Genomic DNA, 91,449 nt, shown 5'->3' on the forward strand with positions numbered 1-91,449 from the left:
CTGGGCGGCTCAAGTTTTTGGCCAATCTATGCTCTCGAAAAGAAGAATTTTGTTTTCTGCCACAACTGACGACATAGAAACTGCATGAAGAATTTTGAGCATCTCTCCCACAAAATCAACACCCTAGGTAGGGTGTAGGAAAAAAATCAAGAAAAGTAAATATGAGTGCGAACATAATTGAAGAAGAATTCAGCTATTCTGAATTCAGGAGTCAGCAATCTTGACGCTCTCTACGAGACGCTACGCGTAGCTTGCAACTCTTACAGAGTAGGCAGACTCGCTATCCGCCAGTCATACAGAATACCTTTCTGTATTCTGACTCCTGAATTCTGTTTGATAAACTTCTTTGCGGGAGCAACGCTGGCATGAGCATTACTACGCCCCACACCCAAAAACCTTATAAATAAGGGATTTGCCGTTATCAAGCTTGCCATTCGGCTATAAATCAAAATCAAGACTGAAGGTTTCGCTTGAAGAATCTTCTTCTTTCTCTTGTGCAAATGGAGTTGAAGTCATTGAAGGAAGCTTGTTCGGCTCAGTAGTAATCGGCGTGAAAGCTACTTGTTGTGTGGCTAATCCAGCCTTGATGAAAACAAAATAGCAATCAATAATAAAGTAAAGTGTCTCCAGGTAACTCTTGCCTAGTTGCTGTGACTCGGCAAATATCCGCTCTCGGTAGCTATCTTTGATCCGAACTTTTTCTGGTGTTAAGTCAAGTTTGTCTACCATTGCGATCACTTAATAGATGTAGTAGGCGAATTCTTGCTGCTGATGGCTTTTGCCATCTCTAAAAGCCCAAAGACATTAGCTTCTACTGGGTTGTCCAGTATTTTGAACCCGTTTTTCTCTAAAAGCTTCTTAAATCCAGGTAACAGGCAACCTCCACCAATCGCCCAGATTTCATCCCCCTGGTGCTTGGCATCAAATGTCAGATTCACCGCTTTCTTCAAGTATTTTTCATACCAATCTTTTAAACAAGCGCTGTAAACATCTTTGATATCGATGTCCCGGCTGTACCGAGTATGCCCCATTTCCAGACAAAATCGGATCTTGGATGCATCCCCGATTTTCCCGCCATTTAAATGCTTCATCTTTTGGGAAATATCATTGATGAGAACTTCTACGCCAGTGGGGTAGGCGGTGTGAACTTCTCGTTTGCCTTGGTTGTAACGAGAATACAGAGTTGTGCCATTGCCAAAATCTAAAATGGTTAATTTTTTTGGTAGTTGATGCCCAAACAATGCACCCATCCCTTCTAGTACGACTTTCAGGACTTCGATCTTCACATCTGATTGTTTGCCAGCAAGTATTGGCTGATATTCTCCGTTTAGTACTTTTTGCAATTCTTCAGCCAGAGCGACATCATGTAAGCTGACGACTAATTTTAAATGCCAAGCCTTACGGTGTGGAAGATGTGCCAATGCACCGAATAATGTCAATAATGCGTTGTTGACTTTGTTTTCATTGTTATCAGTGTTTCTGTCAAAATAATTTCCTGTACGGAAAGCTGATTCTCCAACTGTGTAAGCATTACCGTTAAAAACTACCCTCCCTGGTACGTCTTCCATCTCGGCATTGGTTATATAGCTGGGCACACGAACAACTTCAAAGCCATCGACAAAAAGTTTTAGGCTTCCATAGCCGTTATCAAAGCCAGCAGGAAAAATTTTTTGCAAGGTGTGAATGTTAGACATAAAGAGAAAGGTAATAGATTTTGATTTGTGAAAGTTATCTGTGATTTGTGAAGTGGGGAGCAGAGGAGCAGAGGAAGCAATTAAAACAGTTCTTAGTGTTTACTATTTACTGTTAAAAATGGAGAACTCTGACCTTCAGTAGAATAATTAGTTTTTCTTACACCGATAACTAATAATTGTTAATGCAAACATTTTCTCTTGCTCCCCTGTTCCTCTGCTCCTCTGCCTTTTTTTCTTCAGCATCAAAAAATTATCATAACCTCTTGGGGGCTAAGTGGGGTAAAACCTCACCCAATTGAATGTACCCCATATAGCCCCCATATAGCCCCCATGTGGGAGTCAAATTTTGCTCAAACCTCTAAACTGCTTTGGGGTACATATAGCCCCCATATAGCCCCCACCAAAATTTTTTGAAATCTTTTCTATCAACGCAGCAGAAATTAATTTAGATCATCGTTGACTGCTTGATTTATGCTTTAGTGCCAATCTTTTGTTAGCAATTTATTTCCCTGCAAGATGTCTAGCTAAAGCTCTGATCCACTTACTTTATATCGCGTTATCGCGATGATTAAGTAACGAGAGGTTAACCCTTTTAAGCGTAATACTGGGAATAGTGAGTGATCCGGCTTTTATCCTATATCGCGTTATCGCGATGATTAAGTAACGAGAGGTTAACCCTTTTAAGCGTAATACTGAGAATAGTGAGTGATCCGGCTTTTATCCTATATCGCGTTATCGCGATGATTAAGTCGCGATCGCTGGTTCTAATTGGTTAGCCTTAATAAAGTTTTTTTAGTTAAACAAAGATAACAGTAGAAATCAGGTTTGACTTTCTGTGTATATCGCGTTATCGCGATGATTAGTTAACGGGGAGTATCAGTATCAATCGAGTGGTGGTGTTTTAGAAAGAGCATCTGAGATGATTTGTGCAAGCTTATACTCAAACTCAGCCAAAGCTACTGGATCACCATTTGGTGGACGCTCTAGCTTTTCTGAGTGGCTAGCTTGTGCAATAATCTCTTTCTGCGCGTGTCGAAGAATTGTCATGCAAGACCTTAATACATGACTAAGTTTGAGAGGAGTTTCTAGTTCCTCGGCAAGGCGAGAGACGAATCGTTCAATTTCCCTTTCCTCAGATTTAGTCAAAAGTACTCGCTTCTCTCGACTTAATTTTTCGATTACTGGTGCAGGTTGTATTGGTGGAGATTGTTGAGGGTCAAGAATTATTTGCTCCGATAAAGTTGAATCTCTCACAGATGGAGCAGCAGTATTATCTGAAACTGAAGTTGTTTCCTCTGAATCTGAACCCCTGAGAACAGACCGTACCAATGCTTCGTCTACTGGGCGATAGGGTTTTTCATTTCCTGAAACACGTTTAGCCATTGGTAACTACTTTTTGCCTCGCTTTGTTGAAACAGCAGATTTTATAGTAGATGTTGTAACTGGTTCTTCAAACTCAGCAATACGAGCTTCTATTTCCTTAGACAGCTTACGATATTGGTTTGTGACTTTGTGGTTTGGTGCAGTTTGGAAAATTGTCTTCCCTAACTTTTGGGACTGAGGTACAACCGTAGAACGGCTGATGAGTGTATCAAATTTTAAAGACTTACTACCATCAGAAAAAAGTTTCTCGACATATTCAGTTAGAGAACTAGCTAATATAGTTCTGCTATCTACACAACAAAGAATTACTCCTAACAAACGTAAATTCGGGTTGCCGTAACGTTGAGCGCCTTGAATATCAGTTAAAGCATCATTAAGTCCTGCGATCGCAAATGGGTCAGGAGTGGCTGAAAGAATAAACCAGTCAGCCGACTTATAGGCTGCAATTGTTGGTGTAGTTGCATTAGGCGCTGTATCAAGAAAGATGTAATCATACATTCCAGCAAGCTTGCGTAAAGGATTAATTAAAACATCTTGAGTAACCAAAAACTTATCTCTAGCTGCGAGTGCTTGATCTATCTTTTCTAGATTTCGACGAGCTGCAATCAAATGAATATTTTTAGGTAACTCTACTCCATCATCAGGGGTAATGATTACATCTGTTGGTTCTTCTTCCCCAGTCAAAACTTCAAAAGTACCAAGGAAGCTTTCGCTAGGAATTCCTAAATGCCGGGTAGCTCCCTGGTTCATATCTAAATCGAATATTAGGCATCGCCTTCCCATCTCACCTAAAGCAGTTGCAATATGAATCAGGTTACTAGTTTTTGCAACTCCTCCCTTTTGATTGCCCACTGCAATCACTTTAGTTTTTCGTGCTGTTACTTCATGGCTCATGTAAGTGTCCTCAATAACCAGCAAATTTTAATAGCGACTTTGCATTATAGTAATGTCGCGTTATCCGAAACTAGCGTTATAGGATACTCGCGTTATCGCGATTTAGTAATTAAGCTAATATTGGTGTTTAGTAAGTAAGATACTTACCAGACAAGAATTTTTTAGTTTTGATAATGAGTCTGTATTATAACAATGTCGCGTTATCCGAAACTAGCGTTATAGGATACTCGCGTTATCGCGATTAAATAAAAAAAGAGTTAATGCTAGCTTCTCATTTTGAATACAGTACCGTAGATAGTATAAATAAATTCAAAAGGTTGAATTATATATGCAGAAAAATTCTTTAGAGGATAGGAGACTAGTAGTTTGCCAAGAAAACTTGGCGGGGTGAAGGGCAAAGGGGAAAGAGAAAAGGTGCTTACTCGAATGGCACTAAGAAAAGCTGAAATACTTGCCTGGTAAGGGGTATAGAAAACTAATAGTTTTAACGTCGGGAATCAGAATAATTTGCAACTCTCAGTTTATGATCGCTGCTTTATTAGCCTCCGTTTTTCCAAAGTGATGAAACCCTTGTAAATAATACATTTGCGCTTTTCTTAGTGCCATTCGATGATTACCGCAGATGCCAGTATGAAATATACAAACCAGCCAATGAAAAACCCCAACCTCAGCAAAAGGTTTGGGGAATTTATATCAATTTAATCACACCTCCATCATGGCACAACTCGATATTCGTTCAAGTACTGTTCAGCTAGAGATGGAATAAATGGCTAAACCACCTTCTAAGCGCAAAAAAGCCATCTCTGCTTCATCTAGTGATGACACGCCACCAAATAACCTTACCCAAGAAGAAAACCCAGCTACAGCAACAATTACAGTTACGGCTGTTGAAGTTCCCGAATTAACCGAGCAGGAAATTAGCGATCGCTTGCATTTAGAACGCAAGGTGGAACGTGCATTTTTTGAGGCAGGCAAGGCATTGGCTCAGTTGCGCGATCGCAGGTTATACAGATCCACTCATCGCACATTTGAGGAGTATTGTCGTGATAGATTTGGATACACCCATCGCCGAGTCAATTATCTAATAGCTGGTTCTGTAGTATTTGACAACATAGTGACGGGAACAAATTGTTCCCAAAATGAGGAAGTGGATGAAACGGGAACAAATTGTTCCCAAAATGGGGAAGTGGATGAAATGGGAACAAATTGTTCCCAAAACGAGGAAGTGGATGAAATGAGAACAAATTGTTCCCAAAACGAGGAAGTAGACAAAACTCGACCTAACCTCTCACGAATCCTGCCGACTAACGAAGGACAAGTGCGCCCTCTGGCAAAGCTAGAACCACAGCAGCAGGTTAAAGTTTGGCAACGGGCAGTACAGGAGGCTGGTGGTAAAGTTCCCAGTGCCAGGATCGTCACTGATGTGGTGCAGAAAATTATGGAACGTACCAGAATACCCAACACCTACCAGTTAGGTGAAGTCTGCCAAATTCTTGCTAAGGATAATCCAGAACTGAGAGGTAAAGGAGGCTGTTGGGCAATTGTCAGCGTAGTGAATAACTTTAGTTGCAGCGTGAGAGTCTGGGATGGCGAGTACGCCGTTGGGTTACAACACCTGAAGTCTTACGATTACTTGCCTTCCGAGTGTGAGCAGATGCAGGTAATTTGCGATCGCATCAGTCGGGTGTATTCGAGGGGGCTGGAGGAGTCGGTGCAGAAGTTTTTGGAGTCGTTGGGGAAGCTGAATCGGGCTTATTTGACGGCTTTAGAAGAGAAATTATTGAAGGTTCTGGAGTCAGAAATTAGAGATTAATGCAACAAAGAAGCAATGCCACAATGCTGTAAGTGATTCTACAAAATAAAATTTTTCAGTGATGGCATTAACAGACTACGTAATCATGAGAACTTAGAAGATGCCCCAAGTCCTTCAGTACAGCACTTGGGAGATGGTAACAAGTTAAGGTTGTGAGGCAGTTGTCAAATGTTAAACCTTTCCCCCAAAATGATATATCTGGAAATATCCCAAAGATTCTTGCCATTGTGCCTTCAATTTGATGCATGATATTGACGCATCAAATGTGTATTCTCCTGTATCTTGATTCATCTTCACTTCTATTGTTGGATATCTATTATTTGTGTCAAATTCATATTGAAACAATTGAGTAATGTCTGTTTTCGCCTCCTTTTCTAATGCATTTTTTATTTCTTCCTTTGCTTCCTCATCAGTAATTGCGATGATTGTGATAATAGGGTATCCTCGATTACCTGCAATTTCTACGGCCGACTCCTTTGAAAAATTATCTGGAACATGATCCAATACAAATTTTTCTTTCATTGCAATACCACCCGTGGCAGGTGGTGCATATTGTCCGTCTCCCAGTTTTCTTTGTAGTACGCAAGAATTACTAGATTGCGATACTATTTCTTTCTCTTTTTTCGTTGTACTCGCTGTGATTTCATCCCCGCGACTCTGTTGCACCACATGAGTCAACTCATGCGCCAACAACTCCTGCCCTCCTCGACTCTCTGGCTCATACGCCCCCTGCCGAAAGAACACATCCTGCCCCGTGGTAAACGCCTTCGCCTGAATCGACTGATTCAACTGATTAGCCTGAGTATCAATGTGAACTTTCACCCTACTGAAATCTGCTCCAAAAGCCTGTTCCATTGGTTCCCTAATACTTTTAGCTAGTGGCTGTCCGCTCACCTGTGCCTGCTGTATACCTGTTTCTAAATCAGGTAATGCACTTACGCCACCGACATACGCACGACGCTGCACCATCGGTTTCATTTGCAATTCCGCTTCCTCTTCAGGTAGAGGCTCGCGTTGAACACTGCCCTCCGGCTTCATTTGCACTTCCTCTTCTTCTTCGGGCAATGCTTCACGCTGTATGTCATGCTCTGGTTTCATTTGCAGTTCGTCTTCTTCCTCTGGCAACGACTCACGCTGAAGTTTTTTGCTCTGTGGTTCATGAATCCTTTGGACTACCTGACGCGCAGTTTCGTCTGCCTCTTGCTCATACTTATCTCCAGGCTCTCCAATGGTAAGTTTTGCTTGTATTGGTGTATCTGGTCTTCTCAGTGGAATTTTGGCAATATTATGACCAAATCGGGTTGCGTGTTCGAGTCGAGAATTCAATAATCCGTTCATCTTGGCTTGTAATACAGTTAGGCGCTCCTGTCCTTCGGACGTAATCGAGCCAGATTTAGCTTGTATGGAAAGTCCAGTTGCTTCCATCTGCTGTTCTGTAAAGCCTTCATTCTCTATATCAGTTGGTGTTTTAGCTGCAACTGATGCTTTTTGGATTTCGCTACCATAAGGTCTATGCGCTAATTGTGGGGATGAATTTAGCGCTGAGGAATTGGAATAGGTAGATGAGTCAGTCTTTGAAGATTTTGTTTTGTGCATTGTTTTTACAAGTTCAATGATTTACGTCAACTTGACATCAATCAGAGATGTCAGGAAAATCTTAAATATTGTGTTGTGAAAATCTAGGTACTTATGATTACAAAATTCCAAAAACCAACCATTCATTGGATCAAAACAGTCACGAAATTCTGTCATAACAGGATTTTATAACTGTCTTTACATTCTTTAAAAACAGATAATTGAGCTATTTGATTTTTGTCCAACAACCAGATTTCAAGATTTCCTCCAGCTTTTATGCAATATTTCTATTTTGGTTACAGTCCTTAACGACTTTGATTGGAATATGCATAAGACAAGAACTTTCAAGAACTTTATAAAAAAGAATATATCTATAAATATTTTAAAAGATATTTGCTTGATATTAAAAGATTTTTATCTATCTGGTGGTAGAGATTACTATTCAGTAACGTAAAGTTCTATTAAAACATAAAATTATATTAATAATAAAATTATTACACTATACAAATGAACATTTTTATGTATTAAGTCAAATAGCTCGTTTCAACTTTTTACAAATCATACTTTGTTTGCGATGCCTGCGGCGAGCTACACCTACGCATTAGTCGAGTGTATTCGGGTGTGTTAGAGGAGTCGGTGCAGAAGTTTTTAGAGTCGCTGGGGAAGCCAAACCGCACTTATTTAACTAATTTAGAAGAAAAAGTGTTGAGTTTTCTGGAGTCGGAAATCCTAGTAGAATGGAACAAAGAAACAATGCTGTGAGTGAATTGTGGTATTAAATTAATATAATCTTGCTGTGGTTTAATATTTCTGCTCCCGGTTGTTTGTAGAAAGTAGTAATTTATGACAGGAACGCAACAACAAGAAATAATGGATTTACGGGCATTGAATTTAACACCCAAACAAATAGCCCGAAAATTGGGTATTAAAGTGTCAGATGTCAATGCAGCGATTCAAAATCAAGCACAGCAAACTACATTAGATAGATTGACAAAAGGAGAGCTAGACCCTGTATATCAGTGTTTAGCAAGCGAGAGTCTTATCCAATTGTTACCGAAAATCCCACCAGAAAACAGCATCAAAAATCTGCTGACAAAATTCCTACCTGTAAAAAACAATGACGATATCGATCGCGGTTTAGGATTGGTAGTTATTGCAAGAGTTGCTCGATACAATCAAATCACGGTCTGTAGCTACCTTTTAGATATATGGTGCTTAGGTGTTAAAGATACCATCTCACCACGTACAGTAGACAGGATAAAATTTAAAGAATTTACAGAATCACTATTCGAGCCATTTCCCGGAAAACCACAAGAGGTTTCCCTTGAAGTAGCCCAAGGGATGATATTTAGTGCTTGCGAATATGCAGAAAACTTAGGGTTTCAAGCACACAAAGACTTTTCTAAATCGCGTTCGCATATCGGAGAATGGGATGGAAGAATACGTATTGAATGTGGTCGTGACGGGAAACCATTTTATGTCAATGGCCCCCATGATAACCCTAAAAAAATCATGGAAATATTGAAGAGAAGCAGGGGTGAAGGGAATTTTGATTTTCTGATTGGTTCAGATCCTATTGAAAAGAATTTTTGGTAAATGCAATTAACTTGATTGTCTGGTGCGTCATTACGATGTCATCCAGGTTTGAAATACTCAGCGCAGTGAATGATTTCAGTTTCACTGTGAGACTTTGGCATGGCGAACACACGGTTGGGTTGCAGCATCTGAAGTCCTTCAACTACTTACCCCAGGAGTGTCAGCAGGTTCAAGAGATTAGCGATGGCTGCGGTGGGCTGCTCCTACGCATCAGTAGGTTGCGGGAAAACGACAACTTGGAAGATGCCCCAAGTGCTGTGCTAAAGCATCTGGGGGAACTGAAGCGACCGTATTTGACTGTGGTTGAAGAGAAACTACTGAGTTTTATCGAGCAAAAATGTAAGGCTGGGGATTAGTCCAGCTAATTCTAGTGGCTCATACCTCCACTAAAGAGGAATTTAACTTACTATCGAACTTGAAAGGAGGTCAGCGTGAACACCAAAGAAAGAATCTGGTGTTGCGCCGAGCCAAATCTTTCCAGTCCTCAGTTCAATGCATAAGCACAAAGTTTTGTAACAATTGTGGCTGGTTTGTGTAAAAGTTGCAATCAATCCATGAGATATATATGAATTCGCAACTTGGTGCGTTCTGATTCGAGGTCTTTTATGACTAATGATTGGAGAAAACAACTAGATGTACAACTTAAAGAATTAGCGATCGCAGCCCAACAATACACACACCTAACCAAGGAAAAGCGGATAGCTCTAACACGTCTGATAAATGCTATTTGGCAGTCAGGTAAGCTTGTTCGTCCTTATAAAGGCCAATTTCAACTACTTTACGAAGATATCTATGATGAGGCAGTACAAAATTTATTTTTCTATCTTTGTCAAGATAACAATATTAATAAATATGCCCCAGAACGTGGCGAAGTAATGACTTGGGTAAATATGTTATTAACTAAACGTTTTTTCCCAGAAGCTATCCCCAAAGTTATCGGCAAAGAAAATGAAATAAATCTCGAAAACTCTCACTGGGAAAATATACCCTCATCTCAACCCATATCTTTATTTGAACAAGTAAGAGAATGTATAGAATCAGATCCAGAGTTAATTTTTTGCAAAGAACACATCAAAGGTCATCCAGAGGCAAATTTTCAAGCCATAGCTCAAAGAAGATGTTCTGGTATTTCTTGGAAAGATATTTCAGCAGAATGGGGTATTGGAATCACATCTTTACACAATTTTTACCAACGTTGCTTGAAAAAATTTGCTAATAAATTTCAAGAATATTTGTATATTTAATCTTATCTAATTATCTAGGAAAAATATGAGCAAAATCATAGAAGTTTTAACATTTTCAGCCCCTATACCTGTGGATGGAAGGCATCGAGCAGAAGAGTTACGCAGACAACAAGCTACGCAAGCAAAAGGCGAACAAGTTTATCTCGATACTTTGGCTGTATCTTTTGTAAACTATTATCTATGTTGCATGGGATTTGAGACAGACTTGAATAAAAGTGACAGTTGGAATGTCATACAACAGACACTGATGGATGTCGCCGATTTGTCGCTTAAAAACTTGGGCTTGTTAGAATGTCGCCCAGTATTGTCAGATGCACAATTTGTTTATGTGCCGCCGGAAGTACAGTCAAATCGAATTGGCTATGTAGCTGTGCAGATTAGTAAATCATTTAGAGAAGCAAAGTTGCTGGGATTTGTCAAGCAGGTAGAAACTGATTTGTTACCCATTAACCAATTGCAACCTTTAGATGAACTATTAGAGTATTTAGAAGAACTTTCTCAAATCCAACTTGCTAATAATTCGCTGACCTCTCATCAGAATTTAGTTAATTTGAAGCAATGGTTAGAGAATATTTTTGAATCTGGTTGGCAACAAGTTGAAACTCTTTTAGGGACTCCAAGTATCAATCCAGCTTGGAGTTTGAGAAGTGCTAATAGCGCTTTTATTAGTAGGGGTAAGCTGATTGATTTAGGAAAAATTTTGAGCGATGCCTACGGCGGGATACGCCAACACGCAGTGGTTTTGGTTGTCACCCTACCACCAGACAACGAGCAAGAAATGGACGTTATCGTAGAAGTACATCCGACAAACGGAGAAGATTATCTGCCACCAAATCTCCATCTAATGATACTAGATTTTGAGGGCGCATCTGTGATGGAAGCTCAAACTAGAAGCAGCAATAAAAATATTCAATTGGAATTTAGTTGTGAGATGGGAGAACGTTTCAGCGTTAAACTAGCTCTGGAAGATATCAGCATTACAGAAAATTTTGTCATTTGTTAATAGCAACAGCAGGGGTACTGCCAATGAGAAAATTAGTTGTGCTGAAGCTAGATGGCGATTTGCACTTAGGCGTGCAGGTAACGCTGGAGATTGGAGAAGAAGGCAAACGCCCCACTACAGAAATTACTGGCAAGCTGCCCTCTAATCTAGATATGGCAACAGCAATTGACCAGTGGCAGTTGAACTATCGCACTTTGTGGAAATTTACCCGCATCAAAGCAAAAAAAATTATTTACGATGGTTCTATCTCCCAGCGACGTAAGGAGTACGACACAAAAGCTAGTGAGGTGCAGGAGCATCTGAATAAATGGTTGCTGTCAGAATCTTTTCGTCCTGTGCGGGAAAAATGGCTCAAACATCTGATGCCAGATGAAGAAATACGGCTGTTGATTCGTACTCATTGTTTACAACTCAAGAGACTTCCCTGGCATTTGTGGGATCTGATAGATCGAGATTACCTCAAAGCTGAAGTTGTTCTTAGTATTCCAGAATCAGAACGAGTAACAGCCGCATTGCGGACATCTACCTGGAGAAATAAAATCAGAATTTTGGCAATTTTAGGCCATAGTGACGGTATTGATGTGGAGCAAGACCGCCAGTTACTAGAGAATTTACCTAATGCCGCTACAACTTTTTTAGTAGAACCTCAATATTCAGACATCAACGAGAAATTGTGGAAACAACCTTGGAATATTTTATTTTTTGCAGGTCATACCAAAAGCGAAGGTGATACTGGTTGTATCTATATTAATAAGACAGATAAATTAACAATTGATGAACTCAGACATGACCTGAGAAATGCTGTTGCCAACGGATTACAATTAGCGATTTTTAATTCTTGTGATGGATTAGGATTAGCGCGAGAACTACAAGATTTACAGATTCCGCAAATTATTGTGATGCGAGAACCAGTGCCAGACTTCGTAGCTCAAAAATTTTTAAAGCATTTTCTGGAGGTTTTTTCATCAGGACAATCTATATATGCTGCGGTTCGCACTGCCAGACAAAGGCTTAAAGGAATAGAAAAGGAATATCCAGGTGCAAGTTGGTTGCCAGTAATTAGTGAACATCCTGCGGTAGTGCCGATGACTTGGCAGTTGCACCGAAAAATGCTCGTTGCTAAGAGTGGAATGGCGATATTGCTGACAAGCTTGTTGGTAACAAGTTTAGTTTTGGGAGTGCGGTATTGGGGTTATCTGCAAACGTCGGAATTACAGGCTTTTGACCATTTTATGCAATTGCGATCGCAACTTCTCACCGAACAACCTGACGAGCGTCTTTTAATTATCACTATTGATGAAGCAGATATCCAGTACCAAATTAATAAAGGAATGCAAATGCGATGGTCGTTATCTGACCAAGCCCTCGCTCAACTATTAGAGAAATTAAATAAGTATCAACCAAGAACTATTGGTTTAGATATTTATCGTGATGGTATTCTAGACTCGAAATATCCAAATTTAGCTACTCGTTTTCAGGAAGATAATCGTCTATTTTTTGTGTGCAAAGTTGCTACTCTTGATGATGATGGTGATACTGATGGAGTTCCCCCACCTCCTGGAGTTTCCAGAGAACGCTTGAGTTTTAGTGATTTTGTTGCAGATGAAGAAGATATTGCTCGTCGCCAACTTTTGCATTTAACTCCTCCCTCAAAATCTTTGTGTACCACAGAATACGCTTTTAGTCTACAACTAGCACTTCATTATTTAGATCAAGAAGGCAAAACATCAAGTGTTACAAAAGAAGGTTATTTACAGATTGGTAACATTGTGTTTGAGCAATTAAACGAACACACTAGCGGTTATCAACAAGTGGATGCATCTGGTTATCAAATATTGTTGAATTATCGTTCTCTCTCTTCTGTAGAAAAAATTTCCGAACAAATTAGTTTGAGAGATGTGTTAGATGAAAAAATCCCATTAGAGTCAGTTCAATTACTCAAAGATCGCATTGTTCTTATTGGTCTTTCTGCCCCCACTAATACAAATGATTTTTGGAAAACACCTTTTAGTTCTAATGCAAAACCGAAGCAAAAGCAAATACCGGGGGTATTAGTACAAGCACAGATGCTAAGTCAAATCCTGAGCGCCGTTTTAGACCGCAGACCTTTGTTGTGGTGGTGGTCTGGATGGATGGAGGCACTTTGGATATGGGGATGGTCATTAATAGGAGGTATTACAGCATGGTATTATTTAAAACCTCTGCACCTGGGATTGGCGGTGATAGTAACACTTTTAATATTATTTGGGTTATGTTTTGGCATTTTTACACTGGCTGGATGGGTGCCACTTATCCCTCCAATATTAGCATTACTAGCTACGCAAATAATAGTAATTTTATGGTTTAAACATTTCCATACTGGTAAGAGAAAACAATTAAATTTTGGTCATGATTAGAAAAAAAATAACTCAATATGCCTGTGTAATTCCGTTGCTAATTGTTAGTACAACAATTTACTCACAATTAGTGCAAGCACAGCTGACTGATTCGATTCAAAACACTGTTAAAAATTCGCACTTCCAATCTTTTCGCCAACCGAAATTGCCCAAAAATGGCGCACCGACAGGTCGGCGCAGAGCCGGTGCTGGGCGTAATCCTGAGTGTCCTAACTCTCTGACACGTCTGACTGCTTTAGTACCTGGCGATGCAGAGGAATCATTTTTAGCATCAACAGTTGCAGAGAATCCAACATTTTGGTTTTATGTTCCTCAATTGCCACAAACCACGCGTTATGGAGAATTCGTGTTACAAGTGCTAGATGGTAAAGATGTACAAAATGTCTATCGAACACCTCTTACTCTTTCTGGAAAATCTGGTATTGTTAGCATTACTTTGCCATCGCGATCGCAATATTCATTAAAAGCAGATAAAAAATATCACTGGTATTTTCATATTTATTGTGGCGATCCGCAAAAAACATCTGACAATTTTTATGTAGATGGGTTTGTGCAAAAACAAGTGTTGACAGAGGCTCTTGATAGTCAATTGAAGACGGCAAAATCAAGGGAGTATATTGTTTATAGTGCCAATGATATTTGGTATGATGCCCTAACTAATTTAGGTCAACTGCGCCGTGCCAATCCGCAGAATGCAACTATTAATAAAGATTGGGTTGACTTATTAAATGTAGTTGGCTTGCAAGATATCAATAAAGAGCCAATTGTAGAGCATTACAACTTAGAAAAATAAGACTAATCACACGGTGAAGTTACTAATTTCTTGGAGGTGCTATGTCGGGAATAACTCAATATTGGCGATGCTGGTGTAGTAGTTTTGTGGCGTGTGGGATGTTAATTGCTTCTTCGCAAGAGTCTGTTTTTGCTCAAATTATCCCGGATAACACCTTGCCTAATAATTCCAGTGTCACAAGGGAGGGTAATATCTTCAATATTACTGGAGGAACGCAAGCAGGAAGTAATTTATTTCATAGTTTCAGCGAGTTTTCTGTGCCTCTTGGCAGCACTGCTTTCTTTAATAATGCTGTATATATTCAAAATATCATTAGTCGGGTTACAGGTGGGTCAGCTTCTAATATTGATGGGTTAATTCGCGCTCATGGTACAGCTAATTTGTTTCTGATAAATCCTAACGGAATTATTTTTGGGCAAGGTGCGAGGCTAGATATTGGTGGTTCATTTGTAGGGACTACAGCTAATGCTATTGGATTTGGCGATCGCGGTTTTTTCAGTGCTTCAAATCCAGAAGGTTCTCCATCTTTGCTAACAGTCAATCCTTCCGCCTTACTATTTAATCAAATACAAACCGCATCTATTCAAAATAACTCAGTTGGTTTGCGCGTACCAGATGGCAATAGTTTACTGTTGGTAGGCGGTGATATCAATATGAATGGAGGAGGATTGTTTGCTTTTGGTGGACGAGTCGAGTTAGGCGGGTTAGCAGGTGCGGGAACGGTTGGGTTGAATGGGGATGGTAATAATCTAAGTTTGAGATTTCCCGATAGTGTAGAAAAAAGTGATGTTTTCCTTAGCAATGGCGCTAGGGTAGCCGTAATTGCTGGTGATGGTGGAAGTATCACAATTAATGCCCGAAATTTCGAGATGACAGGAAGTTTACTGATTGCAGGAATAGGGAGAGGACTAGGTTCTGATAATAGTAGGGCAGGAAATATTGATATTAATGCAACGGGAGCAACAAATTTTAACACTGGGAGTTTGATTGTTAATCAGGTGCAACCAGGAGCTAACGGACAAGCAGGCGATGTCAGTATCAGTGCTAGCACTTTGAAAGTTAGTGAGGCAGAGGTGAATACTAATACATTAGGTGCAGGCAAGGGGGGAAATTTGACCATTGATGCCCAAGATGTGCAACTTATTGGTAGGGGTCGCTTGTTCGCTTCCGCAAACTTAAACTCAACAGGAGACGCAGGAAAATTAACTGTTAAAACTAATACCTTGCTAGTTCAAGATGGGGCAAAAATCGCTACTGATACATCTGGTGTGGGTAAAGGGGGAAATTTAACTATTAAAACTAATACCTTGCTAGTTAAAAATGGGGCACAAGTCGGTGCTGGTACATTTGGCGCAGGCAAAGGGGGAAATTTGACCGTTGATGCCCAAAACGTGCAACTGATTGGTACAAGCGTCGATGGTGTTCTCAGTGGCTTGTTCGCTTCCGCACAGCGAAACTCTACGGGGGACTCAGGAAATTTAACTATTAAAACTAATACCTTGCTAGTTAAAAATGGGGCACAAGTGGATGCTAGTACATTAGGTGCAGGCAAGGGGGGAAATTTGACCATTGATTCCCAAGATGTGCAACTAATTGATAGGGGCAGTGGCTTGTTCACTTCTGCAAACTTAAACTTAACAGGGGATGCGGGAGATTTGACTATTAAAACTAATACTTTACTAGTCAAAGATGGGGCGCAGGTGGGTACTGTTACATTTGGTGCAGGCAAAGGGGGAAATTTGACTATTGATGCCCAAGATGTGCAACTGATTGGTGGTACAAGTGACGATGGTCGGTTTACCAGTGGCTTAAGTGCTTCCGCACAGCGAAATTCAACGGGGGATGCGGGAGATTTGACTATTAAAACTAATACTTTACTAGTCAAAGATGGGGCACAAGTGGGCGCTGGTACATTTGGTGCAGGCAAAGGGGGAAATTTGACCGTTGATGCCCAAAACGTGCAACTGATTGGTACAAGTGCTAATGGTCCGTTTGCCAGTGGCTTGGCTGCTTCTGCACAGCCAGATTCAACAGGGGATGCAGGAGATTTAACTATTAAAACTAATACTTTGCTAGTGCAAGGTGGGGCACAGGTGAATACTGCTACATTTGGTGAGGGCAATGGGGGGAGTTTGACCGTTGATGCCCAAGACGTGCAACTGATTAATAGGAACAGTGGCTTGGCTGCTTCTGCACAGCCAGATTCAACAGGGGATGCGGGAGATTTGACTATTAAAACTAATACGTTGCTAGTGCAAGATGGAGCTAGAGTAACCGTGGAGAGTTTGGGAACAGGAACCGCAGGCAATTTAACAGTAGATACTCGCTCTATTCGTTTAAACAACAATGCCTTACTCAGCGCTAACATACAAAGTTCTAAAGTTAACCCTAACAGCGAGCAAGCGACAATTAACATTAACTCAGAAAATTTAATCATGAGTCGCAATAGCAACATCAGAACTAACGCCATTGGAGAAAACGTCACCGGCGGCAACATCAACATTGACACCGATTTTCTCATTGGTTTTGAAAATAGTGATATCAGCGCTAATTCTGCTAATTTTCGTGGTGGGAATGTGCGAATCAATGCCCAAGGTATCTTTGGTATACAGTTCCGAGATGTGGCATCTGATAGCACAAGCGATATTACCGCTACAGGAGCAAGTTCCGATTTCAGTGGTTCTGTAGAATTAAATACACCTGAAATTGACCCTAACAGTGGCTTAGTTGAATTGCCAACAATATCAGTTGATACTGAAGTAGCCCAAGGCTGCTATAGTCCAAGTTATGCTCAAAGCAAGTTTGCGATCGCTGGACGCGGTGGTTTACCAGCTAACCCTAAAGATATTCTCACTCCTGATGCAGTCAAAATAGATTGGGTGTCTCTTAAACCCAGCAATAACAACCGTTCTCTACCACCTGTTGCTATTAAACCAACTATCTCCACTCCCAAACGTATTGTTGAAGCCACAGGTGCAGTGCTAAACGCCAAAGGGCAAATAGTCCTGACTGCTAATTCATCCACCGCTAGTCCTCACACTTCCAGACAGAACCCTATTCAATGTCATGGTAGCTAAAGTGACATTTTAGAGTTACATGAAACTTTTAAAGCATTTTTTAATAGCATTATTGACTATATTTCTGTGTATATCTTGTCCGTATGTTTTTGATTCATCGAATTATTTAACAGTGGCGTTTACAGAATCACACCTTTCTCCTGCGATCGCCGTTACGCGTAGTTCAAAATCTACAACCCTACCGTTTCCTGCTTTAGCAACAACGTCTACTGTCAACCTGCTAGTGCAACAAAGTCAAGCACTTTATGAAGCGGGGCAGTTTATGGAGGCGGTACAACTTTTAAAAAAAGCAGCTAATGAATTTAAAGCTAATAATGATGTCTTGAACGAAGCTATAAGCTTGAGCAATCTTTCTTTAGCCTACCAAAAACTAGGAAAATGGCAAGAAGCAACTGAAGCGATCGCACAAAGTATTAAACTATTACAAACGATAAAAGATTCCGATTCTTCTCAAGCTCAATCGCAAATCTTTGCCCAAGCTTTAGATGTGCAAGGAAATCTGGAATTAGCACGGGGGCAAACTGAAGCCGCTTTGGGCACTTGGCAAGAAGCAGCTAAAATTTATCAACAATTAAATGATACATCGGCACTGATTCGCAATCGGATTAATCAAGCCCAAGCAATGCAAGTTTTGGGAAATTATCTGCAAGCACATAAAACATTAATTTTGGTACAAGAAAATCTCCAAAAGCAAGCAGATTCTTCTCTCAAAGCCACAGGATTGCAGAGCTTAGGGAATGTGCTGCGAGGTTTGGGTTATTTAAACGATTCGCACAAAATTTTAGAAGAAAGTTCTTCTGTGGCTAGGAAAGTGGGAGATGCGATCGTTCAAAGTAATGCTTTACTAAGTTTAGGTAACACAGCCCGCGCTCAAATAAGTTTGGGTAACTCGACTAGCACCGATGATTACACTAAAACAGCAATCCAATACTATCAACAGGCGGCGCAAATTGCACCTGCAACATCTACTGTGCGTCTCCAGGCTCAACTGAATCTATTAAGATTATTGGTAGAACAAAAGAAATTTAGCACAGCGAAAGCATTATTATCCCAAATTCAGTCTCAGATAGACAATTTGCCTCCAAGTCGGACGGCTGTTAACTACCGAATTAACTTTGCCCAAAGTCTGAGCAAAATGATCCAGAACGAAGTTCAACCAAAAGATGTTGCTAAAATGCTAGCGCAAGCTGTAGAAGTGGCTAAGAGCTTAAAAGATGAACGAACCGAATCTTATGCACTTGGTACTCTTGGCGAACTGTACGAACAAAGCGGACAGTTATCTGATGCCAAAGGAGTTACGCAGCAAGCTTTGATGAAAGCTGAATTTATTGATGCTCAAGACATTGCTTATCAATGGCATTGGCAGATGGGACGAATACTTCAAAAGCAATCTAATATCCCAGCAGCAACAGAGGCTTATCATCGAGCTTATAATGCTCTTAAATCCCTTCGTAACGATTTAGTTGCAATTAATCCTGACGTACAATTTTCTTTCCGCGAGAGCATAGAACCCGTATATCGACAGTACGTTGATTTGCTATTGCAATTGGAGGAAAATACAAATCAAAAGTCAGACAATCTTCTGCAAGCCCGCCAGGTAATTGAATCTCTTCAGTTAGCAGAATTAGATAACTTTTTTCGTTCGCCTTGTTTGCTAGCAAAAGTTGACCTTGATCAATTAGTTGAAAAGGAAAAATCCACAGCTGTTATCTATCCAATTATTTTAGATAATCGGCTAGAAATCATTACTAGATTGCCAGGAAAAGATCCAATTTACCGCAATACTACTAAAATATCTAAAAATGTATTAGAAAACACTATAGAACAACTACAAAAAGATTTACCCATTGCTAGCCGACAGCCTGATGTTAAACAGTATTCGCAACAGTTATATGATTGGTTAATTAAACCCATTGAAGCAAATTTAGCAGATCACAAGATAAAAACTTTAGTGTTTGTACTGGATGGTTCTTTGCGAAATATCCCAATGGCGATTCTCTATGACAAACAACAGCAGAAGTATCTAGTAGAAAAGTATGCTATCTCTTTGACACCTGGTTTGCAACTTGTTGATCCTCAACCATTACAAAATGTGCAGCTAAATGTTTTAGTTGCCGGAGTTGAGCAAGAACGATTAATTGAAGGTAAATCCTTTTCTGAACTTTCAAATGTGACACAGGAATTAAAACAAGTTCAGTCTTCAGTTCAAAAAAGTAAACAACTATTAAATCAGGATTTTACTCAAACGAATCTGGAAAAGCAAATTCAATCTACTCCCTTTTCGGTAATACACTTAGCAACTCATGGGCAATTTAGTTCAGATGTTGAACAAACCTATATTATTACTTGGGATAAATTACTAAAGGTTAGAGAATTAGATAATTTACTACAAACTAGGGGTGAAAGCCGGCCAGAAACAATTGAATTACTCGTCCTTAGTGCTTGTAAAACTGCCACGGGAGACAAACGAGCTGCTTTGGGATTAGCTGGTGTGGCGGTGCGGGCGGGCGCACGCAGTACGCTAGCAACTTTGTGGACAATAGATGATGAATCTACTAGCGAGTTTATGGGTGAATTATACCGGCAGTTGGATGCTGGGGTAACTAAAGCCCAAGCTTTGCAACGCGCCCAACTGGCAATTTTAGCTAAAGAAAATCGTCCATATTTTTGGGCACCTTATGTTCTGGTGGGCAATTGGTTGTAATTATCTGAATATGTAGATTACTTTACCTTGCTGAAGGACTGCGATCGCCACATCAATTTCTTCGCGTCGAGTCCAACCTCCAAAGCCAACCCTTTTTTGCTATGCCAACGCTATAAAGTTGTCCACCCCAATGGTGCTAGCTTGTATTCCAATAAGTTCTGCTAGTCTCTCTTGTGTATTTGTAACCTGAATTGAAGTGCTAAAACTGCCTTGCGTAACTGTGAGTTGCTCAAATGTTAGATCCTCTAAGATGAAAAAGTCCTCTCCATGACGATAGTCAAGTATTTTATCTTGTCCATAAAGCGATCGCAGTACAAAACGATCGGCTCCTTTTTCACCGATAAGTATATCGTTGCCTTTACCGCCATCGAGGACATCATTGCCGTTACCTCCTAATAAAATGTCTTTCCCTTCTCCTCCTACTAAATAGTCTTGCCCTCCTCGCCCAATTAGAATATCAGCACCTTTGTTTCCATAAAGATTGTCAGCAGAATCTGTCCCGTAGAGAAAATCGGTAAAGTCAGACCCGATCTTTTCTGAAACGAATGCTTCTGTAACAGCCCGATCTGCCTGTACAAGCCCTGAACCTTTTCCTATAGAAAGCGCAGTATTTTGGACTTTAGTACGAATCTCTTCAGGAGTCAGATTTCCATCGGCTCGATCTAGCATCAGCGCGACTATACCTGCTACGTGAGGTGCGGATGCTGAAGTACCAAAAAATTCAGCAAACGAAGAATCAATTGGGAAATTGGTTGCAACGCCGTCTGGGGCATAGATTTCTGGTTTATTTCTGAGGATGGGATTGGCCAACCTATTGCCATCAGAATCCAGCCAAATGGGAGATCCTCCCTGGCTTGAATAATCCCTGATTTCTGTAGGTTTTTTGATATTCGTGGCACCAACGGTAATGGATCTGGGTGCATTACTGTGTCCGTAAACCGATCTATTATTGGCATCTTCGTCTACATATTCATAGTCAATTGTGCGGTCTGCTCCATTAGCGTCACTAACCCATTTGATAAAAGTTGGTTTCTCGGATACATCATCACCAACCTTGGCAATTACAAAGAAAAGTTGTTCATCCTTTTGGGGAACATACCCAAGTGCTTGAAGGGGAACATCTATAGCAGACTCGCTAATCACCTGTGAAACTGCGACAATATTGCCTAAGTTCGGCAATTCAGGCGTATTCACTAAAAACTGGACATACTCGGTTTTGATTTCCCCAATCGGATCGTCCCATCCCAAAAGAGGGTTGATCAGTGTATTCCCCTTTGGGAGATTGATGTTCTGAAAGAAATCTACACCATCGGTGGGATCAAAATCGTGGGCTTGAAATTGAAAATCTTCAAGCTCAAACTCAGCGCCTGGGCGAAATACGCTTTCGTATGAAATTCCCCCATTATTACCAGCCGCAGAGACAACTACTACGCCGCGATCGATAGCTGCTTCGATAGCCTTAGCTGCTTTACCGTCTTGTAGAAGAGAAGCAAGAACTATAGCGTCTTCAACGATTATATCGACCCCGGCAGCAACAAGGGTAGAAACTGCTTTGGCAAAAGTTTCTTCATCTGCAAAGAGGCCGTCTTGGTTCTCTTCAGCAAAGGTATGAAAAAATAGCTCTGCTCCTGGTGCTATATCGTGAACTATCTGACCTAATGCCCTACCTTCATCTAGTAGTGGCTCATTAGTGTCTGCAAGGATGTTGACAGGTTGCTGATATCCAAATGGATTCGCTTTTCCAGGCAAATCTCCACTTTTAACATTTTCACTTAATCCAGAAAGCGAATTAAAACTATCTGAGATGATGCCAACTTTAATTCCTTTACCGTCAAGACCAAAAAACTGACGTGCAATGTTTGCCTTAACGATCCGATCGCCTTGAGTTGTTACTGTGCCTACCATAAATTTGGATATTGAATGAAAACAATCGATATGCTTTATTTCGTATGAATTGATTAAATCCTCTGAAACTAAAGCAAGTTTATTTCAGAGGATTTTGTATCATTTAATGCTTATACAAAAGGCATCAAATAACACATTTGTATGGCTAAAAATAAGCTTTAACTTTCATCTAATCTAGAGTAGATAAAGCTTTAGTTTTAGTGCTTGTAAATATCCACCATCCACTGGATTCCGTTACTTGCCTGTAGTACCATCTGCCATTACGGTATTCCCGTATTGTTCCTCCAATGATTTGTTTTGTGTCTTCAGAACTCAATTCAGATAATGAGTAAACATTGTTTAAATCTAGTACCTTTATCTGTGCCATGTTTTCGCTCTCCTTAATACAATTGTTTGGTTGAGATTAAGTTTGACTTATTAACCTCATCTCAAAGATATGAGTTTTTATAAATAATTTCAAGAGGTAAAAGCTTATTTTTGATGCATAAGTAAGAGTGTTTTGTTTCTAAAGTCAAACATTGTTTTCTGCATTTACAGCTACAAACAAAAAACTCTACCTGCATCATTAGCAAATGCAGGTAAAATCTTTATTTCTTGATGAATTAACAAAATATATTTACACAGATTGATTAATCCGCCGAAACTAAATCAAGTTCAATTCAGGAATTTTCTATCATCTAATACCTATCTCAAAGGCACTAAACAACACAGTTATGATACTAACGCTCAGACTTCATTTGGTATCTAATCTCAAGTAGATAAAGAAGCCGCCCTAGCTCGCCGTCTATTTTCTGTTCTACGCAGAACAACCAAATATGTACGGGCAGCATCTAAGGGATTTCTAGTACGTAACAATGTAGCTGCTTGTCCTCCTTTAACAATATTTATGTCCTCGCAGCTTAATTCAGATAGTGAACAAGCATTATCTAAATCTAGTATTTTGATCTGTGCCATTTTTTCTTTTTCCTTAATAAATCGTTTGACTGAGATTAACTTGACCTATTAATCTCAACTCAAAGATATGAGTTTTTATAAATGATTTCAAGACTTAAACCTTTCTTATTTATGCATAATTCCATGAGTTGTGTTTTAATTATTCAAATATTTAATATTTAAAAATAAAAGTACTTTTATCTGAAAAATTACAGTACAGTAGCGCGTTACTACTGCTAATCATCTAATTTCAAACTGAAGCTATGTTTTTTGTTATAGATGGTGCTGTTTTTAGTTTGTCACACCACTAAAGCCTGAAAAGCAATACTTGTGACCGTTCATCCGAATATTGTAAAGCTTTGTAACGAGATGTGGAATACCCGGAGTTTTGATTCAGAGAAGTAACAGAGGTTCTCAGGAATTATCCAGATTAATTTCTATCTGGGCATTCCAAGTTATACCAGGAGGAATTGCTGTGGACAAGCAAGGTCTATACTTAACAACTTTCCAGCATAAGCTCTTGCTCAAGAGTTTGGAAACAGATTTACGTCCAGAATATCGTCGTCGGATTGAAATTATGTTGTTGGCAGATTCAGGTCAATCTCAGACTCAAATTTGTGAAACTTTAGGATGCTCTCAGGAGACGGCACGGCACTGGATGACTGTGGCCCAAACAGGCCAAGCTCACCATTGGAGCGATCGCCCGATGGGTCGTCCCAAGGCTGTAAATGAGCAATATCTGACCCGTTTGCAAGAACTGGCAAGCCATAGTCCGCGTGAGTATGGCTATGCATTTGAACGCTGGACAGGACAATGGTTAAGCAAGCATCTAACAAAAGAGATGGGGATGAAAGTTAGCGCTTGCCACATTAACCGCTTGCTCAAAGAAATGGGACTTTCAACTCGCCAGATATGCAAAACTTCTGAGAAAGAAACTGATAAAGCAAAAAATTCTCAGATTACTATTGGCAATCTTCTACCAAACCCAGAACCGGATTTTCGCTGGTCATTGAATTTCGCTAAGACAAGTAACTAATTCTGCCGTTAAATTCCCAGGAAATTATGGTTCAGAACAAAACAGAATTTTCCACTCAACAGCTTGCCCAAACTTTGGGTCAGACTCTTACACAACAGGAATTTTCAGACTGCATCAAACAAATTGAAATTCTCCAACCAAGTGCAGGCAAACTTTTCTGGCAGACAGCAGACGCAAGCGTTGGCATTTATATAATTCTGGCAGGTAAAGTTAGATTGCTCGATCGCACCGATAATTTAATCGCCTCTCTGGGTACGGGAACATCATTCAGCGAACTAACGCTATTTCCAGAAGAACAATTTCAACCTTATGCTGCCAGGGCTTCGGTAAATCTCAAAGTTGGTTATATTCCAGGAAATTGTTTGCGATCGCTCATTCGCAAATATCCTTCCATTGGGCAGCATCTTCACCATCAAGCTCTACTTTGGGATTTACTGCTGCTATTTCGCCAAAATGCCGCGCTGAATAATGCTGCTTACGAAGGTGTCATGCAAATCCAACCATTACTAGAGCAGCACAATCTCCAAATTAACAAACTTCCATCTTCTTTACTCAAAGACCAGCAATTTTGGATACTGCGTCGCGGCGAACTACTGCACACATCAGGACTTAAACTCACTGCTGGCAATATTTACGCTTTGTCTCAGTTACCTCAAGAACGTGGTTGGCAGGTAACTCAACCAACGCAACTATACAGCCTCAGCCGTTCGCATTGGGAAACAGCACTGCAATATTTACCACAACTGGCTGAACTCGATGCTAACAACCAGCCAGTTACAGTGTCTGAGCCTGTTATCTTCTCCCAACCTACTATTGAGCCAAAAAACCAGTTCCAGAAAAAAATTAATAAAGCCTACTTCCCTACCCCAACCGTAAAAATCGGTCATCTATGGCAATGCCTCACTCGACGCTATCCTTTCTTTGAACAGCAAAGTGCATCTGATTGCGGTGCGGCTTGCTTAGTGATGGTTGGTCTTTACTGGGGTAAGCATTTTAGCGTCAATTGCCTGCGGGACGTTGCCAACGTTGATCGTAATGGGTCTTCGCTGCGAGGTTTAGCAGCCGCAGCAGAAAGCATCGGGTTTTCGACTCGACCTGTAAAAGCCAGCCTGGATAAACTGGCCCAGCAAAGCCTCCCGGCTATTGTGCATTGGGAAGGGCAACATTATATTGTCGTCTATGAAGTTAAAGGCGATCGCGTTATCGTGGGAGATCCTGCTATTGGTCAGCGTACCCTCTCTCATACAGAATTTAAAGCAGGTTGGACTGGCTATACTTTATTACTTCAACCCACAGCCTTACTCAGGGAAACAAAAGAAGCTAGCACTCCTTTCTGGCAGTTTTTTGAGTTAACTAAACCTCACTGGCTCGTGTTGTTGGAAGTATTCATAGCTTCCATCCTGATTCAAATTTTTGGTCTAATCACACCTTTATTTACACAACTATTGTTAGACCGAGTAGTTGTCCAGCGTAGTGAACTGACATTAACGGCTGTAGGTGTAGGCTTGGTCATATTTAGCCTTTTTAGAGTTGCCATAACTGGACTACGACAATACCTTTTAGACCACACAGCTAATCGAGTGGATCTAGCCTTGATTGTGGGCTTTATTAGCCATACTTTCCGTTTACCTCTAAAATATTTTGAGTCCCGTTACGTTGGCGATATTATTTCTCGCGTCCAGGAAAACCGCAAAATTCAACGTTTCTTAACTGGTGAAGCACTATCTATCTTTCTCGATTTCCTAACAGTATTCGTCTATTTAGGATTGATGTTTTGGTATAGTTGGAAAATGGCATTGTTGACACTGGTAATTGTGCCACCATTTGTATTGTTAGCGCTGATTACTACACCTTTTTTACAACGTGTTTCCCGCGAGATTTTTGGCGCACATAATGAAGAAACTGGGTATTTGATTCAGTCTCTTACTGGCATCCGCACGATTAAGTCTATGGCTGTTGAGCAAACAGTACGCTGGCATTGGGAAGAACTTTTTGCTAAGTCAGTGAAAAAGACTTTTTCTGGGCAGGTAATTGGCAACACACTGCAAATATTTAGCTCTGGAATTGAAGCTGTAGTCACGGCAGTGTTATTGTGGTTTGGGGCGTGGCAAGTGATTCAAAACGAGCTCACCATTGGGCAACTGATTGCTTTTAATATGTTACTGGGTAACGTGATTAATCCCTTTCAACGGCTGATTCTGCTGTGGAATGAGTTGCAAGAAGTACTAATTGCTGTTGAGCGAATTAATGATGTGATTGATGCTGAACCAGAAGAAGATTTACAACACCAATCTCATCAATCTTTACCACAAATCAACGGTTACATTCACTTTGATAAAGTTACTTTCCGCTATCATTCAGAAAGTGATATAAACACCTTAGAAAATATCAGTTTTGAAGTCCAACCAGGAGAGACGATCGCGCTTGTCGGACGCAGTGGTTCGGGAAAGACAACGATATCTAAGCTGATATTGGGGCTGTATCCGCCCACAGAAGGGAAGATTTTGATTGATGGCTATGATATCACCAGCTTGTCGCTGCGATCGCTCCGGCAGCAAATTGGTGTAGTTGATCAAGATACTTTTCTGTTTGGCAGTACAATTCGGGAAAATATTAGCTTAGGTCATCCTGAAGCCTCTTTAGAAGAAGTCATAGAAGCCGCTGAACAAGCAGGCGCACATCAATTTATTAAGGAACTACCGATGGGCTACGAAACCCTTATTGGTGAAGGAGGAGGAACGCTTTCAGGTGGACAAAGACAACGATTAGCGATCGCCCGCGCCCTGGTGGGAAATCCCCAACTACTAATTTTGGATGAAGCTACCAGTAGTCTTGACGCTGAATCTGAACGCATCATTCAAACTAATCTCAACACAATTCTCCAATATAGAACAACAGTAGTGATTGCACATCGCCTTTCAACAGTACGCAATGCTGACAAAATTTTGGTATTAGACAAAGGCTTGTTAGTTGAAAGTGGTACCCACGACCAATTAATGGTTAAACGAGGTCACTATTTCTACCTCAATCAACAACAACTGACCAATTAATTACTAATTCGTAATTGGAGGATATAAGTCCCTTGATTAGTCAATGGAGACATAAACACTCATTAATAAGATAACTAACAATGACAAACGAATTTCCGACACAAGAGCAATTGAGTCAGAATGGCCACTATCCTAGTAGTCAACTGGACTTAAAACCTCAGTCAAAATCTTCTATATCTCTCAGTGAAGATTGGTCTTCTTTAACCAAAGAATTAATTGATACATTGCCACGAATTTGGACACGTGGATTGCTATATTGGCTAGTAATATTTACTGCGATCGTTTTACCTTGGGCGATGCTATCTAAAGTAGACGAAACAGGTAGTGCTAGAGGACGACTTGAACCTCAAGGCAGAACTGTAAGATTGGATGCACCTGTTACCGGAAAAGTTGTAGCCATCAAGGTTAAAGAAGGAGAAACTGTCAAAGCCGGACAAATTTTACTGGAGTTAGAGTCTGATTTAACTCGCACTGAACTACAACAAACTCAGTCCAAGCTAGAAGGTCAACAAAATCGCGTAAATCAGCTTCAGTTATTAAAAAATCAACTCACAATGTCTTTACGCACTCAGCAATTACAAAATCAAGCTCAACAGTCTGAGCAACTTGCTCAACTTGACCAAATTCAGCAACGGCTTAATTCCAGTCAACAAGTATATATTTTAGAAAAAAATCGCCTGAAATTAGCTAATAATGAAAAACAACGTTATCGATATCTTTGGCAAAAAGGTGCTATTTCTAAAAGTAAATTAGAAGAAATAGAAGGCGCTATGTTTGAACGCCAGGGCCTTCTAGAACAAGCTCAATCAGATATCCAACAAGCTACTACCGAAATTACCAAGCAACAAAGCACCAATCAACGTATCAGTCGTACAGGTGAACTTGCACTTTTAGATAGTCAAAAGCAAATCAAAGAACTTCAATCTCAAGTTGTCGATGTACTATCAGAAATTAACCAAACCAAAAAACAAATTCAGTCTTTGCGATTTCAAGTACAACAGCAAACTCTTCGCACTCCCACTGATGGCACAATTTTTCAGTTATCTATAAATAATGCCGGAGCAGTTGTACAACCAGGACAAATGATTACTCAAATTGCACCTCAAGGAGTACCTTTTATATTTAGAGCCGAAATGCCCAGTCAAGAAAGTGGTTTTCTCCGGGTAGGAATGCCTGTAAAATTGAAATTTGATGCTTATCCTTTTCAAGATTATGGAGTAACTGAAGGCAAACTTCGCTGGATTTCTCCAGACTCTAAAGTTGTAGAGACTGCCCAAGGCAAGGTAGAAAATTTTGAACTAGAAATTGAATTACCAAAAACTTATATCCAAACTAAAAATAAACGGATTTTATTAACACCAGGTCAAACGGCAACTGCTGAGGTAATTGTTCGGGAGCGTCGCATTATTGACTTTGTATTAGATCCATTTAAGAAGTTACAAAAAGGCGGTTTAGAGCTTTAGAAAATGTCAACCGAAAATCAATTATTACTAAGGGGCTAATTCATGTCAGAATTTATTGTTGTTTCCCTAAAGGATATTATTTACCAAATCAAAGTTTCCTGCCAGTTCCCTACTATTGTCGAGGGTATTATTGGTCGCAAGATTATTATAGATGCAGCCCAAGAAGCAGGTATAAAAGTTGAGACAGAAGAACTTCAAGAAGCCGCAGATAGCTTGCGAATGATGAACAAGCTTGAGAATGCTGAAGCTACTTGGTCTTGGCTACAAAAACATGATCTTTCTTTAGATGATTTGGAAGAATTAGTTTATTATAATGTTCTCTCCTCAAAGTTAGCAGAACATTTATTCGCTGACAAAGTTGAACAGTTCTTTGTTGAACATCATTTTGATTATGCTCAAGTAGTCATGTATGAAGTTGTTTTTGATGATTTAGACCTGGCAATGGAAATGTTTTATGCAATTCAAGAGGATGAGATTAGTTTTCCTGAAGTTGCCCGCCAATATATCCAGAATGATGAGATCCGCCGATGTGGAGGATATAAGGGAATACTGAGCCGCATAAATTTAAAACCAGAAATATCAACAGCTGTATTTGCAGCAACTCCACCTCAGCTTCTGAAACCAATTGTTAGCTCTCAGGGAGTACATTTAATTAATGTTGAGGAAATTATTACACACAAATTAAATAAAACTTTATATTTAAAAATTATTTCTCATCTATTTTCAGAATGGATGAAGCAGCAATGTGAGGAAATTAAATTTGAATTCGAGGATGTCTAACGAATCTAACTATTTTCAGTACAAGAAATCATTAGTTACTTTGTAAGGATTCAGGTCTAATATTTAGGAAGCAGTGATGGGCGAGACAGATAGCTATTAGAATTAGCCAGCAGTGCTTGTGCAAAAAAATCAATCACAGCTCTGCCTTGACGACGACAAGTTTGCACTACTGTCAATAAATGGGCAGTGTGTTTAAATCTGTCCATCGAACGGGAGCCGCCACTAACTTTACGTTTTGTCACAGCCAAACGAAGTGAGCGTTCGTCCTGATTATTATCAGGAGGAACTTCAGGGTAATCAAGGAAATATCACCATTGATTTGCTTTATCGCGTAAAGAGCGTAAAAGGTGGCCGGCTTTTGCTCCTGCAAGATTAATCCATTGTTCAACAGAGGATTGCAACTTGGATTTGAATTGATTGACCCAATCGTTATAACTCAAGCAGTCAAGAGTCTCAAACCATCGTGCATAATTTTTAAAGGCTTCATCAATTAAATCAACAAACGTTTCGCCAATAGTTTGGTTGTGAAGACCTGGAATTAAGATTAACTTTTTGAAGTGACGGCGTAGATGAGCTAAACATTTCTGTTGGGCAACAACTTGATAGCCATTGTAAACACTAAAATCGTCACTGCTGAGTACCCCTGCATATTTAGCCCCTAAAATCGTTTCTAATTCGGATCGTGAACGAGTGCCGCCATAATGAGAGTGAGCCAGCCTGAGCAAATACCCTTAAGAAGGGTGAAATCATGGCTAAACCATCCTCAAAGCCCAAAAAATCCACCATCTCTTCATCTACTGACAGCACATCACCAGATAATCTTGCTCAAGAAGAAGACACAGCTACAGCAACAATTACCGTTACTGCCGTCGAAGTTTCAGAATTAACCGAGCAGGAAATTAGCGATCGCTTGCATTTAGAACGCAAGGTGGAACGTGCATTTTTTGAGGCAGGCAAGGCATTGGCTCAGTTGCGCGATCGCAGGTTATACAGATCCACTCATCGCACATTTGAGGATTATTGTCGTGATAGATTTGGATACACCCATCGCCGAGTCAATTATCTAATAGCTGGTTCCGTAGTATTTGACAACATAGTGACGGGAACAAATTGTTCCCAAAATGAAGAAGTGGATGAAACGGGAACAAATTGTTCCCAAAACGAGGAAGTGGATGAAACGGGAACAAATTGTTCCCAAAATGGGGAAGTGGATGAAATGAGAACAAATTGTTCCCAAAACGAGGAAGTAGACAAAACTCGACCTAACCTCTCACGAATCCTGCCGACTAACGAAGGACAAGTGCGCCCTCTGGCAAAGCTAGAACCCCAGCAGCAGGTTAAAGTTTGGCAACGGGCAGTACAGGAGGCTGGCGGTAAAGTTCCCAGTGCCAGGATCGTCACTGACGTTGTGCAAAAAATAATGGAGAGAACCAAAGTACCAAACACCTACCAGTTAGGCGAAGTCTGCCAAATTCTTGCTAAGGACAACCCCGAACTCAGAGGCAAGGGTGGCTGTTGGGGGATTGTCAGTCAAGCAAATGAGTTCAGTTGCACTGTGAGCATGTGGGATGGCGAGTACGCCATTGGGTTGCAGCACCTCAAATCTTACAATTACCTGCCTGCCGAGTGTAAGCAGATGCGGGTGATTTGCGATCGCATTAATCAGGTGTATTCCGATTCGCTGGAGGAGACAGTCAAAAGTCTGTTGCAGTCGTTGGGGAAGGTGAATCGGCCTTATCTAACGGCTGTGGAAGAGAAATTGTTGAAGGTTTTGGAGTCAGAGTATGGGAGAATACCCTAAACAATTTTGGCAAATTGGCATCCAATGTCTTTGGGTTCCAGTTTCAATGGAGTTAGCAACGCAACGGGGCAGTGAAGAAGTTGTACGAGGGATAGGGCAAAACTTTCCGCAACTGGTGTCCCGTGCTACGCCAGTTGTCAAACGAGTGCTGTAGAAACGCTCTACATTATTGATACAGCACTTGCAAGTGAACGCCATCACCCTGCAACTGGCTAGAAATGAACAAAACCAAATAGAATCTCAGAAGATGAAAAATCTAGATAGCTGGATTGCTGTATAGTTTTGGTTATGCCAGATTATCCTCTCAAGAGTTGCTCTATGATTGCTCTACCTGGTATTGCTATCCAAAACAAAATATACGAAAGTGACAATTCTCTAGTGTACCGGGGCATCAGAGACGATGGAGTAGGGGTCGTCGTAAAAATGCTAAAGCTTGATTATCCCTCTCCCCAAGAACTAACCCGCTACAGACAGGAATATAAAATTACCCGCTTCCTGAATCTGGAAGGAGTTATCAAGGCATACAGCCAGCAGGACTATCAACGCACTCTGGTGATTATCTTAGAAGATTTTGGGGGAGAGTCCTTAGAGCAATGGATGCACAAGCGCCCAGATATTTTCTGCCCCATGCCTTTATCCACTTTTCTAGGTCTTGCGATCGCTGTTTGCGACATTCTGGGCAGAATCCATGCAGCCAATATCATTCATAAAGATATCAACCCTGGAAACATAGTCTTTAATCTGGATACTGGCGTTGTCAAAATTATTGACTTTGGGATTGCGACCCAATTTAACCGCACGAATCCGACGTTCAAAAGTCCCCATGTGTTAGAAGGCACGCTTGCCTATCTGTCGCCAGAGCAAACCGGGCGGATGAACCGGATGCTCGACTATCGCACCGATTTCTACTCGCTAGGCGTAACCTTCTACGAACTGTTAACTGGACAGCTACCGTTCCCCACTCAAGACATCCTGGAGCTAGTTCATTGTCATATTGCCAAACCGCCGATTCCTGTGCATAAATTGAACGCCACGATTCCCAAAGCCATTTCAGGCATAATTTTGAAGTTGATGGCGAAAAATGCAGAAGAACGCTATCAAAGTGCCTGGGGGATCAAAGCGGATTTAGAACGCTGTACAGAGCAATTTACAACAACAGGTCAAATTGCTCATATTCAATTAGGTCTGCAAGATGTTTCGGATCAGTTTCAGATTCCCCAAAAGCTGTATGGACGCGAAGCGGAGATTGCAGCATTATTGGCGGCGTTTGAAAGAGTAGCCCCAAGAGGGAATGTTGGCGAAGCCCAGCGACCAGAGGAAAGCATAGGAAATTCTCAATTCAAAGTCGAAATGATGTTGGTTTCTGGCTATGCGGGAATTGGCAAAACAGCATTGGTGCAAGAACTCTATAAACCCATCACAGCAAAGCACGGCTATTTCATATCGGGTAAATTTGACCAATTCAGGCGCAATATTCCCTACAGCGCCATTGTGGATGCCCTGCAAAAGTTGGTGCAGCAACTTCTGGGGGAACCGGATGAGCAAGTGCAACAGTGGCGATCACGTCTACTCACTGCTTTGGGAAGCAACGGACAAATTATCGTAGATGTCATTCCCGAAGTTGAGTTCATTATTGGCAAGCAGCTACCTGTGCCCGAAGTTGGAGCAACAGAAGCACAGAATCGCTTCAATCTCACGTTTCAAAGGTTTGTGCGGGCGTTTTGTGCAAAAGAGCATCCCCTGGTCGTCTTTTTAGACGATCTACAGTGGATCGATTCTGCGACGCTGAAGTTAATTGAACTCATATTGCTTGACGAGCAAACTCAATCTCTGTTTTTGATCGGAGCCTATCGAGATCATGAAGTATCTCCAACGCATTCATTAATTTTGATGCTGGAGAGCTTGCGAAAGCAGGGGGCATCGCTCCAAGAAATTACCCTGACTCCTTTAACGCTGGAACCGTTGACTCAACTGGTGGCTGAGACATTACATCACAATCCTGATACCGTTCGTTCCTTAGCCCAAGTCGTGTTGCGTAAAACCGAGGGCAACCCTTTCTTTGTTGCTGAATTTTTGAAGCTGCTGCATAGCGAAAACCTGTTAACCTTTGATGCCCAACAGTTGAGTTGGCAGTGGAACTTAACTGAGATTGAAGCTCAAGATATCACCGATAATGTGGTGGAGTTACTGCTGCGTCAATTGCAAAAATTACCGGAAGCAACACAGCAAACTCTCTGCATAGCGGCTTGTGTTGGGTCTGAGTTTGATTTAGAAACGTTGGCGATCGTTTGCGAAAAATCACCGAAAGCAATTTTCCAGGATCTACTAGCAGTAATACAAGCGGGATTAATTCAACCTCTGTCTGAATTGGACGAAGATTTGTTAGTTCAAGAGTATAAGTTTCTGCACGATCGCGTTCAGCAAGCGGCTTATGCTCTGATTGATGAATCGCAGAAACAGGTTGTTCATCTCCAAATCGGTCGCAATTTGCTCGAAAAAACTTCACCAGAGCAACGATCTGATCGGTTGTTTGAAATCATCGATCATCTCAATCAAGGACTTGAGCTAGTCACTGCTCGATCAGAACGAACTGAAATTGCCAGATTGAATTTAATGGCAGGTCAGAAAGCAAAGGCAGCAACGGCTTATGAAGCAGCTTTTAAGTATTTCACTACAGGGCTTAAACTCCTCAATTCAGAGAGTTGGCAGAGTGAGTATGACCTCACCTTAGCGCTGTACTCAGAAGCAGCAGAAGCAGCATATCTTCATGGTTGCTTTGATGAGATGGAACAATTCGTAGAAGTGGTACTCGATCGCGCTAAGACAGTGGTTGACAGAGTGCAGGTTTACGATAGCAGAATTCAAAGATATTTGTCACAGGGCAACCTGAAAGAAGCACTTAAAATTGGATTGGAAGTGTTAAAGCTCCTGGAAGTAAACTTATTAGAAACTCCAAGTCAGTTAGATGTTCAAAAAGAATTGGAGTCAACGGCTGCACTATTAACTGGACGAGAAATCGAAGACTTAATTAATTTACCAAAGATGACCGCACCAGAACCTCTGGCAGCAATGTATATCCTGGCGAATATCATGGGTGCTGCATTTACGGTGTCATCAGCACTGATGATGCTGATTGCTTGTAAAATGGTGAATTTATCAATCAACTACGGCAATGCTACTTGGTCACCACTGAGTTATGCTGCCTATGGATCTCTTCTATGTGGAGTTGTTCAAAATATTGAACTCGGTTATAGATTTGGCAAATTTGCTCTAAGCTTGGCAGAACGATTGAATACCAAAAAAGGAAATGCTAAAGCATTAATGTTTTCGAGTGCCCATGTCATGCACTGGAAGGTACATCTTAGGAAAGTAATACCATTTCTGGTTGATGCTTATCAAAACGGAGTGGAAACCGGAGACTTTGAATTCGCTGGCTATGCTTTATATCATGCATGTTATCGCTCGTTTTTTGTTGGTGAGGAACTCACCCAATTGGAACAAAAAATGGCAACCTACAGCAAAGCGATCGGACAAATCAGACGAGAAAATCCCTCGAATTGGATTGCAGTGTTGTGGCAAACAGTTCTTAATCTGTTAGATAGGTCTGAGAACCCAAGCCGTTTAATTGGTAATGTATATAATGAAGAGCAAACGCTATCGCACGCTGTTGCAGTTAAAGACAGAACTGGAATTCACTACTTTTATTTAAACAAAGTCATATTGTGTTATCTATTTGGGGAGTATCAGCAAGCTGCACAAACTGCTGTTTTAGCCAGGCAGTATTATTTAGAAGAGGTAACAGCAATAACGGGTGTACCTATATTCTATTTCTACAATTCTCTAGTGCTTTTGAGCCTGTTTGTTGAGGCTTCGAGCGCTGAAAAAGAGGCTTGGCTGAGTTGTGTGAGCAGCAACCAAGAAAAGATGCAAAAATGGGCAGAACACGCCCCGATGAATTATCTCCATAAATTTCATCTGGTCGAGGCAGAGAAAGCGCGAGTTTTAGGGCAATTCTTTGAGGCCGAGGAACTTTATGAACGGGTGATCGCAGGTGCTGCTGAAAATGAGTATATCCAGGAAGAAGCATTAGCTTATGAATTAGCGGCTAAACATTATCTGGTGCGAGGTCGGTCAAAATTTGCTCAAACCTACATGAAAGAGGCGCACTATTGCTACGATCGCTGGGGCGCAACCGCTAAAGTTAAAGACTTAGAAAAACGCTATCCACAGTTCTTTTCTCAGTCGTCTAGAGCCGCTTCCACATCAATTCCTATTACTGCTGAAACTATCCCTAATCCCTTCCATACCGCTTTCGATTTAGCAGCAGTGATGAAAGCTTCACAGGCGATTTCTCGTGAAATTGAACTGAAGCAACTGCTGCGATCACTGATGCAAACTTTAATTGAGAATGCTGGCGCACAAACCGGATATCTGATTTTAGAAAACTCAGGAGAATGGTCGATTGAAGCGGCTTGTGAACTCAATGCCAATGAGAATGCTTGTGCGACTCAGGTGTTACAGTCTATTCCAATTGCCGATCAATTGCCAGAATCAATCATTCAATATGTGATTCGGACTCTGAAGCCTGTCACCTTAAATGATGCGACTCGTGAAGGTGCTTTTATTAATGAGCCATACATTCAACAGAACCAGCCTCAATCTATTTTCTGTTTGCCTCTGCTGAATCAAGCCAAGCTGGTCGGTGTATTGTATTTAGAAAATCGGTTAGCAGCTGGAGTATTTACACCAAAGCGATCGCAGATATTGCAGCTATTATCGACTCAAGCAGCGATCGCCATCGAAAATGCCAACCTTTGCTCAGAACTGCGGGCTAAGGAAAGCAAGATCACCCAGTTCCTTGAAGCGATTCCGGTGGGAATTGCGATCGTGGATGCGACGGGTTGCCCTTACTATGCCAACCAATGCGGCAATCAACTCCTGGGCAAAGAAACTGATACTTCCATAGCATCGGAGCAGATATCAGAGGCTTATCAGCTTTATGTAGCGGGAACGGATCAAATCTATCCAGCGGAGAGCTTGCCTGCTGTGCGGGCATTAAGGGGCGAACGCATTAGGACTGAAGATATAGAAATTCGTCGAGATCATGTCACAATTCTAATTGAGGCACGGGGAACACCAGTTTTTGATCAACAGGGTAATATCACTTATGCGATCGCTACCTTTCAGGACATTACAGAGCGCAAACAAGCCGAGAAACTCCTAGCCGACTACAACTGCACTTTAGAGCAGCAGGTTGCAGAACGAACTGCTGCGTTACGACAAAGTGAAGCAAATTATCGCAACTTAATACAAACCGCGAACTCAGTCATCCTTCGTTATGATACGCAAGGACGGATTCGATACATCAATGATTATGGGATGAAATTCTTGGGCTATGAAGGCCATCAGATTTTAGGGCGAACCCTATTTGAAACGATCGTTCCAGAAACCAATACCTATGGACGCGATCTCAGACCCTTTATCCACGATTTACTTCGCAATCCTCAATCTTACCCGCAAGTCGAGGGTGAAAACCTGTGTCGAGACGGTCGCCGAGTTTGGATGGCCTGGTCGAATCAAGCCATCTTCAATGACCAGGGAGAGTTAGTTGAAATCTTATCGGTTGGCAATGACACCACCCAGCGTAAACAAGCAGAAGAGGCATTACAACGCAGTGAAGCCAAGTTCCGAACTATCTTTGAAAACTCGCAGGTCGGCATCTTCCGAGTCCGCCTCTCGGATGGATTACTTCTCGATGCCAATCAACGCCATGCCAATCTGTTTGGCTTTGATTCACCAGAGGAGATCATTGGGCTTGAACACGTCATAGGCTATTATGCAGATCCTAGCGATCACCAACACCTCATTGAGTTGCTGAAGCGGGATCGGGAAGTACGAAGCTTTGAAGTCCAGATGCGAAAACGAGATGGGACATTGTTTTGGGGGCTTTTCTCTCTTTATCTGAATGCAGGCGATGACTACACCGAAGGGGTAGTTGCAGATATTAGCGATCGCAAACAAGCAGAAGCCGCTCTACAAAATAGTGAGGAACGGCTGCGCCTGGCACTAACAGCCACAAATCAAGGACTCTACGATCTCGACTTAAAAACTGAAGAAAGAATTGTTAACCCGGAATACGCTTTAATGCTGGGCTACAATCCAGCAACATTTCACGAAACCATTTCTGAATGGATTGCTCGTTTGCATCCTGATGACAGAGAATCAGTTGTCGCAACCTACCGTGCTTACATTGCTGGAGAAATCTCCAGCTATCGAGCAGAGTATCGCCAGCGTACCCAGGATGGTCAGTGGAAATGGACTCTTTCTGTTGGCAAAATTGTTGCCTGGGACGAATCAGGTCAACCCATGCGGATGTTGGGAACCCACGTTGACATTAACGATCGCAAGCAAGCAGAAGAAGCCCTACAAGTCTCAGAGTCAAAGCTACGGACTCTAATTGAGGCAATTCCCGATCCATTGTTTGTACTGTCTGCTGAAGGGCGATTCCTTGAAATAATCGTACTGGAACGAAATCTGCTATGGCAACCCTTTGAGGAGATGATTGGTAAAACCATGCATCAACTCGGAAGGGAACAAGCCGATGAATTTCTAGGTTATATTCAGCAGGTGCTGAGAACCCAACAAACCCTCACGGTCGAGTACAGTGCGTTTCTAAATGGACGAGAAGCCTGGTTTTCGGCTCGCATTGCCCCAATCGACCACGATCAGGTGATTTGGCTGGCGCGAGATATTACGGCGCTGAAGCAAGCAGAAGAAGCCTCAATTTTAGAGGAGCGCAACCGCATGGCACGCGAAATTCACGACACACTCGCTCAGGCGTTTACAGGCATTCTGGCTCAGGTCGGAGCGGCAAAACAGGTACTAACGGATGATTTAGAAGCAACTGGGGCACACCTGGATCTGATCAAAGAATTGGCGCGAACTGGACTGACTGAAGCGCGGCGATCGGTCGTGGCACTCCGTCCCCAGCTTTTGGAGGAGGGCAGCCTACAGAGCGCTCTACATCGTCTCATCGCTCAAATCAGAACTGCCGCAATGGATGTCACTTTATATTATGAGATTGAGGGTGCAGTGTATTCTCTACCCACTGAAGTCGAGAATAACTTACTACGAATTGGGCAGGAAGCATTAACTAATTCGATTAGATACGCCAATGCTGACGAAATTCGAGTGGAGCTAGTCTACGATCGCGACCAGTTTTGCTTGCGCGTGAGAGACAATGGACAGGGCTTTGGAGTTGGAAGTATTTCAGCCTCTGAGGGTTTTGGCTTACTCGGCATGAGCGAACGGGCAGAGCGCATCGGCGCACAACTCACGATTAGGAGTCAACCTGGACAAGGAACAGAAATTATTGTCACCGTCAACCCTTGAGTGAGCATTACAATGAGCCAAGCTACGACCATTCGGGTTCTGATTGCGGACGATCACGCCATTTTTCGGCAAGGATTAGCCACGATTATTAACCGTGACCCAGATATGCAGGTGATTGCACAAGCCGAAAATGGGGAACAGGCGATCGCCTTATTTCGGGAACACCAACCAGATGTAACGCTAATGGATCTGCGAATGCCTGAAGTGGAAGGAGTTGCCGCCATTGGTGCAATTTGTGCGATCGTTAAATCTGCTCGGATTATTGTACTGACCACGTATGATAGTGATGAAGATATTTATCGGGGATTGCAGGCAGGCGCAAAAGGATACCTGTTGAAAGAAACTGAACCGGACGAGCTTCTGAATGCGATTCGTACCGTTCATCGGGGCCGGCAGTATATTCCGCCCGATGTGGGAGCAAAGTTGGCACAGCGCCTCAGCAATCCAGAACTGAGTGAAAGAGAACTAGCAGTACTCCGCTCGCTGGCACAGGGGATGAGTAATGCGGATATTGCGGCGGCTTTGAGTATTGGTGAAGGCACGGTTAAATCTCATGTCAATCGGATTTTGAATAAGTTAGATGTCAGCGATCGCACTCAAGCGGTGATTGTTGCCGTTAAGCGCGGCATTGTCAGTTTGTAGGGTGTACTTTCGATCGAGTTGAGAGTCTAACTTAAGTTAGAGCCTACCTTCTATCTTAAGAAGGAGCGGCTGCTCCATCAAATTACAGCCTAAAAATGTTAACTCACTGTAGACGACAACTAAAAGCCAATTGCTTATATTGAATTTATGTGGATTGAGCAAGTGAATCACAAGGTTCCATGCTTGATACAGATATAGAAAGATGATCGACGACCATAGTTCCAGTTCTTTAGTTGTGCCAGCTTCAACCCAAGATCACAGTCAAGGTGTGCTAAGTGCCGCCGTGGTATTAGTGATGTATGGGGATTATCAATGTCCTAGAAGTGCAGCCGTTTACAAGCTGATTAAAATCATTCGGCAAGAGCTTACGGTTTCTTTTGGAGAGGATTATTTATGTTTTATCTTCCGCCATTTTCCACAGATCCAGATTCATCCCCAGGCACAACGGGCAGCCCAAGTAGCCGTTGCCGCCGAAGCCCAAGGAAAGTTTTGGTTAATGAGCGATACTTTATTTGACCATCAACAAAGGTTGGAGAACGGTTATCTTGTCGAGTACGCCAATGATTTAGGGCTTGACATTCCTCAATTTCTCAAAGAGTTGTCTAAACAAGTGCATGTCGATCGCATCAATGAAGATATCGAAGGCGGAATAGAGAGTGGAGTGACGACTACCCCAGCCCTGTTTATCAATGGAATTCGGTATACCGAGCGCTGGAACACGACGGAGTTGATGGCTGCCATGATTGCTGCCAGTCATTAAGTTCCCCGATCTTTGCTCTCAATTCATATCTGACTTGTCTGTAAGTGCTATAAGCTATCAAATTTTGATAGCTAGATTTTGCCTGTTTCGCTGAACAAAACTGTCGCTTTTTGAACCATGCCAAAAATTACCATGCCAACAACTGAATTCTTTCGTATTGATTTAGTCAATTAAAAATCAGTATTTCATTGAGGATAATTCTATGCCGCATTTATTAGTACAAGGCAAGAATAATTCTGAGCATGAAGGTACACCTCAGACTGGTTCTCTTCGCGACTCCTCAGTTAATCATGCCCTGATTGCGATCGCGCAAGAAGTCACTGAGTTGCTGAGACAAACCGATGAAATTAAAACAGGAGAAACAGAATGATACTGCAAGATAAAGTGGCGTTAGTGACTGGTAGCACAACGGGTATTGGCAGAGCAACAGCGTTAGCGTACCCCTACGGGGAAGCAAGCTACGCGCAGCGTTCCGTTGGCGCAGCCTCTCGTAGAGAAGGAAAGCTTAACGTTCGCGTAGCGTCTCGCAGAGAAGTTATCGTATTTGGTGCTGCTGGAGCAAAGGTAGTATTCTCAGGCAGACGCGATGCAGAAGGTGAAAAAACTGCCAAACTGATTCGTGAAACAGGCGCTGAATGCTTATACGTCCATTGAAACAAGTTCACTAACATCACAAGAATCTGACAAATCATTTTAAGAATCTGAAAGCAGTCAAGCATTGGAACTCAAGACACTTTAGATAGATAGAACCAGGAATATTTAATCATGGTCAAAGAGCAAACTGTAGACGGACAAGCTTCTTTACAAGCAACTACCAATTTGACACCAGCCCAGGAGTCTTTGCAAGCACTTTGGGAAGAGCATTTACAGTATGAGTTTGGCACTCACAGTACTGAAGATGCCCTCGCTACGATGGTTGAAGATGCTTACGTTAACCACATCCCGGTAATGACTGGGGGAGTCGGGAAACCAGCACTGCGCGAGTTTTATTCCAAATACCTCATTCCACAGATGCCGCCGGACATGGAGTTGACCCCAACCTCGCGCACGATCGGGACAGATCAACTCGTGGATGAAATGGTGGCTAAGTTCACTCATACTGTTTGGATGGAATGGATATTACCCGGCGTTGCTCCCACCGGAAAACGTGTGGAAGTGCCAGTAGTAGCGATCGTCCAGTTCCGTGACGGCAAACTAGCCCACGAACACATTTACTGGGATCAGGCAAGTGTATTGGTTCAAGTCGGCTTGCTCGATCCGGGTACACTTCCCGTCGTGGGCGTTGACAGTGCGCGTAAGGCGATCGATCCCAACTTACCTTCAAACACACTAATCGAGCGCGACTAAGTGTAGGAGCCAGCAAATATCAATACCCAAACCCGCCATTTTGCAACCAGGATCGTTCAGTGTCAGCCCGTAGAAGCCATCGAGAAATATGTCGGTGACGTGTATCATCCAGCACAAAGAAAGCGGTGTCCGACGGGAAGCAGGCTTTCATCGAATATTTCGAGAGGATAGCGAAAGAATATCCGGGCAAGCGCGTCCAGTTTAAGCGCGTCTTCGCTGAAGGCGATTATGTAGTCTTGCATTGCTACCAACAATGGCCGGACGACAACGACTGGGCAGGCATCGACATCTTCCGCCTGGATGATAAAGGCAAGATAGTCGAGCATTGGGACGTGCTTCAGATCATCCCGGAAGCGTCGGCTAACGATAACACGATGTTCTAAACAGTTGAGTGCTGGTGTGTGAAGGCCGGGTTGTACAACGGCACTGTTTACTCTACAACAAGGATAATTACCACAGATGGAATCTATGAAAGCAGCCGTATTAACTGCGTTTGGTGATGCTGAGAAGTTCGAGATTCAAACTGTTCCCACACCAACACTAAAGGCGAATCAGGTGTTAGTCAGAGTTTGTGCAACCTCGATTAACCCGGTCGATTACCAAACTCGTCGTGGTGATTACAAGGAACTGGTTCAATTACCCGCCATCCTTGGAGTCGATGTTTCAGGGGTGATTGAGGCAATTGGCGAAGCTGTGACTGATTTCAAGGTGGGAGACAACGTGTACTACTCGCCGCAAATTTTTGGAGAATTCGGTAGCTACGCTCAGTATCATGTGGCTGATGCAGCGATTGTTGCATTGAAGCCTGCAAATCTATCGCACATTGAAGCAGCTTCTTTTCCGCTTGCAGGTGGAACGGCTTGGGATTGTCTAGTGACTAGGGGCAATCTACAAGTTGGTGAAACAGTTCTCATCCATGCGGGTGCGGGTGGAGTGGGTTCGATCGCAGTTCAACTCGCCAAAGCGATCGGGGCATACGTTTTTGCAACGTGTAGTTCTAGAAACCGAGATTTCGTGACAGAACTGGGCGCAGATCGGGTGATTGATTACAAAAATGAAGATTACGTAGAAGTCATTCGTCAAGAAACAAATGGAAGGGGTGTGGATTTAGTTCTAGATACGATCGGCGGAGAAACAATTCAGCGTAGTCTAGAAATCATTCGTCCCTTTGGTAGGCTTGCAAGCATTGTAGACGTTGCAATACCGCAATCGCTTCTTGAAGCATGGGGCAAGAATCTGACGATTCATTTTGTTTTTTCACCTCAGTACCGAGCAAAATTAGAGGCTTTGACAAAACTCATCGAGCGTCATCAGCTTCGCCCAGTGATTGATTCAGTATTTTCTTGGGATCAGGTTGTTCTGGCACATCAGCGTCTAGAGCAGGGAGGAACACGGGGCAAGATCGTGCTGAAATTTACAGAAGATTAAACCAGCCTTACGAGGTTGGTAATTGCTAAACGGATCGTATTTTGATTGTGTGCTGAAGGTCAATATTGATTGGAACAGGAGAAACAGGATGATACTGCAAGATAAAGTAGCGTTAGTCACTGGCGGAACTTCGGGAATTGGTCGTGCAACCGCGATCGCTTATGCCCAACAACAAGCAAAGGTAGTGGTGGTGGGTCGTCGAATGGATGAAGGTGAAGAAACTGTTCGATTGATTCAGAAAGCCGATGGAGAGGCGATTTTTGTGCAAGCAGATGTCACGAGAGAAGCCGATGTTAAAGCAATGGTTGATAAAGCGGTTGGCGTTTTTGGTCGGTTAGATATTGCCTTTAATAATGCAGGAATGGGCGGCGAAAATCCCTCATTGATTGAGCAAACAGAAGCTGAATATGACCGTACTATGAATGTCAATGTCAAAGGTGTTTGGTTGTCGATGAAATATGAAATTGCTCAGATGTTGAAACAGGGAAGTGGTTCGATCGTCAATATGGCATCTGCGGTTGGAGTCGTTGCACTTCCTAACATACTCCTCTACACCGCGAGTAAACATGCGGTAGTAGGCTTAACAAAAGCTGCTGCGCTCCAATATGCCAAAGCGGGTATTCGCATCAATGCCGTTGCACCAGGGTCAATCCAAACAGATATGTTTGAAGCTGCTGCGCTCCAATATGCCAAAGCGGGTATTCGCATCAATGTCGTTGCACCAGGGGCAATCCAAACAGATATGTTTGAAGCAGTTACAGATGAAGCCAAAGCTTACATAACAGGACTTCACCCGATCGGACGGATTGGAACACCGCTTGAAGTTGCAAATGCAGTTCTGTTTTTATCATCTGACCTAGCATCGTTCATAACAGGTGAAACGTTGATGGTAGATGGTGGGTATGTAGCGCAGTAGTCGATCGGCAGTGCGAAATGTTTGATACAGCACTTCAAGCGACTCACTAAAGTAACACTGAAATAGGTTCGCTAATTCCATCAGAAACTCCATAGGAATCTGCAAGAAGTTGAGTGTTGAAACTGACTACACTCAAGTGAACTAAGACAAAGAGAACTTAGGAGTTGATGATTATGTCCAAAGTTGGAGAACAGAAAAAGACGATGAACCAAAACAAAGAGGTTTACGAGTGCGTTATTGTCGGTGGCGGTTCCGCTGGACTCAGTGCGGCACTGCTTTTAGGCAGAAGTCGCCGTCGAGTGTTAGTCTGCGACAAAGGGAATCCGCGTAACGCTCCCGCACACGAGTCGCACAGCTTTTTCACCCGCGATGGCATCAGTCCGCATGAACTTTTGAGCATCGGGCGCGACCAACTCAAACCTTATAAAAGCGTTGAATTTCAAGCGATCGGGGTCAAGGAAATCAACCCATCCGGCAATCAATTTGAAGTTGTGTTTGAGGATGGCACGATAAAAAAAACGCGCAAAATTTTGCTGGCTTTCGGGGTAATAGATGAATTTCCAGACATCGAAAACTTTGGTGATTTCTGGGGCAAAAGCGTGTTTCATTGTCCCTATTGCCATGCTTGGGAAGTGCGGGACGAGCCGCTTGCCATTGTTGGAAATGGCGAAACGGGCATCGAAATGGCGGCATTGCTGAAAAATTGGAGTGCTGATTTAGTCCTCTGCACCAACGGCAAAGCCGATCTAACCGCTGATCAAAGGACACTGTTGGAAAACCACAAAATCCTTGTCCGCGAAGAGAAAATCATCCGACTCGAAGGCGATAACGGACAATTGGAAAACATTATTTTTGAGACAAATGAGAAAATTGCGCGTCGAGGAATACTGATCCGACTAAAGCAAACACTCCGTTCAAACCTAACTGAAAAGTTAGGCTGTGAGTTGAATGAATTCAATTTAATCAAGACGACCAATGTTTTTAACGAAACTAGCGTCAAAGGTGTTTATGCGGCAGGTGACATCACTTCACCCATGCAAGTGATCGTCGCTGCTGTTTTTCAGGGTAGCGTTGCTGCTGGCGGCTTAAATCACTCTCTGATTATGGAAGATTTCGTCTAAATTAAGGTAATTCAATCTTCATCAGAACAAGCATCGTGGCTGGTCTAGTTTCATAGATCAAGAGAGTAGGGAAAGTCATGCGTGTTAATTACATATCAAGTCTACAGAGCGATCTAATGATGCAGTCTTTGTGGTGGTGGGTTGGTAGCGCAGTAATCGAACGACAGTGCGAGATGACAACACTTGCAGGCAAAGTTGCACTGGTATAGCTGTAGCCAATTAGATTAGGACACAGATTATAAGTCAAGATAGTCGCCGTAAAACAACCATCATTAATCATGTAACTAAAAAGGAGTTTGATCGTGCAGAAAATCGCACTTGACACTATCACTGAAGCCGTCATTAATCATGGCGATAGCGGCAAATCTCACCCACGACTGTATGAAATTTACACGAGCTTGATTCGACATTTGCATGAGTTTGTGCGTGAAGTGAATCTAACCCAATCAGAATTGCAGCAGGGACGTAATTTTCTCAACCAGGCAAGTCATCACACTCAAGAGATTCCCATTGGAGAAATCCATCTGTTAACGGATATACTCGGGATCTCAGAGTTGGTAGAATTGCTGCACGATGCCCATCGCGCTACAGAAAGCAATTTAGAAGGACCATTGTATGTACCGAATGCACCAGAACGGCAGTTGAACGATCGCTTGGGTATTGATGCAGAAGGAGACGCGCTTCTCCTGTCAGGCAGAGTTTTCAATTTGAACGGTCAACCGATCGCCAATGCTGTGATTGATGTTTGGCAACCCAACTCCAAAGGATTATATGACATTCAAGATCCATCTCAGCCGCTGGGGAACTTTCGGGGACGTTTCAAAACGAACGAGAGTGGAAAGTACATGTTTGAAACCGTGGTGCCAATAGGTTACAAGGTGCCAGCCAGTGGTCCATCTGGCGAGTTGTTGCGACTGTTGGGACGGCATCCCTGGCGGGCAGCTCACATCCATTTCAAAGTCAGTGCCCCAGAGTACACGTCGCTGACAACACAAATTTTTATTGCTGGTGATCCTCACTTGGATTCAGATACAACCTTTGCAGTGCGATCAATGATCGTTGAATTACAAAAGCACGAAGCGCTAGACGAACTCAAGGCACGGAATCAAAGTAAACAATTTTACACAACGGAATTTGATTTTGTGTTGAAACCCGTTACTCTCTCTAGCAGAGAATTATAAAGCAACGGTTGCACATTATGTCTACACCATCAATCCAGAACAATCCGCTAATTGGCATTTGGAAGTTAATTTCTGCAACCGCCATTTACGCTGATGGAACGGTGACTCCAGACGTGTATGGAACTCATCCGGTTGGCTACATCACTTACACATCAGATGGTCACATGATGGTGATGTTTTCTAGGAGCGATCGCTCACCGCTGAGTCAGGAGGTCAGATCACCGCTGACTCCCCAGATGCAATCTTTACCCGTGGAAGAGCTTGCTCAAGCATTTACAACATTCAATGCTTACGCTGGAACTTATACGTTGAGTGGCAACACAGTAAATCACCAGATCAAAATTGCATCAATTCCTAATCGCGTTGGTACAACGTTAGTTCGCACCTTTACTCTTAATGAGAACCGACTAACGCTCGTGACGCCGCCAGCCTTGAGTGATGGTGTTGAAGCGGTTTTTGAGCTGCTGTGGGAACGCATTATAGCAAGGGGAGTTCGTTGTCGATAACGAAGTAGAGGCAAGTACGATCACTTTTCACTCACTGAAAACGTCGCTATCCTCGGTTATCTCGACGGACGAAACTGGCTCACTGGCGAACGATCGATTGCCGCTCCCTACCTGTTCGTCATTCTGCGCTGGGCGATCAACACTCAGGCTGGTTGTCATTCCCGGCGGGCCGCACGCCATCAACTGGACTCACGCTGATCAGATCAATCCCCTGTTGCTGGACTTTCTTCAGCAGGAATAATCAGTGATCTGCTGCATTTCTGGCTTGCGAAAAAACTCTGTGATTCACCCCGTTGAGTCAGACTCACACGCTAGGGCGTGTCTGAAAAGTAAACATTGAATGGAGACTTATAGCGATGTCTAAAAATCCAAAAATCGGCTTAGAAGGACTGCTTCGTCCAGAAGATAGCATCCTGGTACTGATTGACCACCAGCCCTATCAGTTCACCAACTTGAACAGCCATGAACCTACGATGATCATTAACAATGTTATTGGTCTTGCTAAATCGGCAAAAGTGTTCAACGTACCAACAATCCTTACCACAGTCATTGAAGAGAGAGGAGGTTACATCATTAAGGGACTACAGGATGTTTTTCCTGATCAAAAACCGATCAACCGCACTTTCATCAATACCTGGGAAGATCCAAACGTTACAGATGTAGTGAAGAAAAGTGGCCGCAAGCAACTTATACTTGCTGCGCTTTACACCGAAATCTGTCTCGCAATGCCAGCAATCCAGGCGCTGGGTGAAGGTTATGAAGTATTCATCGTTACCGATGCTTCGGGCGGTGTTACTGCGGAAGCTCATGACATGGCTGTTCGCCGTATGGTTCAGGCTGGCGCAATTCCAATCAACTGGATGGCTGTACTTGCTGAATGGCAGCGTGACTGGGCACGCACAGAAACATCTGCGGGTGTATCAGATATTATTCTTGAGCATGGCGGTGCTAGTGCGGTGGCCCTTGCCTGGGAACTTCAGCTTCTTGCAACAACCCCTCCAGCGACCTCAGGTGGACACTAATACTTGAGGTTTCCTCTACGGAAGCAACAAGTAAAATAGGAGACAGCATTTTGAAAAAGATAAAATACTGTCTCTGTCTCAAGCGTTAGTGATTCATCTGTTGCGCTACTATTCTGAGGTCGTACAAATTATCATGCCTGAGAATAGAAGCTTAACTTACAGCCAATTGCAGCAGGCGATCGATTACATTCATGCTCATCTGAATCGTGATTTATCCTTAGCCGAACTGGCAAGTGTAGTTAACATCAGCCCGACTTACTGTTCAAGTTTGTTTAAGCGAACGATGGGGATTTCGGCCCATCAGTACGTAATTCAACGGCGCGTGGAACAGGCAAATTTCTCGTCCAAAATTCACAGATTCTGAACTTGCTCCGATTGTATAATTGCAAGCCTAAACTTATGCTGATCCAAAAACTAAACGACTGTGAAGAAATTATCGCTGGAGATGGAACTGTTCTGCGCGAACTGCTTCATCCTGACAAACAAGACATCAACTTGCGTTACAGTTTGGCGCATGCGATCTTACCTGTTGGCAAAACTTCGATTCCCCATTCTCTAAAAACTTCTGAGGTTTATTACATCATTAGCGGTGTTGGCGAAATGTCGATCGACAGTGAAGTTCGTCGCATTGAACCAGGTGATGCGGTTTACATTCCTCCAAATGCAATCCAGTTCCTTCACAACTACGGCAACAAACCCATTGTTTTCGTTTGTCTAGTTGATCCAGCTTGGCGCAAAGAAGACGAAACGATTTATGCACCAGTCTGATTCATGCAAATCTCACTGCTAGGGATGATTGATCACGATCTTAGGAAACCCAGCCATCGTTTTCAGTCAATGTTCATTGAAACTCTCTAGGAGCCATCATGAGTACTGCTGTAGTGAATGGCGCGTTCCATGTTGTGATGGTTGCCCATGCAGATGCTGTTGCCAAGCTCATCGATTGTGCTGCAACCGCGCTATAGACGAGGCATAAACGCATCTGGCTACATCACTGGAAAATCTTTAGTGATCGATGGCGGATACACAGCGAACTGGCCCATTTCAAGAGAGAACAGACGAGCTTGATTTGCTGATCACATCTACAAGGAGGGATTCTATGTCAACTTTTGTCTTAGTTCATGGCTCCTGGCATGATGGTTCTGCTTGGCAGGCAGTCATTGATCAACTAGAAGCAAAGGGACATCATGCTTTTGCGCCCACGATCGCTGGACATGGCAAAGGCGTGAACAAAAACGTCAACCATGCTCAATGCACGCAATCGATCGTCGATTACATTGTGAGTAAAGACTTAAACGATATCGTTCTAGTCGGACATAGTTTCGGTGGGACAATTATTGCCAAAGTTGCTGAAGCAATCAGCGATGGCTTCGCCGGCCAAAGGCAACGCATTCGACGACTCATCTTCTTCAATGCCTTTGTCCTCAATGATGGTGAAAGCCTCAACGATAACACCCCACCGCACTCTCAAGCGTTATCCGATCAGCTAGCGAGGCAATCGGGTGATCATACGGTAATGCTACCTTTTGAGATTTGGCGAGAAGCGTTTATCAACGACGCTGACCTCGAACTGGCTCGATCGAGTTACGCACAATTATCGCCTGAACCGTATCAACCGTGGCTTGACAAGTTAGACTTGAAGCAGTTTTACTCGCTGCCCATCCCCAAAAGCTACCTCTACTGTACCGAAGACAACGTCCTTCCTCAAGGCGATTGGGGTTGGCATCCCAGAATGTCTAGCCGCTTGGGACTATTTCGGTTCGTGCAAATGTCCGGTAGTCATGAGGTGATGTTTTCCAACCCGGTCGGCTTGGCAGAAAAGATAATTGCGGCAGGGCGCGACTAGCTGATGGTTGAGATGAACAACAGACAATCGCTTATCCCCGAAACAAGGGCGCTAACCGATCAGAAATTGACCAACTGTTCACCGTTGTCTCCTACCAGGAATACCAAAAAACTATGACCTGCGAACATCTCAACAATCTAACTGTAGAAAACCTGATTTCTAAAGCAGCTTATCCCGTATTTCGTTGTGAAGAGTGCATTAAAATAAATAGCCGCTGGGTACACCTCCGGATTTGTCAAACCTGTGGCAAAATGCTGTGCTGCGATTCTTCTGAGCATCAACATGCTCGCCGTCATTATGAAGCAACCAGTCATGCAGTGGTTAGTTCGGCTGAATTGGGGGAGCAGTGGTTATGGTGTTTTGCAGATGAACAGGGAAAAGACTATTGATAGCGATTCTGATTTCATCTAGATTTCCTTCTCATTTCTTCAACATGTTCTCCTCATGTGGGTGATTTTCATGGCTGTTTCTAATCAAAGTACTCCCATTGATATCGTTTGGCCTAGTTTGCCCCTAGCAGCTTGGCAGGATACCTATGCAACTCTCCATCTATGGACGCAAATCATCGGTAAAATCCGGTTGGCGCTGGCACCTAAACTCAATCACTGGTGGCAATCTACTCTTTATGTCACACCGCGTGGACTAACAACCGCTTCAATCCCTTGCGGAACTCGTAACTTTCAAATTAGCTTTGATTTTCTCGACCATCAACTACAAATCGACACTAGCGACGGCATTACTAAAAGAATTGCACTGGCTCCTCGCTCTGTGGCAGATTTTTACCAAATGGTGCTAACTACATTGAGCGACATCGGCATCGAAGTCCAAATCTGGACAATGCCGCAAGAAGTGTCAGAACCAATCCCGTTCGATCAGGACTATCAACATGCAGCTTATGATCCGGAATATGCACAACGGTTCTGGCGAATTCTTGTGCAAGTCGATCGGGTCATGACCTTATTCCGTTCCCAGTTTATTGGTAAATCCAGCCCTGTACATTTTTTTTGGGGCAGCTTTGATCTTGCTGTGACTCGTTTCTCTGGTCGTCGTGCGCCAGAACACCCAGGGGGAGTTCCGAATATGGCAGATTGGGTTACACGAGAAGCCTATTCACACGAAGTTAGCAGTTGCGGCTTTTGGCCAGGGGGTGGGTCAATGGTGGAGCCTGTTTTTTACGCTTATGCTTACCCTACGCCGGAAGGGTTCCATGATTACCCGATCCAACCCACAGAAGCTTTTTACAGCTCAGAGATGCAAGAGTTTATCCTACCCTATGAAGCCATGAGACAAACTGACGATCCAGATGCAATGCTCCTTGCTTTTTTCCAAAGCACCTATGAAGCAGCAGCCAATTTAGGATATTGGGATCGAGTTGCGCTGGAGCATAGTCAAAGTTGAGTGTTGGAACTTATTAAACTCAAGTTGGTTAAAACAAAGACAACTTGAATAGAGGAGAAATTCAAATGTCAGACAAAAATAAAGCCATCTTAGAAGAGGCAAACGCGGCGATCGCCCAAGGCAACAATGAAGGATTCTTGTCGTTCTGCGCCGACGACATGGAATGGACATTTGTAGGTGACAAGACCCTTAAAGGAAAAGAAGCCGTTCGCCAATGGATGGCAATGACATACATAGAGCCGCCAAAGTTTAGGGTCGCTAACTTAATCGCTGAGGGTGATTTCGTCACGGCACTCGGCGACATCACCATGAAGGACGAAGACGGGAAGGCGGCTGATTACTCGTACTGCGACATCTGGCGCTTTCGCGGCGATAATATTGTCGAGTTAAGGGCTTTCGTTATCAAAACCGAGGTCAAGGATGCAACCAGCAGCGCGGCGTAAATCATCTGCAAAAGTCAGGATGTATTCTTGCAAAGCAGAAAGTCCGCCGAGTGATAATCAAGAATTGCTGTAAAGCCGTGAATTTTTTCGCTTTTACTTCGATTTCACTTCGCTTATCGACAATCGTTACTGAACAGAGGAACACCATGAATAAGCATAGTGAATTAAAAGTAAAGGTTACACCTTTGAACATAATTTTAGATATTGGGACATGCATTGATCTATGCTGAAAAATACAACTTTCAAGACATTTGTTACTGCCACAGTAAGTAGTGCTGCTTTTTTGTGTGTAAGTGTTAATAATGCTTATGCTGCTTCTTTCAACTCTATTTCTCGTATTTATGGTTTTGGTGATAGCTATTCAGATAATGGGGCAGCACTTCGGATTACAACAGCAGCAGTTAACTCTGGGGTGCCTGGAGCATTTATATTCCCCCAAGTAGACGTGTATGACTCTGATGGTCGATGGACAAATAATCCCGGCTTAACATCAGTTGAGGTACTAGCAAAACAAAAAAAATTACAATTAACAAATTATGCTATGGGTGGTGCAAAAAGCGGTAATGGCAATTTAAGTACTTGGCTTGATAAATATCAAAATACTGGTTTATTCGGTCAAATCGAAGAATATAAAGCAGAAGTTAATCGCGTGCCAGATTCTAAGGGATTATACTTCATTTTTATATCTACAAATGACTTATTAGAAAAGTTTTTTAATAATCAGACTGGTTCGGTCGATGTATTAGCTGATGCTGCTGTTAACAATATTGTTTCTGGAATATCACAACTTGCAATGCTAGGTGCAGAACAGTTTTTTGTTGTAAATTCTACAGATTTAGCTGTATTACCACTTTTTGAGCAATACTCAGAAGAGGCAGCTAAGTTTAGAGATGTTATCAATAAAAGTCTTCCCGGTCAACTCGATACCCTGAATAAGCAATTAGGTGTCGAAGTTGCACTGTATGACCATGTTGCAATTAGCAACAAAATTCGCTCTACCCCAGCGACATTTGGTTTTACCAATATAAATGATGCCTGCAAACTTTTATACACCACTGGGGGGTTAGAGCCTGGTTGTTCAACACCTGATAATTATTATTACTTCGACGAGATTCATCCTACTCGTCGTGTACATCAAATCATTGGTGAAGATATGGCCAATTTCTTAGATACACAGAAAACACCAACTGTTCCTGAACCATCAAATGTTGTAGCTTTGATATCTTGTATAGGTATAATAAGTTTACTACGGCGTAAAGTTCATAGTAGCTAAGGGTATCACCGTGCCAAAGTAGGTTTCATTGTACGCGCTTGTCCCAAACTTATAGCGGTTCTCAGTTGGGTGCAATATAGTAACAGCAGTGCGTGAACCATCCAATGATGTCTTTTTTAGTTACAGCATCTAAGGCATTTGTAATGGCCTTATCTAGGTATTGAGCCGAGATACAAGTAAAAAACAGCAAGATGGTCTGAAAAGCCCTGCTGTATACAAGTTTGAACGTTTTTTAAGCGAAAGTAGGATTTTGCCTGAAGATACTTGCAGTTTGAGGGTCAATAATTGCTTTTCGCCAACCCAAGAGTTTAATAAATACTCTGTGGTAGAAGGCTAATATTTTGGGCTATAATCCTTTGCCTGTAATAGTTACAGACAATCCATTGCGAAGGATACTCAAAGTCCTTGCTGTAAAACCTGTAAATAAAATTAATAAATACTCTAGTTTTTGTAGCGATACATACCCAAGATTTACGTTATCCTGCCAATTTTACTTAAAAAATGCCTGAACCCTATATATAGTATGAGTTTTGAGACCATCTTGCAGGTTTTTACTTATATCTCGGCAGTGCGATTCGTTCCAAGGCAAATACATAACCTTGGGTGAACACGCGGAGGTCAAACCTCCAAAATGTTTATAACTGACCCAGAAATGTGGGTGAAAGCCCCACCACTGAAGAGACAGTTGACTCCTTATCTGTCCACACCGAGTAGGCTCGGAATCCTACAGAGTGAAGCTGGAGACAGGGCGCAACCAGAGGAAAACCAAAGCAGGTAGTCACACTGGCGCTAATGGGGAGATGTCATGGATAAACTAGACCTAGAAAAACGTCTTAATATGAAGCGGCAACCTGGACAAAATATGCCGACTTCATACCCGTAACTCTCGCATCAGTCCGCCGAGCTAGATGCAATCTCTGAGAAGGGTATAGGCGAAGTGGTCTGTCCTAAAACATCATAACAATCTCTGTGTCGGAACGAATAAAAACGATGGTTAGGTCAGGGGATAGGTCGAAACCCTTGTAGGCGAGACGAGACGCGGAACCCTGCCATCGGGTAAGACGAAGCGTAATTGCTTTGAGGCAATCAGAACACATACTACAAAGGTGAGTATAGTTAGACACATGACTAGTAATAGTGATAGTGAACTTTGGAAGAGTCAACCGTGGAAGAAACTCCGCAAAAACCTTTTTCGCCTCCAATGTCGTTTGTGGAAAGCTGTTCGAGTTGGCGATAGGAAACGAGCCAACAATCTTCAAAAGCTTATACTGAAATCCCGAAGTGCGAGATTACTGGCGATTCGTCAAGTGACCCAGCTAAACAAAGGCAAGAAAACAGCAGGTGTAGATGGCAAAGCCTCTCTAACTTTTCAGGAGCGATTTGACCTCGATAACTTACTAAAAACACAAGTTAATACTTGGACTCACAGTAAGTTACGAGAAATACCAATCCCTAAAAAGGACGGAACTATGAGAATTCTCAAAGTACCCACCATGAAAGATAGAGCATGGCAATGTATTATCAAATATTCTATCGAACCCGCTCACGAAGCGATTTTTCATGAACGCTCCTATGGTTTTCGTCCCGGTCGTTCGACACATGATGTTCAGAAATATCTCTTTGATAATCTGAGGTCAAAATCCAATGGTAAGGACAAAATAATCTTGGAGATGGACATTGAAAAATGCTTCGATAGGATTAATCATAACCACCTAATGTCCCAAATCATAGCACCCAAAGGTGCGAAACTGGGATTATGGAAATGCCTAAAAGCAGGGGTTAATCCTGAATTCCCTGAACAAGGCACACCTCAAGGTGGCGTGTGCAGCCCAGTACTTGCCAACATTGCCCTACACGGAATAGAAGCTATACATAAATCTGTGAGATACGCAGACGATATGGTTTTTATTTTTAAGAAAGGCGACAATCAAGCTCAAGTCTTTGATGAAATCACAGAATTTTTGCGCGTTAGGGGTCTAAACATTAAGTCAGCGAAGACACGCTTTATATCCGCGACTGATGGATTTAATTTTCTCGGCTGGCAATTTCGAGTCCAGAAAAACGGCAAGTTTAGATGTACTCCCTCAGAGGATAACTATCTAGCATTCCGCAAGAAAGTTAAAGCTATAGTCAATAACTCGAATTATGGTGCTTTAGTTAAAAGCCAGAAACTCTCTCCCATTATTAGAGGTTGGAGAAACTATCACCGCTACTGTAAGATGGACGGTTCAAGGTTCACACTGTGGTTCACCCGCAGGAGAACATGGAATGTCTTTAATAAAGAATCCAAACTTAACCGCTATCAAACGGATGCTTTAATAGATAAAGCATTCCCCGCAGTACCATATTCAGAACACAAGCACTTCATGGTTAAAGGAGATGCGTCCCCATTTAACGGTAATCTTGTTTACTGGAGCAAGCGACAATCCAAACACTACGACGGGGCGACAGCAAAAGCACTTAAAAAACAAGACCATAGTTGTGGACACTGCGGACTTAAGTTTGCAGATGATGAAGATATACATCTTCATCACGTAGATAGGGATCATGATAACTGGAAATCTCAAAACCTCCTCGCTATTCATCAATCCTGTCATCAATACATCCACATGAGCAAATAAGTTTGTCGGGAGCTGGATGCAGCCAAAGTTGCACGTCCAGTTCTAATTGGGAGGGGCGGGAGATAATACTCCCCCTCGACCTAACTCAATACCGGTCTGGACTGCTGTCATTGTTCACGTCGTTTTCAACTTGCCCACAATTCCGGTGATGGTAGCTGCTGGTATGGGCTGATAGGACGGATCATCTGGAGGTTAAACCAATGGCAATTCTGAAACAATTCGGGATTTTATTTGTATTGGGCAGTGTGGGAATTGTGATGTACACGATCGCGTCTATTCCTTTAGTCGAGCAACAGTTAGCGAAACTGTCTCCAGAAATGCTCGAAAAAGTGCCGCCATTGTGGATTTTAATGCTTCTGCAAGGACTACAGTATTCAATTCTACTGGCAATTAGCATTCTAATCGGAATTGGTTGCGCCTATCGTATTGGATTAAGCTCCCATTTGATTGATCATTGGGTGTTTCACACCGCTAAGTCTCCATCTTTTGCCGTTGAGATGAAGTGGAGCTTGGGTGTGGGTGCAGCGGCGGCGATCGTTCTCTTGTTGCTCGATCAGTTGATGCAACCTGTCCTACCTGAAGCGCTACGGGCAGCCAATAATACAGAGCCAAGTTGGTTGAATTTGCTCACAGCAATGTTCTATGGCGGCATCACTGAGGAAATTTTGATGCGCTGGGGTTTAATGTCGCTGCTTGTTTGGATCGCGTGGAAAGGGCTAAAACAAGGCGTTACGTTGCCAAGTCAAGGGATTTACCAGGGTGCGATTGTTCTAGCCGCGTTGGTATTTGGACTACTACACCTGCCAGCGACTGCCGCGATCGTTCCCCTCACTCCAGTTGTGATTATTCGGGCATTGTTACTGAATGGGATTGTGGGGATTGCGTTTGGCTGGCTCTTTTGGCAATATTCGCTAGAAGCTGCAATGTTAGCCCATATCAGCTTTCATGCTTTTGCCTCTGTTCTTAGCGGTTTACTGGCAAGGTTGGCTTAAGTTTTGGAATAGATATCGTAGGGCTAGCACTGCCCACAAAGCTTTACCGTGAAGGGTTTTAAAAAGAAAGGTTTTAAAAATGGTGGGCGATGCCCACTACTTGAATTGATGCTCAACTCTACAGTTTTAAGGTGGTAAATCAAATGATTCAGTGCAAAGATTTTGCGCCTCGGATTACTGAACGGGGACCCTTCGGCGGAGCTTCCGATTATGAATCCTTCTCTGAGGTTGTGAGTGCTGAAAATCAGTGGATTGAAAATACAACGATACAGGTGAGAATGGCACTAAGTTAAGCACAAAGCCTTGATATAACTGGTTTTTGGGTGTGGGGTGTAGGGTGTGGGGAATCAAGAAAATGTTGAACTCCTTGACGCAACTAAAGTTTAATTGTCTTAAACACTACACCCTACCCCCAACACCCTTCCCTAGCGAGGTTTCACGTTTTCTTAGTGACATTCCGCTCTTACTCCTTGACTCCTTAATCGCATAAATACCTGTAATCATTACGGTGTATAGCTTAAAGCTTTTCTTAGTGCCATTCGATACAGGTGATCAATGTTGAAACCGTTGTTTTACCAGATAGCTTGAAAAGCACAAGTGATGGTGTCTACGGCGTGACAGTCAGTAATGGGGTCTACCCAGTGATGATCAGCCAGGGCGTTACAGTCAATTGCTTTCAATGTGTGCGTGTGTGGTACAGAGAATAAGCTTCACCGGAGAAGAAATAATGAAACGATTTACCTTGTTTACTTTCCTGTACCTCGCGCTGGGAGTTTGCCTGAGTGCGATCGCGCTTGGATACCCAAACCTGCCTTCGGGTCTTCAAACAAGCTTGTTCATTAGTGCAGGAACGTCCTATATCGCTTGTATTCTCAGTACCTTTCCATTTTGGCGTGAGACAGCGATCCGCTTCTATCGCAGGCGGAATTCATCGGTAATTCTACCCTGGTTAGTGATTGGAGTGAACATTGTTTGGATGCTCTGGGAAGTTCAGAGTCAGAACTGGGTAATGGAAGCCATTTTACAAGCGTTTTCGCGGCTAATAGTTGTCTTACTGTTTGCAGAAATCATTGTGATTACATGGCAAGTGAATTCTGAACATTAGGGTCTGAATCGGATGATGCCGAAACAAACTCGTTTCAGCAACGCGAGATAGAGTCAAACGTACTACATGAGGAACACCATGAATAAGCCAAAGTTTTTTGTTACCCCTGGTTATGGGGAATATCTGTTAAATCAATTGCATTACTCACAAGCGGTAAAAATTGACAATCGAGTGGAGATATCAGGGCAAGGCGGCTGGGATGACAATCTGCAAATTACCGAATCGCTTGCAGACGAGATTGCTCAGGCGTTCCGGAACGTCGAGCAAACCTTGGCGACGGCTGGTGCGGGTTGGGAGCATGTGGTTCACGTTAATTCTTACCATGTTGGCGGGTTCCCCCCGGAGGTTAACGAAGTGATGTCCAAGCTATTTCGTCATTATATGCCGAACCACGCTCCAATCTGGACACAGGTAGGAGTCGCGACGCTTGGACTACCCACGATGCGGATTGAAATTCGCGTGACTGCAATTGTTCCGTGAGTTTTGCAAGCGTTAATAACACAATTTATGCTGCTCGAAAACTGGTCTATTACTTAAAAAGAGAACTCAAGAGTGTGAATTCACAAACAGCTCAAACCACCACTAATGCTGACGAGTCGGCAATCCGTGCTTTCCTTTACCAGATGATTGATGCTTGGAATCGAGGTAGCGGGGAAGGCTTTGCTGCCCCGTTCAGCAAAACTGCCGATTTCCTCACGTTCGAGGGCACACATCTCAAGGGTCGAAAAGAAATCGCTGCATTTCATCAGCAAGCGTTACCTCGTTGCAGGTCTCAAAGCGAGTGGAGTAATCACTCCGACGCAAATTGATGCAAAATAAAACCAATCTCCATCAGGAGGGCAATCATGAAACCTCAACTCATTTTCGGAGTACTAATGATCGCAACAGGATTGCTCGGAGGTTCATTCACTCATCCCGCGATAGCGAAGCGCTGCTGCGTTTGCGAAGCATTAGCGAGTCTTCGAGCGTCAGCGCAGATCGCACACAGCATTCCTCCACAACAAACCTCCCCCATTCTGATCGCCACTGCCTACACTGATTTAACCTTACCTACCTTACGCCAAGGCGATCGCGGCAGAGACGTGCAATTGTTACAACGCATTCTTCAAGACAATGGCTTTTTAGGAGCCGCAGGTGTGAGGTTAGGCAATCCAAGAGGGGCAATCATCGATGGCATCTTTGGTGCGGTCACAGCGTCTGCGGTACGCGATCTCCAGAGACGACACAGAATCTTAGTTACAGGGCGAGTCAATCCAACCACCTGGGAAGTCCTGGATATGCACGAAAACCCCTATCGATCCGCGCTTCCCTGGAAACAACAGAACATTACACAACCATAAGCCACAGAAGATTTCTAATGAACCGAAAGATTTTTTCAATCAAAATCACAACTACAACCATAATCGCAATCACAATTCTGTTCGGCGTACTCCTACTGTTCAATTTTCTATCCCTGGCTCAAGTCAGTTCACAAGTGATTCCCAGAATCGAATTGATCGAAGGTTCTGAAGGGATTTCACCCAGCTACCGTTTGGTCATCAGCCTGTCGCAGGACAATGTTTATGTCTTCTGTCCGACTGACTTCGAGCCACAGTTGGACTATCTGCGAAATGTGAAGGCGATTCAATGTAAGCCGTTTACCAGTCCCTAGAAGTAAACCAATGAGGGGCAACAGCATAACAACTCACACCACTTTGTTGCTTTGAACAGAAGAGAGATTCAGATGTCAGAGAACAATAAAGCAATTTTAGAAGCGGCAAACGCGGCGATCGCGATCGCCAACATTCGCGGCGGCTCCGAATATGGCAAGGCATGGCACGAAGGCGGCATCAGCCTCGCCAAGACGCTCGGCGCGAGCCTGCTGACCGTCGAGGGCGAACAACACGGTGTAGCCCTCACCGCCGGCAATGCGTGTGTCAACGACATCCTCGCTGACTACCTCATCGGTCTCAAAATCCCCGCAGACGGCGTTCGCTGCGTCCTTTAGGCGCGTTGGGATACTGAGTCCATCTCGCAACAGCTTACGCCATAAGCTATTTAGAGCATTCTGCAATTCCTCATTCCCAATAACTCAAATTAGGAGAAATACCTCATGTCTACATTCAAGTACAATCGGTTAGACAAAAATAATGCTGCGGTGCTGCTGGTCGATCACCAAACTGGACTGTTCTCACTTGTGCGTGATATTGGTGCAGCCGACTTCAAAAATAATGTGTTAGCACTGGCAAGTGCAGCCAAGTTTTTTAACCTGCCTACAGTTTTGACAACTAGCTTTGAGGATGGCCCCAATGGTGTCATCATCCCTGAACTGAAAGAGAAGTTTCCCGATGCTCCCTTTATTCCCCGCCCCGGACAGATCAACGCTTGGGACAATGAGGACTTTGTGAAAGCAGTAGAAGCCACAGGCAAAAAGCAATTAATCATTGCCGGAATTGTGACCGATGTATGTGTTACTTTTTGTGCGCTTTCGGCATTGGAGGCAGGTTATGACGTTTTTGTTGTCACCGATGCCTCTGGAACCTTCGATGAAGCCTGTCGCTATGCAGCTTGGGATCGAATGTCTCGTGCTGGAGTTCAGTTAGTCAATTGGTTTAGCGTTGTGTGTGAATTGCACCGTGATTGGCGTAACGATATTGAAGGGCTAGGTAGTCTTTTAGCAGGGTTTATTCCTGACTACAAAAACCTGATGACCAGCTATGCAGCAAACTCAAGTGCTGGATCTCCCAGTAAATAATGAGAAAGCGTCTATTTTAGGGAGATCCAATAAATAAATCAGCCCAGCCGTCGCTTTCGCCCTCAAGGCGAAAGCGCCTAGATATCTCGGTTTTGCCAAAAATATTATTGATACGGCTGGGCTGATTTATTCTTGGCAAGTGCCTTAGCTCGTGTGTAACTGAGTTGGTATTGTCATCGCTAGGTTATCAACTTTACTTGAAACATAGCGGTGACAACTACTTCTTGGTAAAAAATTGCCGAACAATCTGGTGTCTCTAAGGTGGTTGTTCTTAATGAAACTTTTTTCTCAATTAATTCTCTCGTCATCTCTGATCTTTGGAGTGTGCCTTACTCAGCAATGCCTTTCTAGGTCTGCTACTGCCGAAGATACGTTGCCCGATCAAGTCACATCTGTGAATCAGCTTACTGATGTGCAGCCTACAGATTGGGCATTACAAGCATTACAAGCATTAGTCGATCGCTACGACTGCATTGGTGGTTATCCCGATCAAAAATTTCAAGGCAATCGCTCAATCACTCGCTATGAATTTGCTGTCGGGTTGAATGCTTGTCTGGCTCGGCTCAATCAGCTACTAGAAAGTACGACAGCAGATGTGATTAAGAGAGAAGATTTACAAACTTTGCAAAAACTTCAAAAGGAATTTGCAGCAGAACTCTCAATATTGCGTGGACGGGTAGATTCCTTAGCAACACGCACAGATCAATTCGAGTCTCAGCAATTCTCGACGACGACAAAATTTACTGGAGAAGTAGTTTTTGCGGTGAGTGGTGCATTTGACGATGATAAAGCTGTACCAGCAGGAGAAACACCTGGCTCCAGGGGTAAGGTCGGTGATAATATCATTTTTAGCGATCGCGTGCGGTTGATCTTTAACACCAGTTTTACGGGGCAAGATTTACTAAGAATTCGATTTCAGGCTGGCAATATTCCTAACTTTAGGGAAGCTACAGGAACAAATATGGCTCGCCTAAGTTTTGATAGTGATACAGGCAATCAGTTAATTTTAAATCAACTCTATTATGAATTTCCCATCGGATCTGCTGTTAAGGTGACTGCGATCGCCCAGGGTACCTTGTTTGATGTGGTCGATACGATTAACCCTCTATTGGGAAGTGATGGCAGAGGTTCTATCTCCGCATTTGGGATTCGCAGCCCCATCTACCGTGAAGAAACAGGTGGGACAGGCATTGGTATCAGTTATAACTTTAACTCAGCCATGAATTTGGCAATGGTTTATCTTGCTAATGAAGCTTATAACCCTACTGCGGCGGGATTATTTGATGGTTCCTACTCTGCTCTAGCACAACTAACATTCCAACCCACAAAATCCTTAATTTTTGGCTTAACCTATGCTCGTTCTTTAAATGCGATCAATATCGGTACAAGTAGTACCATTACCAATGACCCCTTCAATGGAGCCAGTAACAACATTATTGGGAATAGCTATAGTCTTGCAGCTTCCTGGCTCATCAACCCTGCCTTGAGGTTAGGGGGATGGGTAGGATATCTCCAGGCATCGGCGCAAGATATCCCCAATGATCCCAGCGCTGAGATTTTTTACTATGCTGTTAATTTCGGATTCCCAGATTTGGGCAAGGAAGGCAACCTATTGGGCTTTGTCTTTGGACAACCCCCCAAAGTTATCAGCAATGAGTTTGGGGTAGTAGATCGCAACACCTCATTGCATTTCGAAGCCTTATATCGATTTCAAGTGAACGATAATGTCTCAATTACCCCTGGTGCGATTGCTATTATCAACCCCGATCACAACAGCAATAATGACACGATTTTTGTTGGCACGATTCGGACGACGTTTCAGTTTTAGGGTCTGGGTCTGTACAGGCACGGTAAGGCACAAGCCTTGAGAAAAGATACCAGCCGTGTTTCGAGTTGATTCGTTGTGTAGCGTGGATCTGGATTATGACGGCTGTTATAGGAGTGAAAGCGGCCTCCCTAAGAGCCGTTTCCTTTTTTAACTATCAAATTTTACCCGGAACGTTAAATTCTATGTTCGATGAACCGTTAGCAATTAATATCAGTGAAGAAAGCTGTCCAGTCACTGCTGTGATCTCTCATGTAGTGAAACCGGGGCGTGAGCAAGGTTACGAAGCATGGTTTCATGGCATTGCCGCAGATGCACGAAAATTCAAGGGACATCTAGGTGTCAGCACTATTCGACCCCAGGATCACGCCCATCCTGAGTACGTGGTCATTCTCAAGTTCGATTGCTACGGCAATCTCAAGACTTGGCTAGAATCAGATATTCGGCGGGAATGGATTGAGCGATTGCAACCCTTGATTGAAAAGCCAGAAGATATTCAAACCCTGACCGGATTGGAAACCTGGTTTACTCTCTCAAACAAACCTATGATGTCTCCACCACCCCGCTACAAAATGGCGTTAGTGAGCTGGTTAGGAGTATTCTTCACGCTTCCTCAGCTCAATCGTTTGCTAGCACCGTTGCTGTCTGGGCTACCTCTATTGCTCAATCAACTGATTAGCACAGGACTCGGTGTCGCTCTGCTCACTTATGTGATTATGCCGCGTCTAACGCAACTATTTCGCAAATGGCTGTATCCCATTTCATACCCCTCTTCTAAAACTCAACTGGCTTTACCCATCAATTCAAAGTCGCCACAGCAGTAGCCGTGCATTGTCAATTTTCGTATGCTGCTTGATTGTTAGTCGTTTTACCCTTATCCTACCCAAAAGGTAGTAATAGTAAAGTAAATTTCTTTTTCAAGGCAATACTTCAGGGTGATTTATGAACAAAGGCGAACTAGTGGATGCTGTAGCGGCAAAGACCAACATCACAAAAAAGCAAGCTGATGAAGTAATCAGTGCTTTTTTGTCAGTTGTTACCGAAGCTGTGGCTAATGGAGAGAAGATAACGCTGGTAGGGTTTGGGTCATTCGAGCGACGCGAACGCTCAGAACGCGAAGGGCGTAATCCGAAAACCAATGAGCCAATGACTATCCCAGCGACCAAAGTGCCTGCGTTTTCTGCTGGGAAACAGTTTAAAGAAAAAGTAGCGCCATAGATGAATTGCTTTATTACTGGCAATCCAATCCTATGCAAAGCCACAATCGATTAATTCAAGTATCGAATCGACTATGAAACTTTGACTGCTTCTTAGGGAGTAACGTTACTACAATTCTGGTATTACTCCCGTACCAACAAATCTGTTTCTGTTAAAATCGCGTCTTCCAGCACGTAAATTTTGAGGCAGTGCCATGTGTGCAAAGGGATTTGGACAACCCCAACCCACCAAAATCGATAAACTTATTGAATCTGCGGTGCGTTATTGCCACAAGCGACACCCAGAAGACCTAGACAGCATCTTTGATAATCTACCTGTCAACCTCAACCAACGAGTAGTAACGGGGATTTTGGCAGCATTGCAGAAAGATATTGACACTTTGAGTTGGTTTTGCGGCTATATGGCATCAGAAATCAACCGCAGTGAGGACAACCAAAAGCCTCATCATCTCATCGCCGAACTTAGCAAAACTCTGATTACATCGGGGATGGAACCGTTTACTGATTTTATGCCTTATCCTGGTTGCCGCCTCGTCATACTCAATTCGGAAAAATTTGAATCATTACCAGAGTCAGTTCAAACCATAGTGCAGCAAGCTTTTGATATTAGGGAAAGTAGTGGGACAGAGGCACAAAGGATAAATGATGCGTTGCTACAAGAGTTGATGGTTCAGGAGTAAGTAAAAAATTGAATAACAGTAAACTTTACTTTTTCTAACCAAACGGTTGTCCCCACCGCTCCCAGTTCTCCTTATTGAAAGGTGATCGCCACTTCAAAATTAAATTCAATTCCAATTCCTGCCGTGCGCGTCGATCAACAGGCGTATCCCACCAAAAAGCGATGCTCACTTCCCGTTGCAGTCCATAATGATGATACAGCGAATGGTAACTATCTAGATATTGCTTGCATCCATGCTCACCTTTCCACCGTTTACCAGATCGTCTTGTTTCACCAACATACAACAGCAAGGGCATGGCATTATCAATCACAAAATAAATAGCGGCGGTACCCGCATCTGTTGGCATCCGATAAAACGCCATTGATTGCAAGGGCAGAGTAAAAGGATCTATCGCGTCTGGATCGCAGTGCTTAGGGGTAAGGTCAAATAACGCCGTCTGCTGTGGTGGTTTGTTCTCTCTCACCTTCTGCTGATATTCAAAAATCTGAGATTTCCACTTCAACAGCGCCTCAAGACTCATTACCAGTGTCTCTGCTGTGCGTGCTGGTGTGACGGTCAAATCAGAAAATAAATTTAGCTGGTTGGGTTCCAAGGTGATTAATGGGAATGTACAAACCACTAGATTATCCCCCACAATTCAATGGAGTCAAACCTGTTAGCAGCTTACTAGAGCGATCGCGGTGTTGATTTTGGGCATTTTAAAATAGCGTTTACTCAATATTGCCATGTTTAAAGGATTTGGTCGCCGTCAGAAAATGATCAGTGCTTAAGGACAACGAACTGACCACAGGGATTGTTCAGCATCCAGTTACCGGACTTTGGCAGACATGGATATCATTTACAGGTAATGATATTCAATGTATTCTCTCTTCTAGACTGTATTTTTTAGAGATTGAAACTAATATTGGAATTATCTACAAAATAGGAGTAACTACTAGACCCGTTATCAAGCGAGTGGCAGAGGTGAAAATTGATTTACTTGCTTATTATTCGAGTGCTGCTATTAAAGTATTAGGAACTTGGGAGCATAGAGGTAATGTTGAACTGTATTTTAAACACCGCTATCAAGGCTTTAATTATTCCATCGGCAGTTTAACTGAGTATTATAAGTTTAATACTGAGGATGCCAAAATCGTGCTGAGTGACCTGCAACAAATGCAACAAAAAATACTATCTCTTGATGAAATAAATATTCTTGAGGAGAATACTAGCTTGATTCAAGTTGCTGTGTAACGTTTATATCACATCAGTGCAAAATACTTACTGCCTAGTAAGCCAAAATATGTTTTGTATTGCTATCCCTCCAAATACTCTGCCACTGCTGCCAAATCTGACATTGCTCGATTTAGGCGATTAAGCAAAGCTTGGGCTACTTCAGGTTGAGCGCTGACGGTTTCTAGTTTTTCTTTTAGATGACGCTCTAGGGCTTCTATCCACAGTGACAATTCTGTGTGACGAATTGCTGTCAGTAGCTCCATATTTCTCAAAACAGCCAAATGAAACCCAAGTTGATTTTGCCCACCATAGCGCAGGTATCCGTCCCAGAGTTCCAACTTTTCTGGAGTAAATTTTTCATACTGCTCAAATGTAATTCCTGCTCTTTCGAGTTCGGGTTGTGGCAGTGGAGGTTGAGAGTTAGTCATAGTAATGTTTGCAATAACTGATATCACCTTGCTTGCTACTCTTCATAAAGCGTTAGCGCATCTATATTAGGGTACAACTCGTGGGATGTCATACCCGCCGGGAGCATCGCGCTTACGCCATTTTAGCGCCTTCCCTTCAACACCATGTTCACCCCGCCTCTAGGAGCAACGGTAACACCCCGTCTCTGTGGTTTCACGTCTCGATTATCAACTAACTCCATCCGATAATTGGCCAGAATAGTTGCTAATACCAACTTCATCTCAAACATTGCCAAAGCCTCGCCAATACAACGCCTTGATCCACCACCAAAGGGGAAAAACTGATAAGGTGTATATTGTCTCTCTAAAAATCTTTCTGGTTTAAACTCCTTGGGGTTTGGATATAAATCCTCACGCTGGTGGGTTAGATAAATACAACCATATACCCTAGTACCTGGTTCTAATTGATAACCCATTAATTCCACGGATTCTTTTACCTCGCGTGGAACAGTTAACAGTGCAACCGGATAAATCCGCAAAGTTTCATTGGCAACAGCGGTAAGGTAGGGTAGTTTAAAAATGCTCATTGGTTCTGGAGAATCACCAAGGCTATCCAATTCACTCAGCAATTTCTCCAGAATTTCTGGCTGTTTATGAACCCAGTATAAAGCCCAAGATATCGCCGTTGCAGTGGTTTCATGTCCAGCGAACAGTAGGGTAATTAACTCATCATGTAATTCTTGATCGCTCATTCCCTCCCCATTTTCGTCACGCGCTGATATCAACAAGGTAAAGATATCTTTAGCGGAAGGATCGTATTGTGACCGCCGCTCTCTAATTTCAGCATAGAGTAATTGGTCAATTTGCTGCTGCAAGCGATGAAAATGTCCCCAAGGACTCCTTGCACCTAAATCTTTTCTTAAGAACGGAAAAAAAAGCAAGCTAGAGACTAAGGGAGATGCAAAGGAATCCATCAACTCAGTCATCAGTTGTTTGAGTTTTTGGAAACGTTCTCCCTCATGGATAGCAAAGACAACCTTTAAGATGACTTCTATAGAGATACTCTGGACAACATTACGCGCAAAGAAAGTTGTCCCAGGGGTTAATTGGCTAAATATCCCCTCTGTCAGGTGACAAATAGTTTGTCCATAAGCACGCATTCTATCACCGTGAAAGGGAGGCATTAACAACTTCCGTTCCCGTTTGTGGCGATCGCTTTCTAGGCAAAATATGGAATTATCTCCGACTACCAGTTGTAAAAGTCCATTGCTGGGGGTATAAAACTCTTTACTATCTCTGGTAAACAGTTGTTGCAACCCCTCTGGGTTGCTGACTAACAATAGCCGTTGATAATTCCCAATGATCGGCGCGTTAAAAATGTCACCATAGTGTTGGTAAGCGTTATCCATATAACCGAGGGGATCGATAATATACTGAATCTTCTGCAACCAATCGGGAGTTTTGGGACTATCAGGTAGATTCATAAGCTGTTGTTGATTTCTAAATTGAAACCTGTAAATAATTATTGGGTTTTGACTATAGTAGTCTGCAAAGTTCTGGTTGACCGACAAAAGTCTGAGTACAAGAATTATCTAATGATGAAACTACCACCCTACAAAGATTTCACCAATACAGCCAACGAGAAAGAGGGAAGAAGAAAGAAAACTTTTGAGATGATAAGTCCAATGCCTTTGAGAAAGGAATGCTCTCAAATAGTGTAATATCAGCCTCAGTATTCCCAAGGAGCTAATCATGAGAGGATGGGTAAACGATCCACATTCAGGAGGGGTAAAAATCCCGGAGCAAGTCAAACAGAGAACAAAGCAACGAATATTAGCCTATGCAGAGAAGCATTACGCGGGGAAATACATACGTATTGATGTGCGTTTTAAGGGATATTTCTGTTACATAGATGCTTACAAAGAACCATTTTTACCAGACAATGATGACCTATCAATGTTTAAAATAACACGCTCTGAATATATAGAGAGAGCCAAAAATACACCAATTCATCTGTGTCGATTGCGGTACAAAGGGAATGAAGAGAAATGGACAAAGGCTTTTTATACTTATAGTAATGAAAAGTACGAACCTAGCGTATTTAACAATGGTACTTTTTATGGGACACCAGAAGAGGCATTTCAAAGTTCAGCATTGTATTTAGATTAATCAAATTTCGACATATTTAATGATTTTTGAAATATAAATATAAAATTGTTTGGCTGATAAAAAAGTAACAATATCGATCAATATGCCTGAATCTTATACGTTTCAACCTTTGCTGCTAATTAATACTATCTTGGATATTAGTAAGAATTACTACTAAAATTTCCATATATCGAGGAAGTAATTAGTTGTAAAAGTGCTTTAGCGCTGATGATAATGTGCAAAGGCGATTTCATAAATCTCATCTAGGGTTGGCAATTACACAACTAAAAATAGTTGGTGCTGATGTTGGCACTGGTGGTAAATCCTTTAGAGATTATCTAGCTAAATACGATCGGGAAGAAGCGCCTCTATTTCCAGATTTAGAAGATATTCTTTAATTGTATCAGAGTGTTAGTTATTTGTGAAAAATACGGAATTGTTGAGGTTACGAGATGTAGGATAATATGTCTGGACGCTAAATAATCATCGAATGATAAATTTGCAATTTCCTAATGATTGACAGAAAGTATTAGCTGAAGAATTTAAACAACCTTACTTTACTAAACTTCAAGAGTTTCTAATAAGTGAAAGGTTATCTTATACTATCTATCCAGCTAAAGAAGAGACATTTTCTGCTTTTGAACTGACACCTTACGAGCAAGTAAAAATCGTATTGCTGGGACAAGATCCATATCACAATGAAAACCAAGCACATGGTTTATGTTTTTCAGTAAGACCAGGGGTAAAAACACCTCCATCACTTCGCAACATATTTAAAGAACTTAAACAAGATATTGGATTTGAAACCCCAAATAATGGCTATCTTTTAACATGGGCTAAACAGGGTATACTGATGTTAAATACGGTACTAAGTGTCAGAGCAGGCATGGCAAATTCCCATAAAAATAAGGGTTGGGAAACTTTTACAGATGTGGTAATTAGTAAAATTAGCCAGAAACCTGCACCTGTGATCTTTGTGCTGTGGGGTAAGGATGCACAAAAGAAATTAAAGCTGATAGATACTAACAAAAATATCATAATTCAATCAGCACATCCTTCACCACTTTCTGCTCACAATGGTTTTTTTGGCAGCAAGCCCTTTTCAGCTATTAATTCTGCATTAATTTCTTATGGACAACCAGAAATTAATTGGCAAATACCAAATATTTAAAAATTAAATGCTTTATTAAAGATAAAGAAAACTATGAGCGAGTACCAGTATTACAAATTCCAGGCATTAGACCGACCATTAACTGCATCAGAACAAGCATATACAAGTAGTCTATCTAGTCAGTCGAGTACAACTGAGTGCAACAAACGCAATTTTTACCTACAGCTATGGAGACTTTCGAGGTGAACCCAAGGAAGTTTTAGAAAAGTGTTTCGACATCATGTTATACATGGCGAATTGGGGGACGCGACAATTAATGTTTCGTTTCCCTAAAACTGTGGTTGCTTCATCAGTTTTTGAGCCTTAAAGTATGGTCAGATATATAAGTTACTTGAATTCAAGCAATCCAAAACTTATGACCAAGCAGTTGCACATCTAGTTGACTTACGGGAATTGGCTGAATATCAAGGGAAGCTAGAGGAGTTTAAAGCTTCTATTAAGCAGATGCAAAAAGATTATAGCACCCGGACTGGATTGCTATCGCGCCTGAAAAAAGTTGGATTATTGTAAATTCTTTAAGTGTACAATTTTTCTTTTCTGACACGGTGATGCCGATTACCAAGAAGGGGGGAAAAGGAAAGGGGGAAAGGACAATATACAAAGAACTTTTTACATTCATGGCATGAAGTCCCTATTTTTAAATATGGAGAATAAAAAAAGAAGATTTTTGAGACATGTAGTACAAGAAGTTAGCAGCGTCTTTATTTGAAACAAGAGCTTTTAAGTTACTGGTTCCCTTTCCCTTTCTTCATTAGCCTCATTTGAACTTTTAAACTTTCAGACATTTATTCTTCGGTGATCAGCCGAGGGTTAAAAAGCGAATTAGCCAGCTTTACGCGGTCTACCTGGCTTGCGCTTGTCTGAAGAATTTACATCAGCCTTTTTAGTTTTCGGTGACTTGTTTGCAGCATTATTAGCTTTATTTGAACGAGTAGCACGTTTTGATTGTGGTGAAATTTCTTCAACTGGAGGCAGCAATCCCATTCAATTCGCAATTCGCAAGTCGCAATTCGCAATTAAAATCCCAGAACTGAACTTGAGGGCTTGAATATAGTTCACATCTATCTGAGTTCTTACATAATTAAAATTAGGAGCTTATATCCCTTCAGGAGTTAATTTTCAATTACGTCTGCAATTGCGAACTGCGACTTGCGAATTGCGAATTGTTGTGGTGTGATTATTTCTGATACTGATGGAATTGTAGAAGCGGCTATATTTCCATTGCTAACTGAAACCAGATTGCTAACGTTAGCATCCGATACAAATAGTCCATTAATGAACTGGAATATAATGAGAGTAACGAATGCCCAAAAGATGACTACAATTGTCAAAGTGAGCAGAGATTGCATATCCATGATTATTTCTCAACTAAGTATTTGTAATTTTCAATTAATTTACGCAAAGCGTCTTGGAGCTTGAGGGGAGACAAAATACCCTGAAATAGATATATGGCAAGTAGTGTAGCAATTTATGGTAAAAGAAAAAGAGCATTAATTCGCAATAAGCTCTATTTAATGATAATGTTACCAGAATTCTACGAAACAAACCTCAAGCGAGAATTGGGACGTGCAGAATATTTATTACTAAAAATCCTGATAAATTTATTACAATCTATTAAAACTGTAAGCCTTGAGGCATTGGCTACAGCTTTACCTATTCCAATATTGTTTGAAAGTAGAAGAAAAAAGATTCAACGTTTTTTATCTCTGAATTACATAAATGTTGAAGAAATATGGTTTCCCATAGTTAAAAGCTGGCTAGAAATATATTTTCCTTTGACTGAAGTTGTTTATGTAGTTATAGACCGGACTAATTGGGGATGCATTAACCTATTAATGATTAGTGTGGTTTGGGATAAAAGGTCTATTCCAATATATTTTGAGTTATTAGACAAGTTAGGCTCGAGTAATTTTGACTAACAAAAAGTTGTTTTTAATAAAGCGCTACCCCTGTTTAAAAATTATAAAACTGTTGTGCTAGGAGACCGCGAATTCTGTTCACTGAAATTGGCTAACTGGCTTACAGAGAAACAAGTGTACTTTTGTTTACGTATAAAGAAAGATGCTTTTATAGAAATAGAACCGGAGATTTGGCTGCAATTAAAAGATTCAGGTTTATCGCCTGGAGTTTCGTTTTTTTATCAAGGGGTTAAATATACAAAGTCTACAGGATTTATCAGTTTCAACCTTGCTGGTAAATGGAAACGTAAACGCTTTGGAGCCGCCCCAGAAGAAGGCTGGTTTATTCTCACTAATTTTGATACTTTAGAGTCGAGTATTAAAGCTTATAAAAAACGGTTTGATATTGAAGAGATGTTTAGAGATTTTAAAAGTGGTGGTTACAACTTAGAAGATACTAATGTATCAGGAAAACGGCTAATTTCATTAATATTATTAATCTCACTTGCCTATACCGCTGCAACTATATCTGGTCAAAATTTTAAACGTATGGGTGTTCAAAAATATGTCGGACGAATTAAAGAATCTGGGCGGATTGTTCGACGACATAGTAGTTTTTATATTGGATTATATGGATCTAACTGGGTCAATTTTATGGAAAATTCTTATGAATTGGTGGCTAAGTTAATTACATTAGCTCCTAATAAGCTGAAGTATTATCAACAAGGGGAGAGAGCCATGAGGCTTATTTTATCTGCATCCTAGCCCTTTTTGTAGCCCCCCAAGGTCTTGGAGCCTTGTCCAAATGTGAAGCGAATTTGAACATATCCTGTTTTCAAGAGAGGAATTCACTCTAATTTTAGCGTAGCATCTGTCTGATTTAACTCAGACAGATTTCTTTATTATTTTAAAGGTTAGTTATAGAATAAAGCAGATTTTAATATTTACCTATTTAAAGATTTCAGGTATTGTATTTATAAATTTGTTTAACAAAGATAAATATTAGGTTAACTCTATGGTTAAAATTTGATTTGTTAGCTATTTTTTGAAATAAAACATTTTACTCAAACGAAAAATGAAAATATTCGTCACAATTAATTGAAAGTATGCCCAGCCCAACTACTGACTTAGTTCGCTCCTACCTTAAAGAAATCGGACGCTACCCTCTGCTAACTCCTGAGCAAGAAATTACAAATGCTAGGCTTGTGCAGCAGATGATGGCGATTGAAGAACAGCGCTCAAGCCTTGCACTTCAATTAAACCGAGAACCAACCACAAGAGAATTAGCTACCTCGCTTGGGCAAACCGAAGCTGAAGTACAGTCAATCGTTCAACAAGGCCAAAAGGCTAAACAGAAAATGGTGACAGCTAACCTACGTCTGGTGGTTTCTATTGCTAAGAAATACCAGAACCACAATTTAGAATTCCTCGATTTAATTCAGGAAGGTACACTCGGTTTGCAAAAAGGGGTAGAGAAGTTCGACCCTAACAAAGGCTACAAACTATCAACCTACGCTTATTGGTGGATTCGTCAGGAAATCACACGTGCAATTGCAGAAAAATCTCGTACTATTCGATTGCCAACTCATCTAACCGAAAGACTTAATAAAATTAAAAAAGTACAGCGAGAAAGCTTTCTTCTTCTTGGTCGCTATGCTACTGTCACCGAAATTGCTGAAGAATTAAATTTAAAGCCTAACCAGGTTCGAGAATATCTCAGTGTCTCGAAGCAGCCAGTTTCTCTGGATTTGCGTGTGGGAGACAATCAAGACACTGAGCTATTGGATATCTTACCTGATGAGAGTATTTCCTCAGACGAACGGCTCACCAAGGAACTGTTGCGCCTTGATTTGAATAATCTGCTGGCATCCCTACCCCCTATACAACGAGAAATACTAACTCTACGTTTTGGGTTAGAGAATGATCATCAACTGAGCTTAACTCAAGTTGGCGATCGCTTAAACTTGAGTCGAGAACGAATCCGTCAGCTTGAGCATAAAGCGCTCTCTATTCTTCGCTGTCAAAAAAGTGATATTAAGGAGTATCTTAATTAATTAGATTGATTTCCCGCTCTAGTATCATCGCGGACGTAAAGGTAATATTTCCCCAGGGCAATTATCCTTGTTTTAATCATGAAGATGATGCTCTGGCTATACTATTAGTCAAAAACAAGAAACTATATTTATAAATAGCAACTTAAAAAACTGATCAATGTCCAGCAAAACAATCAATGTCAGAGAGTACACTGTCAGAGCGCACAAGCGGGAAATTCACACTCGCGTTTTCAACTTCGTATGTAAGCAGTGCGAACAACCCACACAACGAGAAACTTTTGGTGTCCGACCGCTCTACTGTGAGCAATGCCGTCCGCCACAAGCACCCAAGCAATCGAAAATAGTCCCTGTAGGCAAGAGGAAACCCAGAGCAATGAACTACAAGAGTGGCAAAGGTATTGGTGGGTAATTTTTTGTTTTGAGGTAAGGGCAATACCTTCTCTTCTCTTTCAGAGACGCACTCGCGTTCGAGAGGCAATGCCTTTCCTGCGGAACGCACTCGCGTTCGACGAACGCCAACGGAAAAAGCGGTTATGCCATCGCACGAAAGTGAATGAAGCAGTGCGCTCATTTGCCCAACCTAACTCAAAGTGGTAAAAAGCTAGCGTGGCAAAACTTACTAGAGAGGAGTAAAAATCCTGTAATCTAGACCTTGTAGCGAAATAATGGTGCGAAAACTTGGCAAGAAAAAGTCTAAAACCAGAAGCAACATCATTTGAAGTACTCGATTGTGTTCAAAAAAAATGCCCTTTGTGTGGTCAAGCAATGTGGAATGAATACAATAATCCTCGACATATAAGAACGTTAAATGGGGTAGTAGAACTACATCTGAAAATTCGGCGATGTCAAAATAAGTCATGTCTGCGGTACAAAAAAGCATATCGACCAGAGCAAGAAGGGTCACTCGCTCTACCACAAAACGAATTTGGTTTGGACGTGATTGCTTATATAGGAGCATTACGCTACCAGGAACATAGAAGTGTTCCCCAAATACACACTCATCTCGAATTAAAGGGTATATGTATAAGTCAAAGAACGGTCACTCACCTAATTGACAGATATGACGAGAAAATTCTTTATGGCTAAAAGACCATAAAAGGTTAAAAGCAATAGTTAAAAATCAAGGACGGGTGATATTAGCTATCGATGGGATGCAGCCAGAGATTGGACATGAGGTACTATGGGTAATTCGAGATTGCTTATCAGGAGAAATTTTACTTGCTAAAACTTTAGCATCATCAAGAAATGAAGATTTAGTAGCATTATTATTAGAAGTAACTAATACCCTGGATGTACCAATTGATGGAGTTGTTAGTGATGGACAACAATCAATTCGCAAAGCTGTTGGGTTATCATTACCTAGTATTGCTCATGGTTTATGTCATTACCATTACCTGAAAGAAGCAATTAAACCTATATATGAGGCGGATCGGAATGCAAAAAAGGAATTAAAAAAAAAGGTTAGAGGACTACGAGACATTGAACGTAGTGTTGCCGTCAATGAAGATAAGGATTTGGGGACTATTATTGAAGATTATTGCTCGGCAGTGCGTAGTTCTATAACCAATGATGGTCATCCACCATTAGAGGCATCTGGGTTAAAGTTACAAGAAAATTTGACGCTAATAGAGGAAAGTTTAGAACGGATGGAAAAAAAAGTGCTTTACCACCACCTTTAGTCAACCTAAAACACCTGATAGCTAAGGGGTTATCTGCGACTGCATCTTTATTTTCACCTGTTATAGTTGCATATCAGTGGATTGATAAAGCTAGTAATATTCTCAATAATAAAATAGGTCTTGATGCTGCTGGAGTTAAACAAAGTTATCAGGAACTATTAACACAAATGTGCCAACAGAAGCATAAAGCTGGTACACTTAGTACCGCAATCGATAACTTTATAAAAACCACTAATAACTACTGGTCTGGACTTTTTCATTGTTACGAAATTGAAGATTTTCCCCGAACTAATAATGACTTAGAACATGCTTTTGGTATGCTACGTCATCATCAACGTCGTTGTACTGGTCGTAAGGTTGCCCCCTCATCCCTCGTTATTCGTGGTTCTGTCAAACTTGCCTGTGCGTAGGCGTAGCCCGTCGAAGACATCGCTACTAAGCTTCATTCTTTTACCGCATCTGATTTAGCACAAGTTGATATTCATACTTGGCTCGAATTACGCTCTCAACTGAAAAAACACCATAAAGCCAGAATTGAACAATATCGATTTCGCAGAGATCCCAAGGGTTACTTGGCTAATTTAGAGGGTCGTCTTCTCTAGTAAGTTTTACCACACTAGAAAGTATTTCAAGAGTAAAGTGGGATGCTCCCGGTGGGGTTTTTCGAGGCATAGAAGATTTATGCTTTTTTCAAGATGAAAAACTCTAATGACATTATTTACATCTAAAAAGAAATTATTTTACGTTCTCGCAAAAACTTACCGCTTATATTGCGTGGAGCATCAGTAGCCAGCCAAATTGCAGTGTCGGCTCCTTGCTCTGGCGTGCGTGGTGCTGATGAACCACCCATATCTGTTTTGACCCACCCCGGACAAATGGAATTAACAACAATACCAAAAGATTGTAGGGCTTGTGCAAGCATAATTGTTGCGCCATTTAATGCTAGCTTTGATAGGCAGTAACTTGGGACATCCCACGACAAGTCTTCTAATGCTCCATATCCGCTTGAAACGTTAATAACTCTGGCATCGGGGGATTTTTCCAACATGGGTAAAAATGCCTGTACCATCCGAATTGTGCCAAAGGTGTTGGCATTCATTGTGGAATTAAGTAACTCACGGTCAATGGTAAGAATATTTACATCCTTATCCGGATACACGCCAGCATTATTGATCAAAACGTCTAAGCGATCAATCTTTTGGTGCAGGGTTTTTACTGCTTCATCGATAGAGCGATCATTAGTGACATCCAATTCGACAGGAATTACCTTTGGTTGAAGTTTCTGGGCCGCAAGTTTTGCGTTATCAAATGAGCGGGAAGTGATGATTATCGAGTAGCCTTTTGCTAGTAAACCTTGAGCGATGGCAAATCCAATCCCTCGGTTCCCACCTGTGACTAATGCCCATTTGTCTTGCGTGGATTCCATCTAATGTTCTACCCTGTGTTAAGAATACTTACTCTTGTTGAATCTGTGAATAGCAAGTCAGCAAGTCATTGGTTTGTGTACCATGATTAATTGAAATTTCTATACAGTAGCTGCTTAATGCCTTCTTTCATCTACAACAGATGTAATGATGCGTTTGTAGAGTTTACGCTGTGTTGACCATTTGTTACATGCTTGTGTAACTGTTAGTCTGTCTTGTTGTGATAAAAGCTCATCTGCTTGACTGCAAGCTAAAATTTGTGCTGCTTTTCGAGCTTGTTCATACTCCACACCGTATTTGACTAATTCTGTATGAAATATTTTTTCTTTTTCCTCGGCTGAGATCAAAAAATTATGCTGCATAAACTAAGGTTTAAAAGATGGTTGTCAAATTACATCTAACCTCTTCTACAATCTCTGTTGTTCTTTCGCTAGAGTGATTTGACAACCAGAGCAAGATAACTTTTAATTTTAAATATTACAAATATTAAAGTTTTTTAACTCTAGCTTAAGAATATCTGAAAAAGTTGGTAAAGATACTGGCAACAACAGCCCCACAATTAACCTATCCACTTTGTCCAATCGGGCGCATCTGTTACCAGTTGAGCAAACTTATCAGGGTAAGTATCCTCAAACTTGAAATCCCGCCCCACCGTTGATCACAGGTTAGTGTACTGAGTAACTCTTTAACTGATTCGACACCGTACTCCACCCGCTCAATCGCCAGCCGAGCGTAATATTTAACCCGCTCCCACCAAGAATCATTGAGGGTCTAATCCAGTAACTAGAGCCTGCCGCCTCACTGTCGCAGCACTGAGCTACCCAGTTCCGCCTTGCACTGTAATGGTAGCGAGCGAGCGCTGTTTCAGCCCCGACAGCTTCTCCTTCCCCCTCTAACAATAATTATCATTATTATGCTTTGGTGATTTTATTCCTTGGAAGCCCCTTTTTCGGCGCTTTGTAACAACTAAGATGCTTGTTGGGAATACTAGCTTCATGAGGCAAAAACCAATTCCCACCATGAGAGAAGTATAAATGATAACTGCAAACTCCGCTCTTGCCATTCCCGGATATCAAATTAGCTCCCAACTGTATGCAGGCTCCAGAACCAGAGTATATCGAGCTATCCGAGAGCAAGAAACACTCGCAGTAGTCATTAAACTTCTGACATCTGAATATCCCAGCTTCAATGAATTATTGCAATTTCGTAACCAATATACTATTGCTAAAAATCTCAATATTCCTGGGATTATTCGTCCTTTATCGTTAGAAGCTTTTGGTAATGGTTATATTTTGGTGATGGAAGATAGGGGGGAAATTTCTTTAAGAGAATACATTAAAACTACTAATCTCTCAGTTGTAGAATTTTTGGCGATCGGTATTCAATTAACTAATATTCTCCACGATTTACACCAAAGCTACGTTATTCATAAAGATATTAAACCTGCAAATATTCTGATTCATCCCGAAACCAAACAAGTTAGACTGATCGATTTTAGTATTGCCTCTCTATTGCCCAAAGAAACTCAAGAAATTAAAAATCCTAATATTCTAGAAGGAACCCTCGCTTATATTTCCCCCGAACAAACAGGAAGGATGAACCGAGGAATAGACTACCGCACCGATTTTTATTCTCTAGGTGTGACATTTTATGAATTATTAATAGGAGAATTACCATTTGTAACTGATGATCCGATGGAGTTGGTACATTGTCATATTGCGAAAATGCCTACGGCATTAGGGAACAGGGAACAGGGAACAGGGAACAGGGAAGAAATTCCACAAGTACTCTCGGATATCGTGATGAAGTTGATGGCGAAAAATGCCGAAGATAGATATCAGAGTGCTTTGGGATTAAAGTACGATTTAGAAACTTGTTTGGAGCAACTGAAAGAAACTGGCAAAGTTATAAATTTTGAAATCGCCCAGAGAGATGTGTGCGATCGCTTTCTGATCGCAGAAAAACTCTACGGTCGAGAAACAGAAGTTACAACCTTGCTGGAAGCTTTTGAGCGCGTTGCCAATGGCAGTTCAGAAATGATGCTAGTAACAGGATTTTCTGGGATTGGGAAAACTGCGGTAGTTAATGAAGTTCATAAGCCAATTACCCGTCAGCAAGGATATTTCATCAAAGGCAAATTTGACCAGTTTAATCGCAACATTCCCCTATCAGCTTTTGTACAAGCTTTTCGTGATTTGATGGGACAAATGCTGAGTGAAAGCGATGAGCAATTGGCAGCATGGCAAACTAAAATTCTCGCCGCAGTTGGCGAAAACGGGCAGGTAATTGTAGACGTTATTCCCGAACTAGAGCGAATTATCTCAAAACAACCACCTGTCCCTGAACTCTCTGGGAGTGCAGCCCAAAATCGCTTCAACTTACTGTTTCAGAAATTTATCCAAGTTTTCACTACAAAAGAACATCCCCTAGTAATATTCCTGGATGATTTGCAATGGGCAGATTCAGCTTCCCTGAACTTACTGCAATTATTGATGAGTGAAGCTGGTTGTGGATATTTACTAATTCTAGGAGCTTATCGAGACAATGAAGTGTTTCCGGCTCATCCCTTGATGCTGATACTGGAACAGATTCAGAAAGCAAGAGCGATCGTCAACACCATTACCCTGTTCCCCTTGGGGGAAATGACGGTGAATCAGCTAGTGGCAGATACCTTGAGTTGTACCAAGGAACTAGCTCAACCCCTGACACAGTTAGTGTATCAAAAAGCCAAAGGAAATCCATTTTTTACAACGCAGTTTCTCAAGGCATTACACGAGGATGCTTGGATTGAGTTCCAGCCAGAACTGGGTTATTGGCAATGTGACATGGCGGCGGTGCGGCATTTAGCATTGACCGATGATGTGGTGGAGTTCATGGCATTGCAGTTGCAGAAGCTGCCAACACAGACGCAGGAAGTTTTGAAATTGGCGGCTTGTATTGGCAACTCTTTTGATTTGAATACCTTGGCGATTGTTTCGCAAAAATCCCTCATTGACGCGGCAACCCACCTATGGAAAGCGTTACAGGAAGGGCTGATTCTCCCGATTAATGAAACCTACAAATTTTTTCAATCCCATGACTCAGAAGAGAGCGATCGCGATGGTGAGATTGCTGTTCCTTATAAATTCTTGCATGATCGCGTCCAGCAAGCGGCTTACTCGCTAATTCCTGAAGACCAAAAACAAGCAACCCATCTTAAAATCGGTCAACTCTTACTCAAAAATATAACTGCAACAGAGCGAGAGCAAAAAATCTTTGATATTGTTAACCAGTTAAATTATGGTGTGCAATTAATTACGGAAATTACTGAACAGGAAGAACTTGCTTGGTTAAATTTAACGGCTGCTTCTAAAGCCAGAGTCTCAACTGCTTACACTGCTGCCACCGAATATGCAACTTTTGGAATTAAATTATTAAAAGTAGATTGTTGGAATAGTCAGTATCAGTTTGCATTAGAATTGCACAATTTAGGAGCAGAGTCAGCTTATTTGGCTGGCAATTTTGAATTGATGGATAAATTTATTCAAACAGTCTTAAATAGCGCTAAAAATCCTTTGGATAAAATCAAAGTATATGAGGTAAAAATTCAAGCTTATGGCGCACAAAATCAGTCACTAGAAGCGGTTGGGCTGGGGAAAGAAGTTTTGAAGTCATTGGGGATTGAATTCCCGGAAAATCTCAGTATTTCTGACGTACAAGCTGAAATCGGTAAGACCATTGCTCTAATTGCAGATCAGCCAATTGAAGATTTAATCAATCTGCCGCAGATGACAGATGAAACATATCTGACAGCAATGAGAATTATATCTAACATTACAAGTTTTGCGTATCAAGTAGATCCCAATTTATTTCTGCTTTTGCCATTGCAGCAAGTTAGCCTGTCTCATCAATATGGTAATTCTCCTCAGTCAGCTTTCGGATATGTCGTCTATGGAATTATCCTTTGTGGATTAGTTAAAGATATTGAATCTGGCTATAAATTTGGAAAATTATCTGTCAACCTTTTAAGTCAATTTGACACTAAAGAAGTAACTGCCAAAACTATTCATACATTTAATTGTCTGGTTAGGCATTGGCAGGAACATATTCAAGAAACATTACAATCTCTCTGGGAGGCTTATTCTATTGGTTTAGAAACAGGAGATTTAGAATTTGCGGGGCTTGCCATCCGTTACTATAGTGTTCATTTATATTTCCTCGGTCACGAACTGAGTGAATTAGAAAAAGAAATGCGAACCTATACCCATGCTCTCCACCAAATTAAGCAACAAGGGTTCGCTAACTACAATGAAATTCAGAGACAGAGGGTTTTAAATTTATTAGGAGATGTTGATGATGTATGTTGTTTGAAAGGTGAAGCTTATGATGAAGATGTCATGCTTCCCATTAGTATTGCAAAGAATGATCTGGTTGCATTGCTAGAATTTTATTTTTCTAAGCTTCAACTGTGTTATCTTTTTGGCAAGTACGAGCTGGCACAGGAATATATTGTCCAAACAGAACAGTATTTAGCTGGTGGGCTGGGGCTAATTATTTTTCGACAATGTTATTTTTATACATCATTGGCACGGCTAAGTATCTTTTTAGATGTTAATCAAGATACACAAACACAGCTGCTAAATCAAGTAATAGATAACCAAGAAAAAATGCGACTATGGGCAAACCATTGCCCCATGAATGCTTTACATCAATTCTATTTAGTAGAAGCTGAAAAAAATCGAGTTTTAGGCAATCAACTTGAAGCGCTAGAATACTACGATCGCGCTATTACGGCCGCCAAGGAAAACGGTTACATCCCAGAAGAAGCCTTAGCTAACGAACTTGCTGCTAAGTTCTACCTCAACTGGGGCAAAGAGAAGGTAGCCGCAGGCTATATGCAGGAAGCTTACTACTGCTACGCCCGTTGGGGAGCTAAAGCTAAAACAGATAATTTGGAACAGCGCTATCCTCATTTACTGCGCCCCATTCTCCAGCCAGCTATCCAGAGCCTGAATCCCCTGGAAACCCTGGCCTCGCTCGCCAATATCCCAATCCATACCTCTACAACAACTAGCCGTTCCAGTACGAGCATTAATAGCATTCTTGATTTTGCTGCTATTCTCAAAGCCTCTCAAAGCCTTTCTAGCACGATTCAACTAGATGAACTAATTCATCAACTCACCCTGATTCTTTTGCAACAGTCCGGGGGTGATTGCTGTGCCTTAATTATGCCTAACCAGGCTCACGAGTTGCAGTTAGTATCGATTGCTACTACAGATACTGTAGAACTGTGTTCCGAACCGCTTGAAGCTAATAAAAATCTGCCTGTCAAGCTGATTCAGTACGTCAAAAACACTCAAGAAGTGGTGATGATAGATAATCTCAAAACCGATCTGCCTGTCATTGATGATTATCTAATTCAGCGGCAACCGAAAAGTACGTTGTGTTTGCCAATTCTCAATCAGGGTCAGTTAATTGGGATTTTATATTTGAACAATCGCACAGCCAGTGGAGTGTTTACCAGCGATCGCATCCTAATTCTTAACTTCCTCTGCACCCAAGCGGCGATTTCTCTGAAAAATGCTCGACTTTATCAACAAGCTCAAACCTATGCCCAGCAACTTGAACAATCGCAACTGCAAATTGTTCAGGGCGAAAAAATGGCATCTTTGGGTAACTTAATCGCAGGTGTTGCCCACGAAATCAACAATCCCATCGGCTTTCTCAAGGGCAGCATCAACAATGCCAAAGACAATGTGCGAGACTTGCTCGAATATCTCACACTCTATCGGCAATATCATCCTGACGTAGCCGCACCTGTACAAGACAAGGCAGAAGAAATCGATTTGGAGTTTCTTTGCGAGGACTTACCCAAACTCCTAAAGTCCATGCAAGACGCAACTGTTCGCATCCAAGGCATCAGCACCAGTTTGCGTACCTTTTCCCGTGCCGATACCGAATACAAAGTCAATGCTAACCTGCACGAAGGGATTGACAGCACACTCATGATTTTAAAATACGACTCAAGTCCAATGAGATTCGACCTGCGATCGAAGTCATTCAAGAATATGGTGAGTTACCACTTATCGAATGCTTTTCAGGACAATTAAATCAGGTGTTTATAAATATCCTAGCCAATGCGATCGATATGTTTGATGAGATGGCAAAAACTCGATCGTTTTCAGAAATCGCCACCCATCCACAACAAATCACAATTCACACAGCAATGGTTGAGAATCAAGTTCAAATTCGTATTCGGGATAATGGTAAGGGTATGACCGAAGAGGTGAAAGCGAGAATTTTTGACCATTTATTTACGACTAAAGCTGTAGGAAAAGGTACAGGATTAGGATTGGCAATCGCTCGGCAAATTGTAGTCGAGAAACATCATGGTAGCCTAAAAGTACAGTCTGAATTAGGTCAAGGTACTGAGTTCTGTATTTGCCTGCCGATGTAAGTAGATGTATAGTGATTAAGGGTTGAAAAAAACCAAATGCTTGTGTAGAGGGACAAATTATTTGACCAAAGCGACAGATTGTCTGTCATCCATCCAAATGCTTTTGCATCGCCTGTTCAAGCAATTTCTACAACTTCATATCACAAACCCCCAAAAATTAAATCCGCTTCCATTAAAGCTTGCAGGCGTGAAAAATTGGCTTTTAATTTGTCGCTACGGTCAAATAATTCGTCTCTCTACAACAGACGAGGTGAGGCGAGAAATTTTTAATTATCTATTTACAACAAAAACAGTTGGTAAAGGTACTGGACTGGGATTGGCGATCGCTTATCAAATTGTAGTAGAAAAGCATGGTGGAGTAATGGAGGTTAATTCCATACTCAATCAAGGAACTGAATTTGCAATTATGTTGCCTTTGTAGGACTTACATAGTCAACTCTCACAACCCACACCATCTCTATCAAACCCGTGCGGGTCTGGTGGAATCACTCTCTTCTCTGCGGTAGGGAATATTAGGGCAATTCAAGCCTGCCGAATTGGGTGGAATGTAAATATCTGGGTAAGACGGATCGCACTGTTGCACTTGCGGCGATCGCTTCGTTGTAGGCTGAGTATTTTTCTTACCCCGTCGGAAATCCCAAGGCATCACCTGCTGCGATTGATTCCAAAATCCCAACTTTTTACTTTATCCCCAGATTTCCTTACTCAGCACGCATCACCAGCAACTATGTTATGTGTGCCACCAAGGAAGAAGCTCAAAATCGCGGATGCTGTCTATGGATGCGGTAGTACTTGGGGTTGCCTAGTAAGTCATTTAATCTGAAATACTCCCTCTCAATCACTCTTCTTCATCTGTCACATCACTATATGCTGAATTGTCCACTGCTAATACAGGCTTGCCCATAGCAGCTTCAATTTTGGCAATTATCATCTGTTGACGCGATGCCATAAAACTCTCAAAGTCGTCCTCTCAAAGTGTTATTGCTCCATAATTAATACGCTGCTTGATGAAAGATTTTGAAAAGTGTATCAGTTTTAACTAGAAACCCTTAATAAAATTAAGAAATATTATGTTTAGGTAAAGATTTGGAAAAAGATGTAAATTCATCTATCTAAAGGGGTAGATTTAAAATAGTTAAAAAAACTTTATAACCAATGCTTAAAAGTCTCAATTCCTGAGAATTTTGACTGAAACAACTATTTAGTGTTTAGATATCTGTAATAAATGCTAAATATCTATCTTTTGGGAAATCACTATTTTTGATAGGACTGCCCTCATTTAACACTAACTAACAAACATAAAATCATCTGCTCTTCCTTCTTTTAAGAGATTTGTAACTACTGTGTTACAGCTTTTAAAAAAACGAATATAGGGTTGAGCCTACTTGGTAATTTATCAAACTTGAAAAACTTTATTGACTTGAATGTGTACGAAAATCAGTATACGCCAAATAATCTTACTAAAAAGCCGATTTTATTAAATGAAGAATACATAAGGGGGTGTAGCTATACGAGTAAAGATTCGTTGCCAGAGGTGAAAGCTTCAGATAATCCGCTAAAAATAGACTGGGAGCAGATATTTTATTCGTTAACGGAACTTAGCCCGTTTCCGATTGGAATTGTATGTCTGCAAAGCGAACAGATTCTTTTTCAAAACGGATTACTAGCACCTTTTTTTGGAATTGATTCCAGCCCAAGATTCGACAAGATTATCCCTGAATTCTATGCCCAGCCTGCTTTATGGACTCAATTAGTTAACAAGCTTAAAAGTGGCAACCTCATCAATAGTTATGCCGTAGAAGTCAAAAAAATCAACGGTGATACTTTTAAGGCAAAAATTTCAGCTAAGGTTGTTAATTACGAAGACAAACTGGCGGCACTATTCATATTTACGAATAATACTGAGCATTTAAAAACCCAGCAGGAGAATTTATTATTAACAAATACTGTAGAACCGCTCAAAGATGTCATTGACTTCACGCACAGCCAACCAAACTTGGTAGATGTTAACTCTTCTATTGTAAGCACTACAGACGGCAATCTGAGCATCCAAACGGTTGAAACTGTCTCCAGATTAGAAGAGCCACAAGTAGATTTACATCTGATGGAACGTGCGATTGCTGCTAGTAGTAATGGGATTATTTTGACAGATCCCAATCAACCAGATAATCCCATCATTTATGTCAATCCAGCCTTTGAGTCGATCACAGGCTACTGTGCCAGTGAAGTAATTGGACGAAACTGCCGCTTTTTGCAAGGAAACGATTCAGAGCAATTAGCCCTTCAGGAATTGCGTAATGCTATTCAAGAACGAAGAGAATGTCATGTCATTTTACGGAATTACCGCAAGGATAATATACCGTTTTGGCATGAACTCTACTTAGCTCCGGTGTTTGACAATTCTGGCTATCTGACTAATTTTATTGGTATTCAAACTGATATTACTCACCATTTACAAGCTCTTGAAGCATTACGAAAGCAAGAAGAACAGTATCGCCGCATTGTAGAAACAGCAACTGAAGGAATTTGGATACTCGATAGAGACAATTGTACTACTTTTGTCAACCAACAGATGGCAACAATGTTGGGTTACACCATTGAAGAAATGATGGGTGCAACGCTATTCTCTTTTATGGATTCAGAAGGGCTGGAGATTGCCAATGCTTACCTTTTACGTCGTCATCAAGGGGTTCACGAAGCCCATGATTTCAAATTTCGCTGTCAGGATGGTTCAGACCTCTGGGTAATTATTTCTTGTGCCCCGTTATTGGACGACCAGGGAAATTATGCTGGAGTCTTGGGGATGGTTACTAACATCACTGACCGGAAACGAGCAGAAGCTGAATTACAAGAAAGCAAACAACGTTTGGATGAAATTTTATGTTCTCTTGAAGATGTGATTTGGTCAATTTCTGCTGATACTTTTGAAACTCTTTATCTCAACCCCTCTGCCCTGAAAGTTTATGGTTATTCTGTATCAGAATTTTTTGAGAACTCTAATCTTTGGTTTGAAGTTATTCACCCAGAAGATCAGCAACTAGTTTATGCTGCCATTCAACCATTATTCTTAACTGACAAGCAAGAACTAGAATACCGAATTGTCAGACCTGATGGGCAGGTACGCTGGCTGTTGAACCGAAGCCATTTAATTTATGACGCTTGTGGTCAGCCGATTCGTATTGATGGAATTGCAACAGATATCACTGAACGCAAACTTCTTGAAGAAAAGTTAGTTCACAATGCTTTTTATGATGCTCTGACTGGACTGCCGAATCGGATTTTATTTATAGACAAGCTAGAACAAGCCATTACAGAGATAAAAAGTAATCCAGATAATTTATTTGCTGTCCTATTCCTTGACCTAGATCGTTTCAAAGTCGTTAACGATAGCTTAGGACACTTAGTTGGCGACCAACTATTGGTAACACTTGCTCAACGTTTACAACAGTGCCTCCAGCCTGGCGATACTGTTGCTCGCTTAGGTGGAGACGAATTTACCATTTTACTTTCCCATATTCAAAGTATTGAAGATGCCACACACATCGCAGAACATATACATCAGGCATTAAAGTCGCCCTTCAACTTGTGCGGATATGAAGTATTTATGACTGCTAGCATTGGCATTGCTTTAGGTACAAACAAATATGCTCAACCTGCGGATTTACTTCGAGATGCTGACACTGCTCTTTACCGTGCTAAAGAGCAGTGTCAAACTGGGCATATAGTATTTGATACCACTATGTATCATCGGGCAGTAACGCTGTTGCAGTTAGAGACTGACTTGCGCTGGGCAATTGAACGACAGGAGTTGTGCCTTTACTACCAGCCAATTATTTGTATGAAAACAGGTACAATTACAGGATTTGAAGCGCTCGTTCGCTGGCAACATCCAGAACGTGGACTCATTTCTCCAGCCGAGTTTATTCCTATAGCAGAAGAAACTGGACTGATTATCCCAATTGGTCAATGGGTACTAACTGAGTCTTGTCAGCAATTGCGGCAGTGGCAACTACAATTTCCTGCCATCAAGCCCTTGACCGTGAATGTTAACCTTTCTGGTAAACAGTTTTCTCAACCTGATCTAATTGAACAAATCAGCCAAATTCTCGAAGATACTAGTCTTAACCCTAGCAACTTAAAGCTAGAAATCACAGAAACTGCAATTATTGCCTCTCCTGAAAAGGCGACCTCCGTCCTTAAGCAACTTAAGGCTTTTGGTTTGCAATTATGTATTGATGATTTTGGGACAGGTTATTCATCTCTAGCTTATTTGCATAATTTCCCCATTGATGTTCTCAAGATTGACCGCTCTTTTGTCAATCGAATTGATAGCGATACTGAACAATTCGCTATTGTTCGGGCTATTGTTACTTTAGCTGATAACTTAGGAATGAGTGTCGTTGCTGAAGGGGTAGAAACAATTGACCAATTAGTACAACTTAAATTGTTACAATGCCAACAAGCACAAGGTTACTTCTTTTCAAAGCCCTTGGCTCAAGAACAAGCAAAAATTTTACTAGCTTCTGAGCAATCTTTTTTCAGCGTATAAAAGCATACAATTAACTCAGAGTAAATAAATGCTAGTATTCAGAAGAAGGACTTGCTTCTGATTGGAATCTGGATCTGAAACTCTGTTCCCTGAAGTGGTTGTGTAATACACTTTAACTGACCGCCATGCTTGTCTACAATTTGATAACAAATTGACATTCCTAAACCTGTACCTGAACCAACAGGTTTAGTTGTAAAGAAAGGGTCAAAGATTTTTTGCCTGACTTTTTCTGTCATCCCACAGCCATTGTCAATCACTCGAATCATTACTTGACTACTATCTAAAACTTCAGTAACAATGCGGATTTGAGGATTGGAATTTGTTGATTGTTTATTTCCAGTCCAAATAATATTGCTCTCTGGTAACGGGCAACCGATTATTGACTCTCTCAAAGTATCAATGGCATTAGTTAAAAGGTTCAAAAAGACCTGATTAAGTTGCCCAGGGTAACAATCGACTTGAGGGAGTTCACCATATTGTTTAATAACTTCAATATTTTGATATTTTCCTTGACCTTTTAATTGATTCCCTAAAATTAAGAGAGTACTATTAATACCTTCGTGTAAATCAACTTTTTTAATCTCGGCTTCATCTAGCCTCGAAAAATTCCGTAATGATAAAACAATCTCGCAAATGCGTTCAGATCCTACTTTTATTGAAGATAATATTTTTGGTAAATCTTCTCTAACAAAGTCGAATTCTATTGTCTCAGATAAAATCTGAATTTTCGATAGGGTTTTTGGGTAGCATTCTTGATAAAGTGAGATTAATTTAAACAAGTTTTCAGTATATTCATTGGCAATGGCGATATTACCATAAATGAAACTAACAGGGTTGTTAATTTCATGGGCAATGCCTGCAACTAACTGCCCTAAAGAGGACATTTTTTCAGTTTGAATAAGTTGAGTTTGTGTATCTGCAAGGTCTTTGAGAGTAAGTTTTAGTTGAGTGTTAGCTGCTTCTAGTTGCGCTGGACTTGGCAAAGCTAGCGCCTGGGGAATTATCGGCACTAATGTAAAAGCTGTATAAACCGATATCAAAGCAGTCAAAGCTTTTATAAAACCAGATAGCCAATAAGTTGGATGCCAAAGCGTCCAAATTTCCATTATATGGGTTGTACCACAAAAGATAATGAAAGCTCCAAATAATAAAAGTATTGATTTAAAAGGCAAATCCTCACGCTTGCGGACAAAGTAAACAAGCGCTATGGGAATAGAGAAATAGGCAAGAGCAATTAAAGAATCTGATATAATATGTAGCCACACTAACCCTGTCTTCCAAAGGTAACAATGTCCATGTGGAATAAATAAGTTATCTGTAAAAACTTTTTGTAATATTTCCAGCATATTTTAATTTTATCTAATAAATAAATTTCAAAAAACATTAACAACAAATTATACCTTCTAAATATAAAATTGTCTCTTCTAGTAAAAAGAAGCAGTAAATACTTCAATTATTGCTAGTCCCAATTATCCCAAAATAATGGAGATATTTTTTTGCAATACTCTTCATGGCTTTTATATACAAATTAATCTGCTCTGTAAAACTTACATAGAGATAGAACTTTCTCTTGTTTACAACCTTAATCCCTGCAAGTAAATCTATTAGTATTACCTATGTTAATTTGAGATATTTGAGATAATGCAGTTTCGACCTGCTGATTTTGCTTGGTAAAGCGCTTTATCTGCCTTTATAATCAAATCTGAAGTTGAGGATTTCCAAGTAGGGATAATAGTTGCCACTCCCAGACTCATAGTGACATACTGATTGATGGCAGACCCGTCATGAATAATTTGTAAATCTCTGACTTGAGCTTGCAGGCTATTGCCAACGTGAACTGCACCAGCCTGATCAGTATTCGGTAAAATTAGAGAAAATTCTTCCCCGCCATAACGCGCTACTAAATCTTGAGCTTTTTGGGCTTGGTATTTTAAGGCAATAGCTACCTTTTGTAAGCAGGTATCTCCCAGAGGATGACCATATTTATCGTTATAAGATTTAAAAAAGTCGATGTCGCATAAAATCAACGATAGAGGAGATTGCTCCTGCGCTAAATTAATCCATTGGCTGTTAAGATAATCATCAAAGCAGCGACGATTAGCCAAACCAGTTAAACTATCCATATTAGCTAGTTGCAGCAAAGTTTGATTTGCAGCTTGTACTTGTTTTTGAAATTGTACTTGCTTAAGCAATTGCCGTAATCGTTGACGCAATATAATTGGTTGAATTGGCTTTGTAATATAATCTGTTGCTCCAGCATCAAAGGCACGATTTATTGAATCTTCGTCATCCAAACTAGTGAGCATTAATATGGGTGTATATCCCCATACTTTTGAAATCATAGTATTGCCCATAGTTAAGCCGATATCAAAAGCTGTCAGTCCTGATATGAAATCATTCCTGGCAATTTGGAGCAACTGCTCACAGCAGGTAAAGCCATCCATCACAGGCATAACAGCATCTAGTAAAACAATATCAGGCTTGACATTCTGGTAAGCAGTTAAACACTGTTGACCATCAGAAACTTCAATCACTCGATATCCTTCATCTTCCATAACTTTACGCAGCAAGAATCGCATAGTCTTGTCATCATCGACTACTAGAATTACAGGAGTTTGCTTAAAAACAGGAAATGAGTTTATAGCTGACATGAGTCGCGTGAAAACAAGTTTCTTTGGCTGATGGTGTTAAAATATATCGTGTTCCTAGTGAAATCATGCTAATTCAACGCAAGAAGCAGCAGAATGCAGGAATGCCGTCTTTTAGGATTTAAATCTGTACCAATCACTACAGTCTACAACTGCTAATATCTTTCGTTTTGGGGTGCTATTCTGCTATAAGCTTCAAACTATTTGTACCCTTAGTGATCTAACTTCTACAACAAAGTTTCAATCTTGTGCATAGCCAGCAGCGTCATTGCGTGTCCATTTTCCAACCGATTTGCGGTGAGAAAATGGGCACGCAATGACGCTGCAAACTTTTCCTGTATTAAGCTAGTACAAATACGGAGTTCTCGGATGAGCTTGCCAACTTCTGGTTGGTTGATAATCAAAGGTTTTTTGATGGCCATCTAGCTCATATCCTACTACTTTATGTGATAACTGATATATATATCATTACATTCTAATCGCATGGAACCTAATTGTAGGTTCGAGAATATACCTAAAAATTTATTTTGTTGCATTCAACTCCGTAAGAGACTATTTATAAAGTAAATCTTTAGAGAATAAGACGACGCAACATAATTCTGTACTTGGCATTAGCGAGAAACGGGATATTAGATACGGGTTTTAGTTAACATAGAAATTCCCCTGATATTGCACATATTGTATGCCCAAGACTTGGAACATCAAGATAGATAACTATATTCAAGCCAACCCCAATTGCATCATCGCCACAGCCCATGTAGACTCGTTCCCTATAGACCTACCGCTAGAACCGAACATCCGCGAACCGAACCGCAAAAGCGCGACCTACAGACAAATCTTCGACTCACTGACCACCGAACCTGGAAAATTTTTCTCTCGCCACAGTGGAATCGTTCTGTCAGCTAATATTACTAAACCTGTCAAGAACAAAACTGAGCTAGAGCTAGAAGTCCTAGAAGCTAACGAGGGAGGTAGTGATGGCATTATTAACGGGGGGCATACAGTTTTAGCTTTTGAGCAAGCGAAAAATTACAACTACAATTTAACCGAAGCCAGAGTAAAAGTTACGATTCACATCGGGCTGACTGAAGAATCAGCCAAAGACATAGCCCTAGCAAGTAATACTACAACGCCAGTAGATTCTCGCTCCAAAGTCAACGCCAGAGGTGATTACAAATTCATCAAGCAGTATTTAGTCCAGTTAGAGAGAGCAGAAGATAGAAAATTCCGCATCGCCTATTACCAGAATCAAAGCGGCGCTCCCAGAAATGCCCAGTGTAATGTCACCCACTTGCTCAAGCTCCTTTACTGCCTCGACAGAAATAAATACAACCCCGACGGCAATAAACGAACCAAACACCCAGCAGGGATGAGTCTTCCCTCTAACATCACAGACGCAGAAAGAGAAAGATTAACCGCCTTACTGCCTCTCTTGACTCATGCTTTGTGGATAGAGCAAAGACTCTACGAAATAATCCAAGAATATATCAGCAACCCTAGAAGAAAGGGTGCCAACGATTTAGCTTCAATTGATATACGTAAAACGACGTTATTGCCTGACAGCAAGTATTCTTTTGGGTTTGGTGCGCCAACTGACTTGGCACTACCGATAATCGCATCATATCGGGTATTTCTAGACAAGGAATATAAATGGATTATTCCTTTTGACGAATTCGCCGAAGATTTCCTGCAACACTTGTGGAATAACTACTTCCGCAAATACTTGGTGTCAGAGAAAACAGCAGGTAATACAGTCGGTACAAAAATCAGCCGCAATCAAGAGATTTGGGAAAGCTTGTATATCTCAGCGCAGAGTTATCTAAATCAGCACTTGGTGAAAATGGTTAACTCCAGTAAATCTAAAGAATTAAAGCTAACACCAGGCTAAAAGTTAATAGGAGCAAAGGAGCGGTAAATAATCGCTCTTACATTACTCTGGTCAAAAAAATCTTAGCCAAGTTTTAAAAAAGAGACAGAAACTGGATTTTGAGCTTCATGTGTTGAGTTAGTGTATGCTTGTTAATGTATTAATCTAATCTTATTTTACGTTCAAATGTCTATTCCTGAAATTACCCAAAAACTTTTAACAGCCAAAGAAAACAAGGGGCTGACTTTTGCAGAATTAGCAGAAGTTCTGCAATGTAACGAAGTATGGATTGCCTCTGTAATTTATCGCCAAGCGAGTGCTTCACCTGAAGAAGCAAAGTTATTAGTTGATACATTAGGGCTTG

The 91,449-nt window shown here is 41.6% G+C and carries 79 protein-coding genes and 5 pseudogenes; 63 read left to right on the forward strand and 21 right to left on the reverse strand.

What is annotated here, in order from left to right; all coding sequences use genetic code 11:
• Positions 1–438: 438 nt before the first annotated feature.
• From IQ274_RS25775 to IQ274_RS25790, 4 genes are all read right to left on the reverse strand, one after another.
• Positions 439–729 (reverse strand): hypothetical protein, encoded by a 291-nt coding sequence (locus IQ274_RS25775; protein WP_194143880.1) that lies wholly within the window; start codon positions 727–729, stop codon positions 439–441.
• Positions 730–734: 5 nt separating this feature from the next.
• Positions 735–1,694 carry a ParM/StbA family protein gene (locus tag IQ274_RS25780; RefSeq protein ID WP_194143881.1) on the reverse strand — a complete coding sequence of 320 codons (960 nt, stop codon included), beginning with the start codon at positions 1,692–1,694 and terminating at the stop codon, positions 735–737.
• 882 nt (positions 1,695–2,576) lie between these two features.
• Positions 2,577–3,077: a hypothetical protein gene (locus IQ274_RS25785; protein WP_194143882.1), complete on the reverse strand. Its 501-nt coding sequence runs from the start codon at positions 3,075–3,077 to the stop codon at positions 2,577–2,579.
• 6 nt (positions 3,078–3,083) lie between these two features.
• Positions 3,084–3,971, reverse strand: a complete 888-nt coding sequence (locus tag IQ274_RS25790; protein WP_181927308.1) for a ParA family protein — start codon at positions 3,969–3,971, stop codon at positions 3,084–3,086.
• 766 nt (positions 3,972–4,737) lie between these two features.
• On the opposite strand from IQ274_RS25790, the gene IQ274_RS25795 reads away from it, so the two are divergent.
• Positions 4,738–5,784, forward strand: coding sequence for a hypothetical protein (locus IQ274_RS25795; protein ID WP_194143883.1), 1,047 nt, complete (start codon positions 4,738–4,740; stop codon positions 5,782–5,784).
• Positions 5,785–5,955: 171 nt separating this feature from the next.
• Here the strand turns inward: IQ274_RS25795 and IQ274_RS25800 are convergent, their stop codons facing one another.
• Complete coding sequence (locus IQ274_RS25800) at positions 5,956–7,380, reverse strand: DUF4157 domain-containing protein (RefSeq protein ID WP_228058367.1); 1,425 nt, start codon at positions 7,378–7,380, stop codon at positions 5,956–5,958.
• Between the two features lie 822 nt (positions 7,381–8,202).
• Here IQ274_RS25800 and IQ274_RS25805 point away from each other — a divergent pair.
• The 8 genes from IQ274_RS25805 (at position 8,203) to IQ274_RS37785 (ending at position 20,172) form a co-directional block, all read left to right on the forward strand.
• Positions 8,203–8,955: a helix-turn-helix transcriptional regulator gene (locus IQ274_RS25805; RefSeq protein WP_194143884.1), complete on the forward strand. Its 753-nt coding sequence runs from the start codon at positions 8,203–8,205 to the stop codon at positions 8,953–8,955.
• A 35-nt stretch (positions 8,956–8,990) separates the two neighbouring features.
• A complete protein-coding gene (locus tag IQ274_RS36745; RefSeq protein ID WP_228058368.1) occupies positions 8,991–9,311 on the forward strand; it encodes a hypothetical protein in 321 nt (106 codons plus the stop codon).
• A 249-nt stretch (positions 9,312–9,560) separates the two neighbouring features.
• On the forward strand, positions 9,561–10,199 hold the full coding sequence (locus IQ274_RS25815) for a sigma-70 family RNA polymerase sigma factor (protein WP_194143885.1): 639 nt from the start codon (positions 9,561–9,563) through the stop codon (positions 10,197–10,199).
• 25 nt (positions 10,200–10,224) lie between these two features.
• Positions 10,225–11,202, forward strand: coding sequence for a DUF1822 family protein (locus tag IQ274_RS25820; RefSeq protein WP_194143886.1), 978 nt, complete (start codon positions 10,225–10,227; stop codon positions 11,200–11,202).
• A gap of 23 nt (positions 11,203–11,225) precedes the next feature.
• Positions 11,226–13,598: a CHASE2 domain-containing protein gene (locus IQ274_RS25825; RefSeq protein WP_194143887.1), complete on the forward strand. Its 2,373-nt coding sequence runs from the start codon at positions 11,226–11,228 to the stop codon at positions 13,596–13,598.
• Complete coding sequence (locus IQ274_RS25830; RefSeq protein ID WP_194143888.1) at positions 13,591–14,391, forward strand: DUF928 domain-containing protein; 801 nt, start codon at positions 13,591–13,593, stop codon at positions 14,389–14,391. The genes IQ274_RS25825 and IQ274_RS25830 overlap by 8 nt, the downstream gene beginning before the upstream one ends.
• Before the next feature lie 41 nt (positions 14,392–14,432).
• Positions 14,433–17,468 carry a filamentous hemagglutinin N-terminal domain-containing protein gene (locus tag IQ274_RS25835; protein ID WP_194143889.1) on the forward strand — a complete coding sequence of 1,012 codons (3,036 nt, stop codon included), beginning with the start codon at positions 14,433–14,435 and terminating at the stop codon, positions 17,466–17,468.
• 112 nt (positions 17,469–17,580) lie between these two features.
• Positions 17,581–20,172 (forward strand): CHAT domain-containing protein, encoded by a 2,592-nt coding sequence (locus tag IQ274_RS37785; protein ID WP_194143890.1) that lies wholly within the window; start codon positions 17,581–17,583, stop codon positions 20,170–20,172.
• A 99-nt stretch (positions 20,173–20,271) separates the two neighbouring features.
• Here IQ274_RS37785 and IQ274_RS25845 read toward each other — a convergent pair whose 3' ends face one another.
• The 3 genes from IQ274_RS25845 to IQ274_RS25855 form a co-directional block, all read right to left on the reverse strand.
• Positions 20,272–22,077 carry a S8 family serine peptidase gene (locus tag IQ274_RS25845; RefSeq protein ID WP_194143891.1) on the reverse strand — a complete coding sequence of 602 codons (1,806 nt, stop codon included), beginning with the start codon at positions 22,075–22,077 and terminating at the stop codon, positions 20,272–20,274.
• Between the two features lie 169 nt (positions 22,078–22,246).
• On the reverse strand, positions 22,247–22,444 hold the full coding sequence (locus IQ274_RS25850) for a hypothetical protein (protein ID WP_194143892.1): 198 nt from the start codon (positions 22,442–22,444) through the stop codon (positions 22,247–22,249).
• Positions 22,445–22,827: 383 nt separating this feature from the next.
• On the reverse strand, positions 22,828–23,031 hold the full coding sequence (locus IQ274_RS25855; protein WP_194143893.1) for a hypothetical protein: 204 nt from the start codon (positions 23,029–23,031) through the stop codon (positions 22,828–22,830).
• A gap of 412 nt (positions 23,032–23,443) precedes the next feature.
• Between IQ274_RS25855 and IQ274_RS25860 the strand changes: the two genes are divergently transcribed.
• The 4 genes from IQ274_RS25860 to IQ274_RS25875 all read left to right on the forward strand — a co-directional run bounded on the left by IQ274_RS25860 (position 23,444) and on the right by IQ274_RS25875 (position 29,339).
• A complete protein-coding gene (locus tag IQ274_RS25860) occupies positions 23,444–24,046 on the forward strand; it encodes a helix-turn-helix domain-containing protein (RefSeq protein ID WP_194143928.1) in 603 nt (200 codons plus the stop codon).
• 26 nt (positions 24,047–24,072) lie between these two features.
• Positions 24,073–27,096 (forward strand): peptidase domain-containing ABC transporter, encoded by a 3,024-nt coding sequence (locus tag IQ274_RS25865; protein WP_194143894.1) that lies wholly within the window; start codon positions 24,073–24,075, stop codon positions 27,094–27,096.
• A gap of 80 nt (positions 27,097–27,176) precedes the next feature.
• Positions 27,177–28,559 carry an HlyD family efflux transporter periplasmic adaptor subunit gene (locus IQ274_RS25870; RefSeq protein WP_194143895.1) on the forward strand — a complete coding sequence of 461 codons (1,383 nt, stop codon included), beginning with the start codon at positions 27,177–27,179 and terminating at the stop codon, positions 28,557–28,559.
• A 42-nt stretch (positions 28,560–28,601) separates the two neighbouring features.
• Entirely contained in the window at positions 28,602–29,339 is a 738-nt protein-coding gene (locus tag IQ274_RS25875) for a peptidylprolyl isomerase (protein WP_194143896.1), read from the forward strand.
• 56 nt (positions 29,340–29,395) lie between these two features.
• Here the strand turns inward: IQ274_RS25875 and IQ274_RS25880 are convergent.
• Positions 29,396–30,031 (reverse strand): annotated as a pseudogene (locus IQ274_RS25880) (IS66 family transposase); the annotation flags it as partial.
• Between the two features lie 56 nt (positions 30,032–30,087).
• Here IQ274_RS25880 and IQ274_RS36755 point away from each other — a divergent pair.
• The 31 genes from IQ274_RS36755 (at position 30,088) to IQ274_RS26040 (ending at position 58,473) form a co-directional block, all read left to right on the forward strand.
• Positions 30,088–31,140, forward strand: a complete 1,053-nt coding sequence (locus tag IQ274_RS36755; RefSeq protein ID WP_228058370.1) for a hypothetical protein — start codon at positions 30,088–30,090, stop codon at positions 31,138–31,140.
• Positions 31,124–31,294 carry a hypothetical protein gene (locus IQ274_RS25890; protein ID WP_194143897.1) on the forward strand — a complete coding sequence of 57 codons (171 nt, stop codon included), beginning with the start codon at positions 31,124–31,126 and terminating at the stop codon, positions 31,292–31,294. The genes IQ274_RS36755 and IQ274_RS25890 overlap by 17 nt, the downstream gene beginning before the upstream one ends.
• Positions 31,295–31,458: 164 nt before the next feature.
• Positions 31,459–38,532 carry a PAS domain S-box protein gene (locus IQ274_RS25895; protein ID WP_194143929.1) on the forward strand — a complete coding sequence of 2,358 codons (7,074 nt, stop codon included), beginning with the start codon at positions 31,459–31,461 and terminating at the stop codon, positions 38,530–38,532.
• A 12-nt stretch (positions 38,533–38,544) separates the two neighbouring features.
• Entirely contained in the window at positions 38,545–39,174 is a 630-nt protein-coding gene (locus IQ274_RS25900) for a response regulator (RefSeq protein ID WP_194143898.1), read from the forward strand.
• Positions 39,175–39,376: 202 nt separating this feature from the next.
• Positions 39,377–39,934 (forward strand): DsbA family protein, encoded by a 558-nt coding sequence (locus tag IQ274_RS25905; RefSeq protein ID WP_194143899.1) that lies wholly within the window; start codon positions 39,377–39,379, stop codon positions 39,932–39,934.
• Positions 39,935–40,136: 202 nt separating this feature from the next.
• Positions 40,137–40,304 carry a hypothetical protein gene (locus IQ274_RS25910; protein WP_193950097.1) on the forward strand — a complete coding sequence of 56 codons (168 nt, stop codon included), beginning with the start codon at positions 40,137–40,139 and terminating at the stop codon, positions 40,302–40,304.
• Complete coding sequence (locus IQ274_RS25915; protein WP_194143900.1) at positions 40,301–40,588, forward strand: hypothetical protein; 288 nt, start codon at positions 40,301–40,303, stop codon at positions 40,586–40,588. The genes IQ274_RS25910 and IQ274_RS25915 overlap by 4 nt, the downstream gene beginning before the upstream one ends.
• Positions 40,589–40,699: 111 nt before the next feature.
• The gene (locus IQ274_RS25920) at positions 40,700–41,281 is read left to right on the forward strand and encodes an ester cyclase (protein WP_194143901.1); all 582 of its coding nucleotides are present in this window, start codon (positions 40,700–40,702) and stop codon (positions 41,279–41,281) included.
• Between the two features lie 125 nt (positions 41,282–41,406).
• Positions 41,407–41,664: a nuclear transport factor 2 family protein gene (locus IQ274_RS25925; protein ID WP_322745334.1), complete on the forward strand. Its 258-nt coding sequence runs from the start codon at positions 41,407–41,409 to the stop codon at positions 41,662–41,664.
• 76 nt (positions 41,665–41,740) lie between these two features.
• Positions 41,741–42,709: a zinc-dependent alcohol dehydrogenase family protein gene (locus tag IQ274_RS25930; RefSeq protein ID WP_193950094.1), complete on the forward strand. Its 969-nt coding sequence runs from the start codon at positions 41,741–41,743 to the stop codon at positions 42,707–42,709.
• An 88-nt stretch (positions 42,710–42,797) separates the two neighbouring features.
• Positions 42,798–43,625, forward strand: coding sequence for an SDR family oxidoreductase (locus IQ274_RS25935; RefSeq protein WP_193950093.1), 828 nt, complete (start codon positions 42,798–42,800; stop codon positions 43,623–43,625).
• 173 nt (positions 43,626–43,798) lie between these two features.
• The gene (locus IQ274_RS25940) at positions 43,799–44,746 is read left to right on the forward strand and encodes an NAD(P)/FAD-dependent oxidoreductase (RefSeq protein WP_193950092.1); all 948 of its coding nucleotides are present in this window, start codon (positions 43,799–43,801) and stop codon (positions 44,744–44,746) included.
• A 77-nt stretch (positions 44,747–44,823) separates the two neighbouring features.
• The gene (locus IQ274_RS37485) at positions 44,824–44,955 is read left to right on the forward strand and encodes a hypothetical protein (protein ID WP_265576637.1); all 132 of its coding nucleotides are present in this window, start codon (positions 44,824–44,826) and stop codon (positions 44,953–44,955) included.
• 93 nt (positions 44,956–45,048) lie between these two features.
• Positions 45,049–45,927 carry a dioxygenase gene (locus IQ274_RS25945; protein ID WP_193948156.1) on the forward strand — a complete coding sequence of 293 codons (879 nt, stop codon included), beginning with the start codon at positions 45,049–45,051 and terminating at the stop codon, positions 45,925–45,927.
• A gap of 17 nt (positions 45,928–45,944) precedes the next feature.
• Positions 45,945–46,433 carry a lipocalin-like domain-containing protein gene (locus IQ274_RS25950; RefSeq protein WP_194143902.1) on the forward strand — a complete coding sequence of 163 codons (489 nt, stop codon included), beginning with the start codon at positions 45,945–45,947 and terminating at the stop codon, positions 46,431–46,433.
• Positions 46,434–46,789: 356 nt separating this feature from the next.
• Positions 46,790–47,455 carry a hydrolase gene (locus IQ274_RS25960; protein WP_193948158.1) on the forward strand — a complete coding sequence of 222 codons (666 nt, stop codon included), beginning with the start codon at positions 46,790–46,792 and terminating at the stop codon, positions 47,453–47,455.
• Positions 47,456–47,588: 133 nt separating this feature from the next.
• Entirely contained in the window at positions 47,589–47,819 is a 231-nt protein-coding gene (locus IQ274_RS25965; protein ID WP_193948159.1) for an AraC family transcriptional regulator, read from the forward strand.
• A gap of 35 nt (positions 47,820–47,854) precedes the next feature.
• The gene (locus IQ274_RS25970; RefSeq protein WP_193948160.1) at positions 47,855–48,223 is read left to right on the forward strand and encodes a cupin domain-containing protein; all 369 of its coding nucleotides are present in this window, start codon (positions 47,855–47,857) and stop codon (positions 48,221–48,223) included.
• 331 nt (positions 48,224–48,554) lie between these two features.
• The gene (locus tag IQ274_RS25980) at positions 48,555–49,301 is read left to right on the forward strand and encodes an alpha/beta fold hydrolase (protein WP_193948161.1); all 747 of its coding nucleotides are present in this window, start codon (positions 48,555–48,557) and stop codon (positions 49,299–49,301) included.
• Positions 49,302–49,414: 113 nt separating this feature from the next.
• Positions 49,415–49,690, forward strand: a complete 276-nt coding sequence (locus IQ274_RS25985; protein ID WP_193914943.1) for a UBP-type zinc finger domain-containing protein — start codon at positions 49,415–49,417, stop codon at positions 49,688–49,690.
• Between the two features lie 70 nt (positions 49,691–49,760).
• The gene (locus IQ274_RS25990) at positions 49,761–50,699 is read left to right on the forward strand and encodes a DUF5996 family protein (protein WP_194143903.1); all 939 of its coding nucleotides are present in this window, start codon (positions 49,761–49,763) and stop codon (positions 50,697–50,699) included.
• Between the two features lie 65 nt (positions 50,700–50,764).
• A complete protein-coding gene (locus IQ274_RS25995; RefSeq protein WP_194143904.1) occupies positions 50,765–51,142 on the forward strand; it encodes a nuclear transport factor 2 family protein in 378 nt (125 codons plus the stop codon).
• A gap of 223 nt (positions 51,143–51,365) precedes the next feature.
• Positions 51,366–52,415, forward strand: coding sequence for an SGNH/GDSL hydrolase family protein (locus IQ274_RS26000; RefSeq protein WP_194143905.1), 1,050 nt, complete (start codon positions 51,366–51,368; stop codon positions 52,413–52,415).
• 1,112 nt (positions 52,416–53,527) lie between these two features.
• Positions 53,528–55,036, forward strand: coding sequence for a group II intron reverse transcriptase/maturase (locus IQ274_RS26005; RefSeq protein WP_194143930.1), 1,509 nt, complete (start codon positions 53,528–53,530; stop codon positions 55,034–55,036).
• 200 nt (positions 55,037–55,236) lie between these two features.
• Positions 55,237–56,028: a CPBP family intramembrane glutamic endopeptidase gene (locus IQ274_RS26010; protein WP_194143906.1), complete on the forward strand. Its 792-nt coding sequence runs from the start codon at positions 55,237–55,239 to the stop codon at positions 56,026–56,028.
• 143 nt (positions 56,029–56,171) lie between these two features.
• On the forward strand, positions 56,172–56,321 hold the full coding sequence (locus IQ274_RS26015; RefSeq protein WP_194143934.1) for a hypothetical protein: 150 nt from the start codon (positions 56,172–56,174) through the stop codon (positions 56,319–56,321).
• A gap of 255 nt (positions 56,322–56,576) precedes the next feature.
• Positions 56,577–56,735, forward strand: a complete 159-nt coding sequence (locus IQ274_RS26020; protein WP_194143907.1) for a hypothetical protein — start codon at positions 56,577–56,579, stop codon at positions 56,733–56,735.
• Between the two features lie 20 nt (positions 56,736–56,755).
• The gene (locus tag IQ274_RS26025; RefSeq protein ID WP_194143908.1) at positions 56,756–57,133 is read left to right on the forward strand and encodes a hypothetical protein; all 378 of its coding nucleotides are present in this window, start codon (positions 56,756–56,758) and stop codon (positions 57,131–57,133) included.
• A gap of 78 nt (positions 57,134–57,211) precedes the next feature.
• A complete protein-coding gene (locus IQ274_RS26030) occupies positions 57,212–57,613 on the forward strand; it encodes a RidA family protein (protein ID WP_193948168.1) in 402 nt (133 codons plus the stop codon).
• Between the two features lie 74 nt (positions 57,614–57,687).
• On the forward strand, positions 57,688–57,942 hold the full coding sequence (locus IQ274_RS26035) for an SgcJ/EcaC family oxidoreductase (RefSeq protein ID WP_322745337.1): 255 nt from the start codon (positions 57,688–57,690) through the stop codon (positions 57,940–57,942).
• Between the two features lie 36 nt (positions 57,943–57,978).
• Entirely contained in the window at positions 57,979–58,473 is a 495-nt protein-coding gene (locus IQ274_RS26040; protein WP_194143909.1) for a peptidoglycan-binding domain-containing protein, read from the forward strand.
• A gap of 176 nt (positions 58,474–58,649) precedes the next feature.
• Here IQ274_RS26040 and IQ274_RS26045 read toward each other — a convergent pair whose 3' ends face one another.
• Positions 58,650–58,811: a hypothetical protein gene (locus tag IQ274_RS26045; RefSeq protein ID WP_193948170.1), complete on the reverse strand. Its 162-nt coding sequence runs from the start codon at positions 58,809–58,811 to the stop codon at positions 58,650–58,652.
• Positions 58,812–58,856: 45 nt separating this feature from the next.
• On the opposite strand from IQ274_RS26045, the gene IQ274_RS26050 reads away from it, so the two are divergent.
• The 6 genes from IQ274_RS26050 (at position 58,857) to IQ274_RS26075 (ending at position 63,589) form a co-directional block, all read left to right on the forward strand.
• Positions 58,857–59,120: an alpha/beta hydrolase gene (locus IQ274_RS26050; protein WP_194143910.1), complete on the forward strand. Its 264-nt coding sequence runs from the start codon at positions 58,857–58,859 to the stop codon at positions 59,118–59,120.
• 105 nt (positions 59,121–59,225) lie between these two features.
• Positions 59,226–59,867, forward strand: coding sequence for an isochorismate family cysteine hydrolase YcaC (ycaC, locus tag IQ274_RS26055; RefSeq protein WP_193948172.1), 642 nt, complete (start codon positions 59,226–59,228; stop codon positions 59,865–59,867).
• Positions 59,868–60,141: 274 nt separating this feature from the next.
• On the forward strand, positions 60,142–61,695 hold the full coding sequence (locus IQ274_RS26060; protein WP_194143911.1) for an iron uptake porin: 1,554 nt from the start codon (positions 60,142–60,144) through the stop codon (positions 61,693–61,695).
• A gap of 95 nt (positions 61,696–61,790) precedes the next feature.
• Positions 61,791–62,516, forward strand: a complete 726-nt coding sequence (locus IQ274_RS26065; RefSeq protein WP_228038726.1) for an antibiotic biosynthesis monooxygenase — start codon at positions 61,791–61,793, stop codon at positions 62,514–62,516.
• Positions 62,517–62,634: 118 nt separating this feature from the next.
• Positions 62,635–62,910, forward strand: coding sequence for an HU family DNA-binding protein (locus IQ274_RS26070; protein ID WP_193948174.1), 276 nt, complete (start codon positions 62,635–62,637; stop codon positions 62,908–62,910).
• A 193-nt stretch (positions 62,911–63,103) separates the two neighbouring features.
• Positions 63,104–63,589: a hypothetical protein gene (locus IQ274_RS26075; protein WP_194143912.1), complete on the forward strand. Its 486-nt coding sequence runs from the start codon at positions 63,104–63,106 to the stop codon at positions 63,587–63,589.
• A 34-nt stretch (positions 63,590–63,623) separates the two neighbouring features.
• Here IQ274_RS26075 and IQ274_RS26080 read toward each other — a convergent pair whose 3' ends face one another.
• Positions 63,624–64,208: a GIY-YIG nuclease family protein gene (locus tag IQ274_RS26080; protein ID WP_322745339.1), complete on the reverse strand. Its 585-nt coding sequence runs from the start codon at positions 64,206–64,208 to the stop codon at positions 63,624–63,626.
• Between the two features lie 143 nt (positions 64,209–64,351).
• Between IQ274_RS26080 and IQ274_RS26085 the strand changes: the two genes are divergently transcribed.
• Positions 64,352–64,822, forward strand: coding sequence for a GIY-YIG nuclease family protein (locus tag IQ274_RS26085; RefSeq protein ID WP_194143913.1), 471 nt, complete (start codon positions 64,352–64,354; stop codon positions 64,820–64,822).
• A gap of 62 nt (positions 64,823–64,884) precedes the next feature.
• Here IQ274_RS26085 and IQ274_RS26090 read toward each other — a convergent pair whose 3' ends face one another.
• Complete coding sequence (locus IQ274_RS26090) at positions 64,885–65,232, reverse strand: hypothetical protein (protein ID WP_194143914.1); 348 nt, start codon at positions 65,230–65,232, stop codon at positions 64,885–64,887.
• Positions 65,233–65,354: 122 nt separating this feature from the next.
• On the reverse strand, positions 65,355–66,695 hold the full coding sequence (locus IQ274_RS26095) for a cytochrome P450 (RefSeq protein WP_194143915.1): 1,341 nt from the start codon (positions 66,693–66,695) through the stop codon (positions 65,355–65,357).
• Between the two features lie 268 nt (positions 66,696–66,963).
• Between IQ274_RS26095 and IQ274_RS26100 the strand changes: the two genes are divergently transcribed.
• The 3 genes and pseudogenes from IQ274_RS26100 (at position 66,964) to IQ274_RS26110 (ending at position 68,530) form a co-directional block, all read left to right on the forward strand.
• Positions 66,964–67,380: a hypothetical protein gene (locus tag IQ274_RS26100; protein WP_094333549.1), complete on the forward strand. Its 417-nt coding sequence runs from the start codon at positions 66,964–66,966 to the stop codon at positions 67,378–67,380.
• Positions 67,381–67,595: 215 nt separating this feature from the next.
• Positions 67,596–67,757 (forward strand): hypothetical protein, encoded by a 162-nt coding sequence (locus tag IQ274_RS26105; protein WP_194143916.1) that lies wholly within the window; start codon positions 67,596–67,598, stop codon positions 67,755–67,757.
• Between the two features lie 92 nt (positions 67,758–67,849).
• Positions 67,850–68,530: pseudogene (locus IQ274_RS26110) on the forward strand (uracil-DNA glycosylase).
• 822 nt (positions 68,531–69,352) lie between these two features.
• On the opposite strand, the gene IQ274_RS26115 reads toward IQ274_RS26110, so the two are convergent.
• Together IQ274_RS26115 and IQ274_RS26120 are read right to left on the reverse strand one after the other, a co-directional pair.
• On the reverse strand, positions 69,353–69,514 hold the full coding sequence (locus tag IQ274_RS26115) for a hypothetical protein (protein ID WP_194143917.1): 162 nt from the start codon (positions 69,512–69,514) through the stop codon (positions 69,353–69,355).
• A 128-nt stretch (positions 69,515–69,642) separates the two neighbouring features.
• Positions 69,643–69,885, reverse strand: coding sequence for a hypothetical protein (locus IQ274_RS26120; protein ID WP_194143918.1), 243 nt, complete (start codon positions 69,883–69,885; stop codon positions 69,643–69,645).
• A gap of 165 nt (positions 69,886–70,050) precedes the next feature.
• Between IQ274_RS26120 and IQ274_RS26125 the strand changes: the two are divergent.
• The 4 genes and pseudogenes from IQ274_RS26125 to IQ274_RS26140 all read left to right on the forward strand — a co-directional run bounded on the left by IQ274_RS26125 (position 70,051) and on the right by IQ274_RS26140 (position 74,763).
• Positions 70,051–71,193: pseudogene (locus IQ274_RS26125) on the forward strand (IS4 family transposase).
• A gap of 341 nt (positions 71,194–71,534) precedes the next feature.
• A complete protein-coding gene (locus IQ274_RS26130; protein WP_194143919.1) occupies positions 71,535–72,482 on the forward strand; it encodes an RpoD/SigA family RNA polymerase sigma factor in 948 nt (315 codons plus the stop codon).
• A gap of 157 nt (positions 72,483–72,639) precedes the next feature.
• Positions 72,640–72,891: a hypothetical protein gene (locus tag IQ274_RS26135; protein ID WP_194143920.1), complete on the forward strand. Its 252-nt coding sequence runs from the start codon at positions 72,640–72,642 to the stop codon at positions 72,889–72,891.
• 356 nt (positions 72,892–73,247) lie between these two features.
• Positions 73,248–74,763 (forward strand): annotated as a pseudogene (locus IQ274_RS26140) (ISNCY family transposase).
• A gap of 122 nt (positions 74,764–74,885) precedes the next feature.
• Here IQ274_RS26140 and IQ274_RS26145 read toward each other — a convergent pair.
• Positions 74,886–75,587: an SDR family NAD(P)-dependent oxidoreductase gene (locus tag IQ274_RS26145; RefSeq protein WP_194143921.1), complete on the reverse strand. Its 702-nt coding sequence runs from the start codon at positions 75,585–75,587 to the stop codon at positions 74,886–74,888.
• Positions 75,588–75,701: 114 nt separating this feature from the next.
• Positions 75,702–75,947 (reverse strand): hypothetical protein, encoded by a 246-nt coding sequence (locus tag IQ274_RS26150; RefSeq protein ID WP_194143922.1) that lies wholly within the window; start codon positions 75,945–75,947, stop codon positions 75,702–75,704.
• A 672-nt stretch (positions 75,948–76,619) separates the two neighbouring features.
• Here IQ274_RS26150 and IQ274_RS26155 point away from each other — a divergent pair.
• The 3 genes and pseudogenes from IQ274_RS26155 to IQ274_RS38095 all read left to right on the forward strand — a co-directional run.
• Positions 76,620–81,674 (forward strand): AAA family ATPase, encoded by a 5,055-nt coding sequence (locus IQ274_RS26155; RefSeq protein ID WP_322745341.1) that lies wholly within the window; start codon positions 76,620–76,622, stop codon positions 81,672–81,674.
• Between the two features lie 5 nt (positions 81,675–81,679).
• Entirely contained in the window at positions 81,680–82,021 is a 342-nt protein-coding gene (locus tag IQ274_RS37790) for a sensor histidine kinase (protein WP_322745343.1), read from the forward strand.
• Between the two features lie 247 nt (positions 82,022–82,268).
• Positions 82,269–82,442 (forward strand): annotated as a pseudogene (locus IQ274_RS38095) (ATP-binding protein); the annotation flags it as partial.
• Positions 82,443–82,481: 39 nt separating this feature from the next.
• Here IQ274_RS38095 and IQ274_RS26165 read toward each other — a convergent pair.
• A complete protein-coding gene (locus IQ274_RS26165; RefSeq protein ID WP_228058373.1) occupies positions 82,482–82,697 on the reverse strand; it encodes a hypothetical protein in 216 nt (71 codons plus the stop codon).
• Between the two features lie 726 nt (positions 82,698–83,423).
• Between IQ274_RS26165 and IQ274_RS26170 the strand changes: the two genes are divergently transcribed.
• Positions 83,424–86,570 carry an EAL and GGDEF domain-containing protein gene (locus IQ274_RS26170; RefSeq protein ID WP_228058374.1) on the forward strand — a complete coding sequence of 1,049 codons (3,147 nt, stop codon included), beginning with the start codon at positions 83,424–83,426 and terminating at the stop codon, positions 86,568–86,570.
• Between the two features lie 38 nt (positions 86,571–86,608).
• Here IQ274_RS26170 and IQ274_RS26175 read toward each other — a convergent pair whose 3' ends face one another.
• The 3 genes from IQ274_RS26175 to IQ274_RS26185 all read right to left on the reverse strand — a co-directional run bounded on the left by IQ274_RS26175 (position 86,609) and on the right by IQ274_RS26185 (position 89,640).
• Entirely contained in the window at positions 86,609–87,916 is a 1,308-nt protein-coding gene (locus tag IQ274_RS26175; protein ID WP_194143923.1) for a sensor histidine kinase, read from the reverse strand.
• A gap of 273 nt (positions 87,917–88,189) precedes the next feature.
• The gene (locus tag IQ274_RS26180) at positions 88,190–89,221 is read right to left on the reverse strand and encodes a response regulator (RefSeq protein ID WP_193949024.1); all 1,032 of its coding nucleotides are present in this window, start codon (positions 89,219–89,221) and stop codon (positions 88,190–88,192) included.
• A gap of 224 nt (positions 89,222–89,445) precedes the next feature.
• Positions 89,446–89,640, reverse strand: a complete 195-nt coding sequence (locus IQ274_RS26185; RefSeq protein WP_194143924.1) for a transcriptional regulator — start codon at positions 89,638–89,640, stop codon at positions 89,446–89,448.
• A gap of 260 nt (positions 89,641–89,900) precedes the next feature.
• Between IQ274_RS26185 and IQ274_RS26190 the strand changes: the two genes are divergently transcribed.
• A complete protein-coding gene (locus IQ274_RS26190; protein ID WP_194143925.1) occupies positions 89,901–91,106 on the forward strand; it encodes an AIPR family protein in 1,206 nt (401 codons plus the stop codon).
• Positions 91,107–91,449 lie beyond the last annotated feature (343 nt).

Source organism: Nostoc sp. LEGE 12447 (assembly GCF_015206985.1).
Taxonomy (GTDB): domain Bacteria; phylum Cyanobacteriota; class Cyanobacteriia; order Cyanobacteriales; family Nostocaceae; genus Nostoc.

Coding starts and splice junctions, on each gene's coding strand:
- IQ274_RS26135 (WP_194143920.1), top strand. CDS start 72,640: ATGTCCAGCAAAACAATCAATGTCAGAGAGTACACTGTCAGAGCGCAC.
- IQ274_RS25815 (WP_194143885.1), top strand. CDS start 9,561: ATGACTAATGATTGGAGAAAACAACTAGATGTACAACTTAAAGAATTA.
- IQ274_RS25780 (WP_194143881.1), bottom strand. CDS start 1,694: ATGTCTAACATTCACACCTTGCAAAAAATTTTTCCTGCTGGCTTTGAT.
- IQ274_RS26060 (WP_194143911.1), top strand. CDS start 60,142: ATGAAACTTTTTTCTCAATTAATTCTCTCGTCATCTCTGATCTTTGGA.
- IQ274_RS37485 (WP_265576637.1), top strand. CDS start 44,824: ATGCGTGTTAATTACATATCAAGTCTACAGAGCGATCTAATGATGCAG.
- IQ274_RS36745 (WP_228058368.1), top strand. CDS start 8,991: ATGTCATCCAGGTTTGAAATACTCAGCGCAGTGAATGATTTCAGTTTC.
- IQ274_RS25915 (WP_194143900.1), top strand. CDS start 40,301: ATGATACTGCAAGATAAAGTGGCGTTAGTGACTGGTAGCACAACGGGT.
- IQ274_RS25805 (WP_194143884.1), top strand. CDS start 8,203: ATGACAGGAACGCAACAACAAGAAATAATGGATTTACGGGCATTGAAT.
- IQ274_RS26180 (WP_193949024.1), bottom strand. CDS start 89,221: ATGTCAGCTATAAACTCATTTCCTGTTTTTAAGCAAACTCCTGTAATT.
- IQ274_RS26115 (WP_194143917.1), bottom strand. CDS start 69,514: ATGGGATTGCTGCCTCCAGTTGAAGAAATTTCACCACAATCAAAACGT.
- IQ274_RS25960 (WP_193948158.1), top strand. CDS start 46,790: ATGTCTAAAAATCCAAAAATCGGCTTAGAAGGACTGCTTCGTCCAGAA.
- IQ274_RS26150 (WP_194143922.1), bottom strand. CDS start 75,947: ATGCAGCATAATTTTTTGATCTCAGCCGAGGAAAAAGAAAAAATATTT.
- IQ274_RS25950 (WP_194143902.1), top strand. CDS start 45,945: ATGTCTACACCATCAATCCAGAACAATCCGCTAATTGGCATTTGGAAG.
- IQ274_RS26050 (WP_194143910.1), top strand. CDS start 58,857: ATGTCAGAGAACAATAAAGCAATTTTAGAAGCGGCAAACGCGGCGATC.
- IQ274_RS26190 (WP_194143925.1), top strand. CDS start 89,901: ATGCCCAAGACTTGGAACATCAAGATAGATAACTATATTCAAGCCAAC.
- IQ274_RS25870 (WP_194143895.1), top strand. CDS start 27,177: ATGACAAACGAATTTCCGACACAAGAGCAATTGAGTCAGAATGGCCAC.
- IQ274_RS26030 (WP_193948168.1), top strand. CDS start 57,212: ATGAATAAGCCAAAGTTTTTTGTTACCCCTGGTTATGGGGAATATCTG.
- IQ274_RS26000 (WP_194143905.1), top strand. CDS start 51,366: ATGCTGAAAAATACAACTTTCAAGACATTTGTTACTGCCACAGTAAGT.
- IQ274_RS26090 (WP_194143914.1), bottom strand. CDS start 65,232: ATGACTAACTCTCAACCTCCACTGCCACAACCCGAACTCGAAAGAGCA.
- IQ274_RS25825 (WP_194143887.1), top strand. CDS start 11,226: ATGAGAAAATTAGTTGTGCTGAAGCTAGATGGCGATTTGCACTTAGGC.
- IQ274_RS25790 (WP_181927308.1), bottom strand. CDS start 3,971: ATGAGCCATGAAGTAACAGCACGAAAAACTAAAGTGATTGCAGTGGGC.
- IQ274_RS26065 (WP_228038726.1), top strand. CDS start 61,791: ATGACGGCTGTTATAGGAGTGAAAGCGGCCTCCCTAAGAGCCGTTTCC.
- IQ274_RS26025 (WP_194143908.1), top strand. CDS start 56,756: ATGAAACGATTTACCTTGTTTACTTTCCTGTACCTCGCGCTGGGAGTT.
- IQ274_RS25905 (WP_194143899.1), top strand. CDS start 39,377: ATGATCGACGACCATAGTTCCAGTTCTTTAGTTGTGCCAGCTTCAACC.
- IQ274_RS25910 (WP_193950097.1), top strand. CDS start 40,137: ATGCCGCATTTATTAGTACAAGGCAAGAATAATTCTGAGCATGAAGGT.
- IQ274_RS25795 (WP_194143883.1), top strand. CDS start 4,738: ATGGCTAAACCACCTTCTAAGCGCAAAAAAGCCATCTCTGCTTCATCT.
- IQ274_RS25855 (WP_194143893.1), bottom strand. CDS start 23,031: ATGGCACAGATCAAAATACTAGATTTAGATAATGCTTGTTCACTATCT.
- IQ274_RS25820 (WP_194143886.1), top strand. CDS start 10,225: ATGAGCAAAATCATAGAAGTTTTAACATTTTCAGCCCCTATACCTGTG.
- IQ274_RS25785 (WP_194143882.1), bottom strand. CDS start 3,077: ATGGCTAAACGTGTTTCAGGAAATGAAAAACCCTATCGCCCAGTAGAC.
- IQ274_RS26130 (WP_194143919.1), top strand. CDS start 71,535: ATGCCCAGCCCAACTACTGACTTAGTTCGCTCCTACCTTAAAGAAATC.
- IQ274_RS26095 (WP_194143915.1), bottom strand. CDS start 66,695: ATGAATCTACCTGATAGTCCCAAAACTCCCGATTGGTTGCAGAAGATT.
- IQ274_RS25865 (WP_194143894.1), top strand. CDS start 24,073: ATGGTTCAGAACAAAACAGAATTTTCCACTCAACAGCTTGCCCAAACT.
- IQ274_RS26010 (WP_194143906.1), top strand. CDS start 55,237: ATGGCAATTCTGAAACAATTCGGGATTTTATTTGTATTGGGCAGTGTG.
- IQ274_RS25875 (WP_194143896.1), top strand. CDS start 28,602: ATGTCAGAATTTATTGTTGTTTCCCTAAAGGATATTATTTACCAAATC.
- IQ274_RS25965 (WP_193948159.1), top strand. CDS start 47,589: ATGCCTGAGAATAGAAGCTTAACTTACAGCCAATTGCAGCAGGCGATC.
- IQ274_RS25995 (WP_194143904.1), top strand. CDS start 50,765: ATGTCAGACAAAAATAAAGCCATCTTAGAAGAGGCAAACGCGGCGATC.
- IQ274_RS25980 (WP_193948161.1), top strand. CDS start 48,555: ATGTCAACTTTTGTCTTAGTTCATGGCTCCTGGCATGATGGTTCTGCT.
- IQ274_RS25895 (WP_194143929.1), top strand. CDS start 31,459: ATGATTGCTCTACCTGGTATTGCTATCCAAAACAAAATATACGAAAGT.
- IQ274_RS26075 (WP_194143912.1), top strand. CDS start 63,104: ATGTGTGCAAAGGGATTTGGACAACCCCAACCCACCAAAATCGATAAA.
- IQ274_RS25940 (WP_193950092.1), top strand. CDS start 43,799: ATGTCCAAAGTTGGAGAACAGAAAAAGACGATGAACCAAAACAAAGAG.
- IQ274_RS26100 (WP_094333549.1), top strand. CDS start 66,964: ATGAGAGGATGGGTAAACGATCCACATTCAGGAGGGGTAAAAATCCCG.
- IQ274_RS26145 (WP_194143921.1), bottom strand. CDS start 75,587: ATGGAATCCACGCAAGACAAATGGGCATTAGTCACAGGTGGGAACCGA.
- IQ274_RS26155 (WP_322745341.1), top strand. CDS start 76,620: ATGATAACTGCAAACTCCGCTCTTGCCATTCCCGGATATCAAATTAGC.
- IQ274_RS26070 (WP_193948174.1), top strand. CDS start 62,635: ATGAACAAAGGCGAACTAGTGGATGCTGTAGCGGCAAAGACCAACATC.
- IQ274_RS25800 (WP_228058367.1), bottom strand. CDS start 7,380: ATGCACAAAACAAAATCTTCAAAGACTGACTCATCTACCTATTCCAAT.
- IQ274_RS25985 (WP_193914943.1), top strand. CDS start 49,415: ATGACCTGCGAACATCTCAACAATCTAACTGTAGAAAACCTGATTTCT.
- IQ274_RS26045 (WP_193948170.1), bottom strand. CDS start 58,811: ATGCTGTTGCCCCTCATTGGTTTACTTCTAGGGACTGGTAAACGGCTT.
- IQ274_RS25920 (WP_194143901.1), top strand. CDS start 40,700: ATGGTCAAAGAGCAAACTGTAGACGGACAAGCTTCTTTACAAGCAACT.
- IQ274_RS25890 (WP_194143897.1), top strand. CDS start 31,124: ATGGGAGAATACCCTAAACAATTTTGGCAAATTGGCATCCAATGTCTT.
- IQ274_RS25775 (WP_194143880.1), bottom strand. CDS start 729: ATGGTAGACAAACTTGACTTAACACCAGAAAAAGTTCGGATCAAAGAT.
- IQ274_RS26015 (WP_194143934.1), top strand. CDS start 56,172: ATGATTCAGTGCAAAGATTTTGCGCCTCGGATTACTGAACGGGGACCC.
- IQ274_RS36755 (WP_228058370.1), top strand. CDS start 30,088: ATGGCTAAACCATCCTCAAAGCCCAAAAAATCCACCATCTCTTCATCT.
- ycaC (WP_193948172.1), top strand. CDS start 59,226: ATGTCTACATTCAAGTACAATCGGTTAGACAAAAATAATGCTGCGGTG.
- IQ274_RS26120 (WP_194143918.1), bottom strand. CDS start 69,885: ATGGATATGCAATCTCTGCTCACTTTGACAATTGTAGTCATCTTTTGG.
- IQ274_RS25990 (WP_194143903.1), top strand. CDS start 49,761: ATGGCTGTTTCTAATCAAAGTACTCCCATTGATATCGTTTGGCCTAGT.
- IQ274_RS25935 (WP_193950093.1), top strand. CDS start 42,798: ATGATACTGCAAGATAAAGTAGCGTTAGTCACTGGCGGAACTTCGGGA.
- IQ274_RS25970 (WP_193948160.1), top strand. CDS start 47,855: ATGCTGATCCAAAAACTAAACGACTGTGAAGAAATTATCGCTGGAGAT.
- IQ274_RS25850 (WP_194143892.1), bottom strand. CDS start 22,444: ATGGCACAGATAAAGGTACTAGATTTAAACAATGTTTACTCATTATCT.
- IQ274_RS26040 (WP_194143909.1), top strand. CDS start 57,979: ATGAAACCTCAACTCATTTTCGGAGTACTAATGATCGCAACAGGATTG.
- IQ274_RS25830 (WP_194143888.1), top strand. CDS start 13,591: ATGATTAGAAAAAAAATAACTCAATATGCCTGTGTAATTCCGTTGCTA.
- IQ274_RS26175 (WP_194143923.1), bottom strand. CDS start 87,916: ATGCTGGAAATATTACAAAAAGTTTTTACAGATAACTTATTTATTCCA.
- IQ274_RS25900 (WP_194143898.1), top strand. CDS start 38,545: ATGAGCCAAGCTACGACCATTCGGGTTCTGATTGCGGACGATCACGCC.
- IQ274_RS25845 (WP_194143891.1), bottom strand. CDS start 22,077: ATGGTAGGCACAGTAACAACTCAAGGCGATCGGATCGTTAAGGCAAAC.
- IQ274_RS26185 (WP_194143924.1), bottom strand. CDS start 89,640: ATGGCCATCAAAAAACCTTTGATTATCAACCAACCAGAAGTTGGCAAG.
- IQ274_RS25835 (WP_194143889.1), top strand. CDS start 14,433: ATGTCGGGAATAACTCAATATTGGCGATGCTGGTGTAGTAGTTTTGTG.
- IQ274_RS25930 (WP_193950094.1), top strand. CDS start 41,741: ATGGAATCTATGAAAGCAGCCGTATTAACTGCGTTTGGTGATGCTGAG.